107 protein-coding genes, 2 tRNA genes and 4 pseudogenes (1 of these 113 only partly in view) are annotated in these 113811 nt (G+C 75.4%); 30 read left to right on the top strand and 83 right to left on the bottom strand.

The genetic code is table 11. The features are described 5' to 3' along the window. Positions 1–312, bottom strand: the beginning of a protein-coding gene (locus CHB98_RS18920; RefSeq protein WP_089307198.1) for an AmiS/UreI family transporter. Its footprint begins 372 nt before the window's first position; only the first 312 of its 684 coding nucleotides appear in the window; its start codon is at positions 310–312; the stop codon falls past the left edge of the window. Positions 313–373: 61 nt separating this feature from the next. Further along, positions 374–706 carry an FmdB family zinc ribbon protein gene (locus CHB98_RS18915; protein WP_245821414.1) on the bottom strand — a complete coding sequence of 111 codons (333 nt, stop codon included), beginning with the start codon at positions 704–706 and terminating at the stop codon, positions 374–376. A gap of 322 nt (positions 707–1028) precedes the next feature. Here CHB98_RS18915 and CHB98_RS18910 point away from each other — a divergent pair. Next, a pseudogene (locus CHB98_RS18910) lies at positions 1029–1537 on the top strand (transposase); the annotation flags it as partial. Positions 1538–1583: 46 nt separating this feature from the next. Continuing rightward, positions 1584–2455, top strand: a pseudogene (locus CHB98_RS18905) (IS5 family transposase). A gap of 3568 nt (positions 2456–6023) precedes the next feature. On the opposite strand, the gene CHB98_RS18895 reads toward CHB98_RS18905, so the two are convergent. After that, positions 6024–6096, bottom strand: a tRNA-Asn gene (locus tag CHB98_RS18895). A 140-nt stretch (positions 6097–6236) separates the two neighbouring features. Here CHB98_RS18895 and CHB98_RS22575 point away from each other — a divergent pair. Further along, on the top strand, positions 6237–6548 hold the full coding sequence (locus tag CHB98_RS22575) for a hypothetical protein (protein WP_245821413.1): 312 nt from the start codon (positions 6237–6239) through the stop codon (positions 6546–6548). Between the two features lie 3 nt (positions 6549–6551). Here the strand turns inward: CHB98_RS22575 and CHB98_RS18885 are convergent, their stop codons facing one another. The 6 genes from CHB98_RS18885 to dusB all read right to left on the bottom strand — a co-directional run bounded on the left by CHB98_RS18885 (position 6552) and on the right by dusB (position 11896). Then, complete coding sequence (locus tag CHB98_RS18885) at positions 6552–7133, bottom strand: hypothetical protein (RefSeq protein ID WP_089307137.1); 582 nt, start codon at positions 7131–7133, stop codon at positions 6552–6554. Then, positions 7130–9013 (bottom strand): DNA primase, encoded by a 1884-nt coding sequence (gene dnaG / locus CHB98_RS18880; protein WP_089307136.1) that lies wholly within the window; start codon positions 9011–9013, stop codon positions 7130–7132. Before dnaG ends, CHB98_RS18885 begins: the two co-directional genes overlap by 4 nt. Beyond that, entirely contained in the window at positions 9013–9543 is a 531-nt protein-coding gene (locus CHB98_RS18875) for a hypothetical protein (RefSeq protein ID WP_089307135.1), read from the bottom strand. The genes dnaG and CHB98_RS18875 overlap by 1 nt, the downstream gene beginning before the upstream one ends. Positions 9544–9554: 11 nt before the next feature. Then, entirely contained in the window at positions 9555–10172 is a 618-nt protein-coding gene (locus CHB98_RS18870; RefSeq protein WP_245821412.1) for a YdcF family protein, read from the bottom strand. A gap of 114 nt (positions 10173–10286) precedes the next feature. Continuing rightward, positions 10287–10733, bottom strand: coding sequence for a hypothetical protein (locus CHB98_RS18865; RefSeq protein ID WP_089307196.1), 447 nt, complete (start codon positions 10731–10733; stop codon positions 10287–10289). A gap of 5 nt (positions 10734–10738) precedes the next feature. Further along, complete coding sequence (gene dusB, locus CHB98_RS18860; RefSeq protein ID WP_089307133.1) at positions 10739–11896, bottom strand: tRNA dihydrouridine synthase DusB; 1158 nt, start codon at positions 11894–11896, stop codon at positions 10739–10741. 130 nt (positions 11897–12026) lie between these two features. Here dusB and CHB98_RS18855 point away from each other — a divergent pair, with 130 nt between their 5' ends. Then, complete coding sequence (locus CHB98_RS18855) at positions 12027–12635, top strand: hypothetical protein (protein WP_089307132.1); 609 nt, start codon at positions 12027–12029, stop codon at positions 12633–12635. Here CHB98_RS18855 and CHB98_RS18850 read toward each other — a convergent pair. Both CHB98_RS18850 and CHB98_RS18845 read right to left on the bottom strand, forming a co-directional pair. Continuing rightward, the gene (locus CHB98_RS18850; RefSeq protein WP_281251880.1) at positions 12605–14008 is read right to left on the bottom strand and encodes a glycine--tRNA ligase; all 1404 of its coding nucleotides are present in this window, start codon (positions 14006–14008) and stop codon (positions 12605–12607) included. The genes CHB98_RS18855 and CHB98_RS18850 overlap by 31 nt on opposite strands. Before the next feature lie 87 nt (positions 14009–14095). Further along, complete coding sequence (locus CHB98_RS18845; protein WP_089307131.1) at positions 14096–14578, bottom strand: hypothetical protein; 483 nt, start codon at positions 14576–14578, stop codon at positions 14096–14098. Positions 14579–14864: 286 nt separating this feature from the next. Between CHB98_RS18845 and CHB98_RS18840 the strand changes: the two genes are divergently transcribed. Beyond that, the gene (locus CHB98_RS18840; protein WP_245821411.1) at positions 14865–16280 is read left to right on the top strand and encodes an Nramp family divalent metal transporter; all 1416 of its coding nucleotides are present in this window, start codon (positions 14865–14867) and stop codon (positions 16278–16280) included. A gap of 12 nt (positions 16281–16292) precedes the next feature. Here CHB98_RS18840 and CHB98_RS18835 read toward each other — a convergent pair whose 3' ends face one another. The 12 genes from CHB98_RS18835 to CHB98_RS18780 all read right to left on the bottom strand — a co-directional run bounded on the left by CHB98_RS18835 (position 16293) and on the right by CHB98_RS18780 (position 26214). After that, positions 16293–16589, bottom strand: coding sequence for an antibiotic biosynthesis monooxygenase (locus CHB98_RS18835; protein ID WP_089307129.1), 297 nt, complete (start codon positions 16587–16589; stop codon positions 16293–16295). Between the two features lie 17 nt (positions 16590–16606). Further along, the gene (locus CHB98_RS18830) at positions 16607–17371 is read right to left on the bottom strand and encodes an isoprenyl transferase (RefSeq protein WP_089307128.1); all 765 of its coding nucleotides are present in this window, start codon (positions 17369–17371) and stop codon (positions 16607–16609) included. Continuing rightward, positions 17361–18155, bottom strand: a complete 795-nt coding sequence (gene recO / locus CHB98_RS18825; RefSeq protein WP_089307127.1) for a DNA repair protein RecO — start codon at positions 18153–18155, stop codon at positions 17361–17363. Before recO ends, CHB98_RS18830 begins: the two co-directional genes overlap by 11 nt. 1 nt (position 18156) lies before the next feature. Beyond that, positions 18157–19083, bottom strand: a complete 927-nt coding sequence (gene era, locus CHB98_RS18820; RefSeq protein WP_089307126.1) for a GTPase Era — start codon at positions 19081–19083, stop codon at positions 18157–18159. 151 nt (positions 19084–19234) lie between these two features. Beyond that, complete coding sequence (locus CHB98_RS18815; RefSeq protein WP_089307125.1) at positions 19235–19567, bottom strand: cytidine deaminase; 333 nt, start codon at positions 19565–19567, stop codon at positions 19235–19237. Between the two features lie 6 nt (positions 19568–19573). Further along, positions 19574–20995 (bottom strand): hemolysin family protein, encoded by a 1422-nt coding sequence (locus CHB98_RS18810; protein ID WP_089307124.1) that lies wholly within the window; start codon positions 20993–20995, stop codon positions 19574–19576. Next, a complete protein-coding gene (ybeY, locus tag CHB98_RS18805; RefSeq protein WP_089307123.1) occupies positions 20992–21495 on the bottom strand; it encodes an rRNA maturation RNase YbeY in 504 nt (167 codons plus the stop codon). The genes CHB98_RS18810 and ybeY overlap by 4 nt, the downstream gene beginning before the upstream one ends. 5 nt (positions 21496–21500) lie before the next feature. Beyond that, entirely contained in the window at positions 21501–22616 is a 1116-nt protein-coding gene (locus CHB98_RS18800) for a PhoH family protein (RefSeq protein ID WP_218822428.1), read from the bottom strand. Positions 22617–22736: 120 nt separating this feature from the next. Next, complete coding sequence (locus CHB98_RS18795; protein WP_089307193.1) at positions 22737–23555, bottom strand: enoyl-CoA hydratase/isomerase family protein; 819 nt, start codon at positions 23553–23555, stop codon at positions 22737–22739. Positions 23556–23999: 444 nt separating this feature from the next. Beyond that, positions 24000–24650: a dihydrofolate reductase family protein gene (locus tag CHB98_RS18790; RefSeq protein ID WP_245821408.1), complete on the bottom strand. Its 651-nt coding sequence runs from the start codon at positions 24648–24650 to the stop codon at positions 24000–24002. Then, positions 24647–25153, bottom strand: a complete 507-nt coding sequence (locus CHB98_RS21840) for an HAD family hydrolase (protein ID WP_179224681.1) — start codon at positions 25151–25153, stop codon at positions 24647–24649. Before CHB98_RS21840 ends, CHB98_RS18790 begins: the two co-directional genes overlap by 4 nt. A gap of 467 nt (positions 25154–25620) precedes the next feature. Continuing rightward, positions 25621–26214, bottom strand: coding sequence for a hypothetical protein (locus CHB98_RS18780; RefSeq protein ID WP_218822427.1), 594 nt, complete (start codon positions 26212–26214; stop codon positions 25621–25623). Between the two features lie 146 nt (positions 26215–26360). On the opposite strand from CHB98_RS18780, the gene CHB98_RS18775 reads away from it, so the two are divergent. After that, the gene (locus tag CHB98_RS18775; RefSeq protein WP_089307122.1) at positions 26361–26720 is read left to right on the top strand and encodes a hypothetical protein; all 360 of its coding nucleotides are present in this window, start codon (positions 26361–26363) and stop codon (positions 26718–26720) included. Between the two features lie 194 nt (positions 26721–26914). Here CHB98_RS18775 and CHB98_RS18770 read toward each other — a convergent pair whose 3' ends face one another. The 5 genes from CHB98_RS18770 to CHB98_RS18750 all read right to left on the bottom strand — a co-directional run bounded on the left by CHB98_RS18770 (position 26915) and on the right by CHB98_RS18750 (position 32195). Then, entirely contained in the window at positions 26915–27274 is a 360-nt protein-coding gene (locus CHB98_RS18770; protein ID WP_179224679.1) for a histidine triad nucleotide-binding protein, read from the bottom strand. Positions 27275–27472: 198 nt separating this feature from the next. Continuing rightward, positions 27473–28204, bottom strand: coding sequence for an ABC transporter ATP-binding protein (locus CHB98_RS18765; RefSeq protein ID WP_089307121.1), 732 nt, complete (start codon positions 28202–28204; stop codon positions 27473–27475). Next, complete coding sequence (locus CHB98_RS18760) at positions 28201–30042, bottom strand: branched-chain amino acid ABC transporter ATP-binding protein/permease (protein WP_089307120.1); 1842 nt, start codon at positions 30040–30042, stop codon at positions 28201–28203. The genes CHB98_RS18765 and CHB98_RS18760 overlap by 4 nt, the downstream gene beginning before the upstream one ends. Then, a complete protein-coding gene (locus CHB98_RS18755; RefSeq protein ID WP_089307119.1) occupies positions 30042–30917 on the bottom strand; it encodes a branched-chain amino acid ABC transporter permease in 876 nt (291 codons plus the stop codon). The genes CHB98_RS18760 and CHB98_RS18755 overlap by 1 nt, the downstream gene beginning before the upstream one ends. Before the next feature lie 102 nt (positions 30918–31019). After that, a complete protein-coding gene (locus tag CHB98_RS18750; RefSeq protein WP_089307118.1) occupies positions 31020–32195 on the bottom strand; it encodes an ABC transporter substrate-binding protein in 1176 nt (391 codons plus the stop codon). Between the two features lie 255 nt (positions 32196–32450). Between CHB98_RS18750 and CHB98_RS18745 the strand changes: the two genes are divergently transcribed. The 3 genes from CHB98_RS18745 to CHB98_RS18735 are packed head-to-tail and all read left to right on the top strand — an operon-like array spanning position 32451 to position 35694. Then, positions 32451–33368, top strand: coding sequence for a putative selenate ABC transporter substrate-binding protein (locus tag CHB98_RS18745; protein ID WP_089307117.1), 918 nt, complete (start codon positions 32451–32453; stop codon positions 33366–33368). A 5-nt stretch (positions 33369–33373) separates the two neighbouring features. Next, a complete protein-coding gene (locus CHB98_RS18740; protein WP_245821406.1) occupies positions 33374–34093 on the top strand; it encodes a phosphonate ABC transporter ATP-binding protein in 720 nt (239 codons plus the stop codon). Beyond that, positions 34090–35694: a PhnE/PtxC family ABC transporter permease gene (locus tag CHB98_RS18735; RefSeq protein ID WP_089307115.1), complete on the top strand. Its 1605-nt coding sequence runs from the start codon at positions 34090–34092 to the stop codon at positions 35692–35694. The genes CHB98_RS18740 and CHB98_RS18735 overlap by 4 nt, the downstream gene beginning before the upstream one ends. A 134-nt stretch (positions 35695–35828) precedes the next feature. On the opposite strand, the gene CHB98_RS18730 is transcribed toward CHB98_RS18735, so the two are convergent. The 3 genes from CHB98_RS18730 to hrcA are packed head-to-tail and all read right to left on the bottom strand — an operon-like array spanning position 35829 to position 38778. After that, complete coding sequence (locus tag CHB98_RS18730; RefSeq protein WP_179224676.1) at positions 35829–36596, bottom strand: 16S rRNA (uracil(1498)-N(3))-methyltransferase; 768 nt, start codon at positions 36594–36596, stop codon at positions 35829–35831. A 13-nt stretch (positions 36597–36609) separates the two neighbouring features. Further along, on the bottom strand, positions 36610–37740 hold the full coding sequence (dnaJ, locus tag CHB98_RS18725; protein WP_089307114.1) for a molecular chaperone DnaJ: 1131 nt from the start codon (positions 37738–37740) through the stop codon (positions 36610–36612). Positions 37741–37755: 15 nt separating this feature from the next. Then, positions 37756–38778, bottom strand: coding sequence for a heat-inducible transcriptional repressor HrcA (gene hrcA, locus CHB98_RS18720; protein WP_089307113.1), 1023 nt, complete (start codon positions 38776–38778; stop codon positions 37756–37758). Between the two features lie 280 nt (positions 38779–39058). Here hrcA and CHB98_RS18715 point away from each other — a divergent pair, with 280 nt between their 5' ends. Next, positions 39059–39397 (top strand): type II toxin-antitoxin system VapB family antitoxin, encoded by a 339-nt coding sequence (locus tag CHB98_RS18715; protein WP_425432524.1) that lies wholly within the window; start codon positions 39059–39061, stop codon positions 39395–39397. A 58-nt stretch (positions 39398–39455) separates the two neighbouring features. Here the strand turns inward: CHB98_RS18715 and CHB98_RS18710 are convergent, their stop codons facing one another. From CHB98_RS18710 to hemW, 7 genes are all read right to left on the bottom strand, one after another. After that, positions 39456–40061 carry a response regulator transcription factor gene (locus tag CHB98_RS18710; RefSeq protein ID WP_089307112.1) on the bottom strand — a complete coding sequence of 202 codons (606 nt, stop codon included), beginning with the start codon at positions 40059–40061 and terminating at the stop codon, positions 39456–39458. Continuing rightward, the gene (locus CHB98_RS18705; RefSeq protein ID WP_245821404.1) at positions 40058–41218 is read right to left on the bottom strand and encodes a sensor histidine kinase; all 1161 of its coding nucleotides are present in this window, start codon (positions 41216–41218) and stop codon (positions 40058–40060) included. The genes CHB98_RS18710 and CHB98_RS18705 overlap by 4 nt, the downstream gene beginning before the upstream one ends. 79 nt (positions 41219–41297) lie before the next feature. Continuing rightward, positions 41298–42197, bottom strand: a complete 900-nt coding sequence (locus CHB98_RS18700; RefSeq protein ID WP_179224674.1) for a beta-carotene 15,15'-dioxygenase, Brp/Blh family — start codon at positions 42195–42197, stop codon at positions 41298–41300. 117 nt (positions 42198–42314) lie between these two features. Beyond that, the gene (locus CHB98_RS18695) at positions 42315–43187 is read right to left on the bottom strand and encodes a bacteriorhodopsin-like (protein WP_089307110.1); all 873 of its coding nucleotides are present in this window, start codon (positions 43185–43187) and stop codon (positions 42315–42317) included. Positions 43188–43315: 128 nt separating this feature from the next. Continuing rightward, positions 43316–44221, bottom strand: a complete 906-nt coding sequence (locus CHB98_RS18690; protein WP_089307109.1) for a MerR family transcriptional regulator — start codon at positions 44219–44221, stop codon at positions 43316–43318. An 87-nt stretch (positions 44222–44308) separates the two neighbouring features. Next, positions 44309–46114 (bottom strand): ABC transporter ATP-binding protein, encoded by a 1806-nt coding sequence (locus CHB98_RS18685; RefSeq protein ID WP_089307108.1) that lies wholly within the window; start codon positions 46112–46114, stop codon positions 44309–44311. 407 nt (positions 46115–46521) lie between these two features. After that, a complete protein-coding gene (gene hemW, locus CHB98_RS18675) occupies positions 46522–47739 on the bottom strand; it encodes a radical SAM family heme chaperone HemW (protein ID WP_089307106.1) in 1218 nt (405 codons plus the stop codon). Positions 47740–47777: 38 nt separating this feature from the next. On the opposite strand from hemW, the gene CHB98_RS18670 reads away from it, so the two are divergent. Further along, on the top strand, positions 47778–48548 hold the full coding sequence (locus tag CHB98_RS18670; protein ID WP_089307105.1) for an enoyl-CoA hydratase-related protein: 771 nt from the start codon (positions 47778–47780) through the stop codon (positions 48546–48548). Between the two features lie 176 nt (positions 48549–48724). Continuing rightward, on the top strand, positions 48725–52585 hold the full coding sequence (locus tag CHB98_RS18665) for an alpha/beta hydrolase domain-containing protein (RefSeq protein ID WP_143425131.1): 3861 nt from the start codon (positions 48725–48727) through the stop codon (positions 52583–52585). A 12-nt stretch (positions 52586–52597) separates the two neighbouring features. On the opposite strand, the gene selB is transcribed toward CHB98_RS18665, so the two are convergent. The 3 genes from selB to CHB98_RS21835 all read right to left on the bottom strand — a co-directional run bounded on the left by selB (position 52598) and on the right by CHB98_RS21835 (position 55850). After that, positions 52598–54370: a selenocysteine-specific translation elongation factor gene (selB, locus tag CHB98_RS18660; RefSeq protein WP_245821402.1), complete on the bottom strand. Its 1773-nt coding sequence runs from the start codon at positions 54368–54370 to the stop codon at positions 52598–52600. Further along, complete coding sequence (gene selA, locus CHB98_RS18655) at positions 54361–55671, bottom strand: L-seryl-tRNA(Sec) selenium transferase (protein ID WP_089307103.1); 1311 nt, start codon at positions 55669–55671, stop codon at positions 54361–54363. The genes selB and selA overlap by 10 nt, the downstream gene beginning before the upstream one ends. 83 nt (positions 55672–55754) lie before the next feature. Beyond that, positions 55755–55850, bottom strand: a tRNA-OTHER gene (locus CHB98_RS21835). Between the two features lie 23 nt (positions 55851–55873). On the opposite strand from CHB98_RS21835, the gene selD reads away from it, so the two are divergent. The 6 genes from selD (at position 55874) to CHB98_RS22825 (ending at position 60089) form a co-directional block, all read left to right on the top strand. Next, complete coding sequence (gene selD, locus CHB98_RS18645) at positions 55874–56881, top strand: selenide, water dikinase SelD (RefSeq protein ID WP_089307101.1); 1008 nt, start codon at positions 55874–55876, stop codon at positions 56879–56881. 114 nt (positions 56882–56995) lie between these two features. After that, positions 56996–57793: a DUF6596 domain-containing protein gene (locus tag CHB98_RS18640; RefSeq protein ID WP_089307100.1), complete on the top strand. Its 798-nt coding sequence runs from the start codon at positions 56996–56998 to the stop codon at positions 57791–57793. Between the two features lies 1 nt (position 57794). Beyond that, positions 57795–58772, top strand: a complete 978-nt coding sequence (locus CHB98_RS18635; protein ID WP_245821400.1) for a zinc-binding dehydrogenase — start codon at positions 57795–57797, stop codon at positions 58770–58772. A gap of 168 nt (positions 58773–58940) precedes the next feature. Continuing rightward, a complete protein-coding gene (locus CHB98_RS18630) occupies positions 58941–59258 on the top strand; it encodes a hypothetical protein (RefSeq protein ID WP_089307099.1) in 318 nt (105 codons plus the stop codon). Between the two features lie 54 nt (positions 59259–59312). Then, the gene (locus CHB98_RS18625; RefSeq protein ID WP_089307098.1) at positions 59313–59546 is read left to right on the top strand and encodes an RNA polymerase subunit sigma-70; all 234 of its coding nucleotides are present in this window, start codon (positions 59313–59315) and stop codon (positions 59544–59546) included. A 3-nt stretch (positions 59547–59549) separates the two neighbouring features. Further along, complete coding sequence (locus tag CHB98_RS22825) at positions 59550–60089, top strand: Clp protease N-terminal domain-containing protein (RefSeq protein ID WP_089307097.1); 540 nt, start codon at positions 59550–59552, stop codon at positions 60087–60089. Between the two features lie 39 nt (positions 60090–60128). Here CHB98_RS22825 and CHB98_RS18615 read toward each other — a convergent pair whose 3' ends face one another. After that, entirely contained in the window at positions 60129–60779 is a 651-nt protein-coding gene (locus tag CHB98_RS18615) for an MOSC domain-containing protein (RefSeq protein ID WP_089307096.1), read from the bottom strand. Then, entirely contained in the window at positions 60776–62602 is a 1827-nt protein-coding gene (gene lepA / locus CHB98_RS18610; protein ID WP_089307095.1) for a translation elongation factor 4, read from the bottom strand. The genes CHB98_RS18615 and lepA overlap by 4 nt, the downstream gene beginning before the upstream one ends. A 177-nt stretch (positions 62603–62779) precedes the next feature. On the opposite strand from lepA, the gene rpsT reads away from it, so the two are divergent. Then, a complete protein-coding gene (rpsT, locus tag CHB98_RS18605; protein WP_089307094.1) occupies positions 62780–63046 on the top strand; it encodes a 30S ribosomal protein S20 in 267 nt (88 codons plus the stop codon). A 78-nt stretch (positions 63047–63124) separates the two neighbouring features. Here the strand turns inward: rpsT and holA are convergent, their stop codons facing one another. The 10 genes and pseudogenes from holA to CHB98_RS18555 form a co-directional block, all read right to left on the bottom strand. Then, positions 63125–64021, bottom strand: a complete 897-nt coding sequence (gene holA, locus CHB98_RS22555; protein WP_342744046.1) for a DNA polymerase III subunit delta — start codon at positions 64019–64021, stop codon at positions 63125–63127. A 446-nt stretch (positions 64022–64467) separates the two neighbouring features. Further along, positions 64468–65838 (bottom strand): annotated as a pseudogene (locus CHB98_RS22935) (ComEC/Rec2 family competence protein); the annotation flags it as partial. A 689-nt stretch (positions 65839–66527) separates the two neighbouring features. Beyond that, complete coding sequence (locus CHB98_RS18590) at positions 66528–67328, bottom strand: ComEA family DNA-binding protein (protein ID WP_089307092.1); 801 nt, start codon at positions 67326–67328, stop codon at positions 66528–66530. Positions 67329–67465: 137 nt separating this feature from the next. Further along, positions 67466–68383 (bottom strand): DegV family protein, encoded by a 918-nt coding sequence (locus tag CHB98_RS18585; RefSeq protein WP_245821398.1) that lies wholly within the window; start codon positions 68381–68383, stop codon positions 67466–67468. Continuing rightward, the gene (locus tag CHB98_RS18580) at positions 68380–69096 is read right to left on the bottom strand and encodes a histidine phosphatase family protein (RefSeq protein ID WP_089307091.1); all 717 of its coding nucleotides are present in this window, start codon (positions 69094–69096) and stop codon (positions 68380–68382) included. Before CHB98_RS18580 ends, CHB98_RS18585 begins: the two co-directional genes overlap by 4 nt. Then, entirely contained in the window at positions 69093–69593 is a 501-nt protein-coding gene (gene rsfS, locus CHB98_RS18575; protein ID WP_089307090.1) for a ribosome silencing factor, read from the bottom strand. The genes CHB98_RS18580 and rsfS overlap by 4 nt, the downstream gene beginning before the upstream one ends. Then, positions 69590–70288: a nicotinate-nucleotide adenylyltransferase gene (gene nadD / locus CHB98_RS18570; protein WP_245821395.1), complete on the bottom strand. Its 699-nt coding sequence runs from the start codon at positions 70286–70288 to the stop codon at positions 69590–69592. Before nadD ends, rsfS begins: the two co-directional genes overlap by 4 nt. 62 nt (positions 70289–70350) lie before the next feature. Beyond that, positions 70351–71760: a vWA domain-containing protein gene (locus CHB98_RS18565; protein WP_089307088.1), complete on the bottom strand. Its 1410-nt coding sequence runs from the start codon at positions 71758–71760 to the stop codon at positions 70351–70353. After that, on the bottom strand, positions 71760–72638 hold the full coding sequence (locus tag CHB98_RS18560) for an AAA family ATPase (protein WP_089307087.1): 879 nt from the start codon (positions 72636–72638) through the stop codon (positions 71760–71762). Before CHB98_RS18560 ends, CHB98_RS18565 begins: the two co-directional genes overlap by 1 nt. 36 nt (positions 72639–72674) lie before the next feature. Further along, positions 72675–73928, bottom strand: coding sequence for a glutamate-5-semialdehyde dehydrogenase (locus CHB98_RS18555; protein ID WP_218822426.1), 1254 nt, complete (start codon positions 73926–73928; stop codon positions 72675–72677). A 148-nt stretch (positions 73929–74076) separates the two neighbouring features. Here CHB98_RS18555 and CHB98_RS18550 point away from each other — a divergent pair, with 148 nt between their 5' ends. Genes CHB98_RS18550 through CHB98_RS18535 form a run of 4 tightly spaced genes read left to right on the top strand, consistent with a single transcriptional unit; the run spans position 74077 to position 77342 of the window. Then, entirely contained in the window at positions 74077–75111 is a 1035-nt protein-coding gene (locus tag CHB98_RS18550) for a metal ABC transporter substrate-binding protein (protein ID WP_089307086.1), read from the top strand. After that, a complete protein-coding gene (locus CHB98_RS18545; RefSeq protein ID WP_089307085.1) occupies positions 75108–75911 on the top strand; it encodes a metal ABC transporter ATP-binding protein in 804 nt (267 codons plus the stop codon). Before CHB98_RS18550 ends, CHB98_RS18545 begins: the two co-directional genes overlap by 4 nt. Position 75912: 1 nt before the next feature. Next, on the top strand, positions 75913–76935 hold the full coding sequence (locus CHB98_RS18540) for a metal ABC transporter permease (RefSeq protein ID WP_089307084.1): 1023 nt from the start codon (positions 75913–75915) through the stop codon (positions 76933–76935). After that, positions 76932–77342 (top strand): Fur family transcriptional regulator, encoded by a 411-nt coding sequence (locus CHB98_RS18535; RefSeq protein WP_089307083.1) that lies wholly within the window; start codon positions 76932–76934, stop codon positions 77340–77342. Before CHB98_RS18540 ends, CHB98_RS18535 begins: the two co-directional genes overlap by 4 nt. Before the next feature lie 36 nt (positions 77343–77378). Here the strand turns inward: CHB98_RS18535 and CHB98_RS18530 are convergent, their stop codons facing one another. The 3 genes from CHB98_RS18530 to mrf are packed head-to-tail and all read right to left on the bottom strand — an operon-like array spanning position 77379 to position 79333. After that, a complete protein-coding gene (locus CHB98_RS18530) occupies positions 77379–77789 on the bottom strand; it encodes a hypothetical protein (protein ID WP_089307082.1) in 411 nt (136 codons plus the stop codon). Between the two features lie 3 nt (positions 77790–77792). Beyond that, complete coding sequence (locus CHB98_RS18525; protein WP_089307081.1) at positions 77793–78044, bottom strand: type B 50S ribosomal protein L31; 252 nt, start codon at positions 78042–78044, stop codon at positions 77793–77795. Next, complete coding sequence (gene mrf, locus CHB98_RS18520; protein ID WP_089307080.1) at positions 78044–79333, bottom strand: ribosome hibernation factor-recruiting GTPase MRF; 1290 nt, start codon at positions 79331–79333, stop codon at positions 78044–78046. The genes CHB98_RS18525 and mrf overlap by 1 nt, the downstream gene beginning before the upstream one ends. A 48-nt stretch (positions 79334–79381) precedes the next feature. On the opposite strand from mrf, the gene rpmB reads away from it, so the two are divergent. From rpmB to rpsN, 3 genes are read left to right on the top strand one after another with little or no spacing between them, the layout of a single operon-like run. After that, a complete protein-coding gene (gene rpmB, locus CHB98_RS18515) occupies positions 79382–79684 on the top strand; it encodes a 50S ribosomal protein L28 (protein ID WP_425432523.1) in 303 nt (100 codons plus the stop codon). Further along, positions 79684–79851, top strand: coding sequence for a 50S ribosomal protein L33 (gene rpmG / locus CHB98_RS18510; protein ID WP_089307079.1), 168 nt, complete (start codon positions 79684–79686; stop codon positions 79849–79851). The genes rpmB and rpmG overlap by 1 nt, the downstream gene beginning before the upstream one ends. A 1-nt stretch (position 79852) precedes the next feature. Next, positions 79853–80155 (top strand): 30S ribosomal protein S14, encoded by a 303-nt coding sequence (gene rpsN / locus CHB98_RS18505; protein ID WP_089307078.1) that lies wholly within the window; start codon positions 79853–79855, stop codon positions 80153–80155. Positions 80156–80265: 110 nt separating this feature from the next. Here rpsN and CHB98_RS22550 read toward each other — a convergent pair whose 3' ends face one another. The 6 genes and pseudogenes from CHB98_RS22550 to CHB98_RS18475 all read right to left on the bottom strand — a co-directional run bounded on the left by CHB98_RS22550 (position 80266) and on the right by CHB98_RS18475 (position 85642). Further along, positions 80266–80490, bottom strand: coding sequence for an HNH endonuclease signature motif containing protein (locus CHB98_RS22550; RefSeq protein WP_342744047.1), 225 nt, complete (start codon positions 80488–80490; stop codon positions 80266–80268). Positions 80491–80511: 21 nt separating this feature from the next. Further along, positions 80512–81426 (bottom strand): annotated as a pseudogene (locus CHB98_RS18495) (DUF222 domain-containing protein); the annotation flags it as partial. Between the two features lie 359 nt (positions 81427–81785). Beyond that, positions 81786–82595: a class I SAM-dependent methyltransferase gene (locus CHB98_RS18490; protein WP_089307075.1), complete on the bottom strand. Its 810-nt coding sequence runs from the start codon at positions 82593–82595 to the stop codon at positions 81786–81788. Then, complete coding sequence (locus tag CHB98_RS18485; protein WP_089307074.1) at positions 82592–84784, bottom strand: heavy metal translocating P-type ATPase; 2193 nt, start codon at positions 84782–84784, stop codon at positions 82592–82594. Before CHB98_RS18485 ends, CHB98_RS18490 begins: the two co-directional genes overlap by 4 nt. Next, on the bottom strand, positions 84784–85104 hold the full coding sequence (locus tag CHB98_RS18480; RefSeq protein WP_218822425.1) for a DUF1490 family protein: 321 nt from the start codon (positions 85102–85104) through the stop codon (positions 84784–84786). The genes CHB98_RS18485 and CHB98_RS18480 overlap by 1 nt, the downstream gene beginning before the upstream one ends. 103 nt (positions 85105–85207) lie before the next feature. Then, positions 85208–85642, bottom strand: coding sequence for a MarR family winged helix-turn-helix transcriptional regulator (locus tag CHB98_RS18475; protein ID WP_245821393.1), 435 nt, complete (start codon positions 85640–85642; stop codon positions 85208–85210). A gap of 72 nt (positions 85643–85714) precedes the next feature. Between CHB98_RS18475 and CHB98_RS18470 the strand changes: the two genes are divergently transcribed. Together CHB98_RS18470 and CHB98_RS18465 are read left to right on the top strand one after the other, a co-directional pair. After that, positions 85715–86371 carry a maleylpyruvate isomerase family mycothiol-dependent enzyme gene (locus CHB98_RS18470; RefSeq protein WP_089307073.1) on the top strand — a complete coding sequence of 219 codons (657 nt, stop codon included), beginning with the start codon at positions 85715–85717 and terminating at the stop codon, positions 86369–86371. Further along, positions 86368–86583, top strand: coding sequence for a hypothetical protein (locus tag CHB98_RS18465; protein ID WP_089307072.1), 216 nt, complete (start codon positions 86368–86370; stop codon positions 86581–86583). Before CHB98_RS18470 ends, CHB98_RS18465 begins: the two co-directional genes overlap by 4 nt. An 81-nt stretch (positions 86584–86664) precedes the next feature. Here CHB98_RS18465 and CHB98_RS18460 read toward each other — a convergent pair whose 3' ends face one another. From CHB98_RS18460 to ndk, 13 genes are all read right to left on the bottom strand, one after another. Further along, positions 86665–87447: an isocitrate lyase/PEP mutase family protein gene (locus tag CHB98_RS18460; protein WP_089307071.1), complete on the bottom strand. Its 783-nt coding sequence runs from the start codon at positions 87445–87447 to the stop codon at positions 86665–86667. A gap of 23 nt (positions 87448–87470) precedes the next feature. After that, positions 87471–87953, bottom strand: a complete 483-nt coding sequence (def, locus tag CHB98_RS18455; protein ID WP_089307070.1) for a peptide deformylase — start codon at positions 87951–87953, stop codon at positions 87471–87473. A 58-nt stretch (positions 87954–88011) separates the two neighbouring features. Next, on the bottom strand, positions 88012–89127 hold the full coding sequence (gene proB / locus CHB98_RS18450) for a glutamate 5-kinase (RefSeq protein WP_089307069.1): 1116 nt from the start codon (positions 89125–89127) through the stop codon (positions 88012–88014). 2 nt (positions 89128–89129) lie between these two features. Next, complete coding sequence (obgE, locus tag CHB98_RS18445; RefSeq protein WP_089307068.1) at positions 89130–90617, bottom strand: GTPase ObgE; 1488 nt, start codon at positions 90615–90617, stop codon at positions 89130–89132. Positions 90618–90703: 86 nt separating this feature from the next. Continuing rightward, positions 90704–90961, bottom strand: a complete 258-nt coding sequence (gene rpmA / locus CHB98_RS18440) for a 50S ribosomal protein L27 (RefSeq protein WP_089307067.1) — start codon at positions 90959–90961, stop codon at positions 90704–90706. A gap of 7 nt (positions 90962–90968) precedes the next feature. Next, positions 90969–91280, bottom strand: a complete 312-nt coding sequence (rplU, locus tag CHB98_RS18435; protein ID WP_089307178.1) for a 50S ribosomal protein L21 — start codon at positions 91278–91280, stop codon at positions 90969–90971. A gap of 266 nt (positions 91281–91546) precedes the next feature. Then, positions 91547–94504, bottom strand: coding sequence for an Rne/Rng family ribonuclease (locus tag CHB98_RS18430; RefSeq protein WP_089307066.1), 2958 nt, complete (start codon positions 94502–94504; stop codon positions 91547–91549). 252 nt (positions 94505–94756) lie between these two features. Then, positions 94757–95521 carry a TIGR03936 family radical SAM-associated protein gene (locus CHB98_RS18425; RefSeq protein WP_089307065.1) on the bottom strand — a complete coding sequence of 255 codons (765 nt, stop codon included), beginning with the start codon at positions 95519–95521 and terminating at the stop codon, positions 94757–94759. Continuing rightward, positions 95521–97446 (bottom strand): TIGR03960 family B12-binding radical SAM protein, encoded by a 1926-nt coding sequence (locus tag CHB98_RS18420; protein ID WP_089307064.1) that lies wholly within the window; start codon positions 97444–97446, stop codon positions 95521–95523. Before CHB98_RS18420 ends, CHB98_RS18425 begins: the two co-directional genes overlap by 1 nt. A gap of 37 nt (positions 97447–97483) precedes the next feature. Next, the gene (locus tag CHB98_RS18415; RefSeq protein WP_089307063.1) at positions 97484–98323 is read right to left on the bottom strand and encodes an ABC transporter permease; all 840 of its coding nucleotides are present in this window, start codon (positions 98321–98323) and stop codon (positions 97484–97486) included. Next, a complete protein-coding gene (locus CHB98_RS18410; RefSeq protein ID WP_245821390.1) occupies positions 98320–99111 on the bottom strand; it encodes an ABC transporter permease in 792 nt (263 codons plus the stop codon). Before CHB98_RS18410 ends, CHB98_RS18415 begins: the two co-directional genes overlap by 4 nt. Before the next feature lies 1 nt (position 99112). Further along, entirely contained in the window at positions 99113–100072 is a 960-nt protein-coding gene (locus tag CHB98_RS18405; RefSeq protein WP_089307062.1) for an ABC transporter ATP-binding protein, read from the bottom strand. A gap of 61 nt (positions 100073–100133) precedes the next feature. Next, a complete protein-coding gene (gene ndk, locus CHB98_RS18400) occupies positions 100134–100556 on the bottom strand; it encodes a nucleoside-diphosphate kinase (RefSeq protein ID WP_089307061.1) in 423 nt (140 codons plus the stop codon). A gap of 90 nt (positions 100557–100646) precedes the next feature. On the opposite strand from ndk, the gene CHB98_RS18395 reads away from it, so the two are divergent. After that, positions 100647–102428, top strand: a complete 1782-nt coding sequence (locus CHB98_RS18395; RefSeq protein ID WP_089307060.1) for a S8 family serine peptidase — start codon at positions 100647–100649, stop codon at positions 102426–102428. Here the strand turns inward: CHB98_RS18395 and CHB98_RS18390 are convergent. Continuing rightward, positions 102412–102795, bottom strand: a complete 384-nt coding sequence (locus CHB98_RS18390; protein ID WP_089307059.1) for a DUF4233 domain-containing protein — start codon at positions 102793–102795, stop codon at positions 102412–102414. The two genes, CHB98_RS18395 and CHB98_RS18390, sit on opposite strands and share 17 nt — an antisense overlap. A gap of 73 nt (positions 102796–102868) precedes the next feature. Next, positions 102869–104224, bottom strand: coding sequence for a bifunctional folylpolyglutamate synthase/dihydrofolate synthase (locus CHB98_RS18385; RefSeq protein WP_089307058.1), 1356 nt, complete (start codon positions 104222–104224; stop codon positions 102869–102871). Positions 104225–104266: 42 nt separating this feature from the next. Between CHB98_RS18385 and valS the strand changes: the two genes are divergently transcribed. Next, positions 104267–106849, top strand: a complete 2583-nt coding sequence (valS, locus tag CHB98_RS18380) for a valine--tRNA ligase (RefSeq protein ID WP_089307057.1) — start codon at positions 104267–104269, stop codon at positions 106847–106849. Between the two features lie 6 nt (positions 106850–106855). Here the strand turns inward: valS and CHB98_RS18375 are convergent, their stop codons facing one another. The 6 genes from CHB98_RS18375 to tig all read right to left on the bottom strand — a co-directional run bounded on the left by CHB98_RS18375 (position 106856) and on the right by tig (position 113616). After that, positions 106856–107788 carry an oxygenase MpaB family protein gene (locus CHB98_RS18375; RefSeq protein ID WP_089307056.1) on the bottom strand — a complete coding sequence of 311 codons (933 nt, stop codon included), beginning with the start codon at positions 107786–107788 and terminating at the stop codon, positions 106856–106858. Between the two features lie 115 nt (positions 107789–107903). Then, positions 107904–108824, bottom strand: coding sequence for a DUF559 domain-containing protein (locus CHB98_RS18370; protein ID WP_089307176.1), 921 nt, complete (start codon positions 108822–108824; stop codon positions 107904–107906). Positions 108825–109031: 207 nt separating this feature from the next. Beyond that, positions 109032–110303 (bottom strand): ATP-dependent Clp protease ATP-binding subunit ClpX, encoded by a 1272-nt coding sequence (gene clpX / locus CHB98_RS18365; RefSeq protein WP_089307055.1) that lies wholly within the window; start codon positions 110301–110303, stop codon positions 109032–109034. Between the two features lie 279 nt (positions 110304–110582). Next, positions 110583–111209, bottom strand: coding sequence for an ATP-dependent Clp protease proteolytic subunit (locus CHB98_RS18360; RefSeq protein WP_425432522.1), 627 nt, complete (start codon positions 111207–111209; stop codon positions 110583–110585). An 18-nt stretch (positions 111210–111227) separates the two neighbouring features. Further along, positions 111228–111863 (bottom strand): ATP-dependent Clp protease proteolytic subunit, encoded by a 636-nt coding sequence (locus CHB98_RS18355; RefSeq protein WP_425432521.1) that lies wholly within the window; start codon positions 111861–111863, stop codon positions 111228–111230. Between the two features lie 256 nt (positions 111864–112119). After that, positions 112120–113616 (bottom strand): trigger factor, encoded by a 1497-nt coding sequence (gene tig / locus CHB98_RS18350; RefSeq protein WP_245821388.1) that lies wholly within the window; start codon positions 113614–113616, stop codon positions 112120–112122. Positions 113617–113811: the final 195 nt, after the last annotated feature.

Here is a 113811-nt window from a genome sequence, read left to right as displayed (position 1 = left end):
CAGCCCCGCGAAGACCACCGCGCAGCCCGCCACGAAGGCGGAGAACCAGCCGAGCCCGGTGCCGTCCAGGCCGTAGATGAGGTTCAGGCCGACGTACAGGTAGGTGAAGCCGAACAGGTAGAGGCCGGAGGCGCCGAGGACCACATCTGGGTCGCCTCCCGAGGTGACGATCAAGTAGGTCGGCGTGAACACCTGCAGCGCGCCGACGAAGAAGTTCAGCGGCGCGGCCGCCCGGGCGTCCACCCGGCCAAGCAGCATCAGGCCGTTGACGATCAGGACCGCTCCGACGTACAGCAGACCGACGCTGGCCATGTCGGTCACTCCCCTCTGTGAGTGGGTCGGGTTCCCCGTGGACCTGCGGAGCGCCCCGCCGTCAGGGGCGGGGAAGCCGGCTCAGGGCCGGATTGCGCAGCACGTCGGCTCGCCGGCCGGGGCCCCGCCCCGGCGGCGGCGGCGGCGGCGAGGAGACGACGTCGGGTTCGTCCCGGGTGCGCTCCGTGCGCTCGACGAGAGCGCGCCGCACCGGGGAGCCGAAGGACAGGCGGGGTGCGGTGAACACCCGCGCGGCGGACGTCCCACAGGCCGGGCACTCGACCGCGGCCGGGGCGGCGCCCATCGCGCAGCGGGTCTCGGTCGTGCCGTGGTCGGGGCAGCGGTACAGGTAGACGGCGATGTCGGACCTCCGGGTGCACCGGCGGAGGGCCACTCGGCCCCTCGGGCCAGGCGGACATTCGTCCCGTCCAACGGAGGCGATCAAGGCGCTGGAGCCCGCACAGGCCGCGGTCCCGGCGCGGCGCGGCGCGCCGTGACGCACCGGATGGAGCCTCCCGAGTATCTCGCGGCGATGTCGAACGTGTGTCCCGCGTGTTTCGCGACACGCCGATCGCAGCGCCCGCTCGCCCGGACACGGCCTGGCAGCGACGGTGAGCGGAGTCCACCACTGTCGAGTTCGTCTGCGCGTCGACATGGCGTGTCAGCCATCGCCGAGGAACTGACCCCCTGACGGCTGGTGGGGGCGGGTCGCTGCGCTGCTTCACGCCGTCCGAGCCGCACCGCTACTGCTGTCCGGGTCGCCGGCCGATCGACGACCGCGCTGCGCTGGCCGGGATCGTGTTCGTCCTGAAAGCCGGCATCGCCTGGAACCAGCTGCCCAGCTCCCTGGTCGGCTGCTCGGAGGTGACCTGCTGGCGGCGGCTGCGGGACTGGAGCGAAGCCGGCGTCTGGCCAGTCCTGCACGAGCTGCTGCTCGCCGAGCTGCGCGGCGCCGGGGCGCTGGACCCGGACTGTTGCGCGGTCGACGGTTCCCACGTGCGCGCGCTCAAAGGGGGCCACGTCGTCCCGTCCCCGGTCGACCGCGGCCGGCCGCGTTCCGAGCACCACCTGATCTGCGACGCCGGCGGCATCCCGGCGCCAGCTGCGCGCCCGTCTCATCACCGCGCGGATCGCCCGCCGCGGTGTTGCCCACGGCTCCGGCCTGGGCCGCCAGCGCTGGGTGGTCGAGCGCGGCTTCACCTGGCTGCACGCCCTCAAGCGACTAGGGCCTGTCCTGGCGATCTTCCGTCCGCGTAATTCAGGCTTGAGTGATGGTTGGCCGACACGAGCTCACCGACGCGTCCTGGGCCCGCATCCAGCCGTTGCTGCCGGTGACCGGTGGTCAGGGCGGGCGGTGGCGGGATCACCGGCAGGTGATCAACGGCATCCTGTGGCATGCCCACACCGGTGTGCCCTGGCGGGACCTGCCCCAGCGCTACGGGCCCTGGAAGACCGTGCATGAACGGCTGCGGAAGTGGACCGCCGATGGCACCTGGGAACGCATCCTGGAGCACGTGGTCGTCAAGGACGACGCCGTCGGCGCGGTCGAGTGGACGATCAGCGTGGACTCCTCCAACGTCCGGGCCCACCAGCACGCCGCTGGCGCCCGGAAAAAGGGGGCTGCAGCGCTGCGGTCGAGGCCCTCGCCGTCGACGGGGAGGCGCTGGGGCGCTCCCGCGGCGGGCTGACTTTCAAGGTGCACCTGGCCGTCGACGGCCGCGGTCGGCCGCTGTTGGTGCGGTTGACTCCCGGGCAGGCCGGAGACAACCCCCAGCTGCTGCCCCTGCTGGATGACATCCGAGTGCCTCGGGTCGGAGCGGGCCGACCCCGCAAGCGCCCCGATCAGCTGATCGCGGACAAGGTCTACTCCCACCCCTCGACCCGTCGGGCGCTGCGCCGCCGCGGCATCGGGCACACCATTCCGGAGAAGCGCGACCAGCAGGCGCGCCGGCGAGGCCTCGGCTCGGCCGGTGGACGACCACCGAACTTCGACCGTGACCGCTACAAGCAGCGCAACGTCGTGGAACGCTGCTTCAACCGGCTCAAGCAGTTCCGCGCCCTGGCCACCCGCTACGCCAAGCGCGCTGCCTTCTACCGCGCGATCCTGCTGCTGGTCAGCGCCGTGCTCTGGCTCAGCACATGATCCGCGGGACAGGCCCTAGTTGCCCGATCCGCTCCGCCGGGTCAGCCATACGGTGTCCAGGCATTAGTTACCGAAGCCTCTAGGTACTTCCTGTCACCAGGGAGTACCTATGGGGGATGGCGGGGAGGCAAGACACGCAACGTGTGAGGATCCGCCCCACGACAGTGGGACATACCAGATGGCGCACCTCGAAGAGGGGAGCAGGACAGGCGCCCTCCCTTGCAGAGAACGGAGAAGCGGTTTCGGAGGCAGCCGAGGTCATCCAGGAGCCCATCTCAGTTCGAGCAGCGGTTGGATTCTTCGCAGGACAAGTGGGTGGCTTGACAGCTTTGGCGTACTACGTCGGGTACGTCCAGACGGGCGCGACATTGCGATACTTTGGCGTACCGTCGTCACTAGTTGAGTTCTCGACAGCCCAGTACGTTGTTCGGGCCGCCGGGTCCGCGCTCTCCCCTATCATGCTGGCGGGCTTCCTGACGGCCATCTTCGCCCTCATTCATCCTCAACTCGTCGGTGCGCTACAGAAGAAGAGCCCTCTCATCCGGCGACGGATCCTGGGGACTATTACGTGGATTGGGCTCTGCCAAGCAGGGACTGCTGCTGCGCTAGCCTTCGGCGTTGCGGGTTACGTGCCAAACCCTGCCGTATTTTGGCTACTCTTGGCCGCCGGTCTTGCGGTGAGCTTCTACGGCTTGGCTCTGCGTGCCCGAACCTACACCGGGCGGCACGATAGCTTCGGACCTGTCGCCCAATTGGCTGTGGTCGCACTCATCTTGGGGGCCCTATTCGGGGGCCTTTCAATCTACCTTCAGGAGCGCGGTACTAAGGTCGCGCGGGCCGTGTCCCTCAGCCTGGAGTCCCAACCCTACGTTCGCGTCCTCAGTGCAAGCCCACTCAGCGTCAGCGGGCCGGGAATCACTGAGATCCAGCTATCGGGGGAAGAGGGGGCCTATCAATACGGGTACGAAGGACTGGTTTTCTTGATCAGGTCGGAGGATCGCCACTTCCTGCTTCCGCGTGAATGGGCGCCCGGAGCGCCCGTTATCGTACTGGTGGAACAGGAGGGTATCCGATTCGAGTACTACCGGGCCCCTGGCTGGTAGTTGCAAATGGCTTCCGCGCGGGTGTTTAGCCTACGTCATCTGCGCCTGCTTGCGCCGCACCAACCCGCCGCAGCCGGACGGTCTCCTGCAACAGCTCGACCCGGTTTAGTCGGCGGACGACCGCCCAACCTCCACCGGCCAAGCGCCAGTCGTACGGGAACTCCACCACGCCGTCCTTGTGCCGGGCGCCTGCTCCGCAGAGCCTCCAGCATGGCCCGGCAACCGTGCACGGCAGTCAGGCCGCGCAAGAGTCGCAGTCCTGCCACGAGCCTGGTTGCCACAACGCCATCGTGCGCAGGGCCGGCCTCGTCCGCGGACAGGGCTAGGCCCCGTGGCGGGCCGTGGCCAGCGTCCGGCGCAGCCGGGACGGGTGAAAGTCCCATACAGGCTCGCCGTCACGGTGGAGCGCCGAGCGCAAGATGCCCGGCACAACTACCACGAGGTCTTGAGTTCGCCCCTCAACCGACATACGGCTCATCGTGGATTCGGCTACGTCACCATGCGGGGCCACCCTTACCAAGCTGGCTCTGCCGACACCTGGTCCCTGCTGACGATCGTCGCCCGCAAGTGAGCGGCTGCGCATGTTCCCGACCGTGGCCGACCTGCCGCCTGCCGCGTTGACCAAGGCCGCAGCCCGCTCGACCGGCTTACCGGCGGCCGGGCCGGGCTTGGGCGCCGAGGCATTCTGGGACGCCGTCGCGGCGTTGGGCGGTGCCAGGCATCAGCGGGTCTCGTGCGGCACTGGCCAACGCATTCAACCCCGCTCTAATCACGGTGGCCGCGGCCGCCTTCCCGGGTCAGCGGCTCGTTGCCGCCCGGATCGATGGCGTCCTCATCGCGTCGGTCGTCGTCTTGGTCGTCCCCAGGGGTGGGCTGCGCCCCCATCCAAACACCGGCTTCGCCACCGGCCACCCCAGGGGCGGCGCAACCCGTGGACCATGGACGAGTCGCGTTGGACGCGTCACTGGTGCCAGGGAAGATGGGAGGCATGGCCCTGGACGAAGGGACGGCGACCCGGCTGCGAAGCGCCCTGGCCCGCGTTGATCTTGATGCGATCTACTACGCGTTGACTCTGACCGCGACAGACGATGGCCACATCCGCTGGGCAAGCCAAACGATATATGTGGGCCCAGGCGCAAAGCCCTATTGGGAGTTGAGGGTCTCCGCTCCGGTCAACGCGCTTAGCATGCGCAGAGCATGGGGAGACGTCGGCCAGACGTCGATTGTAGTCGCTGACCTCGGAACACTTTCGTTCTTCCTGCGCGCCGGAGGCAATGCTCATGTTGAGGAGTCCATCGCTCGAGGACGATTTCCGAGACTCTTCGAGCCCGTCGAGTGTGCGCCAAGCTGGTGGGGTGTCCGCTCGATGGCAGATGTGCAACCGAAAGCTCTACGGCATGCGCCTACTCCAAAACTTCGCATGGATGTGTTGAGGCGAGACGACTACCGCTGCAGAGCCTGTGGCCGGCGGTCTGCCGATTACGTCGGCCTTGAGCTGCACGTGCACCATATCTGGCCGCACGGCAAAGGGGGCTGACTGAGCCGGGCAACCTGATAACCCCATGCCACACTTGTCACAGAGGACTAGATCCACATCTGGAGCTCGGGCTATTCGAGATGATCCCAGGAGGCATCCCCAAGCCGGAGGTGGATGTCGAGGGGGAGGCTGTCGAGTACAGGCGAGGAGTCGCGAACTACAGGGCTTGGGTGAAGAGTCACGTGGATCGAATCGCTTTGCGCATCGGCTGAGAGGTGCGCAATCCGCAGGAAGCCGGTGTGTGCTGAACGGTCTCGTGACGATGAGTCCCGGGGCCTTCTCACAACCAGAGGAAACCTGCCATCCGAGGTGTCGTCATACGGCGAATGGAATAGGGCGTATCTGGCGCTGACCCCAAACGTGGGCCAGTCTGGAACGGCGTACCGGACGGCCGATCCTCCGCTGCGGCTAGCGAGGACTTCGTCCCATGCGCGCGAGGCATCGCGCTGCTCGGGGAACTACGCGACAGGAGTGTGCACTCATCCAGCAACGGGGAGGTGCGACAGCTGGTCATCCGCCGCCGGTCCGAGCTCCTCCAACACGAGCGTGCTCACACAGCATTTAAGGATCCGCGCGGCGCGTCCACGCATCAGAAGTCCGGCTATGCGACCCAGGACTCCGTCGCTCTGTACTGCGAGCGTCGTGGCGGACAGGAGTTTGCTGGTCCGTCATGCCGGTCAGGAGCCGAGCGTCTCGAGGACAGCGGCGGCGCCGGTGGTGGCGACCTTGCCGACCCGCCAAGCTGAGCCTGATCCTCCCCCGGCACCTCGGCTGCCTGGCGTCCGGCATCGACTGGCCCATCGAGCTCCGCGACTGCGCTGATCCGACCGCAGCTCGCTGAGGCGCCAGGATCCGCACCTAGATCATGGGTTTTCCATGGCCCGCTCGGACGTTCAAGGAGCTGGCTGCCGTCTGACCTGCGGTTTTGCTCCCCCGATTGGACTCGAACCAATAACCCTGCGATTAACAGTCGCATGCTCTGCCAATTGAGCTACGGGGGAACGGCGGGGGTCGCCCGCGCGCAGCGACGAGGCTACCGCACGCCGCGCGGCCGGCCGCGGACGACCCTCCGCGTCGCGCACCACTCCCGGCGCGGCTAGGTTGATCGTCCACCGTCCCGCGTCCCACCTGGGGGTTCTCCATGGCGAAGCTGTCCTTCCTCGTCGGCTTCGGCGCCGGCTACGTGCTCGGCGCGAAGGCGGGCACGGAGCGGTACGAGCAGATCCGCCGCGCCTGGGAGCAGGCCAAGGACAACCCGCAGCTGCAGGGGCTGGCGGGCATGGCCCAGGCCCGCGCCGACGGCGTGGTCAACTCGGCCAAGGCCCGGATCGGCCTGGGCGGCAACGCGACGCCCGGCGGGCCGGAGTCGGCCCCCCGCGCCCGCGCGGCGTCCGGCCCGACCCGGCCGTCGAGCGCGCCGGTGCCGCCGCCGGACACCACCGGCGGGGTCTGACCCTCAGTCGGGCTGGTCGGCCGCGACCACCTCGGCGAGCCTCTGCCGCGCGACCTCACGCGCGGCCGGGTCGCTGCGGTCGGCGTCGTCGTCGAAGACCACGGTCCACTCCCGCGCCGCCTGGCCGGGCAGCCGCCGGGCGACCAGCACCACCCCGCCCCGGTCGGGCAGCGGGACGCGCCGGCTGGCGACCACGGTCTCGTCCACCCGCCGGCGGACGACGGGCGGCAGGCCCCCCGCGTCGGACAGCGCGTGCCGCTCGACCGGCAGCCGCGCCTGCACCCCGGGCTCCACCTCGGTGAGCGGCGTCACCTCGACGTGGCCCCCACCGTCGGCGGTCGCCGTCCACCGTGCCGTGCCCACCTGGTGCCACGGCAGGACGCCGACCTCGCCGGCCTCCGTCAGCGGCAGGTCGGCCGGCACCAGGCGCAGCCCCCGGGACGTCGCGACCAGCCACCCGCCGTCGCGCACGAGGACGCCCCAGGCCAGCACCCGCTCGTGGGGATCCGGCGAGGCGAGGACCACCGCCCGCACGGGCTCCGGCGGCCGCGCGAACCGCTGCCGCACCCGGTCGAAGACCCTCATCCCAGCCCGCCCATTGCCCGCTTGCGCAGCGAGATCGCCTGCTGCTCCAGCGCCATCAGCCGGCCGAACGCCCGCATGTACTCGTCGCCGGCCTCGACCGGGTTCATCCGCTGCAGCCTGCCCTTGAGCGCGGCCACCTGCCGCACGGTGTGCATCTCCTCCAGCCGGGCCAGCACCGCGCCGACGTAGACGGCGTCCGCCTCGCCGGCCGCGCGCATCGGCTCGACGGCCAGCGCGGTCAGCAGCGCCGACGCGCTGTCCCGGGTGCAGTGCGCGGCCAGGACATCGAGCCACTCCGCACCGGAGACCCGGGTCGCGGCCGCTCCCCCGGCGGCCGCCACCGCGGCGGCCACCGCGGCCAGGTCGGGGTCGGTGAAGGCCTCGACCGGGACGGCGTCGAAGGACGGCCCGGCGAGCTCCGGGCTCTGCAGGGCCGCCTTGACCGCCTCCCGCTCGACCTCCACGGCGACGTCGTCGGCACTCTTCTGCGGCGTCCGCGCTCGCCCGCGCTGCGGTGGCCCGCCGGTGTCGCCGGTGATCCGGCGGATGCGGTCGAGCACCTCGGCCTCGTCGGTGTTGCCGATCATCCCGGCCAGCTGCCGGGCGTAGGCGGGGCGCAGCGCGTGGTCCTTGATCTGGGCGACCAGCGGCACGGTCTTGTCCAGGGCGGCCACCCGGCCCTCGACGGTGTCCAGGTCGTAGCCGGCCAGCGTGGTCTTGAGGACGAACGCGATCAGCGGCGTCCGCCGCCCCACCAGGTCGCGGACGGCGGCGTCGCCGTGCGCCTGCCGCAGCTCGCACGGGTCGCGGCCGTCGGGCTCGACGGCGACGAAGGTCTGTCCGACGAAGCGCTGGTCCTCGGCGAAGGTCTTCATCGCGGCGGCCTGCCCGGCGGCGTCGCCGTCGAAGGTGTAGATGACCTCGCCGCGGAACTCGTCCTGGTCCATGAGCAGCCGGCGCAGCACCCCGATGTGCTCCGGGCCGAACGCGGTGCCGCAGGAGGCGACGGCGGTGGTGACCCCGGCCAGGTGGCAGGCCATGACGTCGGTGTAGCCCTCGACGACGACGGCCTGGTGCCGGCGGGCGATGTCGCGCTTGGCCCGCTCGATGCCGTAGAGCACACCGCTCTTCTTGTACAGCGGCGTCTCCGGGGTGTTGAGGTACTTCGGGCCCGGGTCGTCGTCCATGAGCTTGCGGGCACCGAAGCCGATGACGTCGCCGGTGATGTCCCGGATCGGCCAGACCAGCCGGCGGTGGAACCGGTCGATGAGCGTGCCGCGGCTGGACTCCTTGGCCAGGCCCGCGGTCACCAGCTCCTGCTGGGACCAGCCCTGCGCGCGCAGGTGGCGGGTCAGCCCGTCCCACCCGCCGGGGGCGAAGCCGCAGCCGAAGTCGAGGGCCACCTGGCGGTCGAAGCCGCGGTCGGCGAGGAACTGCCGGGCCGGCGCGGCCTCCGGGCTGCCCAGCTGCGCGGCGTAGAAGGCCGCCGCCGCGGTGTTCGCCGCGACCAGCCGGGCCCGCTGGCCGGCCTGCGCGCGGTCCGGGGCGCCGGTGGGCCGGCCGCCGTCGTCCTCGTAGTGCAGGTCCACCCCGGCCCGTCCGGCCAGCAGCTCGACGGCCTCGGTGAAGGTCAGGTGGTCGATCTGCTGGATGAAGGAGATGACGTCTCCACCCACTCCGCAACCGAAGCAGTGGAACAGGTTTCTCGACGGAGTGACGTGGAAGGACGGCGACTTCTCGTCGTGGAACGGGCACAGCCCCTTGAGGCTGCCGCCGCCAGCCCGCTTGAGCTGCAGGTGCTCGCCGACGACCTCGTCGATCCTGGACCGCTCGCGCACCAGCGCGATGTCCGCGGCCCGGATGCGTCCCCGCCCGGCCATCAGTCCCCGCCCCCGCCCCCGCCGCCGTCGGCGCCACCGTCGGCGCCCCCGTCGGCTCCGGCGACGAGCACGCCGGCGCCGTCGCCGACCCGGTGGCTGGCGGCCAGCTCCACCCACAGCAGGAACACCGCGTGCTCCAGCGGCAGCGCGGGATCAGGGTCCAGGGTGGGCCGCGGCGTCCACCCGCCGGTGCTGCCGCTGTCGGCCAGCCGCCGACCGACCGCGGAGTAGCGGCGGGTGCCCCGCCACACCGACGTGTTGGCCACGTCGACCGCCAGGCCCTCCAGCTCCACCGCCCAGGTGCCCTTCCACACCGACGTCCGGCGGGCCCGCAGCCGCACCGCGTCCTCCGGGTCGCCGACCCGGCGGGCGGTCAGCTCGGCGCCGCGCCGGGTGTAGACCCAGCGCTGCCCGCCCACCTCGGCGGCCGCGGTGACCTCGCCCTCCCCGGCGCGCAGCGTGGCCACCGGGGCGCCGTCGCGCAGCACCGGCAGCACGCCGCCGGCGTCGGCCCCGCCCAGCTCGAGCACCGCCGTCCCCCTCAGCCGATCCCGGGTGCGCCGGCGACGCTCTCGCCGGTCGCCCGGTAGAGCAGGTAGGCGGCGGTCTCGCGGAGGATGTACCGGAACTGGGTGGTGCGGGTCTGCACCGCGGGGCCCTGCCGGGTCGGGGAGCTGTCCGCGGTGATGCCGGCGTCCTCGGCCATCCGCTCGGCACGCAGCGCGTGCCACGGGTCGGTGACCAGCACGGCCGAGGACCAGCCGCGCTCGTCGAACGCCGTGCCGACGGCCCGCATGCTCTCCAGGGTGTCCACCCCCTCCTCGACCGCCAGCAGCGACTCCCCCGGGATGCCGGCGTCGGCCAGGTAGGCGCGCCCGGACGCCGCCTCGGTGTACTGGTCGCCGTCGGCGCGGCCGCCCACCGTCACGATCACCGGCGCTACGCCCTCGGCGTAGAGCCTGAGCGCGTGCTCGAGCCGGGCGGCGAAGATGGACGACGGGACGCCGTTGTACTGCGCCGAGCCGAGCACCACGATCGCGTCGGACGCCGGCCGCGCGTCCTGCCGCGCCGTCCACCAGATCGCCGTCGCGGTGGAGACGACGAGCAGGACGGCGGTGAGCAGCAGTGCGCCGACGGCCCGGCCCACCAGGTCTGCCACGCGCACGCCCACCCGTCATGGGTACCACGCGGGTCCGTCGCTCCGTGGACCCCCGGAGCGGTGTGCCGCACCGCCCGGGGACGTGGCGGGACGGCGCCGTGGGGAGGTCCTCGATCAGCCCGGGACGGTCCCGCAGACGCGGGCGCCCTGCTCGCTGACCACGGTGAGGGTGGAGGTGGTGCCGTCGTCCCAGGTCACCTCGACCCGCTGCGCCGGTGCGCCGTCCACCTCGCCGTCGGTCGTGCCGGTGACCTCGCCGGCGCCGTCGGGGGCGTACTCGGCCGGCACCGCCTCCGGGGGCAGCCGGAACCGCTCCGCCGCGCAGAGCAGGCCGTGGGCGGTCTCCACGTCGTCCGCGGCCAGCGCGGCGAGGAAGACGCCGGTCACCTCGCGGGCCTGCTCCTCCGGGCTGCCTTTGATCAGGGGCAGGCCGACGGCCATGCCGACGGCGACGGCGACGGTCCCGCCGATGACCGAGAGGATCAGCGCCCGGGCCGGCCGCGGGGTGCCGGTGTGCAGGGGCGCGGGGTCGTCGTCGTAGAGGTAGGGGCCCTGTGCCATGGCGCTCACCCGCCGCTCACGAGCAGTTCGGCCCCGGCCGGCGGCCGCGGGTCGTCGCGGTCGGCCAGCCAGCCCTCCGGCAGCGCCACCGGGCGCGGCGGGCTGGTGCGGCCGCGGGGCGCGCCGAGCACCGCCGTCGGGTAGGGCTGGTCCGGGATGCCGGCCAGCAGCCCGGCCAGCTCGTCCAGCGCGCCCACCATGGCCAGCGCCCGGCGGACGTCGGAGCCGACGGAGAAGCCCTTCAGGTACCAGGCGACGTGCTTGCGGAAGTCGGTGCAGCCGTGCAGCTCGCCCTGCTCCTCCGACAGCAGCGTGGCGTGCCGGAGCATGACCGCCGCGACCTCGCGCAGCGTCGGCAGCGCGCGCTCCGCGCGGCCGGCGAAGGCGGCGGCGAGGTCGCCGAACAGCCACGGCCGGCCCAGGCAGCCCCGGCCGACGACCACGCCCGCGCAGCCGGTCGCGGCGACCATCCGCAGCGCGTCGTCGGCCTCCCACAGGTCGCCGTTGCCCAGCACCGGGATGTCCACGGCCTCGACCAGCCGGGCGATGGGGGCCCAGTCGGCGGTGCCGCTGTAGAGCTGGTCGGCGGTGCGGCCGTGCAGGGTGACCGCGGCGGCGCCCTCGTCCTGGGCGATCCGGCCGGCGTCCAGGTAGGTGACGTGGTCGGCGTCGATGCCGATGCGGGTCTTGACGGTGACCGGGACGTCGCCGGCGGCGCGGACGGCGGCGCGCACGATGTCGCGGAACAGCACCCGGCGCCACGGCAGCGCCGAGCCACCGCCCTTGCGGGTCACCTTGGGCACCGGGCAGCCGAAGTTGAGGTCGACGTGCGCCGGGCGGGTGCCGGCCACCCGCTCGTCGACGAGCATCTCCACCGCGCGGCCGACGGTGGCCGGGTCGACGCCGTAGAGCTGGACGGAGAACGCGTCCTCCTCGTCAGGGGTGGCGCGCACCATCTGCAGCGTCTTCTCGTTGCGCTCGACCAGCGCCCGCGTGGTGATCATCTCGCAGACGTAGAGGCCGGCGCCGAACTCCCGGCACAGCGTGCGGAAGGCCGGGTTGGTGATGCCGGCCATCGGGGCGAGCACCACCGCGGGGTCGACCGCGAGCGCGCCGAGCTTCAACGGCGGCAGCGCGGCCGTCGTTGGCTCGGGCGTGCTCATCACGACACCAAGGGTAGGCGGCGACCTGCGCCGTCCTCGACGTCCGGCCGTCCGCACGTTCGGCGTGCCGTTGCCACTGGATCCGGGCTGACGGGTCTGCTGGACTTCCCTCAGCTCCGAGGGGGCCACCGTGAACGAGCTGATCGACTGGCTGAGGGACTACTCCCCGATCGTCGTCGCGCTCCTGGCCGTCGGCGCAGCCTTCCTCTTCCTGGCGAAGACGGTCGTCGAGCAGGCGGTCTCCGCCCGGCTCGACGTCTACGCGGAGGACCTGCGCCTGCGGCTCGGCCGGCGGTCCGGGTTCGAGGAGAAGATCCTCACCGATCGCTACCTGGCCTTCCTCGATCTCTTCACCCGGCTGCAGCGCATCACGACGGAGGTGAACCGCGGGCGGCACGGACAGACGCTCCCTGAGGGATTCCTCGTCGGCGGCGACCTCGTTCCCCTGACGGCGGTCTACGAAGACCTGAACGTCCGGCAGCTGCTGCTCGGCCCCCGCCTGCATCCAGCACTGGTCGACGCCGCGGCCGCGACCCTGCAGCTAGCCAACGGTGCTGCCGAGGACGGCTGGCTCCCCGCCGTCAGCCGGCTGAAGGCGGCTGCGGATGAGGAGTTCGGGCTGAGCTCGATCCGCTGGGGATCGCCCGACGACGTGCGCCCAGGCCCGCTCCGGGCGTCGCCACGCCGGCCGCGGCCCACCGCCTCAGATCAGCAGCCCGGGAGGCGGGCCGCCAGATAAGCCTCGACGGCGTCCAGGCCGACCCGCTCCTGGCTCATCGAGTCGCGCTCGCGCACGGTCACCGCGTCGTCGGTCAGGGTGTCGAAGTCCACGGTGAGGCAGAACGGCGTCCCGATCTCGTCCTGCCGGCGGTACCGGCGGCCGATCGCGCCGGCGTCGTCGAAGTCGACGTTCCAGTTCCGCCGCAGCGCCGCCGCCAGGTCCCGCGCCTTGGGCGAGAGGTCGGCGTTGCGCGACAGCGGCAGGACGGCGGCCTTGACCGGGGCCAGCCGCGGGTCCAGCCGCAGCACGGTGCGGGTGTCGACGCCGCCCTTGGCGTTGGGGGCCTCGTCCTCGGTGTAGGCCTCGACGAGGAAGGCCATCAGCGAGCGGGTCAGCCCGGCCGCGGGCTCGATGACGTACGGCGTCCAGCGCGTGTTGGTGCCCTGGTCGAAGTAGGTGAGGTCGGCGCCGGAGTGCTCCGAGTGCGTCTTCAGGTCGAAGTCGGTGCGGTTGGCGATGCCCTCGAGCTCACCCCACTCCGAGCCCTGGAAGCCGAAGCGGTACTCGATGTCGACGGTGCGCGTCGAGTAGTGGGAGAGCTTCTCCTTCGGGTGCTCGTAGTGGCGCAGGTTGTCCGGCGAGATGCCCAGGTCGGTGTACCAGCGGGTGCGCTCGTCGATCCAGTACTGGTGCCACTGCTCGTCGGTGCCGGGCTCGACGAAGAACTCCATCTCCATCTGCTCGAACTCGCGGGTCCGGAAGATGAAGTTGCCCGGGGTGATCTCGTTGCGGAAGGACTTGCCGATCTGGCCGATGCCGAACGGCGGCTTCTTGCGGGCCGCGCCCATCACGTTGGCGAAGTTGACGAAGATGCCCTGCGCGGTCTCCGGGCGCAGGTAGTGCAGCCCGGACTCGTCCTCGACCGGGCCGAGGTACGTCTTGAGCATCATGTTGAAGTCGCGCGGCTCGGTCCAGGCGCCCTTCGTGCCGCAGTTGGGGCAGGAGATGTCGGCCAGCCCGCTCTCCGGCGACCGGCCCTTCCGCGCCTCGAACTCCTCCTCCAGGTGGTCGGCCCGGAACCGCTTGTGGCAGTTCTGGCACTCGGTCAGCGGGTCGGTGAACACGCCGACGTGACCGGAGGCCACCCAGGTCATCCGCGGCAGGATCACCGAGGAGTCCAGGCCGACGATGTCGTCCCGGCTCTGGACGACGGTGCGCCACCACTGCCGCTTGATGTTCTCCTTGAGCTCCACGCCCAGGGGCCCGTAGTCCCAGGCGGAGCGGGTGCCGCCGTAGATCTCGCCCGAGGGGAAGACGAACCCCCGGCGCTTGCAGAGGTTCACCACCTTGTCCAGGCGTGCGGGGTCGTGCTTGGCGGTGCTCTCGCTCACGGCGCGGGGCTCCATCCGGCTGGCGGTCGGCGGGGTGACCCGTCCACGGTAGTTGCCGCGGCGGCGCGGCCCGCCGCTCACCCGCCGTCAGGCGACGAGGACCGCCCACGCCCCGCCGACGGCCAGCGCGAGGACGAGCAGGAACAGCAGCAGGTTGCGGACGGGGTGGCGGCGCGGGACGACCCGCGGGTACGGCCGCGGGCCCGGCCCCGGGCCGGCCAGCCAGGTGACCGTGGCCGCGTCCTCCGGGCGGCCGGTGCCGCCGGGCAGGTTGATGGTGGGCTGGTCCGTGGTGCGCGCGGCCGGCGGCTCGGCGGGCGCCTGGTCCGCCGCTCCGGGCCGGGGGCCGGCGACCGGGGGCAGCGCCGGCTGCACCGTCGTCGGGGGCCCGGCCACGGCGGCCGGCTCGGTCGCCGGCTCGGCCGGTGACGGGGCCTCGGCGGGCGGGACCGCGAAGTTGCCCGACATCCGCGTCGGGGGCGCCGGCGGGAGCGCGACCGGGCGGGTGCGGTCCTCGACCGGCTCGGGGCGACCGGGGCGGCGTGGCCCGGCGGTGGACTGCTGGCTCACGGGTGCTCCACACGTCGTCCTGGCGGCGCCGCTCGGCTGCGGCGGGGGTTGCAGGTGCGCCTTGGATAGCCAGCCGGGTGGCCGGCCACACGTCGTCCCCCCGTGAGTGTGGTCTCCCCGCGGCGGCCGGGAGCCGCGGGACCGGGGGCTCGCGTCGCCGTCCCCGTCCGGGCAGAGTGGGCGCACCCGGCGACCGGGTGGCGCGACCGGTCGGCGAGCCGGTGGGAACGCGCCCGGGGAGGTCCGAATGGCGAGGCCAGACCGGGGACCAGCCGGCGGTGCGCCGGTGGCGGACGTCGCCGACGCGTTCCCCACCCGGCACCACCCGCGGCCGCAGGTGCGGGACATGCCCGACGAGCCACGGCGGTACGCGCGGCTGATCGGCCCGGGCATCATCGCCGCCGGCGTCGGGCTGGCCTCCGGGGAGTTCATCCTCTACCCCTACATCGCCTCGCAGGTGGGGCTGGTCTTCGTGTGGGCGGCGCTGGTCGGGCTGGCCACCCAGTACTTCCTCAACATGGAGATCGAGCGGTACACGCTGGCCACCGGCGAGACCGCGCTGACCGGGTTCAGCCGCTACTGGCGGCACTGGGGGCTGGTCTTCGCGCTGCTCACCTACTTCGCGAACCTGTGGCCCGGGTGGGCGACCAGCTCGGCGACCCTGGTCACCTACCTGGTCGGCGGGGAACCGCGCTGGATCGCGATCGGCATGCTGATCACCATCGGACTGATCCTCACCCTGGCGCCGGTCGTCTACGTCGCCCTCGAGCGGGCGCAGATGCTCAAGGTCGCCGCGGTGCTGGTCCTGTTCGTCGTGGCCGCGGTCGTCGCGATCGGCGCCTCGGCGTGGGCGGACGTGCCGCAGGTCGTCACCCGCCCGCGCATCCCCGTCGAGGAACTCGGCTTCGCCCTGCTGCTCGGCGCGCTGGCCTTCGCCGGCGGGGGTGGCGGGCAGAACCTGGTGCAGTCCAACTGGATCCGGGACAAGGGCTTCGGCATGGGGGCCTACGTGCCGCGGCTGGTCAGCCCGATCACCGGTGAGCCGGAGGCCGTGCCGAGCACCGGCTACGTGTTCGAGCCGACCCAGGACAACCTGCGCCGGTGGCGCGGCTGGTGGCGGTTCGCCAACCTCGAGCAGCTGACCACCTTCGTCCTGATCACCTTCGTCACCATCCTGTTCACCTCGCTGCTGGCGTACTCGACGGTGTTCGGCCGGGACGACGTGGCCAACAGCATCGACTTCATCCAGACCGAGGGCGAGGTGCTCGGCGAGCGGGTCGGGACGTGGTTCCAGTACCTGTTCTGGGGCATCGGCGGGTTCTCGCTCTTCGCCGCCGCCCTGGGCATCGTCGACTACACCAGCCGGCTGGCCGCCGACGTCGTCAAGACCTCCTACGCCCGGGAGGCCAACGAGAGCAAGGTCTACGCCGCGTTGGTGTGGGGGCTGATCGCCATCGGCATCGTCGTGCTGCTGGCCGGCTTCAGCCAGCCGCTGGTGCTCCTGGTCATCTCCGCGGTCGTCGGCGGGTTCATGATGTTCCTCTACGCGGGCCTGCTCATCCTGGTCAACCGCCGGATCCTGCCCGCGCCGATCCGGGTGCGCGGGGTCCGGCTGGGCGCGCTGGTCTGGGCGATCCTGCTGTTCGGCACGCTGTCCGCGCTCACCTTCCGCGCCCAGCTGCAGAACCTCTTCGGCGGCTGACCGGCACCCGGCCTACCGCGGGGCGACACCGCCGTCCTGCGGCAGGTAGGCCCCGGGCTCGTCGAGGGCGTGCAGCCACACCGGGGCGCCGGCGATCTTCACCTCGGCGGCCGACAGCGCCCGGCGGTAGGCGCCGACGCCCTCCCAGCGGGTGACCAGCGCCCACAGCGCCGGGTCGTCGGTGCACCGGCCGACCTCGCCGTCCCGGTAGCCGGGGCGCGCGGCGAGGGCGGCCAGCAGGGCGTCGACGTCGGCGGCCAGGCCGGCGGCGTCGGACTCGGCCACCCGCAACCGGGTCACCACGAACACGGGGGTCCTCCCTCGGGTCAGGCGCTGCCGAAGCGGCGCTGCCGGGACGCATACTCCTCGCACGCGGCCCACAGGTGGCGGCGGTCGAAGTCCGGCCAGAGCGTGTCGAGGAAGACGAGCTCGGCGTAGGCCGACTGCCACAGCAGGAAGTTGCTGGTGCGGTTCTCCCCGGAGCTGCGGACGAACAGGTCGACGTCGGGCATGTCCGGCTCGTCGAGGTACCGGGCGACGGTGCGCTCGTCCACCGTGCCCGGGTCCAGCCGGCCGGCGGCGACCTCGCGGGCGATCGCGGCGGCGGCGTCGGCGATCTCCGCCCGGCCGCCGTAGTTGACGCACATGGTCAGCGTGAGGACGTCGTTGTCGCGGGTGAGCTCCTCGGCGACCTCGAGCTCCCGGATCACGCTGCGCCACAGCCGCGGACGGCGGCCGGCCCAGCGCACCCGCACGCCCAGCTCGTGCATCTCGTCGCGGCGGCGGCGGATGACGTCGCGGTTGAAGCCCATGAGGAAGCGCACCTCGTCCGGGCTGCGCCGCCAGTTCTCCGTGGAGAAGGCGTAGGCGCTGATCGCCCGCACGCCCAGCTCGATCGCGCCCTCGACGCAGTCGAACAGCGAGGACTCCCCCGCCTCGTGCCCGGCCGTGCGCGGCAGCCCGCGCTGCTTGGCCCAGCGGCCGTTGCCGTCCATGACGATCGCCACGTGGCCGGGCACCCGGTCGGCCCGCAGCTGCGGCGGCCGGGCGCCGGAGGGGTGCGGGTTCGGCGCCTTCACCTCACGCCTCACGGGCCGTACCCACCTCCTGGCGCGGCGCCGGCGGATCGGAGCGGTCGACCAGCGGCAGGGAGCGCAGCCCGCGCTCCAGGTGCCACTGCAGCAGCGCGGCGACCAGCCCGCTGCCCTCCCGGCGGTTGGTGGTCTGGCTGGCCTCGGCGGTGGTCCAGTCGCCGGACAGCAGCGCGTCGAGCAGCTCGATGGTGGCCGGGTTGGGCATCGCCGAGCCGGTGGGCCGGCAGGGCGGGCAGACCATGCCGCCGGCGGGCACCGAGAAGTGCCGGTGCGGGCCCTCCTCGCCGCAGCGGGCGCAGCCACCGAGCGCCGGCTCCCACCCGGCCACCGACATGGCGCGCAGCAGGAAGGCGTCGAGCACCAGCGGCGCGGGGTGGGTGCGCTCGGACAGCGCCCGCAGCGCGCCGACGACCAGGAGGAACAGCCGCAGGTTCGGCTCCTTCTCCTCCTCGGCCATGAGCCGGTCGGCGGTCTCCAGCACCGCGGTGCCGGCGGTGTAGGCCGGGTAGTCGGCGGCGATCGTCTGGCCGTAGGACCGGATGGACTCCGCCTGGTTGACGATGTCGAGGGTGCGGCCCGTGTAGAACTGCAGGTCGACGTGGCTGAACGGCTCCAGCCGGGCGCCGAACTTGCTCTTGGTGCGGCGCACGCCCTTGGCCACCGCCCGCACCTTGCCGTGCCGGCGGGTGAGCACCGTGACGATCCGGTCGGCCTCGCCCAGCTTCTGGGTGCGCAGGACGATCCCCTCGTCCCGGTACAGGGACTTCGGCGTGGTGCTCACGTCAGTAACCCAGCCGGTTGAGCTTCTTCGGGTCGTCCTGCCACTCACCGAGCACCGTGACGTGCAGGTCCAGGTGCACCCGGGCGCCGAGCAGCGCCTCCATCCCCTGCCGGGCCTCGGTGCCGATCGCCTTCACGATCGAGCCGCCCCTGCCCAGCAGCATCGGCTTCTGGCTGGGCCGCTCGACGTGCAGCAGCGCGTGCACCTCGACCAGCTCGCCGCCGTCCCGCTTGGGGTCGGGCCGGCGGATCAGCTCCTCGATGGTGACCGCCAGGGAGTGCGGCACCTCCTGGAACACCTTCTCCAGTGCCGCCTCGCGGACCAGCTCGGCCAGCTGCCGCTCGACGTCCTCGTCGGTGGTCTGCGCCGGCGGGTACAGCGGCGGGCCCTCGGGCAGCAGGCCGACCAGCAGGTCCTCCAGCAGCTCCACCTGGTCGCCGCGCACCGCGCTCACCGGCACCACCTCGGCGGCCTCCACCAGCGAGCTGGCGGCGAGCAGCTGCTCGGCGACCTGCTTCCTCGACGCGGCGTCGGTCTTGGTGACCACGACGACGACCGGCGCCCGCACCTCGGCGAGCTGGCGGGCGATGTACCGGTCGCCGGTGCCGACCGGCTGGTCGGCCGGCACGCAGAACACGACCACGTCGACGTCGGACAGCGTGTCGCGGACGACGTCGTTGAGCCGGCGGCCCAGCAGGCTCCTCGGCCTGTGCAGGCCGGGCGTGTCGACCAGCACCAACTGGCCGCCGGGTCGGTGGACGACACCGCGGATGGCGTGCCGGGTCGTCTGCGGGCGGTTGCTGACGATGCCGACCTTCTCGCCGACCAGGGCGTTGGTCAGCGTGGTCTTGCCGGCGTTGGGGCGGCCCACCAGGCACGCGAAGCCGCTGCGGTACGGCGGCTCGTCTGGCGGGTTCACGCCGTCCATCCTCCCACCCGGCGCCGACACCACCGCGTCGGCGTCGAGCGGATGACGGGGTGTGCACATCCCGCTGTTCGGAGGTCGCCCCACCCGCGATGTGTGCACAAAACGCCGGCGAGCGTCCCGATCGGGCGCGGCGTACCGAGGACCTCCGCCCTCAGACGGTGGTGCGGACGGCGCCGTCCGGGCCGGCGAGGAGCACCGGCGCCGACGGGGCGAGGTCGCGGATGGCGGCCAGCCCGGCGTCCTCCAGGGCCTCGGCGGCCGTCACGACCGCCGCAGCCTCCAGCCCCTGCACCCCGCTGGACACCGCGGCGGCGACCGCGGCCTGCAGCGCCGTCAGCTGCAGCGAGGGCAGCGCGACGGTCGCGGCGAGGTAGGTGCGGCCGTCGGTGTCGCGGACGGCGGCACCCTCCGGGGCGCCGGTGCGGCCGCGCGCGGAGCGGGCCAGGGTGACGAGCTTGGCGTCCTCGGGGTCGAGATCGGTCACGGGCGCCTAGCGTTCCAGGGCGCCGGCCGGCTGCTCGACGCGGGTGGCGCCGGACGCGGTGGCCCCGGACGCGGTGGCCCCGGACCCATCGGCCCCGGTGTCCTCCGCGGCGGGCGGCTCGGCCGGCGGCTCGTCGCCGTCCGCGCCCTCCTCGGGCTCGGGGACCCGGCAGACCAGGAGGGTGTCGATGCGGTTGCGCCGCCCGCCGGTGCTCTCGGCGACCAGCCGCAGCCCCGCGACCTCGGCCTGCGAGCCCTCGATGGGCACCACGCCCAGCTCGCGGGCCAGCAGCCCGCCGACGGTCTCGACGTCGTCGTCGCGGGGCAGCTCCACCTCGAAGAGGGTGGCGAGGTCCTCGACCGGCAGCCGGGCGGTGATGCGCACCGACCCGTTCTCCAGGTGCTCGACCGGCGGGCGCTGGAAGCGGTCGTGCTCGTCGGCGATTTCGCCGACGATCTCCTCGAGGATGTCCTCGATGGTCACCAGCCCGGCGAAGCCGCCGTACTCGTCGACGACGATCGCGATGTGGATGCGCTGGGCCTGCATGTCCCGCAGCAGCTCGTCGACCGGCTTGGACTCCGGGACGAACGTCGGCGCGCGCATGAGGTCCTCGACGCGCACGTCGCTGCGGACGTCCTGCCCGCCGGCGGTCCGGCGGATGAGGTCCTTGAGGTAGATGACGCCGACGACGTCGTCGACGTTCTCGCCGATCACCGGGATGCGGCTGAACCCGCTGCGCAGGGCCAGCGCCAGGGTCTGGCGGAGGGTCTTGGTGCGCTCGATCCACACCACGTCGGTGCGCGGCACCATGACCTCGCGGGCGATGGTGTCGCCGAGCTCGAACACCGAGTGGATCATGTTGCGCTCGCCGGACTCGACGACGCCGCGCTCCTCGGCCATGTCGACCAGCTCGCGCAGCTCGACCTCGGAGGAGAACGGCCCGTCACGGAAGCCGCGCCCGGGGGTGATCGCGTTGCCGACCAGGATGAGCAGGGTGGCCACCGGGCCGAGCACCCGGCCCAGCGCGCCGATCACGCCGGCGGTGCGCAGCGCGAAGCCGTAGGCGTGCTGGCGGCCCAGCGTGCGCGGGCCGACGCCGACCAGCACGTAGCTGACCACGGTCATCACCCCGGCGGCGACGAGCACCGGCTGCCAGCCGCCGCCCCAGATCCGGTACAGGATGACCGCGACCAGGGTGGCGGCCACCATCTCGCAGGTGATCCGCAGCAGGAGCAGCAGCGCCACGTGCCGGGCCCGCTCGGCGACGACGCCGGACAGCACGCCGGCGCGCTTGACGCCGTCCCGGCGCAGCTCGTCCACGCGCGCCTTGGACACCCGCTGCAGGGCGGCGTCCATGGCGCCGAACAGCCCGGCCAGCGGGATGAGCAGCACGGCGACCACCAGCAGGGTGATCTCGCCGGAGGTCATCGGGGGACCGGCCCCCGCTCGACCGGCTCCCCGGTCATCGGGGCGCGCGGGGCGGCCCGCCAGCCGTCGAGCAGGGTGGTCTGCAGGCCGAACATCTCCTTCTCGTCCCCGGGCTCCATGTGGTCGTAGCCGAGGAGGTGCAGCACGCCGTGGGTGGCCAGCAGGATCAGCTCGTCGTCCATGGTGTGGCCGGCGGCGCGGGCCTGGCGGATGGCGACCGAGGGGCACAGCACGACGTCCCCGAGCAGCGCCGGGCCCGGGTCGGGCTCGTCGGGACGGCCGGTGTCCAGCTCGTCCATCGGGAAGGCGAGGACGTCGGTCGGCCCCTTCTCCCCCATCCAGCGCTCGTGCAGCGTGCTCATGTAGTCCGGGTCCACGCACAGCACCGACAGCTCGGCCATCGGATTGACGCCCAGCTCGGCCAGCACGTACGTGCAGATGGCCGCGAGGGAGGACTCGTCGACGGCGATCTCGGACTCGTTGGCGACCTCGACGGGCACGGCGGTCAGCTCCCCTGCCGGCGCGGCCGCGTGGGGCGGACCGGCTGCTGGGCCGAGGCCGGGCGCTGGTCGTTCGCGGCGTCCCAGCGCTCGTAGGCGTCGACGATGTCGCCGACCAGCCGGTGGCGGACGACGTCGGAGCTGGTCAGGTGGGAGAAGTGCACGTCCTCGATGCCGTCGAGGATCTCCCGGACGATCCGCAGCCCGCTCTGCGCGCCGCCGGGCAGGTCGACCTGGGTGACGTCACCGGTGACCACGATCTTCGAGCCGAACCCGAGCCGGGTGAGGAACATCTTCATCTGCTCGGCGGTCGTGTTCTGCGCCTCGTCGAGGATGACGAACGCGTCGTTCAGGGTCCTCCCACGCATGTACGCCAGTGGTGCAACCTCGATGGTCCCGGACTGCATCAGCCGGGGGATCGACTCGGGGTCGACCATGTCGTGCAGCGCGTCGTACAGCGGCCGCAGGTAGGGGTCGATCTTCTCGCTCAGCGTGCCGGGCAGGTAGCCCAGCCGCTCGCCGGCCTCGACGGCCGGGCGGGTCAGGATGATCCGGTTGACCTGCTTGGTCTGCAGCGCCTGCACGGCCTTGGCCATGGCCAGGTAGGTCTTGCCGGTGCCCGCCGGGCCGATGCCGAAGACGACGGTGTGCGTGTCGATCGCGTCGACGTAGCGCTTCTGGTTCAGCGTCTTCGGCCGGATGGTGCGCCCGCGGCGGCTGATGATGTCCAGCGAGAGGACGTCGGCCGGCCGCTCGGAGCCACCGGCTCGCAGCATGCCGATGACCCGGCGCACCGAGTCCGGGCGCAGCGCCTGGCCGGTCCCCAGCAGCGCGATCAGCTCGTCGAACACCGCGACGGCGAAGGCGTTGTCGGCCGGGCGGCCGGTCACCGCGATCTCGTTGCCGCGCACGTGGACGTCGGTGTCGACCGCCTCCTCGACCAGGCGCAGCAGCTCGTCGCCGGAGCCCAGCAGGGCGACCATCGACACGGAGTCGGGGACGGTGATGGTGGTCCGGACGGCGGTGGGGGCGTCCCCCGGGCCTGCAGCGGGGGCACCGAGGTGGCCGTCGGCCGCCGCAGCCTGCGCCGAGGCCTCACGCGAGGTGGGCGCTCCGGGCACGGGGACGTTCGAGGAGGAGTCGGGCAAGAACCCTCGACCCTGCCTTCCTGCGAGAGGAGGTGCGGACCCGCCGGAGTCTACCCGCGCGCCCGACCCGGGAACCGCCGTCCGGGCGACCGCTCACCTCCCGGAGTAGGTGGCCTTCCCCGGTCCCTCGGAGAGGAAGGAGGCCACGGCGCCGCGCAGGTCCTCGGTGGCGAACAGCGCGCCGGAGACGTCGGGCACCAGGTCGTCGGCGGCGCGCGCCCCCTGGCGGACCGCGGTCGTGACCAGCCGCTTGGTGGCCGCGTGCGCCACCGTCGGCCCGGCGGCGACCCGGTGGGCGTAGCCGCGGGCGGCCTCGGCGAAGCCCTCGTCGGGCAGCACGCGGTTGACCACGTCCCAGCGCTCGAGGACGGCGGCCGGGTAGCGCTCGCCGGTGAACACGAACTCCTTGGCGCGGGCGGACCCGGCGCGCTCGGCCAGCCGCTGCGGCCCGCCCATCGACGGGGTCAGCCCGACGACGATCTCCACCAGCCCGAACGACGCCCGCTCCGCGGCCAGCAGCACGTCGCAGGCCAGCGCCAGCTCGAAGGCGGCGGTGAGGGTGAGCCCGTGCGCGGCGAACACGGTCGGCACCGGGAGGTCCTCGACGGTCTGGGTCACCCGCAGCAGCCGCCGCCACAGGTCCGCACCCCGGCCGGCCGCCTCCGGGCCCTCGGCGATGTCGCGGAACACGGTCACGTCCACGCCCCCGGACACGACCCTGCCGCGGGCCTCGACCAGCACCGCCCGCGCCCGGGACGGGTCGGTGGGGTCGGTGAGCCGGACCAGCTCGTCGGTGACCCGGTCGAGCGCGTCGAAGACGGCGGCGTCGAAGAGGTTCAGCGGCGGGTTGTCCAGGACGACGACGGCGACGTCGCCGTCCCGCTCGATGCGCACGGGCGCGGTCTCGGTCATGTCCGGCAGCCTGGCAGGCAGGAGCACCACACGTCGGGTGCGGGTGCGGAGGACGGGCCGCGTGGACGTCGTTCGTGGCCGCGCTGCCCGCGGCGACCGCTCGCCGCGACCCACGCCGGTGCCTGGTGACGCCCGTGACCCGGCAGGCCTGCCGGCAACGCCGTGCCGCCGGAGCCCCTCGGAGCGTGCCACGCCCGTCCGAGATCCCCGGCGGGGACGTCCGCTCGGTCAGGCGGTGAGGTGACGTAGCAGCGCGGTGAGCATGGCCTGGAGCTGCTCGCGCTGGCCGCGGTCGAGGGGGGCGAACACCTCGTCCTGGACGCGCTCGACGACCCGGACGGCCTCCTGGAGGGCGGCGTGCCCGGCTGCGGTGAGTTGCAGCTGATAGGCGCGCCGGTCCTGGGAGTCGCGTCGGCGGACGACCCGGCCTGTGCCGGCCCCTCGTCAGCCGGTCCGGACGGCGTAGCTGAGCAGCACGTTGTCCGACCCTGCGCGGCGACGGACGTCGAGCAGGTGCAGCGGTGGCACGGGACCGGGGCCGTAGGCGGGGAGACCGCTGCCGAGCACGACGGGGCCGACGAGCAGGTGGAGCTCGTCGACCAGGCCGGCGTGCAGCAGGTCCGCCCACAGGGTGCTGCTGCCGAAGACGAGCAGGTCGTCGCCGGGCTCCTCCTTGAGCCGGCGGACGGCGTCGTGCGCATCGGCCCGGCGGACGATGGTCGTCGTGCCGGTCCAGGGATCGGTGTCGGCCTGGGTGAGGGTGTCGGAGACCACGACCTTGCGCAGGCTGTTGTTGCGCTGTGCGGTCTCCCGGTGCAGTTCCGCCGTGGTCGGGTCCAGCTGCACCGCCGGTGACCGGGTCGGGTCCTCCGCGATCGCAGGCCAGTAGGCCTTGAGGCCCAGGTAGGTGGTCCGTCCGAGCAGCAGCGTGTCGGCGTGCCGCTGGCGTTCGAGGTTGTGCTCGTCGAAGAAGGCGTCCATCGGCAGGGCCATGACGTTCCCGCCGGGGCCGGCGACGTGGCCGTCGAGGGAGACGATGGACGAGACGACGACCTTGCGCACGGGGTCCTCCTGCTGGCTGTGGGTGAGGGTCACCGGTACTGACCCGGCGAGGGCACGGACTCATCGGGAGTCTGGTGCCAGCAACCCACTCGGTGGGGGACGGGCACGTGCTCGCGGCGGGAGGACCACGCCGGCAGCGGCGGCATGGTGGACACGCGTCCGGTGCGTCCGGAGGCGCCGCCACGAGCGGGTCGGCGGTGCCACTCGACCAGCGTCCCGCCGGGGAGTACGAGATCGAGGACGCTGTGGAGCCGCAGGTCGTCCACCGCCCGCAACGACGGGACGAGCAGCGTCGTGATCCCGACCTCGGCCGTCGCGCCGTCCCAGCAACCGCGGTCACCGACCTTCAGGACCTCCTCCGCGCCCAGGTCCAGCCGCTGCAGCGCGACGGTGACGACGGCCGGGTCGGGCTTGGCGACCCCGAGCTCGGAGGACAGCGCCCACGCATCCACCAGGTCCGCCCAGGTGCTGCCGTCGGGGTTCTGCTGCCCGGCGAACACCGGGTCGCAGGTCGACGTGGATGTCGCTGACCACACCGATCCGCACCCCGGCCGCGTGCAGCGATCGCAACAGCGGCCCCACGTCGTGCGCGAAGGGGTCCAGCGACGCGTCGGACTCCACCGTGTGGAGCTCCACCGCCAACTCGTCGTCGAGACCGGCACGGCGGAACCACGAGGAGTACGCCGAGCGGTGCAGCGCCGCATCGGTGTCGACGGCCGAGGACGCCACCTCGCTGTCGTCGACACCGCGCAACCGGCTGAGCACCACCTCCACGGCAGCCGGGGAGACGTCCCGCCCCATGCGCTGCAGTGCCGTGCGCACCAGCCGGGGGTGCGCAGGAGCGACCACCAACGTCCCGCGCCAGTCCAGCAGGACACCCTTGAGCCTGCTACCGGGGCGTGACCGTCCAGGGGCGGGGGCCACAGCGGGAGCCGCTGTCGCTGGGACGGTGATCCACACTGTCCCTCGCACACGGGCCGGAGCGGGCTCCCGGAGTGCGGCGTCAGGTGTGCAGTCGCCACATCCCCAGCTCCCGGTCGTGGTCCCGGAGTCGCTGCACCGCCTCGGCCAGGGTGCGCTGCTCGGTCAGCTCGTAGAAGAGGAAGACCGGCGCGAAGAAGCTGGCGTAGCCGAACGGAGCGCCGTCGGGTGCCAGGTAGGCGCTGGCGCCGCAGTCCAGTACCGCCTCGACCAGGGCGGGGTGACCGGTGTCGCAGCCGGTCGCGATCACGGTGGCGCCGTCGAAGCAGGCGAAGGAGCGCAGCTCCTCAGGGGTGATCCTGCAGGAGAAGGGCTGGTAGCGCTCCAGCTGCGGCGCCAGCTCGGGCAGCACGATGTTGCCCTCATCGCCGTGGCAGGCGAGGACGACGAAGGGTGCACGCAGTTCCCCCGACAGCGCTCGGAGCAGGTGGCGGCCCTGCCCGACCGGGAGGCGGTTGACCTGGATGCCGAACGTCTCCAGCGCCGCGCGCAGGACCGCCCCGTGCCCGGAGTCGATGTCGATGAGGTCGACCGCGGTCCAACTGGTCGCACCAGCCTGGACCTCCCTGATCCGGGACGGACGCAGGCTCGCCAGCCACTCCGCTTCACCGCTCACGTCGTGATCCTGACGTGGACCGGCGGTCTCAGCCACGACCCGACGTCCAGGAGGTGGGTGCAGGCCTCATCGGCGGTGTCCGCCGCGGGCGGGATCCCCGGCGGGACGGACTTGACCAGGACAGGACGACTCGGTGCACTCGGGGTGTGGACGACGGGACGCCTGACCTCGACCAGCGCACCCCGCTGCCGGTGGCCTGCACGCTCGGACCCGCGGACGGCCCAGCTCGACTGCTCCGGTGGCAGCGGCTCCATGACACCGCAGCCCCCGTCGCTCGCCTCCACGATGGCCAGCTCGAGGTCCGCTACCAGCCGGGCCCGGGCGTGCAGGAGGAGCTGGCGGACCTGGCGGCCGCCGAGCAGACGTGCTGCTCCTTCGTCGCTTGGAGCGTGACGGAGGTCCAGGGCCACCCGATCCTGCGCGTCACGGCGCCCGCGGGTGCCACCGAGGCGGTCACGCCCATCGCTGCGCTGTTCGGCGCCGGCCCACAGACCGTGTCGCAGTAGACGGTCCCCGGCCGCGACTGGCCGGGCTCGAGACCAGGGCCGGCTGCAGCTGCGCGCGGTGCACTGTGATCAGCGGCGCGCCGTCGCGAGTGGGGAAGGTCGTCGGCCGGGCGCGCGAGAGTCAGACACGACCACGGCCGACGATGCTCGGAGGTGCTGGCTCCACCCCGGACGAGCCCGCGCACCAGGCCGGCTCAGCCGGGCGGCCAGCGCAGGTCGCGGCCGCCGAGCACGTGCAGGTGCACGTGGTGGACGGTCTGCCCGGCCGCCGGGCCGGTGTTGGTCACCACCCGGTAGCCGGGCTCGGCGCCGTCCTCGGTGGCCAGCCCCTCCTGGACGGCGACGGCGGACACGGCGCGGACGACGGCACCGAGCAGGTCGGGGTCGGCCTGCGCCAGCGCGGCCACCGTCGGGTGGTGGTCCCGGGGGATCACCAGGACGTGCGTGGGCGCCTGCGGGTTGATGTCCCGGAAGGCGAGCGTCCGGTCGGTCTCGTGCACGACGTCGGCCGGGACCTCCCCGGCGACCATGCGGCAGAACAGGCAGTCGGTCACGCGCCGACCGTAGTCACGAGGACCGTCGTCCTCGTCGCGGGCCGAGTCCGGCAGCGAGGTGCCGAGCTGCAGCCACTGCTCCTGCGGTGTCCTCCCGGCTCCTGCGGCCCTGCAGTACCGCGGGAGCGGGGGAGACAGCGCAAGAGCTCTCTGGCGACCAGGTGGCAGAGCAGGCAGTCGGTCACCCCGGTGCCGGACTCAGTGCTGGCCGGGCGTGGTCTCCACCCCGAGATAGGCCTGCACGATGCGCTCGTCGGCGAGCAGGCCGGCCGCGGGGCCGGAGTGCACGATCTCGCCGCTCTGCAGCACGTAGCCGTGGTCGGCGGCGCGCAGCGCCCGGCGGGCGTTCTGCTCGACCAGCACCACGGTGGTGCCGGACGCCCGGATCTCCGCGATCACCCGGAACACCTCGTCGACGATCTTGGGGGCGAGCCCCATGGACGGCTCGTCCATCAGCATGACCGTCGGCGCGGCCACCAGCGCGCGGGCGATGGCCAGCATCTGCTGCTCCCCGCCGGAGAGCGACCCGGCGGGCAGGGCGCGGCGCTCGGCCAGCACCGGGAAGCGGTCGTACACGGCGTCGATCGACCGCTGGGCGCCCGCCCCGGTGTGCCACGCGCCCATCCGGAGGTTCTCCTCGATGGTGAGCGTGGCCAGGATCTGCCGGCCCTCGGGCACCTGCACCAGCCCGCGGCCGACCAGCTTGTGCGCCGGCGTCCGGGTGATGTCGCGGCCCTCGAAGGTGATCCGCCCCCCGGCCGGGCGCAGCAGCCCGGACACGGCGTTGATGACCGAGGACTTGCCTGCGCCGTTGGCCCCCACCAGTGTCACCAGCGAGCCCTGCTCGGCGGTGAAGGAGACCCCGCGGACGGCCTCGACCCGCCCGTAGGTGACCCGCAGGTCCTCCACGCTCAGGATCGGCGTGCTCATGTCGCGTTCCTCGGGGTGGTGTCCGGTGGGTCGAGCGTGCCGGCGACGCTCGGCCGGGCGTTGGTGACCGCGCCGGTCGCGCCGCCGTCGCCACCACCCCCGGTGGGGTCGGCGAGGGTGCCGTCGGCGACCGACCCCCGGGCCGGCTCGCCGTCGTCCGGGTCCGCCGTGCCGAGGTAGGCCTCGATGACGGCGGGGTCGGCGGCGATCTGCGCCGGCGTCCCGCTGGCGATGACCTGGCCGAAGTCGAGGACGACGACCCGCGTGCAGGTCTCCAGGACCATGCCGACGTTGTGCTCGATGAACAGGATGGTCAGCCCGTCGCGGGCCAGCGACCGGATCAGCTCGGACAGCTGCCCGGCCTCGACGTGGTTCATGCCGGCGGCCGGCTCGTCGAGGACCAGCAGCGAGGGCTCGGCGGCCAGCGCGCGGGCGATCTCCAGCCGGCGCTGGTCGCCGTAGGACAGCGCGGACGCCCGGGTGCCGGCCAGGTGGCCGAGCCCGACCCGGTGCAGGCAGCGGGTCGCGTGCTCCAGGGCCGCCCGCTCGTCGCGCCGGGACGAGGGCAGCCACAGCAGCCGGCGCAGGAAGGTGGGCCGGCTGACCAGGTGGGCGCCGACCAGCACGTTCTCCAGCGCGGACAGCCGGTTGAACAGCTTGGAGTGCTGGAAGGTGCGGCTCACCCCGGCCGCGGCCACCCGGTGCACGGGGGTCCGGCCGACCGCCGTCCCCAGGACGGTGGCGGTGCCCGAGCTGGGCGGCACCAGCCCGCTGACCATGTTCACCAGCGTGGTCTTGCCCGCGCCGTTGGGGCCGATCAGGCCCACGACCTCGCCGCCGCGGACCTCCAGGTCGACGCCGCGGACGGCGTGCACGCCGCCGTACTCCTTGGACAGGCCGGCCAGGCTGACCACGGTCTCCCCCGGGGCCGGGTGCCGGCGGGCGGCCAGCCCCGGCGCGGCGTCGCCGTCCGGGTCGCCGTCCCCGGCGGCCGGCACGCGGGTGCGCCGCGGGATCAGGCTGGTCAGCCCGCCGGGCAGGAAGAGGATGACCACGAGCAGCAGCAGGCCGGCGAGGAAGGGCCGGATCCAGCCCGCCTCCACCCCGACCGCCCGCTGGATCTCGGGGACCATCGTCTGGAAGCCGCTGCCCAGGACCGGGCCGAGGAACATGGTGGAGCCGCCGAGCACGGCGGTGACCAGGCCGTCGACGGCGGCGGCGAAGTCGAAGTCGCTGGGCGCGATGAGCCGCACGTAGTAGGCGAACAGCACCCCGTACAGGCCGGCCACCGCGCCGGAGGTGACGAACGCGGCGAGCCGGTGGCGGCCCACGTCGATGCCCATGGAGCGGGCCGCGAGCTCGTCCTCGCGGATGGCCTCCAGCGCCCGGCCGTACCGGGAGGGGCCCATCCGCCAGAACCAGTAGGCGACGACGGCCAGCGCCGTCCAGGCCATCCCGACGGTGAGGACCCGCGGCACGGCCAGCCCCTGCGCGCCGCCGGTCCACTCCAGGTTGAGCAGCACGACGCGCACCGCCTCGGCGAAGCCGAGGGTGGCGATGGCGAGGAAGACGCCGCGCAGGTGCATCGTCGGCAGGCCCAGCACGACCGCGGCCGTGGCGCCGACCGCCATGCCGATGACGACGGCGGTCAGCAGCGCGGGGACGTCGCCGACGTCGTCACCGCTGGGCGCCAGGCTGGCGGCGGTGAAGGCGGCCAGCGAGGCGAACCCGGCCTGGCCGAGGCTCAGCTGACCGGCGATGAGGACGGCGTAGAAGGAGTAGGCGAAGACCGCGCCGAGGGCGATGAAGGTCAGCGGGGTGGCGTACTGGGCCAGCATCAGACCTCCCGCACCTTCCGGGCGCCGAGCAGGCCCTGCGGGCGCACCAGCAGGATGAGGAACAGCAGCCCGAAGGCGATCACGTCCCGCCAGGACGACCCGATGTACTGGACGGCGAACACCTCGGCCAGCCCGAGCACCAGGCCGCCGATGAGCGCGCCGGGCAGGGAGCCCATGCCGCCGACGATGATGACCGCCAGCCCCTTGAGCTCGATGGCGTAGCCCATGCCCAGCTGGGCGGTGTTGACGTTGATGGCGAACAGCACGCCGGCGACCGCCCCCAGCGCCGAGGAGATGGCGAAGGTGACCGCGGTGATCCGGTCGACGTCCACGCCGAGCACGCGGGCCGCGGTGGGGTTCTCCGCGACGGCGCGCATGCCGCGGCCCAGCCGGGTCCGGGTGACCATGTACGTCAGCCCGACCATGAGGGTGAGGGAGACGGCGAGGATGACCAGCTGGGCCAGCGTCACCTGCGCGCCGGCGACCTCGTAGCGGGTCTCCGGGAAGGCGCCGGCCGGGAACCGGCGGGTGTCCGGGCCGTAGCGCCACTGCAGCAGGGCGATGAGCATGCCGGCCAGCGCGATCGAGGAGATCAGCCCGGCGAAGTGGGCGTCCGGCCGGTTCTTCAGCGGGCGGAACGCCAGCCGCTCGATCACCAGCCCGAGCACCGCGCCGAAGACGAACACCACCGGCAGCGCCGCCCACAGCGACAGCCCGCCCCGCTCGACCAGCTCGATGCCGACGAAGGCCGACGTGGCGAACACGGCGGGGTGGGCGAGGTTCAGCCGGTCCAGGATGCCGAAGACCAGGGTGAACCCGATGGCGAACAGCGCGTAGATCGAGCCGATGAAGATGCCGTTGAGGAGCTGCTGCACAGCCGTTCCCGTCGTGGTCGGGTGCGCGGGGACCCGGTGGACCCGGGTCCCCGCGCGGAACGTACCGGTGGGACCCCCGTGCGCGGAGGGGTCCCACCGGGGTCACTCCAGGACGGCGAACGACCCGTCGCGGACGACCTGCACGACCGCCGGGTGCTCGGCGTCCCGGTTCTCGTCGATGGAGAACTGGCCGAGCACGGTCGGGACGTCCTGCAGCTCCCCCAGCGCGGCCTTGATGCTCTCCCGGTCGGCGGCGCAGTTGGCCCGCACCGCCTGGTCGACCAGCATCAGGCCGGTGTAGGCCTGCGCGGCGAACTGGTCGGGCTGGGCGCCGTACTCGGCCTCGTAGTCGGCCAGGAACGCGGTGTTCTCCGGGTTGTCCGACGCGGAGTTCCACGCCGCGCCGACGACGACGCCCTCGGCCGCCTGGCCGGCGTCGGCCATCAGCCGCGGGTTGTTGAACCCGTTGCCGCCGATGATCGGCACCTCGATGCCGAGCTCGCGGGCCTGGGTGACCAGCGGGATCGCGGCCTCGATCAGCGCGGAGACGACGATGGCGTCGGGGTCGCTCTGCTGGGCCTGGGTGAGCAGGGCTCGGAAGTCGGTGTCGGCCTTGGAGAAGGTGATCGTCTCGCTCACCGTGACGCCCTCGGCCTCCAGCGCGGCGGAGAACGCCTCGTAGCCGGACTCGGTGAACGCGTCGTCGTTGCTGTACATGACGACCACGTCCTGCAGCCCGAACTCCTCGGTGGCCTTGGCGATGGTCTGCGGGATGACCGCCTGCTCGGTGAGCGAGTTGCGGAAGATGTAGTCGCCGATCTCGGTCACGCCGGCGGCGGTGTTGGAGATGCCCAGCACCGGGACCCCCGCCTCCTGCGCGATCGGGTCGGCCTGCACCGCGGCGTTGGACAGCGTGGGACCGATGATCAGGCTGACACCGTCGGTGACGAACTGGTCGAACAGGGTGATGCCCTGCCGGGGGTCGGTCTGGTCGTCCTCGATCCGCAGGTCGTAGGTGACGCCGCCCTTCTCGGCCAGCTGCGCGGCGGCGAGCTCCAGCCCGCGCTGCTGGGACTCCCCGTAGCTGGCCGCCGCACCGGTCAGGCTGAGCACCGCCCCGACGGGCACCTCGGCCTCGATGGTGCAGGAGTCCCCGGTGCCCTCACCGGAGAGCTCTCCGGAGGCGGCGGAACCGCCCCCACCGGTGTCGCCGGAGCCGCAGGCGGTGAGGACGAGGGCCGCCGCGGCGGCGACGGCGGTGTGCAGGTGAACGCGCATGTCTCTCCCCTGTTCGTGCACGACGACCGCACCCGGGCCGGCGCGTGGCAGCCGACACCGTAAGCACGCGGCCGCGGCGGCCCGGCGCGGGTGGTGGCACCGTGCCCAGAACGTGACCTGCGGCCGGGGTCGCGGGCCAGCGGCGCGGGCGCCCCCGGGCCGGTACAGGATGGGGGCCCGCCCGCCCACCCCGGAGGTCCCCGTGCCCGTCCCCCGCCGCAGCCCCCGACCGGGGACCCCGTGCTCGAGGACGTAGTGGGCCCTCGACGCGCCGCCCGGTCGGGTGGCCCCGGAGTCCCGTCCCTCTCCCGCCGCTCCCTGCTCGCCGCCGGTGCCGCCGTCGCGCTCGCCGGCTGCGGCCGCCCCGCCGCCGGCGGGTCGGCCCCGCTGCGCATCGGCGCGATCCCCGACCAGGACCCCGAGGTCCTGCAGCGCCTGTTCGGCACCGTCTCCGCCGCGGTGGCCGGCGCGCTGGGCCGCGAGGTGGCCTACACCCCGGTCACCGACTACGCCGCCGCCGTCTCCCTCTTCCGCACCGGCGACCTCGACCTCGTCTGGTTCGGCGGCCTCACCGGCGTCCAGGCCCGGCTGCAGACCCCCGGCGCCCGGCCGGTCGCCCAGCGCGACGTCGACCGGGCCTTCACCTCGGTGTTCGTGGTCAACACCGCGACCGGGCTCGCGCCGTCCGGCGACCTCACCGCGCTGGCCCCGCTGCGGTTCACCTACGGCAGCCCCACCTCGACGTCCGGCCGGCTGATGCCCGCCTGGTTCCTGCGCGAGGCCGGCGTCGACCCGGAGGGCTTTCCCGGCGGCCCGGGGTTCGCCGGCTCGCACGACGCGACGCTGGCGCTGGTGGCCTCCGGCACGTACGAGGCCGGGGTGCTCAACGCGCAGGTCTGGCGGGCCCGCACCGCGGAGGGCGCGGTCGACCCGGCCGTCGTCCGCCACGCCGAGACCCCGCCCTACGCCGACTACCACTGGCTGCTGCACCCCGCGGCGGCCGGGCGCACCGGCGTCCCCGACCTGCACGACCGGCTGGTCGCGTTCCTCACCGGGCTGCGCCCCGGTGACCCGGTGCTCGACCTCTTCGGGGCCGGCGCGTTCGTCGCGGTGCAGGCCTCCGACCACGACCGGATCGAGCAGGTCGGCCGCGAGCTGGGGCTGCTCCGCTGACCGCCGTGCTGCGGCTGGCGGGGGTCACGGTGCGGTACGGCGGGACGGCGGCGCTGGACGGGGTCGACCTGACGGTGGCTCCCGGCGAGCGGGTGGCCCTGCTCGGGGCCTCGGGGGCCGGGAAGTCCACGCTGCTGGCGGTGGCCAACGGGTCGGTCGCGCCCACCGCCGGGGCGGTGCGGGTGCTCGGCGGCTCGCCCGCCGACCGGCGGGTGCGGGCCCGGGTGGGCACCGTGCACCAGTCGCTGGAGCTGGTCGGCCGGCTGCGGGTGGTGCACAACGTGAACGCCGGCCTGCTGGCCGACTGGTCGGCGGCGCGGGCGGCCTGGTCGCTGGTGCGCCCGCAGGGCCTGCCCGAGGTGCTGGCCGCGCTGGAGCGCGTGGGCCTGGCCGACCGCGCCTTCGAGCGCACCGAGCGGCTCTCCGGCGGCCAGCGGCAGCGGGTGGCGCTCGCCCGCCTGCTGGTGCAGCGGCCGGACCTGGTGCTGGCCGACGAGCCGGCGTCCGCCCTGGACCCGGTGCTCGCCGACCGGGCGCTGACCCTGCTCGGCGAGACGGCGGCGGCCCGCGGCGGCGCGCTGGTCGCCGCGCTGCACGACCCCGCCCTGGTGCGGCGGCACTGCGACCGGGTGGTCGGCCTGGCCGGCGGCCGCGTCGTGCTCGACCGGCCGGTGGCCGGGGTGTCCGCCGCCGACCTGGGCGGCCTCTACGGGGCGGTGCCGTGACGGCGACGCTGCCGCGGCCGGTGCACCGGGCCGCGCCGCGGCTGCGGCGGGACCGGCGCCGCTGGGCCTGGGGCCTGGGCGCGGCGGCGCTGCTGGTCTGGTCGCTGGCCGGCGCCGGGTCGTCCGGCGGCGGGGTGGTCAACCCCGGGGGGACGGCGCAGCTCGCCCGGTTCGCCGCGGCGGCGTGGGACCCCGCCCTGGACGCGCCGTACCTCGGCGTGCTCGCCCGGTCGGTGCTGGTCACCGTCGCCCACGCCGCGGCCGGCACCGCCCTGGCGCTGGTGGTCGGCGCCGCCGGGGCGGTGCTGGTCTCCCGCGCCGCCGGGGGTCGCCGGTGGGCCGCCCGCGGGCTGCTCGCCGTCCCCCGCGGGCTGCACGAGGCGGTGTGGGGGCTGCTGCTGGTCAACGTGCTGGGCCTGGACCCGTGGGTCGCGGTGCTGGCGATCGGGTTGCCCGCCGGCGCGGCCACCGCCCAGGTGTTCGCGGCCCTGGTCGACGAGGTGCCGCGGGAGGCGTACCGGGCGCTGCTGGCCGCCGGCGCCGGGCGCCCGGCCGCGGCGCTGTACGGGCTGCTGCCCCCGGCCGCGGGCGGGCTGCTGTCCTACGCCGCCTACCGGTTGGAGTGCGCGGTGCGCTCGGCGGTCGTGCTGGGCATGGTCGGCGCGGGCGGGCTGGGCTACCAGCTGGCGCTGTCGTTCGCCTCGCTGCGCTGGGCGCAGGTGTGGACCGCGGTCTACGCCCTCGCCGCGCTGAGCCTGCTCGCCGAGCTCGGCGGGCGGGCGGCGCGCCGCCGGCTGGCCGCGCCGCCGCCGTCGCCGTCGGAGCGGCGGGACCCGGTGCTCACCGCGGCCGCCGCCGGCACCGTGGTGCTGGTCGGGTGGTCCGCCTGGTACCTGGCGCTGTCCCCGGCGTCGCTGGTGTCGGCGGGCACGGCCGAGCAGCTGGCGTACCTGTCCGCGGCGGCCTGGCCGCCGGCCACCGACGGCGGGCTGCTGCGGACGGTCGCCGGGCTGGCGGTGGACACCGTGCAGGTGTCGGTGCTCGCGGTCGCCGTCGCGCTGCCCGGTGCGCTGCTGCTGGCCGGCCCCGCGGCCCGCGCGGAGCGGCCGACGCCGGCCCGCCGGGTGACCGGGGCGCTGGTGCGCGGCGGGCTGCTCCTGCTGCGCACCGTGCCGGCGCCGGTGTGGGCGCTGGTGGCGCTGTTCGTGCTGCGGCCCGGGGTGCTGCCCGGGGCGCTGGCGCTGGCCGCCGGCACGCTGGGCGTGCTGGGCCGGCTGGCGGCCGAGGTCACCGAGGAGCTCGACCCGCGGCCACGGGCGGCGCTCGCCGCGCTGGGCGCCCGGCCGGTCGGGGCGTGGTTGTACGGCGTCGCGCCGCGGGCGGCCGGGCCGGTGCTGGCGCACGCGCTGCACCGCTGGGAGGTCGCCGTCCGCGACACGGTGCTGGTGGGGCTGCTCGGCGCCGGTGGCCTCGGCGCGCTGCTGGCCACGGAGCTGGCCACGTTCGACTGGGCGGCGGTGACGACGGTGCTCGCCGCGGTCGTCGTCCTGACCTGGGCCGTCGACGTGGTGAGCGACCGCGCCCGCGCCGCCCTGCGCTGATGCGGTGGCCCCGGTGACACCGTCGGCCTACCGGCCGACACCGCGGCCACGTACCCGTCCCCGGCTCACGCTGAGCCCTGCCGCGCACCGCGCCGGGAGCCCTCCGGGCCCCGCGTCGCGGCACACCGGGAGCTCTACGCCCAGCGGGTGCGCACGGACAGGGCGGCGAGCGCGGCGGCGCCGGCGGTCGAGGTGCGCAGCACCTCCGGGCCCAGCCGCACCGGGCGGGCGCCGGCGGCGTTCAGCGCGACCACCTCGCCGTCGCTGAGCCCGCCCTCCGGGCCCACCACCACCGCGACCGAACCGGACGACGGCAGGTCGACGCGGGCCAGCGGGTGGCGGGCCTGCTCGTGCAGCACCAGCGCCACGTCGAGCTCGGCCAGCTCGCCGCAGACCTGCCGGGTGGTCATGACGTCGGTGACCTCCGGCACGCGGGGACGGCGGGACTGCTTGCTGGCCGCCCGGGCCGCCGCCCGCCACTTCGCCACGCCCTTGGCCGCGCGGTCCTCCCGCCAGCGGGTGACGCAGCGGGACGCCGCCCACGGCACGATCCGGTCGACGCCGAGCTCGGTGGCCAGCTCCACGGCCAGCGGGCCGCGCTCGCCCTTGGGCAGGGCCTGCACCAGCACCAGCTCCAGCGCCCGCGGGGGCACCTCGTGGCGGGCGGTGACCCGCACCCGCAGCCCCTCCGGCCCGGCGGCGGCGACCTCGCCCTCGGCGACGGTGCCGCGGCCGTCGCCGACCCGCACCCGCTCGCCGGGGGTCAGCCGCAGCACGTCGACGGCGTGCCGCCCCTCGGACCCGCCGACCAGCAGCTCGGCGGTGTCGGGCAGCTGGTCGAGCAGGAACAGCGGCGCGCCGTCCAGCTCGGGGACCCGGTCGTCGGTGGGCACGGTGCTCATGCCGCCGCCGGCGTCACTTGAACAGCCGGGAGAACAGCCCGCCGTGGTTGTTCTCCGACCCGGCGGCCGCGGGCCGGTCCTCGCCGCGCAGCGCGGCCAGCTCGCGGAGCAGCTTCTCCTGCTCGGCGTCCAGCCGGGTGGGCGTCTCCACCTCGACGTGCACCAGCAGGTTGCCGCGGCCGGTGGCGCGCAGCCGCGGGGCGCCCTTGGCGCGCAGGGTGAGCACGCTGCCGGACTGGGTGCCCGGGCGGATGTCGACCTCCTCCGGCCCGTCGAGGGTCTCCAGGGTGAGCGTCGTGCCCAGGGCGGCGGCGGTCATCGGCAGGGTGACCCGGCAGTGCAGGTCCTCGCCGTCCCGGGTGAACACGTCGTGCGGGCGCTCGGCGATCTCCACGTACAGGTCGCCGGCCGGCCCGCCGCCGGGGCCGACCTCGCCGTGGCCGGTGAGCCGGATCCGCATGCCGTCCTCCACGCCGGCGGGCACCTTGACCGGGATGGTGCGGCGGGCGCGCACCCGCCCGTCGCCGCCGCACTTCGGGCACGGCTCCGGGATGACCTGCCCGGTGCCGGCGCAGGTCGGGCAGGGGCGGGTGGCGACGACCTGGCCGAGGAAGGAGCGCTGCACGCTCTGCACCTCGCCGCGCCCGGCGCAGGTGGTGCAGGTGGTCGGGTGGGTGCCCGGCGCGGTGCCGGCACCGGTGCAGGCGTCGCACAGGACGGCGGTGTCGACGGTGATGTCCCGGGTGGTGCCGAACACCGTCTCGTCCAGGTCGAGGTCCAGGCGGATGAGCGCGTCCCCGCCGGCCTGCACCCGGCTGCGCGGGCCGCGCGCGGCCCCGCCGCCGAAGAAGGCGTCCATGATGTCGCCCAGGCCGCCGAAGCCGGGGCCGCCGAAGCCGCCGGCGCCGGCCCCCGCGCCCGGTCCCGTGTCGAACGGGTCGCCGCCCAGGTCGACGATGCGCCGCTTGTCCGGGTCGGTCAGCGCCTGGTAGGCGCGGCTGACCTCCTGGAAGCGCTCCTTGGCCTCCGGCTCGGGGTTGACGTCCGGGTGCAGGTCCCGGGCCAGCCGCCGGTAGGCCTTCTTGATGTCCGTGTCACTGGCACCACGGGGGAGGCCCAGCACGGCGAAGTAGTCGGTTGCCATCAGGGGGGTCTGTCCTCAGCTCTCGGCCAGGATCTGGCCGACGTAGCGGGCCACGGCGCGCACCGCGGCCATGTTGGTCGGGTAGTCCATGCGGGTGGGGCCGACGATGCCCAGCCCGCCGAGGGCGCGGTCACCGGACCCGTACCCCACGGAGACGACCGACGCACCGGAGAGCGCCTCGTGCGCGTTCTCCTCGCCGATCCGGACCAGGACGGCCCCGCCGGCGTCCACCTCGCTGATCAGCCGCAGGACGACGACCTGCTCCTCCAGCGCCTCCAGCAGCGGGCGCAGGCTGCCGGGGAAGTCGACGGCGACCCGGGCGAGGTTCGCCGTGCCGCCGACGACCAGGCGGTCCTCCCCCGGCTCCACCAGCGTCTCGACCAGGGCCGCGCTGACCGCGGCGACCAGCCGGCGCAGGTGCGGCGGCGCGGTGTCCAGCAGGTCGGGCACCCGCCCGGCGGCGTCGGTGAGCCGGGTGCCCGCGAAGGTCTGGTTGAGCAGCGCGCGCAGCTCGGCGACGTCGTCGCCGTCGCAGTCGACCGGGCAGTCGACCAGCCGCTGCTCCACCCGGCCGGTGTCGGTGATCAGCACCAGCAGCAGCCGGGCCGCGGCCACCTGCACCACCTCGAGGTGGCGGACGGCGCTGCGCGACAGCGTCGGGTACTGCACGACGGCGACGTGGTGGGTGAGCTGGGCGAGCAGCCGCACCGTGCGGCTGAGGATGTCGTGCAGGTCCAGCGCGCCGTCCAGGAAGCGCTCGATCGCCCGCCGCTCGGCGACCGACAGCGGCTTGACCGCCGACAGCCGGTCGACGAACAGCCGGTAGCCCTTGTCGGTGGGCACCCGGCCGGCGCTGGTGTGCGGCTGGGTGATGTAGCCCTGCTCCTCGAGCACGGCCATGTCGTTGCGGATCGTGGCCGGCGAGACCCCGAGGTCGTGCCGCTCGGCCAGGGCCTTGCTGCCCACCGGGTCGTTGGTCGAGACGTAGTCCTGCACGATGGCCCGCAGGACCTGCAGGCGGCGCTCGTCGTGCGCCACGGTGACACCTCCCCGTACCGGTCGACGCGTCGGGCGGACCCCGGCCGGAGCCCCGGCACCCCGGGCGGCGGAGCCCCGGGCACTGGCACTCGCACGGACAGAGTGCCAGCCCAGCATACGCGACGGACTCCGTCCCCTCCCCGTAGAAGGACCCCGTCCTGCTCACCGCTCGCAGGCTCGCGGCGAGCCTCGGGACGGGGCCGGGTGGGCCTCTGGACGGGGCCGGACAGGCAGCAGGGGGGTCGATAGGGTGGGCCGCGGTCCAGCGCCCGCACGGGCGGTGCAGAGCGGAGGCTCCACCCTGATCTTCAAGGCGGTCCGGAACGGCCGGCCGTACCCCGACCACGGGCTGTCGGCGCGGGACTGGGCGATGATCCCCCCGCGGCAGGTCCGGCTGGACACGATGACCACCACCAAGCGCGAGCTGGCCCTGGACACCCTGCTCGCCGAGGACTCCACCTTCTACGGCGACCTGTTCCCGCACGCCGTCCAGTGGCAGGGCGAGCTGTACCTGGAGGACGGCCTGCACCGGGCGCTGCGGGCGGCGCTGCAGCAGCGCAACGTCATCCACGTGCGGGTGCTGGACCTCGACGCGATCGTCCCCGCCATCCAGGGCTGAAGGCCCTCCGCAGGGGCCCGCCGCGAGCGGAGCCAGTGGTGGAGGGCGAGGGGGTCCCTCAGAGCCAGCCCTTGTCGGCGGCCACCCGCGCGGCCTCGACCCGGGTCCGCGCGCCGGTCTTGCCGATCGCCGACGACAGGTAGTTGCGCACCGTCCCCTCGGACAGGAACAGCCCCCGGGCGATGTCGGCGACCGTCGCGCCGTCGGCGGCGGCGCGCAGCACGTCGGCCTCCCGGGTGGACAGCGGCGTCGCGCCGAGCGCCAGCGCCGCGGCGGCCAGGTCCCGGTCGATCACCCGCTCGCCGGCGACGACGGCGCGGATGGCGCGGGCCAGCTCGGCGACCGGCGCGTCCTTGACCAGGAACCCGGCGGCACCCACCTCCATCGCGCGGCGCAGGAAGCCCGGGCGGCCGAACGTGGTGAGGACGACGGCCCGGCAGCCGGGGACCGCCGCGGCCAGCGCCCGGGCGGCCTCCAGCCCGTCGCAGCCGGGCATCTCGATGTCCAGCAGCGCGACGTCGGGCCGGTGCTCCCGGGCGGCGTCGACGACCAGGTCCCCGCGGCCGACCTCGGCGACGACGGCGATGTCCTCCTCCAGCTCCAGCAGCGCCCGCAGCGCGCCGCGGACCATCGCCTGGTCCTCGGCGACCAGCACCCGGATCACCGGGCACCCACCCGGTCGGCCGCGGGCAGCCGGGCGGCCAGCCGGAACCCGCCGCCTGGCGCCGGGCCGTGCTCCAGCCGGCCGCCGAACCCGCGCAGCCGCTCGGCCAACCCGGTCAGCCCCGCGCCCGGCGGGCCGCCGGGGCCGCGGCCGTCGTCCGTGACGGTCAGGACGAGGTCCTCCCCGGAGCGGGACAGGCCGACGGTGAGCGTGCGGGCGCCGCTGTGCCGCAGCGTGTTCGTCGTCGCCTCGCGCACCACCCAGCCGAGCACGGCGTCGACCGGACCGGGCAGGTCGGGCACGGCCGACGGCGCCCACAGGCCGACGCCGGCGGCGGACAGGGCGGCGCGGGCCTCGGCGAGCGCCAGGGCGAGGCCGACCTGCCGGTAGCCGCTGACCGCCTCCCGGACCTCGGCCAGCGCGCGGCGGGCGGCAGCCTCGACGTCGGCCATCTCGGCTCGGGCGCGGGCGGGATCGCGCTCGGCCAGCCGGCCGGCCAGCTCGGACTTCAGCGCGATGAGCGACAGGCTGTGCCCGAGCAGGTCGTGCAGGTCGCGGGCGAAGCGCAGCCGCTCCTCGGCGACGGCGGAGCGGGCCAGTTCGTCGCGGGCCTCCACCAGCTCGGCGTTGACCGAGACCAGGTGGCGGGTGCCGCGCAGCGCGAAGGCGGTGAGCAGGCACATCACCGGCAGGATGAGCGGCCCGCCGTCCCCGCCGAGGGTGACCACCGCGGCGCACACGGCGGCCGCGGCCAGCACGGCCGGCCACACCCAGCGCTGGGGCAGCGCCGCCGCCGCGGCTGCGGACACGTAGATGAGCAGCCCGGCCCACGGCGGCCCCATCGTCGCGGCAAGCACGAGGCCGAGGCCGGCGACGACCGCCAGCCGGCCCAGCACCGGGCCGCGGTCCCCGCTGCCGCCGCCGCCGCCGCCGAAGGCCCGGCGGAAGACGTCGAGGTAGACGGCGGTGAAGACCACCAGCCCGGCGCCGGCGGCGAGCCGGACGGCGGGCGGCCGGTCGGTGGTCACCAGGTCGGCGACGGGGAAGAACTGGAACAGGAGCCAGGGCAGCGCCCAGCTCAGGCGGTACCAGCGCGGCCGGGGGTCCGCGGGGCCGGGCCGGGACCGCACCGGCGCGGGACCGCTCTCGACGTGCACGGGGGCAGTGTGCTGCCCGGCGCCGACGCCCGGCAGTGCCGGACGTCGGCGCGGCGGCCTGACATCCGTCAGGCCCGGGTCACCCGCGGCGGTCGAGGGCCCAGACGACGGCGGCGTGGGGGAAGGTCAGCGCCAGCAGCACGCTGACCTGGGCCTGCAGGCCCGCGACGTCGCCCAGCTGCCAGAGCGCCGCCACCGCGGCCAGCGCGACGGCGCTCGGCAGCGCGCCGGCCCGGGCGAGCCGGCGGACCGCCGGGCCCCACCCCGGTCCTCCCCCGGCGGGGCGGGCGAGGTCGAGCAGTCGGCCGGTGTGCCGGACGGCGTGCCAGAGGCCGAAGTAGGCGCCGAAGGCCGCCAGCGGCGGGGCGACCGCGAAGACGGCGGCGACCAGCAGGAGCTCGCCGGCGTCGCGCACCCGCCCCCGGGCGAGCAGCCACGCCGTCGCGGCGGCGACCGTCACCGCGACCAGCAGGAGCCCCGGCGTGCGGCTGGCCAGCGCGGCGTCGGCGATGCCGGGCGACAGCGCCCTCACCCAGGGGTCGGTGGTGGCCGGGTCGACCCACAGCAGCAGGCCGACGACGGCCAGCCCGTGCGCGGCGCACGGCAGCAGGTCCGTGGCCGGGCCGGGCACCGGCCGGCCGGCCCGCTCGGCCCAGGCGACCACCTCGCCGCGGCCGAAGTGGACCGCGGAGAGCACCAGGGCCGCGGCCAGCGCCGGGGTGGGGAGCAGCAGCAGCGCCGCGGCGGCCGCGGCGGCGACGGCCGCGTAGCCGGCGGTGACCAGGGCGAGGGTGCGCCGCGGGGCCTGCCGGCCACCGGACCACCACCAGGGGACCAGGTGGTCCGCGGCGCCGTGCGGGATGCCGACGACGGCCCCGACCACGGCCACCGGCAGCGCGACGGCGGCCGCCGTCCCCGGGGCGAGCACGCTCAGGGCGAGCACCGCGGCCAGGACGGCCACCGGCAGCCGGGTGAGCACCGGCAGTTCCTGCAGCGCGCGGGGCCGCGGGACGGGCGCAGTTCCGGCGGGCGGGCGGACCGCCGCCGCGGAAGCGGCGGCGGTCCGCGGTGCGACGGTCACGACGACCGCTCTGGGTCAGGCCGCGACGGTGTCACGGCCGGGGGTGGGCCGGGCCGCCGTGCCGTCCCCGGGCCCGGGCACGGCGTGGTCGTCGTCGTACGCCGGGTCCTCCAGCGAGCTCTTCACCCGCGCGATCTTGTAGATGGCCAGACCGTAGGCCGCCTTCGCGAGGATGTCGGCGATGCTGTAGCCGGCCTGCCGCAGGACGAAGCCGTCCGATCCGCCGAAGAAGTCACCGCCGATGACCGGGAACAGGTAGGCGATCGGGTAGACGCCCCACAGCCCGACCAGCGCCAGCCGCAGCATCTTGATGGTGTGCTGCACCTGCGGCGGCTGGCGGTCGATGGACCTGGTCAGCTCGACGAAGAGCACCCACAGCAGGTAGATGAACGGGATCGTCGACAGCGTCCCCCACAGCAGCCGGGGGCCGACCTCGCTGGTGATCTCGCCCGGGTACCCGAGCGCGATCATCGCCGCCGACGCCGGGACCAGCTTCCACAGCAGCTTGCGTGCCTCGCTCTTGGCCAGCGCCATGACCGCCACCGTCTCGATGAGCAGCAGCGGGACGGTGAGCAGCCAGTCGACGTACCGGTAGCCCTCGTTGAACTCCACGTTGGAGAGCAGGTGGGGGTCGGCGATGGTCGCCCCCGCCGGGTAGCTCGCCTGGAAGTTGTCGAAGATCCGGATGTAGTGGTACGCGGCGATGCCACAGACGATCGCCGACACCACGAGCGCGTTGCGGTAGCGCGGCGCTACTCGGCCGCGCGAGAAGAGCAGGTACAGCGCCGTGAAGATCATCGACGCGATGACCAGGCTGAACAGGTTGTACACGGTCGAGTACTGGACTGCGGAGAGCTCCGGGACCGAGATCCCAGTGTCAGTGCCCATGACGGCGGCTCCAGGTTTTCGGCGTCGTTGCCGGTTGTCGGGACGGCCGGCAGTACCGACCGCGACCCGAGCATGCACCCGATCAGCGAAGTTGTGCAAGATTGTGCGGCGTGCCGTCCACCGTCGGGCTACGTGCCGCGCCAGGCCTGCCGGAGCGCCTCGACGGCCGCGCCGAGGTCTGCGGGCACCGCGGCCGGCCCGGTGTCGACGCCGTCCCAGCCCGGGCCGCCGACCAGCACGCGCACCCGCCGGTGCGCGGCGGCGAGCTCGGGCAGCCCCTGCACGGCGTCGTCGTCGGGCCGGCTCAGCCACACCAGGACGGCGGCGGCCCGGGTGCGTCGGGCCGCGGTGGCCAGCGCCGCCACGGGCGTGCGCGGGCCCAGCAGGCGGGAGGGGACACCGGCCTCGGTGAGCGCCGCCCGGGCCGCGTACAGCGGGATGACGTGCTCCTCCCGTGGGCCGCCGGCCAGCAGCACCGGCCGCTCCGACGGCGGCTCGGGCAGCGTCGCGGCGTGCCGGACCAGCGCCGTGGTCACCGCCTGGGTGAGCAGGTGCTCGATCTCGATCCCGGCCCCGGTGCTGGCCCAGTGCGCGCCGGCGGCGATGAGCACCGGCCGGACGACCTCGTCCCAGGCGGTCAGGGTGCCGCTGGCACGCAGCGCGGTCAGCACGGCGTCCTCGGCGCGCATCTCGTCCAGCCGGGCGGCGGCCCGGGCCAGGCCCCGAGCCGCCCTGCCGGCACCGGGCACGGCCAGCCCGGTGCCGCCCGCGCCGGCGCGGCGCCGCGGGCCGTCGGAGGCGCCCTCGACGTCCTCGATGCCGCGCACGGCGGCGGCCGCCGCCGCCGGGTCGGTGCCGGAGAGCACGGCCTCGTGCACGGCCTGGAGCAGGGCGACGTCCTCCGCCGTGTACCGGCGGTGGCCCCCCGTGGACCGGGCCGAGGCGACCAGCCCGTAGCGGGTCCCCCACATGCGCACCGCCGACGGCGACACGCCGAGCCGGGCGGCCACCTCGCCGACCGAGAGCTGCTCCATCGGCAGATGGTCACACGCGCCCGCGCGGGCAGCCCCCCGGGCCTGCCTCAACCCGGTGAGGGCGCCTCAGCGCCGTCCCGTGCCCTGTCAGCGCGCCGCCCCGGACACCGGAGGCGAGGCTCCGGTCCCGGCGCCGACCCCTGGGCAGGCCGCCAGGTCGACGACGACGTCCGCCGCTCCGACGGTGGTGTCGCGGTGGGAGGTGAGCACCACGGTGCACCGCTGCTTCAGGCGGACCAGCTCCGCCACCACCAGGACCTCGGCCTCCCCGTCGATCTGGGAGGTCGGCTCGTCGAGCACCAGCAGACGCGGCCGGCGGAGCACCGCCCGGGCGAGCGCTATCCGCTGACGTTCACCGCCGGACAACCGGACCCCGCGGTCCCCGACCTCGCTGTCGAGCCCCTCCGGCAGCCCCCGCACGAGGTAGCCGAGGCCGAGCCGATCGACCACGTCGGAGACGTCGGCCTCGGTCCAGTCACGGGCGCCGTAGGTGAGGTTGTCGCGCAGCGTCCCCCAGAACAGCGGGGCGTCCTGCTGGACGTAGGCCACGGCGCGGCGGAGGTCGACCTCGCCGATCTCGTCGAGGGGCACCCCGTTCAGCCGGATCGTCCCTCCGTCGACGTCGTCGAGGCGGAGCAGGAGGGACAGCAACGTCGTCTTGCCCTGCCCCGACGGCCCGGTCACCGCCGTGACCGTGGCGGGCGGGACGTGCAGGCCGAGACCCGCGAACAGCGGGCTGCGGTCTCCGGCGTGGGCGAAGGTGACGTCGTCGAACTCGACCGAGATCGGACGGCCGAGGGGCGCTGCACCGTCGGACCCGGAGTCCCGCACGCCATGGGCGACCCGCGAGCGGGGGGCTCCGACGGTGTCCTCGTCGCTCGGCTCGTCGAGGACCTCCTGGATCCGCTGCAGGGACCCCAGACCGCGCTGGATCGTGGTGATCGCCTGGAACGACACGATCAGCGGCGTGACGAGGATGGCGAAGTAGAGCAGGAAGGAGATGAAGGCGGCGAGGTCGGTCGTGCCGTTCGCGACCCGGACGCCTCCCACCCCGAAGAGGACCAGGAAGGCGGCGTTGGCGCCGGTCAGCAGCACGGGTGCGACGAGGGCCTCCCACGCCGCGGCCCGTCGCCCGGCGGTGCAGGCGGCGACGGCGCGACCGGTGATGCGGTCGTACTCGAAGGCGCGCATGTCCGCGGTGATCACGGTGGGCATCCCCGAGAGCGCCCGGTCGAGGTCGGCCGACATCGCACCCACCTCGCGCTGTGAGGTCTCGGTCGCGTCCTTGATGCGGACGAGGAACGCCACCACGACGACCGCGGCCATGGCCATGACGGCGGTGCTGACCAGGAAGAGCACCGGGTCGATGTACAGCATCAGGACGACGGCGCCGGCGAAGGAGAGGACGGCGCCGAAGAGGTCGACCGCCCCCTCGCTCACGATGGCCCGCAGGCTGGCCACGTCGTTGCCGGCGCGCGCGATCAGGTCGCCGGAGCGGAACCTCTCGTGGGACCTCAACCGCCAGAACACGATCCTCCGGATCATCCGTTCACGGATCGAGAGCGCCAGCGACTCACCACCGCGGAGCAGCACGAACGACTGGAGACCCGTGAGGACCCCGTCGAGCAGGAACACGGCAGCGAGAGCGGCGAGCGGCACGGCGAGGGAGCGCTGGGTCGTCGCGGCGTCGATGAGCCGGGTCATCAGCAGTGGCTGGAGCAACGACGCCACGGCACCGAGCAGGGCGAGCAGGGCTCCTGCGACGAGGACGCCCCGGACCGGCCGCAGGATCCCCCACAGCTCGGCGAGGCCCGCGCGCGGTTCGTCCGCGAAGGGGAGGACGCCTCCGTCTGCCGCCGTCTCCCCGGGGCAGCCCGGCCCGGCGGGGATCACGCCGCCACGCCCTGGACGACCCTGTCGGGGAGTGGCCGGTCCGCCACCACCTGGGAGTGGGATCTGAGGACGACCGCGTCGAAGAGCACGTGGGCCGCGATCACGGCGACCAGCCCGACGTGCAGGAGGACGAACGCGAGCGCGAGACCACCACCGCCCGGGCGTGTCGTTCTGGAGGGATCATCGCGACATTCTGCGCGCACCCGTCGCGCCACCCGTGCCGTCAGCCGGAGCAGCCGTTCACGCGAGGTCCTGACCGCTCATGGTCCCCTGGCCGGAACCGTCAGCAGCCGGGAGAGGGGACGTCGGGCGAGGCCGGACGGACCGCCGGGTGACGTGCTGGAACGGCCTCCCTGCAGGGGCCCGCCGCGAGCCTGCGAGCGGTGAAGGGGCAGGGAGGTCCTTCGTCAGTCGGTCAGGTCGCGGACCAGGGCGTCGGCGAGCAGCCGGCCGCGGTCGGTGAGCACGGCCCGGCCGGCCGCGTGCGCGCGCGGCTCGAGCAGGCCGCGCGCGACGGCGCCGGCGGCGCGCAGCCGGCCGGCGTCGGACAGCGCGGTCAGCGGCAGGCCCTCGCGCCGCCGCAGCCCCAGCATCACCGTCTCCAGGGCGCGGTCGTGGTCGTCGAGCAGCTCGGTGTCCTGGACGGGGCTCTCCCCGCGCAGCAGCCGCCCGGCGTACGCGGCGGGGTGCTTGACGTTCCACCACCGCAGCCCGCCGACGTGGCTGTGCGCGCCGGGCCCGACCCCCCACCAGTTGGCGCCGGTCCAGTACAGCTCGTTGTGCCGGCAGCGCGCGGCCGGCCCGCGCGCCCAGTTGGACACCTCGTACCAGTCCAGGCCGGCGGCGCGCAGGGTCGCGTCGGCCTGCTCGTACCGGTCGGCCAGCACGTCGTCGTCGGTCATGGGCAGCTCGCCGCGGGCGATGCGGCGGGCCAGCCGGGTGCCCTCCTCGACGATGAGGGCGTAGGCGCTCACGTGGTCGACCGGCGCGGCCAGGACGGCGTCCAGCGAGGCGGCCCAGTCGGCGCGGGTCTCCCCCGGCGTCCCGTAGATGAGGTCCAGGTTGACGTGTTCGAAGCCGGCCGCGCGGGCCTCGTGGGCGGCGGCGACGGCGCGGCCGGGCGTGTGCCGGCGGTCGAGGACGGCGAGCACGTGCTCGGCGGCGGACTGCATGCCCAGGCTGACCCGGGTGAAGCCGGCCGCGCGCAGGGTGGCCAGCGAGTCCGGGGTCACCGTCTCCGGGTTGGCCTCGGTGGTGACCTCGACGTCGTCGGCGACGGGGAACAGCCGCCGGACCTCGGCGAGGACGGCGGCCAGGTCGTCGGCGGGCAGCAGCGTCGGGGTGCCCCCGCCGACGAAGACCGTGGCGACGGTCGGCAGGTCCGGGCCGAGGGTCTCGGCGGCCTGGCGCAGCTCGGCGATCGCGGTGCCGGCGTACTCGCTGCGGGCGGCGCCCGGGCCCAGCTCCTCGGCGGTGTAGGTGTTGAAGTCGCAGTAGCCGCAGCGGGTGGCGCAGAACGGCACGTGCACGTACAGCCCGAAGGGCGCGCGGGACAGCCCCGCGCGGGCGCCGTCGGGGAGCGGCAGGGTCCGCGGCGGCGCGTCCGGCGGCAGGAGGGTGCTCATCTGCCCCCAGTCTGCCGCGCCGGGCAGGATGCGCGGTCGTGAGCGACGACACCGTGCTGCAGGTCTCGACGTCCCGGGGGGTCGCCACCCTCACGCTGGACTCCCCCGCCAACCGCAACGCGCTGTCCCGGGCGATGCGCGCGCAGCTGCGCGACGCGCTGGCCGGCGCGCTGGCCGACGACGCGGTGCGGGTGGTCGTGCTGGACCACACCGGCCGGGTGTTCTGCTCCGGCATGGACCTCGGCGAGGCCACCGGCGGTGCCGCCGGCGACCAGGGGGTGCGCGAGCTGCCGGCGCTGCTGGAGACGGTGTGGCGCTCGCCCAAGCCGGTGCTGGCCGTCCTGCGCGGACCGGCGCGGGCCGGCGGGGTGGGGCTGGCGGCGGCCTGCGACGTCGTCGTCGCCGCCCGCTCGGCGACGTTCGCCTTCTCCGAGGTGCGGCTGGGCATCGTGCCGGCGGTGATCTCGGCGGTGGTGCTGCCGCGGATGGTGCCGCACGTGGCGCACCGGCTGATGCTCACCGGCGAGGTGTTCGACGCGGCCGCGGCGGCCGCCGGCGGGCTGGTGGACCTGGCGGTGCCGGACGCCGAGGTGGACGCCGCGGTGGCCGCCCAGGTCACCGCGCTCGCCGCCGGGGCACCGGCCGCGCTGGCCGAGACCAAGCGGCTGCTGCGCGCCGGAGGGCTGCGCGGGTCGGCCGACGAGCTGCTGGAGCTGTCCGCGCGCTTCTTCGCCAGCGCGGAGGGCCAGGAGGGCATCGCGGCGTTCCGCGAGAAGCGCCCGGCCCGCTGGGTGCCCGCCGCGGATTGAGCCGGTCGTCGGCAGGTCGCCCGGGACACGCGGGCGAGGACGAGCCGGCGGCTTGACACGCCGCCGCCCAGGGGGTGACGGTCCTCCCGGTTCCTCCACCCGGCCCCGGCGCGGCGTCGTCTGCACGACCGGCCTCCTCCGTCGCGGTCACCGTCTCGCCCGAGAGAAGGTCCGCCATGAGGAAGCCCGTCCTCCTGTTGGTGTTGCTGCTCCTCGCGTCGGTGCTGGGCGTCGCCCCCGCCGCGGCGCAGGAACGCGAGTCCGCCGTCGACCTGGACCTGTCCCGCTCGGAGGTCGTGGCCGACGGCCACTCGTTCGGCGACGCCGGCGCCTACGAGAAGCTGGTTGGCACCATCGCGCTCCGGGTCGATCCGGACGACCCGCGCAACGCGGTGATCACCGACCTGGACAAGGCCCCCCGCGACTCCGACGGCATGGTGGCCTACGACACCGACTTCTACCTGCTCGTGCCGCAGGACCGGTCCCGGTGGAACGGCAAGGTGTTCTTCGAGGTGAACAACCGCGGCAACAAGCGGACGCTCGCCTACGTCAACAGCTCGGTCGTGTCCCAGGACCGGCTCAGCGACCCGTCCACCGTGGAGGACTTCGGGACCGGCTTCCTCCTCGAGCAGGGCTACGCCATCGCCTGGGCCGGCTGGGAGGGCGACGTCCTGCCCGGCAACAACCGCATGACGATCCGGCTGCCCGTCCCCACCGAAGCCGACGGCAGCGCGATCACCGGCGAGACGGTCGTGGAGTTCCACGAGACGGACTTCGCCGCCGACGGCAGCACCGGGTGCCTGCCGCTGTCCGGGTCGGCGGACTTCGCCAGCTACCCGGCGGTGACCGACGAGGCCGCGGAGCTGCGCGTCCGGCCCAGCGACTCCCCCCGCCCGTCCGGACCGGAGATCCCGCGCGGCGAGACGGTCCCGGCCGACGCCTGGCGCTTCGACGGCGACGAGGCGATCTGCGTGGACGGCGGCTTCCGGCCGGGCAACGTCTACGAGCTCGGCTACACCGCCCGCGACCCGCGCGTGATGGGACTGGGCTACGCCGCCACCCGCGACGTGGTGTCCTTCCTCCGGCACGGGACCGTCGACGCCGACGGTGACGCCAACCCCCTGGCCGCCGGCGGGGGCGTCACCCACGTGCTGGGCCAGGGGATCTCCTCGAGCGGGATGTACCTGCGGGACTTCGTGTACCAGGGCTTCAACGAGGACACCGAGGGCCGCGCGGTCTTCGACGGGGTGAACATCCACATCCCCGGGGCGCAGAAGCTGTTCCTGAACTACCGCTTCGCCCAGCCCAACCCGTTCTCCACGCAGCACCGCGACCGCTACATGCCCTACGTCGGCTTCCCGTTCAACTACGGGGTCCGGCAGGACCCGGTCTCGGGGCGGACGGACGGCATCCTCACGCGGCCGGCCACCGACCCCCTCGTGGTGCACACCGACAGCTCGACGGAGTACTGGCAGTTCCAGGCGTCCCTGGTGAGCACCGACGGGTTCGGCCACGACGTCGCGCTCCCGGACACGGTGCGCCAGTACCTGCTCTCCGGCTCCCAGCACTTCGCGGCCGCGAACGCGGAGCCCACGCCCGGCACCTGCCAGCAGGCGAGCAACCCCACGCACGTCGGGCCGGCGCTGCGCGCCCTGCTCGTCTCGCTGGACGAGTGGGTGGTCGACGGCACGGAACCGCCCGCGAGCCGTGCGCCGTCCATCGCGGGCGGGACGCTGGTCGCGAGCGACCGGGACGCCACCGGGTTCCCGGCGATCCCGGGCGTCGGGTACACCGGGCTGTACAACGCCGCGGCCGAGCGTGACTTCGGCCCCCGGGTGGTGGGCAACGCGGGCATCATCGACGACTGGCGGCACGCCGACGTCGTGCAGCCCTACGACGTGCGCGTCCCGAGCGTCGACGCGGTCGGCATCGACGAAGGCGGCCTGGAGCTGCCCGAGGTGGCCGCCCCGACCGCGACGCTGACCGGGTGGAACCTGCAGGCCGAGCCCTACACCGTCGGCGACGTGTGCGGCCTGACCGGCATGCAGGTCCCGCTGGCGGGCACCGCCGCGGACGCCGTCGACGGCGACGAGCGGCCCACCCTGCAGGACCTGTACGGCACCCACGAGGGGTACGTGCAGGCCGTGCGCGCCGCGGCCGACGCGCTGGTCGCCGACCGGCTGCTCCTGCCCGCCGACGCCCGCAGTGCGGTGCAGGCCGCCTACCTGAGCGACGTCCTGCCCGGTACCAGCCGCAGCGGGGCGCTGTGGGTGGTGCACGCCGCCCCGGACGCCGGTCCGGTGGACGTGTGGGTCGACGGCGAGCGGGTCGTCGAGTCGGCGGAGTTCGGGACCCTCGGTGACCTGGTACCCGTGGCCCCCGGCCGGCACCGCGTCGAGGTGCGGGCCGCACCGTCGACCACCGCCGACCACGCCCTGCTCGCGGGGACCGTCTCCGCCGGGGCGGAACCGGTGACGGTGGGCGTCGTGGGCTCGGCGACCGGCGACGGCGTGCCGCTGGCGCTGTCGGTGCTGGACGCTCCCGCCGACCCCGGGGCACCGTCCGCGGGACTGCGCGTCGCGCACGCCGGCCCCGACCTGGGTGCCGTGGACGTCCAGGTCCGCGCCACGCCGGACGGGGAGTGGGCCACGGTCGCCACCGGGATCGCCACCGGTGAGGACAGCGGTCTCCTGCGCCTGGACGCTGGGACCCACGACGTGCGCCTGCTGGCCGCCGGCAGTGACGAGGTGCTCGCCGTGGTCGGCGACGTGGTCGCGGGAGCCGGCTCGCACCAGACCGCCCACGTCGTCGGGTTCGCCACCCCCGGCCGGGACCGGCCGGGGCTGCGCGTCCTCGTGGTGCCGGACGGCCCGGGCGTGGACCCCGGGTCGGCGCTGGCCGACCAGACGCCGGTGGTCGACGCCGACGAACGCCGGGCCGACCCGGTCGGTCACCGCTACGTCCACGGCAGCATCGGTGACGCCGCCTACCAGCTCGCCCTGCCCGAGGACTGGAACGGCGGCCTGCTGACCTCCAGCCGGGGGTTCTCCGGCGACGAGTTCAGCAACGACGCGGTCTACAAGGACATCGCGCTGCGCCAGGGTTACGCCTACGCCGCCAGCGACGAGGGCTGGAACCGGTACACCATCGCGGACGAGCCGGAGGACTCCTACCACGAGTCCCGCCGTCGCCTCGCGGAGCTGACCCAGCACGCCACCGGCGTGGTGACCGCCCACTACGGGCAGCAGCCCGACCGCAGCCTGCTGGCCGGCGGTTCCAACGGCGGGCACCACACCAAGTGGCTGGTCGAGTCGTTCCCCGAGCTCTACGACGGCGGGGTGAGCATGTACGGCTACAACTCCGGCCTGGAGATGTGGGGCGCCTTCCCGGTCTTCCTGCGCAACTACGACGTCATCGAGCCGCGCATCGGCGACGTCATCGCCGCCGGCGGGGGCGACGTGGACCCGCCGCTGACCCCGGAGCAGTCCGACGCGCTGGCGGCCATCTACTCGATCCCGGCCGAGCTGCGCGGGGGCTCCACCTACGACGTCGGCCGTGCACCGGGCTCCGAGCGCGAGTGGCCGGAGGCGTACGTGTCCGCCGTCGGCTACCTCGGCGACTCGATCGGCGAGTGGGACCCCACCTACGACCCGGACGGCGACGGCACGGTCTCCCTCGACGAGCTGAAGGCCTGGGACGCCCACGCGGCGCCGGCCGCAGCGCAGGCCGAGATGCGCCTGCTCGACCTCACCGGCGACCTCCGCCGGCCGGTCGTCGTCGGCCACGGCACGGCCGACACCATCGTCACGCCGAAGGAGGCCGGCGCCTACGAGGAACTGGTCGCCCGGTCGGGCGACGACGCCCTGCTGCGCACCTACCTGATCCCCGAGATGGGCCACGGCGGTGCCGCCGTCCACCCGTTCGTCGAGCAGGCGCTGGCCGCGGTGGAGGACTGGATCACCCACCGGGCGACCGACGGCGCGGAGGGCAGCGAGCCCGACCGCATCATCGGGTTGACGCCACTCGGCGAGGGCTGACCGGAGAGCTGGTCAGCCGGGCGACGACCGCAGCCGGCGGGTGCTGTCCGGCAGCCGCTCGGTGACGCCGCGGGCGTCCAGCCACTCCATCAGCGGGACGGCGACCCGCCGGCTGGTCCCCCACGCCGAGCGGGCCTGGCTCAGCGTGAACGGCGCGGGGACGGCGGCCAGCCGGGCCCGCGCCTGCTCGGCGACCCCGGGCGCGAGGTACACGCCGTCGGCGATCCGCACCAGCTGCCCGTCGCGCACGGCGGCGGCCAGCTCCCGCGGTCCGAGCCCGGCGGCGCGCAGCTCCTCGGCGTCCGGCGCGGCGAAGGGGTCGGCGGCCAGCCGGGCGCGGACGGCGTCGACGACCCGCTGCACCGGTCCGGGCAGGCCGGCGGTCGCCGCGACGACCCGGCCCTCCCGCAGGGCGAGCGGGGGGCGGACGGCGGCGGGCACCAGCTCGTCGTCGGGCAGCTCCAGCGCCCGGCGGGCGACGGCGACCGGCGGCCCGGGCTCCAGCGGGCGCAGCTGCCGGTAGCGGGCGACGATCCCGGGCAGCGCGGCGGCCAGCTCGTCCACGAGCCCGGGGGCGAGCAGCCAGGGGCCCACGGTCGCCGCGTCCGGTGGCACCGACCAGCCCATCGCGGCGAAGTCCTGGGCGCGGACGAACCGCCGCCGGGCGAGCTCGGCGGCCGCCCCCGCCGCGCCGTCCGGCCGGGCGGCCAGCTCCTCGGCGCGCCGGCGGGCCGCGCCGCGGCGGCGCAGCTCCGGCGGGTCGACGTCCCGGACGTCGGCGCCGTGCACCCGGCGGGCACCCGGATCCCGGAGCAGCAACCGGTCGCCGACCCGCAGCGGCAGCGGCGCGGCCAGCCGCAGCCGGACCGCCGACCCCTCCAGCGGGCGCAGCCGCGCGGCGACCGCCGCGGAGCCCACGTGCACGACGACCTCGGCGGGCAGCCGGTCGTCGACCTCGCGGGCCAGCGTGACGTCCAGCTCGCCGGTGTCGCGGAACGCGCCGGGGGTGAGCAGCGCGTCGCCGCGGGCGACCTCCTCGACGGAGGTGCCGCGCAGGTTCAGAGCCACCCGCGCGGTCGCCTCGGCCCGCTCGACCGGCCGGCCGAGGGAGTGCACGCCGCGCACGCCGACCTCCCGGCCGCCCAGGGTCAGCCGGTCCCCGGCGGCGACCCGGCCCGCGGCGAGGGTGCCGGTGACCACCGTGCCGGCGCCCTTCACCGGGAAGGCGCGGTCCACCCACAGCCGCACCGGCGCGTCCCGGTCCGGCGCGGGCAGCCCGGCCAGCAGCGCCTCCAGGGAGGCGGCCAGCTCGGGCACGCCGCGCCCGGTGGGCGCGCTCACGGCCACCCCAGGCACCGCACCCATCGACGTGCCCGCCAGCCGCTCCCGGACGTCGGCGAGCACCGGCCCCGGGTCGGCGAGGTCGGCCTTGGTGACCGCGAGCAGCGCGTGCCGCACGCCGAGGGCGTCCAGGACGGCGACGTGCTCGGCCGTCTGCGCCGACCAGCCGTCGTCGGCCGCGACCACCACCAGGGCGGCCGGCACCGAGCCCACGCCGGCGAGCATGTTGCCGACGAAGCGCTCGTGCCCGGGCACGTCGACGACGGCGAGCCGGCGGCCCGAGGGCAGCGTCGTCCAGGCGAAGCCGAGGTCGATGGTCAGCCCGCGGCGGCGCTCCTCCTCCCACCGGTCGGGCTCCATGCCGGTGAGCGCGCGGACCAGCGTGGACTTGCCGTGGTCGACGTGCCCGGCGGTGGCGATGACCTGCATCCCCGTCACGTCCACCGGCGGGCCACCTCCAGCACCGCGGCCGCGAGCGCGTCGTCGTCCGCCGGCGCCAGGCTGCGCAGGTCGAGCAGGGTGCGGCCGTCCGCGACGTACCCGACCACCGGCGGGGTGCCCGCGCGCAGCGGGGCGGCGAACTCCGCGGGCAGGGAGACGGCGGCGCTGGGCAGCGGGTGCTCCGGCGCCCCTCCCCCGCCGACGCGGGCCTGCGCGTCGACCGCGACCGCGTCCAGGCCGGCCGCGGCCAGCCGGGCGGCGAGCGCGGCGGCCCGGGTGCGCAGCCCGGCGGGGTCGGCGGCGAGCATCCGCTGCACCGGCGGCCGCGGGCCGCGCAGCGTGGCCTCCAGCGCGGCGAGGGTCGTCTTGTCGACCCGGAACGCCCGGTGGAGCGGGTGCCGACGCAGCCGCTGCACCAGGTCGGCGCGGCCGAGCACCAGCCCGGCCTGCGGCCCGCCGAGCAGCTTGTCGCCGCTGGACAGCACCAGGTCCGCGCCGTCGGCCAGCGCGGTCTGCAGGTCCGGCTCCCCGGGCAGCACCGGGTGCGGGCGCAGCAGGCCGGACCCGACGTCGGCGACCAGGGGGACTCCGGTGCCGGCCAGGCCGGCGGCCAGCTCGGCCACCTCGACCGCCCGGGTGAAGCCGCGGACGACGAAGTTCGACGGGTGCACCTTGAGCACCGCGCCGGTGCCCGGGCCGAGGGCGCGGGTGTAGTCCCCGAGCGCCACCCGGTTGGTGGTGCCGACCTCGCGCAGCCGGGCCCCGGTGGCCTCCAGCAGCTCGGGGATGCGGAAGCCGTCGCCGATCTCGACCAGCTCGCCCCGGGCGATGACCAGCTCCCCGCCCAGGGCGGTGGCCACCAGGGCCAGGGCCGCGGCGCAGTTGTTGACCACCAGCGCGGCCTCCGCGGCCGGGACGGCCTCGCGCAGCGCGGCCAGCGCCGCCTCCCCGCGCGGGCCGCGGCGGCCGGTGGCCAGGTCCAGCTCCACGTCGGTGGTGCCGCTGGCGGCGACGACCGCCTGGACCGCGGCCTCCGACAGCGGTGCCCGGCCGAGGTTGGTGTGCACCAGCACGCCGGTCGCGTTGAGCACCGGCCGCAGGCTGCTCGGCGTCGCCGGCAGGCCGGCCAGCACGGCGCCCACGGCGTCGTCCGGGGCGACGGCGCCGTCCCGGACGCGCTGCTGGACCTCCTGGACGGCGGCCTTGACCAGGTCGCGGCCCAGCCGGCCGGCGGCGGCGGCCAGCTGGGGGTCGGCCAGCAGCGTGTCGGTGCGCGGCACCCGCCGGCGGGGGTCGGTGCTCATCGCCGCCGAGGGTAGGTGGGTCCGTCGCGGAGCCGGGCGGGCCGGCTCCGCGACGGACGTCGCCGTCCCGGACGACGACGAGCTGGCGGAGGCGGACGGGAATCGAACCCGCCTGACCGAGGTGCTCGGCCACGTCGGCTTTAGAGGCCGCGGGGGCCACCAGGCGCCCTGACGCCTCCACCGCCGAGCCTACGGTGGAGCCGTGACCACCGCGCCCGCACGCACCCGGCTCACCCAGTACGCCCACGGGGGCGGCTGCGCCTGCAAGATCCCGCCCGGGGAGCTGGAGGCGGTGGTGGCCGGCCTGACCGCGACCGGCCCCACCGACCCGGCCGCCGAGCTGGTCGTCGGCCTGGACGACGGCGACGACGCGGCCGTCGTCCGGATCGCCGGGGGGCAGGGCATCGTGCTCACCACCGACTTCTTCACCCCCGTCGTCGACGACGCCCACACCTTCGGCCGGATCGCGGCGGCCAACGCGCTGTCCGACGTCTACGCCATGGGCGGCACCCCGGTGGTCGCGGTCAACCTGCTCGGCTGGCCGCGCGACGTGCTGCCCGCCGAGCTCGCCGCCGAGGTGCTGCGCGGCGGGCTGGCGGCCGCCCAGGAGGCCGGCTGCCACGTCGGCGGCGGGCACTCCATCGACGACCCCGAGCCCAAGTACGGCATGGCGGTCACCGGCGTCGTCGACGTCGACCGCGTGATCACCAACTCCGCCGCCGTCGCCGGGACGGCCCTGTCGCTGACCAAGCCGCTGGGCATCGGCGTGCTCAACAACCGGATGAAGGCCACCGGCGAGGTGTCGGAGGAGGCGGTGGCCGCCATGACGGCGCTGAACCGGGAGGCCGGCCGCGCCGCGGTGGCCGCCGGGATCCGCGCGGGCACCGACGTGACCGGGTTCGGCCTGCTCGGCCACCTGTACAAGATGGCCCGGGCCAGCGGGGTGACCGCGGTGGTCGACGCCGCCGCCGTCCCCTACCTGGCCGGGGCGCGGGCGGCGCTGGCCGAGGGCTTCGTCTCCGGCGGCACCCGGCGCAACCTGGACTGGGTGCGGCCGCACGCCGACCTGTCCGCCGTCGGCGAGGACGAGGCGCTGCTGCTGGCCGACGCGCAGACCTCCGGGGGGCTGCTGCTCGGCGGCGAGGTCCCCGGTGCCCCGGTGATCGGCGAGTTCGTCCCGCGCGGGGAGCACGTGGTCGTCGTCCGCTGAGTCGATCCGCCCACACCGGGGGGATCGGCGGCAGGGTGTCCTCCGGAGCTCCCGCGGCGCGTCGTCAGGGCAGGACGCACCGACCGGGGCGTCCCCCGACCGAGGAGGACGACGATGCAGTACCTGATGGTCCTGGCGCACGACCCCGCCGCCTGGGACGACCCGCAGGCCGCGCAGCCCGCCGACTGGGCCGCCTACACCCTCGCGCTGCACGAGGCCGCCATCCTGGTCGGCGGCGCCGGCCTGCAGGACAGCGGGACGGCGACCACCGTGCGGGTGCGCGACGGGCAGCGGCTGCTCACCGACGGCCCGTTCGCCGACGGGGACGCCGAGACGACCGGGCTGCTCGCGCTGATGCTGCTGCAGCACTCGCGCGCGGCGGCCCGCGAGGACGGCGAGGGACGCCCCGTCCCGTTCGCCGAGCAGGACCGCAGCCGGTGGGACGCCGCCGCCGTCGCCGAGGCCCGGGCGCTGCTGGCCACCACCGGCCGGTCCCCGGTCGGCCCGTACCAGGTGCAGGCCGTCATCGCCGCCCTGCACGCGGCCGCGCCGGACGCCGCGGGGGTCGACTGGGCGCGCATCGCCGACCTCTACCGGCTGCTGGACCGGCTGGCGCCCTCCCCGGTCGTCACGGTCAACCGCGCGGTCGCCGTCGGGCGGGCCGAGGGCCCGGAGGCGGGGCTGGCGCTGCTGGCGCCGGTGCTCGCCGACGGCCGGCTGGCCGGGTACGTGCCGCTGCACGCCGCGCACGCCGACCTGCTGGAGCGGGCCGGGGACGCCGCCGGCGCGGCCGCGGCCTGGCGGCGGGCCGCCGAGCTCAGCGGCAACCCGGCCGAGCGGGCCGTCCTCGACCGGCGGGCGGCCGCCGGCCCCGCCGCCGCTGTCGCCGTGCGACCCCCCAGGCCGCGGTGACATGCTCGCGACCATGCTCGCCGCCTTCGTCTCGACGCCCGCCCCCGAGGACCCGCTCTCCGTCCTGGAGGTCGGCGACCGGCCCGAGCCGGAGGTGCCCGACGGCTGGACGACGGTGCAGGTGCGGGCCGCCTCGCTCAACCACCACGACCTGTTCAGCCTGCGCGGGGTGGGCCTGCCGGCCGAGCGGATGCCGATGGTGCTGGGCACCGACGCGGCCGGGCTGGACGAGGACGGCAACGAGGTGATCGTGCACGGCGTCGTGGCCAGCCCCGGCTGGCGCGGCGACGAGACGCTGGACCCCAAGCGGACGCTGTTCTCCGAGCTGCACCAGGGCACGATGGCCGAGCGGGTCACCGTCCCGCGGGGCAACCTGGTGCCCAAGCCGGCCGAGCTGTCCTTCGCCGAGGCCGCCTGCCTGCCCACCGCGTGGCTCACCGCCTACCGGATGCTGTTCGTGAAGTCCGGCCTGCGGCCGGGCGCGACGGTGCTCGTGCAGGGCGCCAGCGGTGGCGTGGCCACCGCGCTGGTCGTGCTGGGGCGGGCGGCCGGCTTCCGGATGTGGGTGACCGGGCGCAGTCAGGAGAAGCGGCAGGCCGCGCTGGCCCTCGGCGCGGACCAGGCGTTCGAGACCGGCGCGCGGGTGCCCGAGCGGGTGGACGGCGTCATGGAGACCGTCGGCGAGGCGACCTGGAGCCACAGCGTGAAGTCGCTGCGGCCCGGCGGCGTCATCGTCACCTCGGGCGCGACCACCGGCTTCAACCCCGGCGCCGAGCTCAACCGGGTCTTCTTCACCCAGCTGTCGGTGATCGGGTCGACGATGGGCACCCGCGAGGAGCTCGAGTCGCTGGTGCGGATGTGCGCGGTGACCGGCGTCCGCCCGGTCATCGACGTCGAGCTGCCACTGGCGCAGGCCCGCGAGGGCTTCGCGCGGATGCACGAGGGACGTACCGCGGGGAAGATCGTCTTCACGCTCTGACCCGTCGGTCACCGGGTGCTGCCATCCTCGCCCGGTGACGGTCCTGGCCCTGGACGGCGTCCACCCGCGGCTGGTGCTCGGCCCCCTGGCCGCGCTGCCGGGCGACCCGACGGTGCGCCTGGGGACCGGCGCCGTCACCCGCGCGACGCCGACCCGCAGGGGCCCGGCGTGCCGCGCGTGGCCTGGGACGCCGGCTGCACGCAGGTGGACGTCACCGCCCCCGGTGACGGGGCGGGCTGGCTGCTCGAGCGGGCCCCCCGGCTGCTCGGCCTGGCCGACGACCCGGCCGGCTCCGCACCGGCGTCCGGCCCGTTGCGCGGCTTGTGGCGGCGGCACCGCGGCGCGCGGGTCGGGGCGACCGGCACGGTCTGGCACGACCTGGCGTGGACGGTCGTCCAGCAGCGGGTGACCCGGCAGGACGCCGCGGGGCGGCGGCCGCCGCGGCGCTCCCCGCGGGGCGGCCGGCACGACATCCGCCGCCGCTGACCGCGCGTCAAAGCAGGTTGACAGATGTCCCGCACGTCAACCACAGTTGACGGCATGGCAGACACGGCACAGGTGGCCTCCGCGGCCAGCAGCCGGGACCCGGCGGTCGGGCTGCGGGCGGTCCGGGCGCTGCGCGACCTGGTCGAGCGGCTGGAGGCCCTGCAGGTGGACAACGCCCGCGGCCAGGGCTGGACGTGGGAGCAGGTCGCCCAGCACCTGGGCGTCACCCGGCAGGCGGTGCACAAGAAGCACGCGGGCGGCCGGCGGCTGCTCCGACGGGAGGGATGACCGGTGTTCGACAGGTTCACGGCCGAGGCCCGGCAGGTCGTCGTCTCGGCGCAGGAGGAGGCCCGCACGCTGCGGCACGACTCCGTCGGCACCGAGCACCTGCTGCTGGCGCTGCTCGGCCAGGACACGCCGGCGGCCGTCGTCCTGGGCCGGTACGGGCTGACCCGCGACGGGGTGGCGGCCGCCGTCCGGCAGCGGGCGGGCGGGGGCGACCTGGACGCCGACGCGCTGCGCACGCTGGGCATCGACCTGGACGCCGTCCGGGACGTCGTGGAGGCGGCCTTCGGGCCGGGCGCGCTGGAGGCCCGGCGCGGCGGGCAGCGGGCGGGCCGCGCCCACCTGCGGTTCACCCCGGGGGCGAAGAAGGCCCTCGAGCTGTCGCTGCGCGAGGCGCTGGCGCTGCGGCACGACCGCATCACCGACACGCACGTCCTGCTCGGACTGCTCCGCGAGGACCGGGGCCCGGCGGCGGAGGTGCTGCGCGCCCGCGGCGTGGACCTCACCGCGCTGCGCCGCGACCTCGTCGCGGCGCTGGCCGCGTGACGGAGGACGTCCTGCGCGGTGGCCCCCCGCCGCGCGGGGCTACGGCGTGGTGCGGGCCGCGATCGCCTCGGCGACGGCCGGCTGGTCCTTGTGCGGCAGGGCGGACAGCGCCGGGAGCAGCTCGGGCAGCCGGTCGCGCTCGGTCAGCAGCGCCCGGAACGCCAGGCCGATGGTCACCCCGTGGTCCGGGCGGGAGACGACGGTGAGCGGGTCGCCGGCGCCGACGTCACCGGGGCGCAGCACGCGCAGGTAGGCCCCGGGCGCGCCGCGCCCGGTGAACCGCCGCACCAGCCGGGGCACCCCCCAGTACGCTTGGAACTTGGCGCACGGGGTGCGCGGGGCGGTCACCTCGACCAGCGCGGTGCCGACCTCCCAGCACTCCCCCAGCAGCGCGGCGGTCAGGTCGATGCCCGCCGTCCGGAGGTTCTCCCCGAACCGGCCGGCCGGCAGGTCGCGGCCCAGCTCCCGCTCCCACCAGGCGGCGTCCTCACCGGCGTAGGCGTAGACCGCCTGCCCCTCGCCGCCGTGGTGCTTGCGGTTGACCTGGGTGTCGCCGTCCAGGCCGAGCGGACCGACGGCGACCCGCCCGGGCACCGGCCGCTTGTCGATGGCGCTGCGCGTCGGGCCGCGGCCGGGGATCTCCAGCACCCCGGCGGCGGCCACGCAGACGGCCTCGACGCGGGCAGTCACTTGCCCTTGGTGGGCTCGGCGGTGGACAGCGCGGCCACGAACGCCTCCTGCGGGACCTCGACCCGGCCGACCATCTTCATCCGCTTCTTGCCCTCCTTCTGCTTCTCCAGCAGCTTGCGCTTGCGGGTGATGTCACCGCCGTAGCACTTGGCCAGCACGTCCTTGCGGATGGCGCGGACGGTCTCGCGGGCGATCACCCGGGAGCCGACGGCGGCCTGGATGGGCACCTCGAACTGCTGGCGCGGGATGAGCTCGCGCAGCTTGCCGGCCATCATCACGCCGTAGCCGTACGCCTTGTCCTTGTGCACGATCGCGCTGAACGCGTCGACGGCCTCGCCCTGCAGCAGGATGTCCACCTTGACCAGCGAGGACTCCTGCTCGCCGGCCTCGGAGTAGTCCAGGCTGGCGTAGCCGCGGGTGCGCGACTTCAGCGCGTCGAAGAAGTCGAAGATGATCTCGCCGAGGGGCAGCGTGTAGCGCAGCTCGACCCGGGACTCGCTCAGGTAGTCCATGCCGCCGAGCTGGCCGCGCCGGCTCTGGCACAGCTCCATGATCGCGCCGGTGTAGTCGGTCGGCGCGATGATCGTGGCGTTGACGATCGGCTCGTAGACCCGGTCGATCTTGCCGCTGGGCCAGTCGCTGGGGTTGGTCACGGTGATCTCCGTGCCGTCCTCCATGACCACCCGGTAGACGACGTTGGGCGCGGTGGAGATCAGGCTGATGCCCGCCTCGCGCTCCAGCCGCTCGCGGACGATCTCCAGGTGCAGCAGGCCGAGGAAGCCGACCCGGAAGCCGAAGCCGAGCGCGGCGGAGGTCTCCGGCTCGTAGGTCAGCGCGGCGTCGTTGAGCAGCAGCTTGTCCAGCGACTCGCGCAGCAGCGGGTACTCGCTGCCGTCGATCGGGTACAGGCCGGAGTAGACCATCGGCCTGGGGTCGCTGTACCCGCCGATCGGCTCGGCGGCCGGCCGGTGCTGCAGCGTCACGGTGTCGCCGACGCGGGACTGGCGGACGTCCTTCACCCCGGTGATGAAGTAGCCGACCTCGCCGACCCCGAGGCTGGCGACCGGCTTGGGCTCCGGGGAGATGACGCCGATCTCCAGCAGCTCGTGCGTGGCGCCGGTGGACATCATCTTGATCCGCTCGCGGGCGGAGATCCGGCCGTCGACCACGCGGACGTAGGTGATGACGCCGCGGTAGATGTCGTAGACCGAGTCGAAGATCATCGCCCGGGCGGGGGCCTCGGCCTCGCCCTCCGGCGCCGGGACCTGCGCGACGATCTGGTCGAGCAGCTCGGGCACGCCCTCGCCGGTCTTGCCGCTGACCCGCAGCACCTCGTCGGGGTCGCAGCCGATGATGTGCGCGATCTCCGCGGCGTACCGCTCCGGCTGGGCCGCCGGCAGGTCGATCTTGTTGAGCACCGGGATGATGGTGAGGTCGTTCTCCAGCGCCAGGTACAGGTTGGCCAGCGTCTGCGCCTCGATGCCCTGGGCGGCGTCGACCAGCAGCACCGCGCCCTCGCAGGCCGCCAGTGACCGGGACACCTCGTAGGTGAAGTCCACGTGGCCCGGGGTGTCGATCATGTGCAGCACGTGGTCGGTCTCCCCGACCGTCCACGGCAGGCGAACGTTCTGCGCCTTGATGGTGATGCCGCGCTCGCGCTCGATGTCCATCCGGTCGAGGTACTGGGCCCGCATCTGCCGTCCCTCGACGATCCCGGTCACCTCGAGCATCCGGTCGGCCAGCGTCGACTTGCCGTGGTCGATGTGGGCGATGATGCAGAAGTTCCGGATCCGGGCGGGATCGGTGGAGGCGGGAGTCGTCACAGTGCGCCCATCGTCCCACGGCCCGTCGCGTCGTCGCGCCACCGATGCCGGGCGGGCGCGTACCCGCCGGGTGGGTCGGCGCGGAGGGCGCTGGTAGCCTGGCAGGCCGGTCCGCTGACGCACGCCGTCCGGACGCACGTCAGACCCCACTCCCTGCGAGACACCCGAGGCTCACGCGTGGCGAACATCAAGTCCCAGATCAAGCGGAACAAGACCAACGAGAAGGCGCGCCAGCGCAACGTCGCGGTCAAGTCCGCGCTGAAGACGGCCGTCCGCCGCTTCCGCACCGCCGCCGACGCCGGTGACGCCGCCGCCGCCACGACCGCGCTGCAGACGGCCAGCAAGGCGCTGGACAAGGCCGCCAGCAAGGGCGTCATCCACAAGAACCAGGCCGCGAACCGCAAGTCCGGCATGGCCAGGCGGCTGACCGACCTCGCCAGCTGACCTGTCGGCCGCGCCCGCGCGGTCTCCGACGAGCCCCTCCCCCCGCGGGACGGGGCTCGTCGCGTCTCGCGGAGACCCTCAGCGGCGGCCGGTCTCCCGGCGGATGGCGACGATCCGGCGGATCGCCCGCTCCAGGGCGTAGTCGGCGCTGGCGGCGGCGCCCTTGACGTCGGCGTTGAGCTCCGCGGCCACGCCGATCGCCTGCTGCAGGCCCTCGATGCTCCAGCCCCGGGCCTGCGCCTGGGCCTTCCTCACCTTCCAGGGCGGCATCTTCAGCGTGCGGGCGAGGTCGCCGGGGTTGCTGCTGCGCACCGAGGACACCCGCGCCGCGGTGCGCACCCCGTCGGCGATGGCGTCGGCGATCAGCACGTGGGCGACGCCGCGCTGCAGCGCCCAGCGCAGCAGCTCCAGGGAACCCTGCCGGTCGCCGACCAGCACCCGCTCGGCGACGCTGAAGCCGGTGACCTCGGCCTGGCCGCGGTGGAACCGGGCGACCGCGTCGGCGTCGACGGTGCCGCCGAAGTCCGAGACCAGCTGGGTGGCGGCCGAGGACAGCTGCCGCAGGTCCGCGCCGACCGCCTCGACGAGCGCGGCGGCGGCGTCGGCGGTGACCCGGCCGCCGGCCGAGCGGACCTCGTTGCGCACGAAGGCGATCCGGTCGCTCACGGAGGTGACCTTCGGGCAGTCGTCGACCGCCGCTCCCGCGGCGGTGAACGCCTTGACCAGGGCCTCGTTGCGCTTGCCGCCGTGGTGGACGACGACGAGCGTGAGGTCCGGGTCGGGGTCCCGGGCGTAGCCGGTGAGCGCGTCGACGAGCGCGCCGGCGGCCTCGTGCACCCCGGTCACCACCACCACCCGGTGCGCGCCGAACAGCGAGGGGGCCAGCACGTCGGCGAGCTCGCCGACCGGGAGCCCCTGCGCGGCCAGCTCGTGCAGCTCGGCGTCGGGGTGGCGCTCGAGCACCGCGGCCCGCACGGCCGAGACGGCGCGGGCGCGCAGCAGCTCCTCCTCCCCCACCACGGCGCGCAGGCGGGAGGTCGGCGCGGGGGGTGCTGCAGCCACCCGGGCATGGTGGCACGCGGGACCGACGTCCCCGACGGCCCGCGCAGGGGCACGGCCGGCTCGGCGGTCGCACCGGCGCCGCCGGCCGCGGACCCACCCTCGCCAGGGCCGCGGACGGCGACACCCCACGCGGCGGCGTCCCCGGCGACGGCCACGTCGCCGTCGGTGTCGGTTCGGTGCACCCGCACGCCGTCCTGGGCCAGCCAGGACAGCACCCGAGGCGCGGGGTGGCCGTAGGAGTTGCCCGCGCCGACCGACACCAGCGCGACCCGGGCACCCGTGGCGGCGAAGAAGCCGCGGTCGGCGTCGGCGCTGCCGTGGTGCGGCACCTTGAGCACGTCGGCCCGCAGGTCCACCCCGCGGGCCACGATCCGTGCCTCCGCCGCGCCGCTGAGGTCGCCGGTGAGCAGCACGCGGACGCCGCGCTGGGTCACGCGGACCACCAGGGACAGGTCGTTGGCCGGCTGGGCCGCGGTGGCGGTCTCCGGAGGCGGGGCGAGCACCTCGACCGTCGCGCTGCCCACCGTCCGCCGGTCCCCCGGCACGAGGACGGCCCGCTGCGCCCCGGCCCGGCGCACCGCGTCGTCCAGCCGGGCCACCCGGTCCTCGGCCGGCGAGAGGGTGCCGGTCGCCACGACGCCGACCGCCCGGCCGGACAGCGCCCCGGCCAGGCCGCCGGCGTGGTCGGCGTCGAGGTGGGTGAGCAGCACCAGCGGCAGCGTGTCGATGCCGAGCCGGTCCAGGCAGCGGTCCACCGGGCCGACGTCCGGGCCGGCGTCCACGAGCAGCCCCTCCCCCGGCGCGGTCGGCAGCACCAGGGCGTCGCCCTGCCCGACGTCGCAGGCGACCACGACGGTGTCCTCCGGCGGCCAACCCCGCGCGGCCTGGCGCAGCGGCCAGCCCAGCACCACGGCGCCGACCAGTGCCGCGACGGCCGGCGCCCTGGCCCGGGGGAAGCGCCAGAGCAGCCAGCCGGCCGCCACCAGCAGCACCGTCAGGAGCACCGCCCCGCGGACGCCGGCCGGCCAGCCGGTGGCCGCGTCGGGCAGAGCCGCCGCGCCCTGCGCCACGGCGACCAGCCAGCGCACCGGCCAGCCTGCGGCCCAGACCAGCGCCTCGCCCAGCGGGGGCAGCACCGGCACGGCGAGCGCGGCCAGCAGACCGAGCACGGTCGCCGGTGCCACGGCCGGCGCGGCGAGCAGGTTCACCGGCAGCGACACCGGGCTCACCAGGCCGGAGAGCCCGGCCACCAGCGGGGCGGTGGCCAGGCCGGCCGCCGCGGCGACCGCGACCGCGTCGGCCGGCAGCTGGGGCCAGCCGCGGCCGCGCAGCCGGCGGGACCAGCCCGGCGCCAGGAGCACGATGGCCGCGGTGGCGGCGACGGACAGCGCGAAGCCGGCGTCCCGCGCCAGGCGGGGGTCGGCCAGCAGCAGCACGACCACGGCACCACCCAGGGCCGGCACCGCCGCGCGGGAGCGGCCGGTGGCCAGCGCCAGCAGCGTGACCGCCCCCATGGCCGCCGCCCGCACGACGCTGGCGCTGGGCCGGGCCAGCACCACGAAGCCGGCGAGGGCGGCCAGCGCGACCAGCGCCTGCACCCGCCGGTCCACGGCCCGGCGCCGCAGCGGCGCCAGCACCCCGGCCAGCACGATGGCCACGTTGGCGCCGGAGACGGCCGTCAGGTGGGCCAGACCGGCACGGCGGAAGTCCTCGACCAGCACCGGGTCCATGGCGGTGGTGTCCCCGACGGCCAGGCCCGGCAGCAGGCCACCGGCCTGCGGCCCGAGCACCCGGACGGCGGTGTCGCGCAGCCCCTCCCGCAGGCCCCCGGCGGCCCGCTGCACCCGGGACGGCTCCCCCAGCAGCACCGGGGGCGCCCGCGCCGACAGCCGGGCGACCAGGCCCTCGTCGGCGGACGCCGGGGAGACCGCAGCCCGGACGCGCACCACCTGGCCCGGCAGCAGCCCCCGCCACTCGTCGGCGGGGCCGAACAGCACGACGGCGTCGTCCAGCCGGGTGCGCGTCGCGCCGTCCTCCAGGACGGCGGCCGTGGCCTCCACCACCACCCGCGGCGGGCCCGCCCCGCGCACCGCGGCCGGGTCGCCGTCCAGCTCCAGGACCAGCTCGACCGTCCGGCGTCCCTCGGCGGCACCGGCCAGGGGGGAGGCCGCCCGCGCGGCCTCCCGCACCGCCGCGGAGGCCGCGGTGACCGCCAGCGCCGCCAGGACGACCAGCAGCACGACCGACCCGGCCGACCGGCGCCGCCGGGCGACGAGCAGCGCGGTGCCCACCGCGGCCGGCACGGCGGCGGCGAGCACCGGGACTCCCACCAGCGGGGCCAGCAGGGTGCCGGCCCACACCGTGGCGGCGGCCGGGACGAGCCGCAGGTCCAACCAGCTCCACCGCGCCGGGGCACCGCTCACACGGTCACCAGCTCGGCCAGCTCGGCGTAGGTGGTCGGGCCGATCCCGGGCACGTCGTCCAGCTGCTCGACGCTCCGGAACGGCCCGCTGCGATCGCGGTGCTCGACGATCCGCTGCGCGAGCACCGGGCCGATGCCGGGCAGCGCGTCGAGGTCGGCCGCCGCGGCCGCGTTGAGGTCCAGCAGGCCCGGCCCCCCGGGTGCCCCGCCGGCGGCCGGGCCGGCTGCCGCCGCGCCGGGCAGGCCGACCGCGACCTGCTGGCCGTCGGAGACGACCGCCGCGAGGTTGACCGACGCCGGGTCCGCGTCGGGCAGCAGGCCACCGGCGGCGTCGACGGCATCGGCCACGCGGGCGCCCTCCGGGAGGGTGACCAGGCCCGGCCGGGCCACCTGCCCGACCACCGACACGACGACCGTGGTGGCGGTCCCGGCCGCGACGCCGACCTCCGGCGCCGGCGCCGGCGGCTCCTCGGCCGGGGACGTCAGGGGGACCGGGACGGGCTGGACCTGCGGGCGGCCCAGCCAGGTGCCCCCGGCGACCAGGAGCGCGGCGAGCACGCCGGCGACCCACAGCGACCACGCGGCGCGGCGCGTGGGGGCCACCCGGACGGCGGTGCCGGGGGCGCGGTGCCGGCCGAGGCCGGCGGGCAGGTCCCCGCCGTCGGCGTCCGGCAGGTCGACCGGGGCGTCCTCGTCGCCGCCGGGGACCCAGCCCGGGGGGTGGCTCTCGTGCAGCAGGGCCCGCAGCCGGTCCCGGATGAGGTCGGCGTCGTCGCTGCGGCGGGGAGGGAGGCGCACCGGCGGGACGCTAGGCAGCGGCGGCCCCCGGCCGGCGGCCTCGGGCGGTTCTGTGGACGGCGCCGCGGCCTGTGGACGGCGGGCGACCGGACGTCGGTCCGGCGGGGCACCCTGCGCCGGTGCCTCCCTCCTGCCGGCTACTGCTCCGGCGCCTCCTCCGGCTGCGCGCCGTCCGGCGGCCCGGCCGGCGCCACGACCAGGCCCACGGCGCCGGGGCCGACGTGCGCGCCGATGGCCGCACCGAGCTCGCTGACGTGCAGCTCGCGCAGCCCGGGCAGCGCCTGCTCGAGCTGAGCGGCCAGCCGCTGGGCGCGCTCGGGCGCGGCCAGGTGGTGCACGGCCACCCGCACCGGCCCGCCGGCGGCGGCCTCGACCCCGCGCTGCACCAGCCGGACGAGGGCCCGGCCGGTGGTGCGGACCTTCTCCAGCGGCACCACCCGGCCGTCGGCGACGTGCAGCAGCGGCTTGACCGACAGGGCGGTGCCGATCATCGAGGCGGCGTGCCCGATCCGTCCGCCGCGGCGCAGGTGCTCGAGGGTGTCGACGACGAACAGCGTGCGGGTCGCGGCGGCGGTGTCCCGGGCGGCCGTGGCCACGGCGGCCGCGTCCTGACCCCGCGCGGCCGCCCGCGCGGCGGCGAGCACGGCGAACCCGTTGCCCATCGCCGCCGAGCGGGAGTCGACCACCGTCACGACGTGCTCGCCGACCTGGGCGGCGGCCAGCCGGGCGGCGTCCACGGTGCCGGAGAGCTCCGCGGACAGGTGCACCGACACGATCCGGTCGGCCCCGGCGGCCAGCCGCCGGCGGTAGGCGGCGACGAAGTCACCCGGGGTCGGCCGGGACGTGGACACCCGCTGCCCGCGGGCCCCGAGCGCGCGGGCGACGTCGGCCGGTCCGATGTCATCGCCCTCGCGGCCGGAGCGCCCGGCCAGCACCACGTACAGCGGGACGACCTCGACCGCGTACTGCTCGACCAGCCGGGCGGGGAGGTAGGCCGACGAGTCGGTGACCACCGCCACGGGCTGCGGCCGGGGCGGGTCCACGACCGGGGTCACAGAGCGTCGGCGTCCTGCGCCGGCGCGCCCTCCTCGGGGCTGGCCCCGGCGTCCGGGCGGCGGGCGCCGGCCCGCGGCGCCGCACCCTCGGGGAGCTCCGGTGCCGCGGTGTTGTGCCGCAGCAGCCGCCACCGCCCGCTCTGCTCGGCGAGCTCGCTCCAGGCGCAGTTGGCCAGCGGGCCGAACACCCGGCGGTGCTCGGGCCCCAGCCCCAACATCGCCTCGATCACCCGGGCGGACGTGCCGCCGTGGGTGACGACCACCGCGGCCGGCGCCTCGGGGAGGTCGCGCAGCGCGGCCAGGGCCCGCTCCGGCACGTCGGCGGAGTCCTCGCCGCCCCGCCCGGTGACCGGCCGCCCGGCCATCCAGTCGGCGTACTGCCCGGGGTGGCGCTCGGCGACCTCCTCGCGGGTGAGCCCCTCCCAGGAGCCCATGGCCACCTCGCGCAGCCGGGCGTCCAGCCGCAGCGGGACGCCGAGGACGTCGGTGAGCGCGGCCGCGGTCTCCGCCGCGCGCACCAGGTCGCTGGAGACCACGAGCGTGCCCGGCGGGAGCGGCCGGGCCAGGTGCGGGGCGGCCTGCACCGCCTGCCGGCGGCCGACCTCGTCCAGCGGCGGGTCCAGCTGGCCCTGGAAGCGGCCCGCGGCGTTCCAGGCGGTGCGCCCGTGCCGCCAGAGGACCACCCGGGGCACCGGCAGCGCCGGGGTGCTCACGGGCCGGTCGCCCCCGGCTCGTCCCCGTCGGCCGGCTCCGCGCGCAGCGGCGTGGGGTCGGCGCTCGCCGGGTCGACGTCGTCGGCCGATGGCGTCGCGGTGCCGGGGGCCGCCCCGCCGGGCGGGGTGCCCGGGGCGGCGCGGTCGACGAAGGGGATCGTCGGGCAGTCCTTCCACAGCCGCTCCAGGGCGTAGTAGGCGCGCTCCTCGGCGTGCTGCACGTGCACCACGACGTCGACGAAGTCCAGCAGCACCCAGCGCGCCTCGGCCACGCCCTCGCGGCGCACCGGCTTGACGCCGTGCTCCCGCAGGCGCTCCTCCACCTCGTCGACGATCGCCTGCACCTGGCGCTCGTTGGGCGCCGAGGCCAGCACGAAGGCGTCGGTGATGGCGAGGCGCTCGCTGACGTCGACGATGGCGACGTTGGTCGCCAGCTTGTCCGCTGCGGCCTGGGCGGCCAGCAGTGCGGTCTCCCGCGCCTCGGTCGAGGCGGTCATCGGGGTACCTCCTGGAGATCGGTGGTCGGTGGTTCGGGAGGCCGGTCGCCGGACGGCGCCGCGTCGCGGCCGGGCACGCCCTCGCGGGCGGTGGTCCGCGCGCCGACGGGCGTCCGGTAGAGCCCGCGCTTCTCGATGTACTGCACGACGCCGTCGGGCACCAGGTACCAGACCGGCATCCCCCGGCCGACCCGGGCGCGGCAGTCGCTGGAGCTGATCGCCAGCGCCGGCACCTCGACCAGGCTGACGGCGCCCTCCGGCAGGTGCGCGGCGCCCAGGTCGAACCCCGGGCGGGTGACGCCGACGAAGTGCGCCAGGGCGAAGCAGGCCGCGCTGTCCCGCCAGGTGAGGATCTGGGACAGCGCGTCGGCGCCGGTGATGAAGAACAGCTCGTCGTCGGGTCGCTGCCGCGCGAGGTCGGTGAGCGTGTCGATCGTGTAGGTCGGCCCGCCGCGGTCGACGTCCACCCGGCTGACGGAGAACCGCGGGTTGGAGGCGGTGGCGATGACGGTCATGAGGTAGCGGTCCTCGGCGGGGGCGACGTCGCGGTCGGTCTTCTGCCACGGCTGGCCGGTGGGCACGAACACCACCTCGTCCAGGCCGAACAGGCTGGCCGCCTCGCTGGCCGCCACCAGGTGCCCGTGGTGGACGGGGTCGAACGTCCCGCCCATCACCCCGACCCGCCGACCCGCCACCGGCCGAGGGTATCCGGGCGGCGCCGGGCCGCGTGGCGCCGCTGCGGGGACGGGGTCCTCCTTCAGAGCGTGGTCACGAAGTCGGCGAGCTGGGCGGCGTTGCGGCACTCGACCATGTCGACCACCTCGCCGTAGCGGTCGGCGGCGGAGTCCCCGCTGCCCCACGTCCGGCGCGGCTCGGGGTTGAGCCAGTGCGCGGAGCGGGCCCGCCGGACCAGGTCGGCCAGCACCGGCACCCCCGGCGGGCGGTAGTTGGTGCGCCCGTCCCCCAGCACCAGCAGCGACGTCTTCGGCCCGACCGCGGAGGGCCAGCGGTCGGCGAACACCTCCAGGGCGGTGCCGTAGTCGCTGTGCCCGTCGAAGCCCACGACGGCGGCCTCCCGGCCGATCCGGGCGACGGCGTCGGCGACGTCGACGCCGGAGCGGAAGAACCGGGTGACCTCGTCGGTGGAGTCGACGAAGGCGAACGCCCGCACGCCCGAGAAGTGCTCGCGCAGCGCCTGGGTGAGCATCAGCGTGAAGTGGCTGAACCCGGCGACCGAGCCGCTGACGTCGCACAGCACCACCAGCTCGGGCTTGTGCACCCGCCGCGGCCGGTGGTGGGTGACCACGGGGACCCCGCCGGTGCCCAGCGAGGCGCGCACGGTCCGGCGGAAGTCCAGCCGGCCCTGCCGGCCCATCCGGCGCCGGGCGGACAGCCGCACCGCCAGCCGCCGGGCCAGCGGGGCGACGGTGCGCCGCAGCTCGGCGAGGTCGGCGGCCTGGGCGCGCAGGAAGTCGACCTGGTCGGCCAGCGGGCGGACGGCGTTGGCCGCCACCTTGTCCCGGCCGCGCTCGGCCGCCGTCCGCCGCCGGACCTCCGCCTCCACCGCGGCCCGGAAGGCGGCCATCCGCTCCCGCACGGTCTGGCGGGCCACCTGCTCGGCCAGCCCGCCGCGGTCGGCGCCGTCCATCAGCCCGGCCAGCAGCCGGGCGACCAGGGTGTCCGGGGACAGCGCCCGCATCACCCGGTAGCTGAAGAAGGACTGGCCGGACGGGATCTGGGGCGCCGCGCGGCCCAGCCGGTCGACGGCGTCGCGGGCGAGGCGGCGCAGGGCCTCCTCGTCGCCGGACAGCAGCAGCCGAGCCAGCTCCTCGCGCATCAGCTCGGCGAGGTCCGCGCCGCCGGGCAGGTCGAGGGTGGACCCGGGCGGGGCGCTCTCCCCGTCGCCGGCCGGCCCGGCCTCCGGCTCGGGCCGGTCGCCCAGCGGCCACCACAGGTCGAACAGCACGTCGTAGGCCGCGCGCTGGGCGCCCCGCTGCAGGAGCACCGCGGCCAGGCCGTGCCGCAGCTGCTCGCGGTCGAGCAGGTCGACCACGGTGAGCACCTCCGCGGCGTCCACGGCCTGGCTGATGCCGACCGGGATGCCGGCGTCGCGCACCGCGCGGACGAACCCGTCGAGGTGGCCCGCCAGCCCGCCCGCCGCGCTCATCAGTTCAGCCGCAGCTCGGCCGCGGCCCGCTGCTGGTCGCTGGCGTGCTTGAGCACCACGCCCAGGGTGGACCGCACGGCGTCCTCGTCCAGGGTGTCCAGGCCGAGCTCCAGCAGGGTCTGCGCCCAGTCGAGGGTCTCGGAGATCGACGGCGACTTCTTCAGCTCCAGCGCGCGCAGCGCCCGGACGGTGCGCACCAGCTGCTCGGCCAGGCCCGGGGCGAGGTCGGGCACCCGGGACAGCACGATCTCCCGCTCGCGCTCGGCCGACGGGTAGTCCAGCGCCAGGTACAGGCAGCGCCGCTTGAGCGCCTCGGACAGCTCCCGGGTGGCGTTGGAGGTGAGCACCACCATCGGCCGGCGCACCGCGGTCACCGTGCCGAGCTCGGGGATGGTCACCTGGAAGTCGCTGAGCACCTCCAGCAGCAGCCCCTCCACCTCGACGTCGGCCTTGTCGGTCTCGTCGACGAGCAGCACGGTCGGGTCGCTGCGCCGGATGGCGGTGAGCAGCGGCCGGGCGAGCAGGAACTCCTCGCCGAAGACGTCGTCGGAGAGGGACTCCCAGTCCGCCCCCCGCCCGGCCTGGATGCGCAGCAGCTGCTTCTTGTAGTTCCACTCGTACAGCGCCCGCGCCTCGTCCAGGCCCTCGTAGCACTGCAGCCGGATCAGCTCCGACCCGGTGGCCGCGGCCAGCGCCTTGGCCAGCTCGGTCTTGCCGGTGCCGGCCGGCCCCTCGACCAGCAGCGGCTTGCCCAGCCGGTCGGCGAGGAAGACCGTCGTGGAGATCTGCGCGTCGGGCAGGTAGCCGGCGCTCGCCAGCCGCTTGCCGACGTCGGAGACCGAGGAGAACTGCGGGGACTGCGACGGCGGGCGGGGCATCGGGCTCCTGGCTGGGGCGGCGGGGTGGGTGGGAGCTCAGCGGGTGTGGCCGCGGCCGGTGACGACGTAGGTGGTGCTGGTCAGCTCCGGCAGGCCCAGCGGGCCGCGGGCGTGCAGCTTCTGCGTGGAGATGCCGATCTCGGCGCCGAAGCCGAACTCCCCGCCGTCGGTGAACCGGGTGGAGGCGTTGACCAGCACCGCGGCGGCGTCCACGCCGGCGGTGAAGTCGGCGACGGCGCGCGCGGAGTCGGCGACGATCGCCTCGGAGTGCCCGGTCCCCCACCGCTCGATGTGGTCCAGCGCCGCCGGGAGGTCGTCGACCACGCGCACCGCCAGGTCCATCGACAGGTACTCGGTCGCCCAGTCCTCGTCGGTCGCGGGGACGACGGCGTCGTGGGCGGCCTGCACGGCGGCGTCCCCGTGCAGCGTCACGCCGGCGTCCGCGAGCGCGGACAGCAGCCGCGGCAGGAACGGCACGTCCCGGTGCACCAGCAGGGTCTCCGCGGAGTTGCAGACGCTCACCCGGTGCGTCTTGGCGTTGAGCACGACGGCCTCGGCGGTCGCCGGGTCGGCCGAGGCGTCCACGTAGACGTGGCAGTTGCCCTCGCCGGTCTCGATCACCGGCACCCGCGCCTCGCGCACCACCCGCTGGATCAGCGACGCCCCGCCGCGCGGGATCACCACGTCGACCAGGCCGCGGGCGTTCAGCAGCTCGCCCACCGAGGCGCGGTCGGCGGGCAGCAGCTCGACCGAGCCCTCGGGCAGCCCGGCCTTCTGCGCGGCCTCGGTGAGGACGGCGACCAGCGCGGTGTTGGTGCGGTGCGCCGACGCCGAGCCGCGCAGCAGCGCCGCGTTGCCGCTCTTGAGGCACAGGCCGGCCGCGTCCACGGTCACGTTGGGCCGGGCCTCGTAGACGATGCCGACGACGCCGAGGGGCACCCGCACCTGGCGCAGCTGCAGGCCGTTGGCCAGCGTCGACCCGCGGACCACGTCGCCCACCGGGTCGGGCAGCGCGACCAGATGGCGCAGCGCGTCGGCGACGCCGGCGATGCGGCCGGCGTCCAGGCGCAGCCGGTCCAGGATGGCGGCCGAGGTGCCGTCGGCCGCGGCCGCCTCGACGTCGGCGGCGTTGGCGGCGAGCACCTCGTCGGCGCGCTCGACCAGCGCGTCGGCCATGGTGCGCAGCGCGGCGTCCTTGGTGTCGGTGGGCAGGGTGCGCAGCACCCGGGCGGCGGCGCGGGCGCGCAGCGCCGCGGCCCCGATCAGCGGCAGGCCGGAGACGTCGGACACGCCCGCGAGCCTACGCGGGAGCCCCGGCCCAGCGGCTCGACCGCGGGTCCACCCGGGGACCGTTCTCACGGGACGGTCCGCAGCGACCGGGCACCACCACGGCCTACGCCGTGGAGTCCGGGCTGGTCGTTGTGGGAGAATGATTCTCATGACTTCCCCCACGACACGTTGGCGGGTGCTCGCCGCCGGGTCCGCCGCCACCCTGCTGGTGGCCGGCTGCGGCCAGGGCGGCGGCAGCGGGACGGAGACGGCGGCCGGCGGCGACGGCCTGACCGTCCTCGCCGGCTTCTACCCGCTGGAGTGGGCGGCCGCCCGGGTCGCCGGCGACCTCGCCTCGGTCACGTCGCTCACCCCGCCCGGGGCGGAGGCCCACGACGCCGAGCTGACCCCGCAGGACGTCGCGGCGGTCGGCGAGGCCGACCTGGTGGTCCACCTCGAGGGCTTCCAGCCGGCCGTCGACGAGGCCGTGACGTCCGAGGCCGGCGACGCGGCCTGGGACGCGGGGCAGGCCGCCCGGCTGACGCTGACCGCGGCGGACGACGGCCACGGGCACGGCGCGGAGGAGGAGGCCCACGCGGACGAGGGTGCGCACGCCGAGGAGGCGCATGCCGAGGAGGAGGCGCACGCCGAGGACGAGGCCCACGCCGGCGAGGGCGTCGAGGCCGTCGACCCGCACTTCTGGCTCGACCCCACCCGGCTGGCCGACGTCGGTGACGCGCTCGCCGACCGGATGGCCGAGCTCGCCCCCGAGGAGGCCGACACCCTCCGCGCCAACGCCGAGGCGCTGCGCGCGGACCTCGAGCAGTTGGACACCGAGATGCAGGAGACGCTGGCCGGCTGCGCGGTGGACACCCTGGTCACCTCGCACGACGCCTTCGGCTACCTCGGTGACCGGTACGGTCTCGAGGTCGTCGGCATCGCCGGGCTGGAGCCCTCCGAGGAGCCCTCGGCCGCGGACCTGGCCGAGATCACCGAGCTGGTGGAGGAGCGCGGGGTGACCACCGTCTACACCGAGACCCTCGTCGACCCGGCCGTGGCCGAGACGGTCGCCACCGAGGCCGGCGTGCAGACCGCCGTCCTCGACCCGGTGGAGGGCCTCACCGACGAGTCGGCCGGCAGCGACTACCTCGAGGTGATGCAGGCCAACCTGGAGACGCTGCGCCAGGGCCAGTCCTGCGGATGACCCCCGGCGACGCGGACGGGCCGGCGATCCGGCTCGTCCGCGCCAGCATCGGCTACGGCGACGTGCCGGTCGTCCAGGGCGTCGACCTGCACGTCGCGCGCGGCGAGGCCGTCGCCGTGCTGGGCTCCAACGGGTCGGGCAAGACGACGCTGGTCCGCGGCGTCCTCGGCCTGGCCGCCGTGCTCGGCGGGCACGTCGAGGTGCTGGGCCGCCCGGTCGGCGACCGCCGAGTGCGCGGCCGGGTCGGATACGTGCCGCAGCGGCACACGGTCAGCGGGGCGGTCCCGGCGACGGTCCGCGAGGTGGTGTCGGTGGGCCGGCTGGCCCGCCTCGGCGTGCTGCGGCGGCCCGGGGCGGCCGACCGGGCGGCGGTCACCGAGGCGGTCGCCGCGGTCGGGCTCGCCGACCGGCTGACCGAGCCGGTCGCCGCGCTGTCCGGCGGGCAGCAGCGCCGCGTGCTGGTGGCGCGCGCGCTGGCCGCCGAGCCCGAGCTGCTCGTCATGGACGAGCCGACGGCGGGGGTCGACGCGGCCAGCCAGGACGCGCTGGCCGAGGTGCTCGCCGCTGTCGCGGCGACGGGGACCACACTGGTCGTCGTGACCCACGAGCTCGGCGCGCTGGCCGGCGTCCTCACCCGCGGGGTGGTCGCCGACCACGGCTGCATCGCCTACGACGGCCCGCTCGCGGGCGCGGGGGCGGTCGTCACCGGGCTCGGCGGCGGGCACCACCACGCCGACCGGCACGGCCCCACCGGCGGGCTCGCGCCCCCCGCGCCGGGCCTGCGCGGAGGAGGCCGCTGAGGTGGAGGTGCTCGAGTACGCCTTCATGCAGCGGGCCCTGCTGGCCTCGCTCATGGTCGGGGCGGTCGCGCCCGCCGTGGGCGTCTTCCTGGTGCAGCGGCGGCTGTCGCTGCTCGGTGACGGCCTGGGGCACGTCGCGCTGACCGGCGTGGCGGTCGGGGTGCTCACCTCCACCGCCCCGGTCGGGGCGGCGCTGGTCGCGGCCGTCCTCGGCGCCGTGCTCATCGAGCTGGTCCGCGCGCGCGGCCGCACCAGCGGCGACGTCGCCCTCGCCGTCCTGTTCTACGGCGGCATCGCCGGCGGGGTGGTGCTGCTCAGCCTCGCCCCGCGCGGGCAGGCGACCAACCTCGAGTCCTACCTGTTCGGCGCGATCACCACCACCAGCCCCGGGGACGTCGCCGCCTTCGCGGTGATCACCGTCGTCGTGCTGGGCCTGGTGGCGCTGCTCGGCCAGCGGCTGTACGCCGTCAGCGACGACGAGGAGTACGCCCGCGCGGTCGGGCTGCCCGTCCTCGCGCTCAACCTGGTGCTCGCCGGCCTGGTCGCGGCCACCGTCGTGCTGTCGATGCGCGTGGTGGGGCTGCTGCTGGTCAGCGCGCTGATGATCGTGCCGAGCGCGGTGGCCCAGCTGCTGGCGCGCAGCTTCCGCCAGGCGCTGCTGCTGGCCTGCTCGCTGGGGCTGGTGGTGAGCGTGAGCGGCACCACGGCCTCCTACTACACCGGCACCCCGTCGGGTGGGACGATCGTGCTGCTGGCCATCGCCCTGTTCCTCGTCGTCTCCGCCGCCGTGGCGGTGCGCGAGGCGACCGGGCACCGGCGGCACCGGCGCCGCGCGGCGATCCACGCGGCGCACCCGCACGACCACGGCACCGGCTGCGGCCACCGGGAGGTGCCGCACGGGGACCACGTGGACTACGACCACGACGGCCACCTGCACGCGGCGCACCCGACCGGGTCCGGCGTCCACTACGACGAGCACGGCGAGCACGGCACCGTGCGAGCGCAGAGGGGGAACCGCCCGTGACCGAGCAGGAGACCACGGCACCCCGCCGCGTCACCCGGCAGCGCAGCGCCCTGGTCGCGCTGCTCGCCGAGCTGGACGAGTTCCGCAGCGCCCAGGACCTGCACGCCCTGCTGCGCCAGCGCGGGGACGGCGTGGGCCTGGCCACGGTGTACCGCACGCTGCAGTCGCTGGTCGACGAGGGGCAGGTCGACGTGCTCCGCGGGGACGACGGCGAGGCCTCCTACCGGCACTGCTCCCCCGCGCACCACCACCACCTGACCTGCCGCTCCTGCCGGCGCACCGTCGAGGTCGCCGCCCCGCCGGTCGAGCGGTGGGCGGCGCGGGTGGCCGCCGAGCACGGCTTCGCCGACGTCGGGCACCAGCTCGAGGTGTTCGGCACGTGCTCGACCTGCGTCGCGACGAACTAGCGCACCCCCACCCGCCGGCGGGGCAGGCCGCCGTGCTCAGGACCCGCGCGGCTCCAGCCGCGGCGGGCGGCCGAGCCCGGCCACCGCGTCGGCCAGCGGCCCGGGCACCTCGAGGTGCGGGTCGCGGACCGGGCCGGGACCGCCGGCCCGGACCCAGTCGGCCAGGGCCGCGGCACGCTCGGCGTCCTGCACCCCGGTGAGCCACACGGCGTCCCTCGTGCGCAGCGTGGGGCCGTCCCGGTGGGCCACGGCGGCGACGGTGCCCAGCGCACACACGCCCGTGCAGTCGGCGGTCACCAGCACCGCCCCGGCGGTCTCCCGGACGGCCCGGCGCAGCCGCGGCACCAGGTCCTCGGTGCCGGCGAGGGTGCAGAGGGCCGCGCACCGGTGCCCGACGCAGACGGCCACGAGGGGGCCGCCGGGATCGGTGCGGTCGGGGACGGCCACCGGTCAGCCCCTCGACCGTCGGCCGTACCGCTGGTTGAACCGCTCGACGCGGCCCGCCGTGTCCAGCACCCGCTGGTTCCCGGTCCAGAAGGGGTGCGAGGCGGCGGAGATGTCGACCACGACCAGCGGCAGCGTCTCGCCGTCCAGCTCGATGGTCTGGCCGGTCGCCACGGTCGACCGGGTGCGGTAGAGCGCACCGCTGGCCGCGTCGCGGAAGACGACGGTGCGGTACTCGGGGTGGATGCCCTGGCGCATCAGGAGCGCTCCTCTCGGGGAGTGACGTGCGGGGTGGTCGGGTCGGCGGGGGTCGGGTCTACGGGCGTCGTGGCCTCGCAGGGGTCCTCGTGCCGGCTGCCGAACGGGTCGGGCAGGGTGGACCAGGCCGCGGGGCCGCCCGCCAGCTCGGCGTCGGTGAGCAGCGCGGCGGTCAGCGCCGTGGTGACCGCCCCGGCCGGCCGCCGGTGGGCCAGGACGACCAGCTCGCTGTGCCGGTCGCCGTGGACCGGGTCCCAGCGCAGCGTGGCGGCGACCCGCCGCTGGGGTCCCACGGCCGCCCACTCCCCGGCGTCGTCGGGCAGCGTGGCCAGCCACGGCCCGCTGTCGCCGATGCGCAGGCCGGAGCCGGCCGACTCCAGCCAGAGCACCCGGTCGTGCTGGGTGGCCAGCCACAGCCGCCCGCGGCTGCACACCACCCCGTCGAGGACGGTGTCCAGGGCGTCGTGCAGCCGTGCGGGGTGGAACGGGCGGTCGGCGACGACGTGCACCAGCTGCACGCCGCAGTCCTCGCCCAGCGGCGGCTGCCCGGTCAGGAGCGGGTCGTGTGGCGAGACACCGCGGCCGCGGCGGGCGTCCGGGCCGAGCTCCGCGAGGACGCGCTCCACCGGGACGCCCGGGTCGGCCCGCAGGGCGACCGGGACCAGGCGGTCGAGGACGGCGTCGAGCCGGGCGCGCTCCCACGCCCCGGCGGGCGGTCCCGCGAGCAGCACCGCGTCGGCGCAGGCCACCTGGCCGACGGCGACCTGGGCGAGGGTGCGCTCGTCGTCCGGCGTGGCGGCCAGGCCGCGGTCGGCGAGGTCGTCGTCCCCGCTCGCGTCGGCCAGCCAGCTCGCTGCCGCCACGACGGCCAGGACGGCCTCCACCTGCACCCAGTCCCCCGCCGTCTCGGGCTCCGCGGCGGGCTCCGGGTCGAGCACCACCTCGGCGATCGCCCAGCACAGGTGCTCGGGCTCCAGGGCGGGGTCCAGGTGCAGCACGATGCGCTGCACGTCGTCGCGGCGGGCCAGCGCGCGCAGCAGCGGCAGCAGGTCGCACCGCAGCGTGCAGGACAGGCACCCGTGCGCCAGCTCGACGGCCGTGGTCGCCTCGGTCACCCCGGTGGCGGTGCGTCCCCGCTCGGTGCGGACGACGACGCCCTGCCCCAGCGCGCTCACGTCGTGGTGCACGACCACGGTGCCGGTCCGGTCCAGGAGGGCCTCGGCCGCGTGGGCGGTGAGGTCGCGGTGCAGGCCGGTCACGAGGACCAGCGGGGTCCGGGGGTGGTCCATGGGCGACACCCTATCGCGCGACTGGGAATCGTTCTCAAGCTATGGTCGGTGCTCCCCGTCCCCGACCCGGAGGTCACGAGCCGCATGGCCACCTACTGCGAGGTGACCGGCCGCCGTCCCGCGTTCGGCAGGTCCGTCAGCCACTCCCAACGGCGCACCAGCCGCCGCTTCGACCCGAACCTGCAGCGCCGGCGCTTCTTCCTGGCCAGCGAGAACCGGTGGATCCGGCTCACCGTCTCGACCAAGGGCATCAAGACCATCGACGGGCAGGGCATCGAGTCGGTGGTCGCGCGGCTGCGGGCCACCGACCCCGACGTCCGCCGCCGCCTGGGCCCGGGGCGGTCGCGCTGATGGCCCGCGCCACCGACGCCCGGCCGCTCGTGGAGCTGAGGTCCACCGCCGGGACCGGCTACACCCACGTCACCCGCAGGAACCGGCGCGACGACCCCGACCGCCTGGTGCTGCGCACGTACGACCCGGTCGTGCGCCGGCACGTCGACTCCCGCGAGGAGCGCTGAGGTGGCCAAGACCTCGAAGATCGTCCGCGACCGGCAGCGCCGGGAGGTCGTCGCCCGGTACGCCGAGCGCCGCGCGGGGCTCAAGGAGGCCGCGCGCACCGCGGCCACCCCCGAGGCGCGGGCGGAGGCGCAGGCGGCCCTGCAGCGGCTGCCCCGCGACGCCAGCCCGACCCGGCTGCGCAACCGCGACGCCGCCGACGGCCGGCCGCGGGGGCACCTGCGGGAGTTCGGCCTGTCCCGGGTCCGCTTCCGGCAGATGGCCCACGACGGCGAGCTGCCCGGCATCCGCACGTCCAGCTGGTGACCGAGCGGGCTCGCGGTCGCGCCTCATGACAACAGGGGCTGATCCCACACGCAGCTCGAGTACCCGTGCCAGCCGGCTGGTCGTGAACCGGGCGGCGGGCCGCCGGTGGGTCAGGGGCCGGCGCGGCTGAGGACCTCGGCGCCGTCGGGCCGCCGGGTGTGCCAGCGGCTGGTGCCCCGGTCCCGGGTGATCGTGAAGCCGCCCTCGTGGACGGCGGTGTGGTGGCGTTCGCACAGCAGCGCGCCGTTGTCGCAGGACGTCGGCCCGCCGTGGGCCCAGTGCACGACGTGGTGCACGTCGCACCACTCGGGCGGGGCGTCGCAGCCGGCGAACACGCAGTGCCCGTCGCGCAGCTCCACGGCCCGGCGGATCGCGGCGGTGGCGGTGCGCTGGGCTCGGCCCACGTCAAGCGGCAGCCCGTCCGGGCCGGTGATCACCCGCGCGACGGCGGCGTCGCAGGCCAGCCGCCGCGCGGTCTCCGGGCCGATCGGCCCGGCCCAGCCCAGTGCACCGCCGGCCACGCCGGGGGCGCCGCGCTCTGCGCACAGCGCCTGCCAGTCGATGGTGACCCGCACGTGCGGGCGCTCCCCGCGCACGTCGGGCAGCGCACCGGCGTCCAGCGCGCCGCGGGCCAGGGCCACCAGCGCGTCCCCCTACCGCTCGGCGTGCCCGCGCGGGTCCCCGGCGGGGCGGTCGCCGTTCACCAGCGCCCCGAGCGCGGCGTGCAGGTACTCCCCGCCCACGGCGTCCAGCTCACCGCGCAGGTGCACCCGGCCGTCCAGGCCGGCGGCCATCGTGAAGCGGCGGCGGGTGTCGGCGGCGTCGGCCAGCGTGCCGTCGGGGTCGACGCCGGCCACCCAGCGGGCCACCCCGCGGGCGGTCTCCTTCGGCCCGGTCGCGCGGGCCAGGCCGGCCAGGATGGCGTCGGTCTCGGCCAGGTCGATCCCGGCCGCGGCGGCCCTGGCCACCCGCTTCGGCGTCATGGACCCGGTGATCACCCGGGCGTGGGTGGCGGTGATCTCCCCGGCGGCGAACGCGGCGGCGACGGCGGGCAACTGCTCCAGCCGCCGCCCGGTCGACACGATCACGGTGGCCTCCGCCGGCGCCAGCCGGCAGCTGCCCACCAGCCAGCCCTTCACCGACACCGCGCCGTCCCGGCGGTGGGCCTCCCGGCACTCGACCGCCCGCACCGCCGAGGTCAACACCGCGGCCACCCGGTTCGCCGCCACCGACAGCTCCCCCACCAGATCCAGCAGCGCATCATCGGACATCGCGGCCGGGTCGACCCCGGCCAGGCCGTCCAGGGCGGAACGCAGCTCGGACACCCCGCCCTCCCCTCCCACCGGCACCGGATCGACGGGTGGAACATACGGCCGGGGTACGACAGAAACCGCAGGTCAGAGCCAGAGTCGGGAGGGCGCGGTCCCTGTGACTCCCCCGTCCGGGCGGTAGCCCTCAGGGGCACGGTGGGGTCCTCGGCTCTGCCTGCGCAGCACGCCGCTCACGACACCTGGCAGCGCCAGGCCGACCGCCGGCGCGCCTTCGTGACGGCGGCTGCTCCGGGACGGCGCCGACGCCCAGGGAGCGAACGGGTCGTCCACGGCGGGCAGCGGGCCCGCGGGCACCGGGCTCAGCCCGCGCGGGAGCCGACGGCGACCAGCGTGGTCGCGTCCACCGGCGGCCCGCCGGCCAGCTGCCCGAGGTAGTCGGCCCGCACCCGGCCGACCGCGTCGTCGTCCAGGCCGGCCAGCATGCCGCGGAACGCCGAGCCCAGGACCAGCAGCCACAGCGCGTCGTCGGTCGCCGGCAGGGTGTGCGGCACGGTGGTGACCTCGACGCCGGCCGCGCCGCGGCCGGCGAACCAGCCGGCCAGCGCGTCCGGCGCGCCGAGCTCCTGCAGCCGCCCGCGGGGCGGGTCGCCGGGCACCGGCTCGCCGCGCTCGCGGGCCACCGCGCGGGCCAGCGCCATCCCGGGCGCGACCATGGCGCCGGGCCGCCAGGAGGTGACCGAGACCAGGCCGCCGGGCCGCGGGCGCCGCACCAGGTGCGCGGTGCCGGCGTCCATGTCGGGGAGGGAGAACGCGCCGAGCACGCACAGCACGGCGTCGTAGCCCTCCCCCGCCCACGTGGTGACGTCGGCGGCGGTGCCGGTCAGCTGCGGCAGGTCGCCGGCGCGGCGGCGCAGCAGGCCGACCATCACCGGGGACAGGTCGACGGCGTCCACGTGCCCGGGAGACCCGACGGCGTGCGCCGCGGGCACCGCCGATGCGCCGTCCCCGCAGCAGGCGTCGAGCACCCGCTGCCCGGGCCGCAGGTCGACCGCGGCCACGGTGGCCCGCCCGACCGGGTCCCACAGCAGCGGGCCGAGCCGGGCGAAGTCGGCCGCCGCGTCGTCGGAGGCCCCGGCCCAGCGGGCGGGCGACGGCTCGGCCGCGGTCACGACGGCCCGACCCCGTCGGGCTCGATCCGGGGGTCGGCCCGCCGGACGCCGCGGTAGCGGACCAGCCGCGAGGAGTTGAGCGCCACCGCCACCGACGAGGCGTTGTGCAGGACGGCGGCCAGCACCGGGGACAGCGCCCCGCCGGCGCCGGCGAGCAGCCCGGCGCCGTTGACCGCGATCGACATGCCGTAGTTCTGCCGGACCACGTCCAGGGTGCGCCCGCCGAGCTGGCGCAGGTCCAGCAGGTGCCGCAGGTCGTCGCCGACCAGCGCCACGTCGGCGGTCTCGACGGCGACGTCGGTGCCGGACAGCCCCATCGCGATGCCGATGTCGGCGGCGGCCAGCGCCGGGGCGTCGTTGGTGCCGTCGCCGACCACGGCCACGGTGTGCCCCTCGGCGCGCAGCCGGTCGACGACGTCCTGCTTGTGCTCGGGCAGCGTCTCGGCCCGCCACTCGTCGATGTCGAGCGCCGCGGCGACGGCGGCGGCCGCCGTCCGGTGGTCGCCGGTGAGCATGACCACCCGGCGCACCCCGTCGGCGCGCAGCGCGTCGACCACCGCGCGGGCCTCCGGCCGCAGCTCGTCGCGCAGGCTGACCAGCCCGACCAGCTCGCCGTCCACGGCCAGCAGGAGCGGGGTCTCGGTGGCCTCGCGGAGCCGGGTCAGCCAGTCCAGCGCCTCGTCGCCGACGGCGACGCCCTCGCTGGCCATGAGCGCCTCGCTGCCGAGCAGCAGCACCCGCCCGTCGGCCTGGGTGCGCATGCCCAGGCCGAGCAGCACCTCGCACTCCTCGTGCGGCGGGATGTGGATGTGCCGCTCCTCGGTGGAGCGGATGACCGCCTGCGCCAGCGGGTGCCGGGAGTGCACCTCGGAGCTGGCCGCGTAGCCGAGCACCTGCTCCGGCGACCAGCGGTCGCTGAAGGAGACGACGTTGGTGACCACCGGGCGGCCCACGGTGAGCGTGCCGGTCTTGTCGAAGACGACGGCGTCGACCCGCCCGGCCGCCTCCAGGTGGGCGCCGCCCTTGATGAGCACGCCGCGGGAGGCGCCGTTGCCGATGGCCGCGCTGACCGCGGTGGGCGTGGACAGCCCGACCGCGCAGGGGCAGGCGATGAGCAGCATGGTCATCGCGCGGCGGACGTCGCCGGTGACCAGCCAGGTCAGGGTGGCCAGCGCGAAGGAGGCGGGCACGAAGCGGCGGGAGAAGGTCTCCCCCACCGTCTGGATCGGCGCGCGGTCGTCCTGCGCCCGCTCCACCCGGGCGATGATCCGGCCGATGGCGGTGTCCTCGCCGGTGGCCGAGGCGCGCACCACCAGCCGGCCGCGCAGGTTCACCGACCCGGCGTGCACCCGGTCGCCCACGGCCTTCGCCGCCGGCAGCGGCTCGCCGGTGATCGCCGCCTGGTCGACGACGCCGGCGCCCTCCACCACCTCGCCGTCGACCGGCACGGTGACCTGGTCGTGCAGCACCACGAGGTCGCCGACCTGCAGGCGGGCCAGGTCGACCTGCACCTCGGTGCCGTCGGGCAGCCGCACCCAGGCGGTGGTCTCCGCGCCGGCCAGCAGCGCGGAGATGGCCCGCCGGGTGCGGCGCAGGGTGAGCGTCTGCAGCCACTCGCCGATGTTGAGCAGCCACAGCACGGTGAGGGCGACGACGTTCTCGCGCAGCAGCAGGCTGGCCACGGTGGCGGCGGTGACCAGGGCGTCGGTGCCCGCGGTGCGCCGGCCGGCCAGGGCGCCCAGCGCCCCCTTGGCGAACGGGAAGCCGGTGAAGACGGTGACCGCGGACACGGCGAACCGGCTGCGCGGCGACAGCGCCGGGGGGCGGCCCAGCCCGTAGCGGCGGACGCCGAGCAGCAGCAGGGCCGCGCCGCCCACGGCGATGCGCACCAGCTCCCGGTTGGCGACGTCGGCCGAGCGGGGGGCGCGGGCGACCGGCGCGTCGGCCGGGGCCGCGGCCACCGCGGCCACCTCCTCCAGCAGGCGGGCGCGGTCGGTGCCGGCGCCGGCCCACACCACGACGTGCCCGGTGACCGGGAAGGCCTGCACGGCCAGCACGCCGGGGACGTCGTCCAGCCGGTCCTCGGCGAGCACCGCCCGCGACGGCGAGCCGGTCAGCCAGGGCACGGCCAGGCGCACCCGCCCCCCGGCGTCCGTGACGACGACCGGGGCGACGACGACCGGCTGCATCAGTGCGGGTGGTCGTGGCCGCCGGCGCCGCGGCTGGCCGGGGGCGGGGCCTGCTCGCCGAGGTCGGCGTAGGCCTGCGCGCGGACGTCGCCGGCGGCCAGCCGGGCCCGCTCGACGGCGGCCTCGGCCCGCCGGGTGCCCACGATGCCCCAGCGGGTGACCCGGACGGCGACCTTGCGGGGCAGGCTGCCCGGCTCCCGCCCCTCGACCAGGCGGACGACGAGCACGCCGGTCACCCCGGTCGCGACCACGCCCGCCGCCTTGCGGACCAGGCGCCCCGCGCCCGCGCCCCGCCGCCCGGTGTGTTCAGACTCCGCCACTGTGCCCCTCCACTGACCTCGCCGGACCTCGTCCCGACGCTACTGGGAACGATGCTCATCAGTGCAGGCGGGGGCCGAGGCCGCTCCTGCCCAGTGGCCCGCTTCAGCGGTACGGGTCGGTGACCTCCCGGAGCCGTTCGAGGGCCGCGCGCAGCTGCGCGGTGGCCTCCTCCCCGAGGTGCGCCGTCCACTCTGCCTCGACCTCGGCCTCGACCCGGCGGGCGAGCGCCACGGCGGCCCGGCCACGCTCGGCCATCTGCACCAGCCGCGCCCGCCCGTCGGTCGGATCGGGGACCCGGTGCACGTAGCCGGCCCGCTGCAGCTGGTCGACCAGGTGGTTCGCGGTCTGCTTGGTCACCAGGGCCTGCGCGGCCAGGTCGGTGAGCCGGGTGCCGTGCGGGCCGATCCGGGCGGCGATGCGCCCCTGCGCCGTGGTGATGTCGTCGAATCCGGCGGCGACCAGCTCCTGCATGAGCCGGGCCTCCATCGCCCGGGACGGGTAGAAGCAGAGCAGCCCGAGGTTCTGGCGGTCGGTCACGGCACCCCTTGACGATGGTCAGTCTCTCTGACTTACTAGTACGAGCATCGTACCAACCTCGGTGGAGGGGTCATGGACGTCGGCGACGTGTGGCGGAGCACCGACACCCAGCGGGCGAGCCTGGCCGACCTGCTCGACGACCTCTCCCCCGCCGAGTGGGAGGCGCCGTCCCTGTGCGCCGGTTGGCGGGTGCGGGACGTGGCGGCCCACCTGACCCAGGCGCACATGGGGTACCGGGAGGCCCTCGTCGCCGCCGTTCGAGCCGGCGGCAGCTTCGACCGGATGGTCCGCGACGCGGCGCTGCGCGCCGGTCCGCTGCCGCCGGAGGAGTGCAGCCGGCGGCTGCGGGCGATGGTCGGCTCGCGGCGGCGGGCACCGATGGTCGGTCCGGTCGAGCCGCTCACCGACGTCCTCGTGCACGGTCAGGACATCGCCGTACCGCTGGGCCGGGCGCGACCGGTGCCGCCCGCCCCGGCCGCCATGGCGGCGCGGCGGGTCTGGGCGACGGGTTTCCCGTTCCGGGCCCGGAGGCGGCTGGTCGGCCTGCAGCTGCGAGCCACGGACGGCGACCTGGTGCTGGGCGAGGGGGCGCCGGTGGAGGGCACGACCGGCGACCTGCTGCTCCTGCTCACCGGCCGCACCGCCACGGTGCACCGGCTCGCCGGTGAGGGGGTGCGACGGCTGCCGGCGACACCGGGTCGCCGGGAGGAGAGGAGGGGGACGTCGTGACCCTGGGTGTGGTGTTCGACGTCGCAGCACCGGTCGAGCTCTACGACGGGGTCCAGGTGGTCGAGGTGTGGGAGTCGCGCGCGCAGCTCGAGCGCGGGACCCGCGAGGTGGTCGGGCCGGTGCTCGCCGAGGTCTGGACGGTCGGCCAGCTCCGCCCTCGGTGGTCACCGAGTTCGAGGTCCGCGGCCTGGTGCTGCCGCGGACCGGCGTGACCGTCCGAGGGAGGGCACGGCCCCCTCGCCCGACGCCCTCGCAGGGGCCGCCGCGAGCGGTGGGGGCGAGGGGGCCTCCGTTCAGTTGAGGGCGCGGGTCCCGGCCGGCAGGGTCCCGCCGGCGACCATGCCGGCCGCGGCGTCCTGCAGGGCGGTCAGCGCCACCCGCTGGGTGAACGGGCCGGTGGACACGCGGGCCACGCCGAGCTCCTGCATCTCCCGGGCGGGCAGCGAGGTGCCGGGGACGCTGATCAGGGTCAGCCGGTTGCGCCCGAGGCCCTCGACCACGGCGGCGATCTCCTCGCGGTCGACCAGCCGGGGCACGAAGACCACCGGGGCCCCCGCCTCCAGGAAGGCCCGTCCCCGGCGGACGGTCTCGGCGACCAGCTCGCCGCGGTCGGCGTCGGCGGCGGCGCGCACGAAGGTGTCGGTGCGGGCGTTGAGCACGAAGTCGACGCCGGCGTCCCGGCCGGCGCGCAGCACCGCCTCGACCGCGGCCACCGCCTCGTCCAGGGGCCGCAGCTGGTCCTCGAGGTTGCCGCCCACGACGCCGGCCGCGAGCGCGCGGCGGGTGGTCTCGCCGGGGTCCCCGTAGCCGGCCTCCATGTCCATGCTCACCGGCAGGTCCACGGCGGCGGCGATGCGGGCCACCATGTCCAGGTGCAGGTCCAGCGGGATGTGCTCGCCGTCCGGGTAGCCGAAGGTGGACGCGATGCCGTGGCTGGCCGTGGCCAGCGCCCGGACGCCGTCGGTGGCGGCCACCACCCGGGCGGAGACGACGTCCCACACGTTGGCGAGGACGAGGATCTCCGGGGCCGTGTGCAGGTCGAGCAGGGTGCGGGCGCGGGTGGCGAGGTCGGTCACGGCCGCGACCGTAGCGGGGTGGCCTAACGCTCGCGCAGTGCCCGGAGCGCGGCCTTGCGCGCCTCGCCGGTGAGCCGGTCGAGGTACAGCTTCCCGTCGAGGTGGTCCACCTCGTGCTGCAGCGCCCGCGCCATGAGCCCGGTGCCCTCCAGCCGCAGCGGCTCGCCGCGCACGTCCACGCCCTCGACGACGGCGCGCACCGCCCGCACGGTGGGCGCCCAGATGCCGGGGATGGACAGGCACCCCTCGTCGCCGTCCTGGGTCTCCTCGGACAGCTCGACGATGCGCGGGTTCACCACGTGCCCGATGACGCCGTCCACGTTGTAGGAGAACACCCGCAGGCCGACGCCGATCTGCGGCGCGGCCACCCCCGCGCGGCCGGGGTCGGCGACGGTGTCCTCCAGGTCGCGGACGAGCGCGGCCAGCTCCCGGTCGAAGCTGCGCACCTCGTCGGCGGGCGTGCGCAGGACCGGGTCGCCGAGCTCGCGGATCGGGCGGGTCGTCACGGTCCGGCAGTCTCTCAAGCCCCTCCCCCGCCCCGACCGGCCCGGTCCCGCCGGGCGGTCAGCCGAGCGCGGGGCGGCGGAGGAGCACCATCTCGTCGCGGTGCACGATCTCGCGGCGGTACTCCGGGTCCAGGTCGCCGGTCTTGCGGCCCAGCAGCGGGGGCAGCTCGCGGGCGTCGTAGGCGACCAGCCCGCGGGCGACCACGACGCCGTCCGGGCCGACCAGCTCGACCGGGTCGTCGGCGAGGAACTCCCCCACCACGCCGGTGACGCCGGCGGGCAGCAGCGAGGCGTGCCGCTCGCGCACCGCCTGCACCGCGCCCGCGTCGAGCACCAGCCGGCCGCGCGGCCGGGTGGCGAAGCGCAGCCAGAACTGCCGGGCGCGCGGCCGCGGCCCCATGACGGCGAACCGGGTGCCCACCGGTCCCCCGGCCAGCGCGGCGGCGGCCTGGGCGGTGGAGGTGACGACGACGGGCACCCCGGAGCGCGCGGCGATCAGCGCGGCCTCCACCTTGGTGGCCATCCCGCCGGTGCCCACGCCGTTGCGGCTGGCCGTGCCGAGGACCACCTCGCCCAGGTCGGCGGGGTCCCGCACGGTGTCCAGCAGCCGAGCGGGGCCGCGGCGCGGGTCGCCGTCGTAGACGCCGTCGACGTCGGAGAGCAGCAGCAGCGCGTCGGCCCGGGCCACGTGCGCGACCAGGGCGGCCAGCCGGTCGTTGTCGCCGAACCGGATCTCCTCGGTGGCCACCGTGTCGTTCTCGTTGACGATCGGCAAGACCCCGAGGGTGAGCAGCCGGTCCAGGGTGCGCTGGGCGTTGCGGTAGTGGCTGCGCCGGGTGAGGTCGTCGGCGGTGAGCAGCACCTGCCCGACGGTGACGTCGTGCCGCGCGAAGGCGTCGGCGTAGGTCTGCACCAGCCGCAGCTGGCCGACGCTGGCCGCGGCCTGGGCGGTGGCGAGGTCCCGGGGGCGGCCGGTGACGCCGAGGGGGGCCAGGCCGGCGGCGATCGCGCCGGAGGAGACCAGCACGACCTCCCGGCCCCCGGCGTGCACCGCCCCGAGGACGTCGACCAGCGCGGTGAGCCGGGCCTCGTCCAGGCCGCCGGGCACGGTGGTGAGCGAGGAGGAGCCGACCTTGACCACGACCCGCCGCGCGCCGCCGATCTCCGCGCGCACGGTCAGTCGTCCTGCGGCAGGTCGTCGTCGGTCCACGTCCCTGGAAGCGCCGCCTCGCTGAGCTCGTAGGGCACCCGGCGGGCCTTCTTGGCGGCCAGCCGCTCCTCGGCACGCACCCGGTGCGGGGCGTCGATGCGCGCGTCGGTGCCGCGCCCGCCGAGTCCCGCGGTCTCCTCGACGCTGAGCGTGCCGGCCAGCAGCGTCGGGACGAAGTCGAAGGCGACGTCGCCGATGACGATGGTGTCGCCCTCCTCCGCGCCGGCCTCGGCCAGCGCGTCCTCGACGCCGAGCCGGTTGAGCCGGTCGGCGAGGAAGCCGACGGCCTCGTCGTTGGTGAAGTCGGTCTGGCGCACCCAGCGCTCGGGCTTGACGCCGCGGACGACGAACACCCCGTCGTCCTCGGGGTCGCGCGCGACGGTGAAGCCGCTGTCGTCGACGGCGCGCGGGGTGAGGGTGACCCGCACCGGCTCGGGCTCGGGCAGCGCGGCCCGGTGCTCCTCGACGGCGGCGGCCAGCGCGAAGCCGAGCTCGCGCAGCCCCTCGCCGGTCGCCGCGCTCAGCGGGAACACCTGCAGGCCGCGCTGCTCCAGCGGCTCGCGCACCAGGTCGACCAGCTCCCGGCCGTCGGGCACGTCCACCTTGTTGAGGACGGCGACCCGCAGCCGGTCGACGAGGTCGGCGCGGTACTGGGCCAGCTCGTGCTGCAGGGCCTCGATGTCGCTCTCCGGGTCGCGGCCGGGCTCCATCGTCGCCATGTCGACGACGTGCACCAGGACCGCGCAGCGCTCGATGTGGCGGAGGAACTCCAGGCCCAGCCCGCGGCCCTCCGAGGCGCCGGGGATCAGGCCGGGGACGTCGGCCATCGTGAAGACGGTGTCGCCGGCGCGGACCACGCCGAGGTTGGGCACCAGCGTGGTGAACGGGTAGTCGGCGATCTTGGGCCGGGCCGCGGACATGGCGGCGATCAGCGAGGACTTGCCGGCCGACGGGAACCCGACGAGGCCGACGTCGGCGATGCTCTTGAGCTCGATGACCGCGTCGAGAGCCTCGCCGGGTTCGCCGAGCAGCGCGAACCCGGGCGCCTTGCGGCGGGCGTTGGCCAGCGCGGCGTTGCCCAGGCCGCCCTTGCCGCCGTGCGCGAGGACGACGCGGGTGCCGGCGCCGATGAGGTCGGCGACCACCCGGCCGTCGGGGGTGCTGACCACGGTGCCGGCGGGGACCCGCAGCACGCGGTCCTCCCCGCGGGCGCCGTGCCGGTTGCTGCCCTCGCCGGGGCGGCCGTTGCCGGCCTTCTGGTGCGGCCGGTGGTGGAAGTCCAGCAGCGTGTGCACGCTGGGGTCGACCTCGAGGACGACGTCCCCGCCGTTGCCGCCGTTGCCCCCGTCGGGGCCGCCGAGGGGCTTGAACTTCTCCCGGTGGACCGACGCGACCCCGTGCCCGCCGTTGCCGGCGGCCACGTGCACGACCACGCGGTCGACGAAAGCGGCCATGTCCGCGCCGCCTCTTTCCTCGTTGTCACGTGCCACGAGCGCACGGGCCGGGGGCCCGTGCGCTCGTGGGCGTCAGCTGCGGGTGCCTAGGCGCCGACGGCGGTGATGGAGACGGTCTTGCGCCCCCGCTTGGTGCCGAAGGTGACCGAGCCGGGCTGCAGCGCGAACAGGGTGTCGTCGTTGCCGCGGCCGACGCCCAGGCCCGGGTGGAAGTGGGTGCCGCGCTGGCGGACGATGATCTCGCCGGCCTTCACGACCTGGCCGCCGAAGCGCTTGACGCCCAGGCGCTGGGCGTTGGAGTCGCGGCCGTTCCGGGACGACGAGGCGCCCTTCTTGTGTGCCATGTCGGCGTCAGCCCTTCGTGATGTCGCGGACGACCACGTCGGTCAGCGGCTGACGGTGCCCCTGGCGCTTGTGGTAGCCGGTCTTGTTCTTGAACTTGTGGATGCGGATCTTCGGGCCCTTGCCGTGGCCGACGATCTCGCCGGTCACGGTCACGCCGGCCAGGGTCTCCGCGTCGCTGGTGACGGTCTCGCCGTCGACCAGGAGCAGGGCCGGGAGGGTGACGGAGTCGCCCGCCTCACCCACGAGACGGTTGACCGTGAACCGGTCGCCCACGGCGACCTTGTGCTGCCGGCCACCGGCCTTGACGACTGCGTACACCACTAGACTCCTCGATCGCCTCTGTCGTGTCCTGCGTGCGCCCGGACGCTGCGCGCCGGGTGCTGGACGGGCTGCCCGCCTCCCAGGTGCGCACCCGCGGGTGCGCCGTACCGGGGCGGTGCAACCCGACCAGCGTACCCGAGCGGCCGGAAGGGGGTCGAACACGGTCCCGGCTCCTCCGCCCGACCGGCAGCGTGTGCGCCGGGGCCCCGCTCCCGGGCGGGGAAGGGAGCCCCGGCGCACCCGCTCGGCGCGGGGTGCAGGTGTCAGGACGCCGGCGGGCCCGCCGGTCGGCTGGCGGCCCGGCGCCGGCGCGGGCGGGTGACCGGCGCCTCGGCGGCCGGCTCCTCGGCCACCGCCTGCCCGGCCTCCGGCTCCTCGTCGGCGTCCACCGGGCCGGGGTCGTCGGGACCGGCGCCGGCCGGGACGGCCTCGTCGTCGGCCGGCGGCGCGGGCTGCCCGGCGGCCGGCTCGGCGGCGAACGGGGTGCCGATCTGCTCGGCCACCGGCTCCACCGGCTCCACCGCCTCCTCCGGCGCGGCGTCGGGCTCGGCGACCCCGTCGGTGTCCTCGTCGAGGGTCGCGGTGAGGACGGCGGCGTCCTCGGCGGCACGGTCCTCGCCGGACTGGCCGCGGTTGCGCCGTCCCCGGTTGCGTCGGCCGCCGCCGGAGCGCTGGCCGTCGCCGTCGGAGCCGTCGACCGCGGGGGCCCCCTCCGCGGGGGCCGTGGGGGCCGCGGCCACCGGGTCGGGGGTCTCCTCGGCGGGCCGGGCGCCGGTGTCGCGGCCACGGTCGCCGCGCGGCTGCTCGCGCCGGCCGTTGCCGCTGCCGTTGGCCGCCGGCGTCCCGCCGCCCCCGCGGCGCTTGTCGTCCACCGGGTCGACGTGCACGACGACGCCCCGGCCGCGGCAGTGCTCGCACGGCTCGGAGAAGACCTCCAGCAGGCCCTGGCCGACCCGCTTGCGGGTCATCTGCACCAGGCCCAGCGAGGTGACCTCGGCGACCTGGTGCTTGGTGCGGTCGCGGCCCAGGCACTCGGTGAGCCGGCGCAGCACCAGGTCGCGGTTGCTCTCCAGCACCATGTCGATGAAGTCGATGACGATCATGCCGCCGATGTCGCGCAGCCGGAGCTGGCGGACGATCTCCTCGGCCGCCTCCATGTTGTTGCGCGTGACGGTCTGCTCGAGGTTGCCGCCGGAGCCGGTGAACTTGCCGGTGTTGACGTCGACGACGGTCATCGCCTCGGTGCGGTCGATGACCAGCGAGCCGCCCGACGGCAGCCACACCTTGCGGTCCAGCGCCTTGGCCAGCTGCTCGTCGATGCGCAGGTCGCGGAAGACGTCGCCCTCGCCGGTGTGCCGGGTCAGCCGCCCCGACAGCTCGGGGGAGACGTGCGCGACGTAGGCCTCGACGGTGTCCCAGGCGTCGTCGCCCTGGACGACGAGCTCCTTGAAGTCCTCGTTGAAGACGTCGCGGATGACCCGGATGGCCAGGTCCGGCTCGCCGTAGAGCAGCGCCGGGGCGCTGGAGGAGGACTCGGCCTTCGTCCGGATGACCTCCCACTGCGCCTGCAGCCGGGCCACGTCGCGGGTGAGCTCGTCGGCCGAGGCGCCCTCGGCGGCGGTGCGGATGATGACGCCGGCGTCCTCGGGGACGATCTTCTTGAGGATGTCCTTGAGCCGGGTGCGCTCGGTGTCGGGCAGCTTGCGGCTGATGCCGGTCATCGACCCGCCGGGCACGTAGACCAGGAACCGGCCGGGCAGGTTGACCTGCTGGGTCAGCCGCGCGCCCTTGTGGCCGATCGGGTCCTTGGTGACCTGGACGAGCACCTTGTCGCCGGACTTCATCGCCTGCTCGATGGAGCGCTGCTTGCCGGACAGGCCGGCGGCGTCCCAGTTGACCTCGCCGGCGTAGAGCACCGCGTTGCGGCCCTTGCCGATGTCGACGAACGCCGCCTCCATGCTGGGCAGCACGTTCTGCACCCGGCCGAGGTAGACGTTGCCGGCGAAGGACGTCGCCTGCGCCTGGGTCACGTAGTGCTCGACGAGCACGTCGTCCTCGAGGACGGCGATCTGGGTGCGCTCGCCCCGCTGGCGGATGACCATCCGGCGGTCGACGGCCTCGCGGCGGGCCAGGAACTCCGACTCGGTGAGGATCGGCGCGCGGCGGCGGCCGCTGTCCCGGCCGTCGCGCCGGCGCTGCCGCTTGGCCTCCAGCCGGGTGGAGCCGGCGACGCCCCGGACGTCGTCGTCGCTGGTGGTGCGGCCGTTGCGGCCGGCCCGCTCGGGGCGGTCGTCGTCGCCGTCGGCGGCGGCCTCCACGGGCTCGCTGCTGCCGCCCCGGCGGCGGCGACGGCGGCGGCGGCGGGTGCTCGACCCGCCCTCGTCGTCCTCGGCGGTGTCCTCGCCGGTGTCGGCGTCCTCGTCGGCGTCGTCGGCACCGCGCTCGTCGCCGGTGTCCTCGTCGGTGTCGTCGTCGCCGTCCGTGGCGTCCTCGCCGGTGCGGGCCCGGCCGCGGCCGCGGCGGCCCCGGCGGCGCCGCCGGCTGCTGCCGGCACCGGTGTCGTCGGTGTCCTCGCCGGCGGTGGCGTCCTCGTCGGCCGTGTCCTCCTCGGCCACGTCCTCGTCGGCCCGGGTGTCCTCGGCCGGTGCGGGGGCGTCCTCGGCACCGGAGCGGCGGCGGGAGCGGCCGCGCCGGGAGCGGGGCGCCGGGGTCTCCTCGTCGAGGTCCTCGGCCGGCTCGGCGTCGGTGTCCTCCACCGTCGGCGACTCGGCCACCGGGCGGCGGCTGCGCCGGCGCGGCGGGGCCGGCACGTCGGTCCCGGTGGGCGCGACGAAGCTGACGAACGCCGGGATGGCGGGGGCGGGCGGCGCGGCGGCGCCGACGTCCGGGTCGGCCGCGGCGGCCGGCCGGGTGGCCCGCCGGCGGGGGCGGGCGATGACCGCGGTCGGCTCCGGCGAGCTGAACTGGGCGCCGAAGCGGGAGACCGGGGGCTCCTCGGACTCGGCGGCCGGGGGCTCGGCGGTCACGGGCCCCGCCGCCGCGGGCTCCTGCGCGGGCGCCTCCCCCTCGGCGGCGGCCTGCTCGCCCGCGTCGTCGTCCTCGCCGGCCTCGGCGGCCAGGAGCTCCTCCTCGGCCGCCGGGGTCTCACCGCCCTGGGGCGGGGCCGCGGGCTCGAGGCCCTCGTCGGTGGTGGTGGTGCTGTCGGGTGTCTGGTCGGCCACGCGTGGCTCGCCTCCTGTGTGGTGCTCCCGGGCGCCCGATCGCGAGGACGGGCGGCCGCGCAGGAGCACGGGTGGGGCGGGTCGGTCCCGCGCCGGGTGCGGCGGCAGGTCCGTCCCGCGAAGTCTGGGGCCGGTGCCCGGGCGAGGTGTCGCCGCGGCCGGGCTCCGGTGGTGCGGGTGGTGCGAGATCTCGGGGTGCGTCACGTCTGGCAGCCGTGCCGCTCGACGGCGTGCGGACCCGGGGTCCACGGGTCAGACCGTGGCGGGCTCCCCCTGGCAGCGGGCGCCCGCGTCGCGGTCCGGGCCCAACGGGTCGGCCACGGTCCCACTGTCGTCGAGCCGGCCTTGCGCCTCACGCACGGCCCGTGGGGGCGACGGCGGGCGCAGACCGGCGACGGCAGCCAGGGCGGCCAACACGTCGTCGGGTCGAACGGCGGGCGTCACCTGCCGGACGACCATGTGCAGTATGGCACAACCTGCCTCCCCGCCCGCCGAGGCGCCGGCCACGGCGGGCCGCGCGTCGACGTCCCGGAGGCCGTTCTTGGTGCGCTTGGCGACGGTGACCTGCTCGGCGGCGAGGAGCGCCTCGACCGCTGCGGCCAGCTCCGCGGGCGCCACGCCGGGCAGCTCCACCCGCCAGACGGCGGCGTCGATCCGGTCGGCCAGCGACCCCGGTGCCAGGGCCTCCACGCACTCGAGGACGTCGACGCCCGGGGGCAGCGAGGCGTCCAGCGCGGCCCGCACCGCCTCGGGGTCGCACCGCTCGGTGAGGCCGATCTCCACGTACTCGGCCTCGCTGGCCGCCCCCGTGGGCGCGGCCCCCACGTAGGAGATCTTCGGGTGCGGGCTGAACCCGGCGGAGAACGCCATGGGCACCCGCGCCCGGCGCAGCGCCCGCTCCAGGGCCCGGGCCAGGTCGCGGTGCGAGGCGAAGCGCAGCGGCCCGCGCTTGGCGTAGCGCAGCCGCAGCTTCTGCACCGCCGGGGGCGGCGGCGGGCCCTCGGGCTGGCGGGCCACTACCGGACGACCGTGAGCGGCAGCAGGCTGCGCCCGGTCGGCCCCGTCTGGATCTCGGTGCCGTTGGTCGGGCAGACGCCGCAGTCGTAGCAGGGGGTCCACCGGCAGTCGGCGACCTCCTCCTCGCGCAGGGCGTCCTGCCAGTCGTCCCAGAGCCACTCCTTGTCCAGCCCGGAGTCCAGGTGGTCCCAGGGCAGCACCTCGTCCTGGCCGCGCTCGCGGGTGGTGTACCAGTCCAGGTCGACGCCGAGCGGCGCCAGCTCCGCGGCCGCGGCGGCGGTCCAGCGCTCGTAGGAGAAGTGCTCGCTCCAGCCGTCGAACCGGCCGCCCTCGCGCCACACCCGCTCGATCACCCGGCCGACGCGGCGGTCGCCGCGGGACAGCAGGCCCTCGACCACCCCGGGCTTGCCGTCGTGGTAGCGCAGGCCGATGGAGCGGCCGATGCGCCGGTCGGCGTTGATGGCCTGCCGCAGCACCCGCAGCCGGTGGTCGATGGTGTCCGCGCCGGCCTGCCCGGCCCACTGGAACGGCGTGTGCGGCTTGGGCACGAAGCCGCCGATGGAGACGGTGCAGCGGATGTCCCTGCGCCCGCTGGCCTCCCGGCCGGCGCGGATGACCTCGACGGCGAGCTCGGCGATCTCCAGCACGTCCTCGTCGGTCTCGGTCGGCAGGCCGCACATGAAGTAGAGCTTCACCTGCTGCCAGCCGTTGGCGTAGGCGGTGGTGACCGTGCGGACCAGGTCCTCCTTGGACACGGTCTTGTTGATCACCCGGCGGATCCGCTCGCTGCCGCCCTCGGGGGCGAAGGTCAGCCCGGAGCGGCGGCCGTTGCGGGACAGCTCGTTGGCCAGGGTGACGTTGAAGGCGTCCACCCGGGTCGACGGCAGCGACAGCCCGGTGTTGGTGCCCTCGTAGCGGTCGGCGAGCTCCTTGGCGACCTGCCCGATCTCGGAGTGGTCGGCGCTGGACAGCGACAGCAGCCCGACCTCCTCGTAGCCGGTGGCGCGCAGCCCCTGGTCGACCATCGAGCCGATGCCGGTGATGGTCCGCTCGCGCACCGGGCGGGTGATCATCCCGGCCTGGCAGAACCGGCAGCCGCGGGTGCAGCCGCGGAAGATCTCCACGCTCATCCGCTCGTGCACGGACTCGGCCAGCGGCACCAGCGGGGTCTTCGGGTAGGGCCACTCGTCGAGGTCCATGACGGTGCGCTTGCCGACCCGCGCGGGGACGTCGTCCCGGGTGCGCGTGACGGCCGCGATGGCGCCGTCGGGTGCGTAGGAGACCGCGTAGAAGCGCGGCACGTAGACGCCGTCCACCCGGGCCAGCCGGGCCAGCAGCTCGACCCGCCCGCCGGGGCGGCCCTGCTCCTTCCACGCCGCGACCACGTCGGTGACGTCGCCGACGACCTGCTCGCCGTCGCCGAGGACGGCGCAGTCGACGAAGTCGGCCACCGGCTCGGGGTTGAACGCGGCGTGCCCGCCGGCGACGACGACCGGGTGCGTCTCGTCGCGGTCGACCGCGTGCAGCGGGACACCGGCGAGGTCGAGGGCCTCGAGCAGGTTGGTGTAGCCGAGCTCGGTGGCGAAGCTGACGCCGAGGACGTCGAAGTCGCGGACGGCGCGGTGGAGGTCGACGGTGAACTGGCCGACGCCGGCCTCGCGCATGAGGGCGGCGAGGTCGGGCCAGACGGCGTAGGTGCGCTCGGCCAGGGCGTCGGGCCGCTCGTTGAGCACCTCGTAGAGGATCATGAGGCCCTGGTTGGGCAGCCCCACCTCGTAGGCGTCCGGGTACATCAGCGCCCAGCGGACGGCGACGTCGTCCCACGCCTTGACCTGCGCGTTGAGCTCACCGCCGACGTACTGGATCGGCTTCTGCACCTGGGCGAGCAGCGGTTCGAGACGGGGGTACAGCGATTCACCGTTCATGACCCGACCAGGGTAGTCGGCCGGCTCCCGCCGGGCGTCACCTCAGCAGCAGGCCGCCCAGGCGCCGGGCGCCGATCGCCAGCGCGACCAGGCCCATCCCGGCGAGGTAGCCGACGTGGCCGAGCAGCGACCAGCCGACGTCGCCGGTGACCAGGCCGCGGACCAGCTCGATGCCGTGGTAGAGCGGCGTGCACTGGACGACGACCTGCAGCGGCCCCGGATAGGTCGACAGCGGGTAGAAGGTGGTCGAGAACAGGAACAGCGGCAGCAGCACCAGCTGCACGAACTCGAAGTCCTGCCAGCCGCGCAGGAACGTGGCCGCGGTCAGGCCGACCGCGGCGAAGGCGAAGCCGATGAGGACCGCCGCGGGCAGGGCCAGCAGCGCCCACCACGACCCGACCAGCCCCAGCAGGGTCATCACCACCAGGAACGCCGCCGAGTAGGTGGCCCCGCGGATCAGCGACCAGGCCGTCTCCCCCACCGCCGCGTCGGCCGCGGACAGCGGCGTGGCGAGGACGGCGTCGTAGAGCCTGCTGTACTTCAGCTTGAAGAAGAGGTTGAAGACCGAGTCGTAGATCGCGCCGTTCATCGCCGCCGCGGCCATCAGGCCCGGCGCCACGAACGCCTGGTAGCTGATCGCCGCGCCGTCGTCGGTCACGACGGTGCCCACCAGGCCGCCGATGCCGACGCCGATCGAGAGCAGGTAGAAGAACGGCTCGAACAGCCCGGAGACGAACAGCACCCAGGTGCGGCGGGCGACCAGCAGGTTGCGGGACACCAGGTGCCCGGCGCGACGGGCGGAGAACGGGTACAGCGGGAAGACCCGCCAGAGCAGCGCCTGCGGCCGGGGGCCGGGGGCGACCTCGACGGCGGTCACGTGACGAGCCTCCGGGTGAAGGTGCGCACGGCCAGCGCGGCCCCGACCACGGACCACAGGAGCAGGTAGCCGACGTGCAGCAGCGCCGGCCCCGCCTCGATCGTGCCCAGCGCCAGGCCCCGGGCGAGGGAGACCCCGTGCCACAGCGGCGTGGCGTACGCGACCGCCTCGAAGAAGGCCGGCAGCTGGGCGACCGGGAAGAACGTGCCGGAGAACAGGAACATCGGCAGGATGCCGAACCGCTGCAGCGCGGCGAAGCCGGGGTCGTTCTCCAGCGTCGCGGAGAACGCCGTGACGGGGGCGGCGAACGCCATGCCGGTGAGCAGCGCCGCGGGCAGCGCGAGCAGCACCAACAGGCTGTCGGCGGCCCCGAAGAGCACCAGCACGCCGAGGAACAGCGCGGCCGACGTCCCCACCCGGAACGCGACGTACAGCAGGTGCCCGACCAGCAGGTCCCGGACGCCGGCCGGCGTCGCCAGCACCGCCTCGTAGGTCTTCTGCCACTTGATCGCCCCGAGCACCGGGTAGGTCGACTCGAAGCTGCCCAGCTGCATCGCCGCCGCGGCGAGCAGGCCCGGCGCCAGGAAGGACAGGTAGGCCACCCCGTCCGGCAGCCCGGTGCCCCGGTCGACCAGCACGCCCAGGGTCAGCCCCATGGCGGCGAGGAACAGCGCGGGCTCCAGCACGCTGCTGACCAGGCTGCTGCGCCAGAAGTGCCGGTAGGCGGTGAGCCGCTGCTCGGCGACGGCGAGGGCGCCGGGGCTGATGATCGCGTCGCGGGCCGCCACGTCAGTCGACCAGGGTCCGGCCGGTCAGCCGGAGGAAGACGTCCTCCAGCGAGCTGCGGCGCACGAGGCTGGACAGCGGGTGCAGGCCGCTGCCGGTCACCGCCGACAGCGCGGCGTCGCCGTCCGGGGTGTACAGCAGCAGCCGGTCGGGCAGCACCTCGACCCGCTCGACGGCGCCCTGCCGCACGACCGGGTCGAGGTCGGGCACGTACCGCTCCGGGCCGGGCTGGCCCTCCAGCACCGGGAAACGCAGCTCCAGCACCTCCCGCGTGGCGTACCGCCGGATCAGCTCCGCCGGCGACCCCTCCGCGGCGATCCGCCCCTTGTCCATGACCACCAGCCGGTCGCACAGCTGCTCGGCCTCGTCCATGTAGTGCGTGGTCAGCACGAGGGTGACCCCCCGCTGCTTGAGCCGGTAGAGCCGCTCCCACAGCACGTGCCGGGCCTGCGGGTCCAGGCCGGTGGTCGGCTCGTCGAGCAGGACGACGTCCGGCTCGTTGACCAGCGCGCGGGCGATGGTGAGCCGCCGCTTCATGCCGCCGGACAGTGGCTCCACCCGGTCGCCGGCCCGGTCGGACAGCTGCACGAACTCCAGCAGCTCCCGGGCGCGCTCGCGCAGCAGCGGCCGGGGCAACCCGAAGTAGCGGCCGTAGACGAGCAGGTTCTCCTCGACGGTGATCTCCACGTCGAGGTTGTCGGTCTGCGGGACGACGCCGAGCCGGGCGCGGATCGCCGGGCCGTCGGCCGACGGGTCGAGGCCCAGGACACGCAGCTCCCCCGATGTCGGCGGCGACACCGCACCGATCATGCGCATGGTGGAGCTCTTGCCGGCGCCGTTGGGCCCGAGGAAGCCGAAGGCCTCCCCCGGTGCGACGTCCACGTCGATGCCGTCGACCGCGGTGAAGCCGCCGAAGCGCTTCACCAGGCCCCGGGCGCGGATCAACGCCCCGTCCTGCTGCACCCCCGCACCGTAGCGACGGCCGGGGACGGGAACGACCGGGTTCCGGACCGCGGTGGCCCGGTCAGCCGAGGCCGGGGAAGAACAGGCCGATCTCGCGGGCCGCGGACTCCGGGGAGTCCGAGCCGTGGACGATGTTCTCCTGCACCTCGAGGCCGAGGTCGCCGCGGATGGTGCCGGGCGCAGCCGTGACCGGGTCGGTGGCGCCGGCCAGCGCGCGGAAGGCCTCGACCGCCCGCGGGCCCTCGACGACGAGCGCGAGCAGCGGGCCGCCGGTGATGAAGTCGACCAGCGAGCCGAAGAACGGCCGCTCGCGGTGCTCGCCGTAGTGCTCCTCGGCCACGTCGCGGGTCAGCGTGCGCAGCTCGGCGGCGACCAGGCGCAGGCCCTTGGCCTCCAGGCGCGAGATCACCTCGCCGACCAGGCCGCGGGCGACGCCGTCGGGCTTGACGAGGACCAGGGTGCGCTCGGGCGCGGGGGCGGACACGAGCGGGCAGCCTACGCGGTGGCCCGGGGACGCCCCGGCTCCCTCGTCCGGGGGATGGAGGTCGGGGGTCCCCGTGCCGAAGACCACCGGGTGAGCACCCGAGCGCGGTCCCTCGTCGTCGGCACGGCCCTGGTCCTGACCGTGGTCTCCCCGGTCGCACCCGCCCTGGCCGAGACGCCGGCCGGCGCCGGCGTGGACGTCCCCGCGGTGCTCGACGCCGAGCTCTCCGCGAGCGAGGAGCAGGCGCTGTCCACGCTCACCACCGGGACCGGCGTCCCGCTCGAGGCCTTCGTGGTGACGCCCGACGGCCCGGAGATCGTCACGCTGGACGCCGACTCGCGCACCGACGCCGCCGCGGCCGCCGAGCTGCTCGAGGACCAGCCGGCCGTCGAGTCCGCCGCCGTCTCGGTCGTCGTCCGCGCGCTGGGGGGCGCCCACCGCCAGTACGGCAACGAGATGGTGCGCTCCGAGGCCGCCCGCGCCGGGGTCGACGGCCCGCTGTCGGGCGTCGTCGTCGCCGTCCTGGACACCGGTGTCGCGCCGCACCCGGAGCTGGCCGGCGTCCTCGTGCCGGGGCGCAACTTCACCACCTCGCCGGGCGGGGAGCTGGACACCACCGACCGGCAGGGGCACGGCACGCACGTGGCCGGCACCGTCGCCGCGGACGCCGCGTCCGACGTCGAGGGCGTGGCGCACGGGGTGCGGGTCATGCCGGTCAAGGTCCTCGGGGACGACGGGTCCGGCTCCTCCAGCGCGGTGAACAGCGGGATCATCTGGGCCGCCGAGAACGGCGCCGACGTCATCAACATGTCGCTGGGCGGGCCGGGCGGCGCCGGGCTGTTCGCCTCCGCCGTGGACTACGCGCGTTCCAGGGGCGTGACGGTCGTCGCCGCGGCCGGCAACGACAACACCTCGACCCCGTCCTACCCGGCCGCGGAGCCGGGGGTCATCAGCGTGGCAGCCGTGGACGCGCAGCAGGCCCGGGCCTCGTTCTCCAACTCCGGCAGCACCGTCGACCTCGCCGCGCCGGGCGTCGGGATCCTGTCCACCCACCTGGACGGCAGCCTGGCCTCCCTGAACGGCACGTCGATGGCGTCCCCGCACGTGGCCGGCGTGGCCGCGCTGGTCGAGGCGGCCGCCCCCGGCCTCACGCCCGACCAGGTGGAGCGGGCGCTGGTCGCGAGCACGACCGACCTGGGCACCGCCGGCCGCGACGACTGGTTCGGCCACGGCCTGGTCGATGCCGTCCGCGCCGTGCAGGCCGGCAACAGCCTGGAGTCCACCGGCACGGTGGCCTCGGCGCCCGGTGCGCCCGCGATCTGGAAGCCGTTCGCCGGCGTGGGCTCGGTCGTCGTGCGCTGGGCCGCCCCCACCGTCACCGGCGGCGCCCCGGTCACCGGGTACACCGTGCGCGCCCACCGCGGCAGCACCCTGGTCAAGACCGTCACCGCCGGCGGCAGCGCCACCCGGGTCACCGTGACGGGCCTGACGAACGGCACCGGCTACCGGTTCACCGTCACCGCGGTCAACGTCGCCGGTGCCGGCCGTCCCTCCGCGCTGAGCGCCACGGCCACCCCGCGCACCGTGCCCGGGGCCCCGGCCATCTGGCGGCCGTTCGCCGGCGACGGTTCCGTCGTCGTCCGCTGGGCCGCCCCCACCGTCACCGGCGGCGCCCCGGTCACCGGGTACACCGTGCGCGCCTACCGCGGCAGCACCCTGGTCAAGACCGTCACCGCCCGCGGCAGCGCCACCCGGGTCACCGTGACCGGGCTGCGCAACGGCACCGGCTACTGGTTCAAGGTCGCCGCGGTCAACGAGGCGGGTGCCGGCCCCCGGTCGAAGGGCAGCGCCACGGTCACGCCCCGCCGCTGACCGGCGGGCCGGGCTCCCCGAACGGGGAGCCCAGCAGCTCCTTGCGGATCTGCAGCAGGTACAGCCAGATGAGCACGAAGACGCCGCCGACGAACCACATGGCGCCGTTGATCAGACCGGTGAGCAGCAGCGGCACCTGCAGCGCGGTGCCCACCACCAGGCCCTGCGGACGGCGCTGCACCCCGCTGGCCAGCACGAGGACGGCAGCCAGCGCCAGCAGCAGGGTCAGCTCCAGGCCGCCGAGACCGTCGCCGGTCTGGGCGATGCCCCGTGGCACGAACAGCACGGCGATGCCCTCGAGCACGAGCACCGCGGCCGCGGCACCGCGCAGCGCACGGGCCGCCCGCACCGGGTCCGGCGCGGTCACGGCGTCTCCTCGCTGGCGCTCGTCGACGCCGTGCCGCGCGGTGCTCCACCCATGCGTGACCTCGCGAGCTCGGTCACGCCTGGCTCCGGCCGAGGATCGTGCGGGCCTCGCCGGCGGTGACGACGCTGCCGGTGACCAGCACGCCGGAGCCGCCGAGGGCGTCGTCCGGGCCGGCCTCGGCCAGCTCGATCGCCTCGCTGAGGGCCTCGGGCAGCCGCGGGGAGACGCTGACCCGGCCGGCGCCGAAGACGTCGACGGCCAGCGCGCCCAGCTCGTCGGCCGGCATCGCCCGCGGCGAGGCGTTCTGGGTGACCACCAGCTCGGCGCAGACGCCCTCCAGCTCGCGCAGCATCCCCTCGACGTCCTTGCCGTGGACCACGCCGACCACCCCGACCAGCCGGGTGAAGTCGAAGGACTCGCGGACCGCCTCGACCGTCGCGGCCATGCCGGCGGGGTTGTGCGCGGCGTCCACCAGCACCGTCGGGCTGGTGCGCACCCGCTCCAGGCGGCCCGGCGACCGGACGGCGGCGAACGCGGCGCGCACGGTCTCCTGGTCGATCGGCCCGGTGCCCGCGCCCGCGCCGAGGAACGCCTCGACGGCGGCCAGCGCGGTCGCGGCGTTCTGCGCCTGGTGGGCGCCGAACAGCGGCAGGAACACCTCCGCGTACTCCCCGCCCAGGCCCTGCAGCCGCACCTGCTGCCCGCCCACGGCGACCCGCCGCTCCAGCACCCCGAACTCGGTGCCCTCCCGGGCGACCACCGCCTCCACCTCGACGGCCCGGCGGACCAGCGCGTCCAGCGCCGCGGGCTGCTGGCGGGCCAGCACCGCGACGGCGTCGCGCTTGATCACCCCGGCCTTCTCCCCGGCGATGGTGCCGACGTCCGGGCCGAGGTACTCGGCGTGGTCCAGCGCCACGGGGGTGACGACGGCGACGCGGGCGTCGACGACGGTGGTGGCGTCCCAGGTGCCGCCCATGCCCACCTCGACGACGGCGACGTCGACCGGGGCCTCGGCGAAGGTGGCGTAGGCCATGCCCACCATGACCTCGAAGAAGCTCATCGGGTGCCCGCCAGCGGCGTCGACCATCCGCACGTAGGGCGCGACGTCGTCGTGGGTCTCCACGAAGCGCTCGGGGCTGACCGGCTCGCCGTCGAGCACGATCCGCTCGCGCACCGACTGCAGGTGCGGGCTGGTGAAGCGGCCCACCCGCAGGCCGAAGCCGCGCAGCAGCTCGTCGACCATCCGCGCCGTCGTCGTCTTGCCGTTGGTGCCGGCCACCTGGACGACGGGGTAGGCCCGGTGCGGGGAGCCGAGCAGGTCCACCAGGGCGGCGATCCGGCCGAGCGAGGGCTCCAGGCGGGTCTCCGGCCAGCGGGCCAGCAGCTCGCCCTCGACGCGGGCGAGGTCGGCGGTCCCGGTGCTCCTCATCCTGCCCAGGATGCCAGCCGCCGACTTCCTAGACTGACCCCCATGGCTGCCGACACCACGACCCCGGACACCGCTGCGCCGGGAGCGTCGGCCGGCGTACCGGACAAGCCGTCGCTGGACGGGCTCGAGGAGCGGTGGACCGCCCGCTGGGCGGCCGACGGCACCTACGCCTTCGACCGCGCGGCCGCGCTGGCCGCCCCGCGCGAGCAGACCTGGTCGATCGACACCCCGCCGCCGACGGCCAGCGGCTCGCTGCACGTCGGGCACGTGTTCAGCTACACGCACACCGACATCGTCGCCCGCTACCAGCGGATGCGCGGCCGGCACGTCTTCTACCCGATGGGCTGGGACGACAACGGCCTGCCCACCGAGCGGCGGGTGCAGAACTACTACGGCGTGCGCTGCGATCCCTCGCTCCCCTACGACGACGGCTTCGCCCCGCCCGCGAAGCCGGGCAAGGAGCAGGTGCCGGTGTCCCGGCGCAACTTCGTCGAGCTGTGCGAGCAGCTGACGGCGGAGGACGAGGAGGCCTTCGCCGAGCTGTGGCGCCGCGTCGGGCTGTCGGTGGACTGGACCAACGTGTACCGGACGATCTCCGAGACCTCCCGCGCGACCGCGCAGCGCGCCTTCCTGCACAACCTGGCCCGCGGCGAGGCCTACGCACAGGAGGCGCCGACGCTGTGGGACGTCACCTTCCGGACGGCGGTCGCGCAGGCCGAGCTGGAGGACCGCGAGCGCCCCGGCGCCTACCACCGGATCGCCTTCTCCTCCCCCGACGGCCCGGTGTTCATCGAGACCACCCGCCCGGAGCTGCTGCCCGCCTGCGTCGCGCTGGTCGCGCACCCCGACGACGAGCGGTACCGGCCACTGTTCGGCTCCACGGTGCGGACGCCGGTGTTCGGCGTCGAGGTGCCCGTGGTGGCCCACCGCCTCGCCGAGCCGGACAAGGGCTCGGGCATCGCGATGATCTGCACCTTCGGCGACCTCAACGACGTCACCTGGTGGCGGGAGCTGCAGCTGCCCACCCGCGCGGTCGTCGGCTGGGACGGCCGGCTGCTGCCCGAGCCGCCGCCGGGCGTCCCGGCGGCGCCCTACGCCGAGCTGGCCGGCAAGACCGTGTTCAGCGCGCAGGCCCGCATGGTGGAGCTGCTGCGCGAGTCCGGTGACCTCGACGGCGAGCCGCGGCCGATCACGCACCCGGTGAAGTTCTTCGAGAAGGGCGAGCGGCCGCTGGAGATCGTCACCACCCGGCAGTGGTACATCCGCAACGGCGGCCGGGACGCCGACCTGCGGGAGGCGCTGCTCGCCCGGGGCCGGGAGATCCGCTGGGTGCCCGAGCACATGCGGCACCGCTACGAGAACTGGGTCGAGGGCCTCAACGGCGACTGGCTGATCAGCCGGCAGCGGTTCTTCGGCGTCCCGTTCCCGGTCTGGTACGCCCTCGACGACGCCGGCGAGCCGGTGTTCGACGAGCCCCTGCTGGCGCCGGAGTCGGCGCTGCCGGTCGACCCGTCGTCCGACGTGCCGGAGGGCTACACCGAGGACCAGCGCGGCAAGCCGGGTGGGTTCGCCGCCGACCCCGACGTCATGGACACCTGGGCCACGTCGTCGCTGTCGCCGCAGGTGGCCTGCGGCTGGGACACCGACCCGGAGCTGTTCGCGCACGTCTTCCCGATGGACCAGCGCCCGCAGGCGCACGACATCATCCGCACCTGGCTGTTCTCCACCGTCGTCCGCTCGCACTTCGAGCACGGCACGGTGCCCTGGACGCACGCCACCATCTCCGGCTTCGTCGTCGACCCCGACCGCAAGAAGATGTCGAAGTCCAAGGGCAACGTGGTCACCCCGATCGACGTGCTGGAGCGCTACGGCACCGACGCGGTGCGCTGGCGGGCCGCTGGCGCCCGGCCGGGCGCGGACTCCCCCTTCGACGAGGCGCAGATGAAGGTCGGCCGCCGGCTGGCCATCAAGATCCTCAACGTGGGCAAGTTCGTGCTGGGGCTGGGGGCGTCGGCCTCGGCGTCGGCGGACGCGGTGACCGAGCCGGTGGACCTCTCGCTGCTGGCCGGGCTGGCCGGCGTCGTCGACGAGGCGACCGCGGCGATGGAGGCCCACAACTACACCCGCGCGCTGGAGGTCACCGAGGCGTTCTTCTGGTCGTTCTGCGACGACCACGTGGAGCTGGTGAAGTCCCGCGCCTACGGGACCGGGTCGGCCGCGGAGTCCGCCCGGGCTGCGCTGGCGCTGGCGCTGTCGGTGCAGCTGCGGCTGTTCGCCCCGGTGCTGCCGTTCGTCACCGAGGAGGTCTGGTCCTGGTGGCAGGCCGGCTCGGTGCACCGTGCCCCGTGGCCGGCCGCCGGCGAGCTGCCCGCGGGTGGGGACCCGGCGGTGCTGCCGCTGGTGGCCGCCGCGCTGGGCGGGGTGCGCAAGGCGAAGTCCGACGCCAAGGTGTCGATGCGCGCGGATGTGGAGTCCGCGACGGTGACCGCGCCGGCCGGTCAGGTGCCGCTGCTGGAGGCCGCCCGCGGCGACCTGGTGGACGCCGGCCGGATCGCGTCGCTGACCGTGGCCGCCGGGGACGGCCCGCTGACGGTGGACGTGGTGCTGGCGCCCGCGGGGGCCTGACCCGCCTCAGGCCGCGGTTCCGGTGGCCGCCCAGGCCGGCGCCGGTCCGAGCCCCAGCCGCCAGCGCGCCGCCTCCTCGGAGGGGCTGTGGCCGCCGAGGGCCAGCTGCAGGGTGCGCAGCTGCAGCCGGGCCGCGGTGATCCGGCCGGTCCCGCCGCTGCCGCGGCCGGGGACGCCGGCGCACGGCGCGACCGCCGGGGAGACCAGGTGCGCCGCGGCACCGGACAGGCCCCGGTAGAACACCCGCTCGGGCGGGCTCAGGCCCGGCGGTGCGGCGAGGAAGTCCCGCAGCGACTCCGGCACGGGGGCCAGCTCGGGGCGGTGCGCGGCCAGGGCCTCGGCCAGCTCGGCCGCGCTGCCCGGGAGGTCGGTTGCGCCGAGGGCGTGCGCGCTGCGGGCCCACTCGGCGACGTAGACGTCCGGCCAGCCGCGGCCGAAGCGGGCGGTGAGGTCGCGGCCGACGGCCTGCTGGGCGGCGAGGAACGCGTCGGTGAAGGCCAGGTGCACCCAGCGCAGCAGCACCGGGTCCGACGCGGAGTAGGGGCGGCCGGCGACCCGGCCGCGGACGCTGTCGTGCATGTCGCGCACCCGGGCGGCCTCCCGCTCGGCCAGCTCGGCGGAGCCGAAGGTGCTCACCACCAGCCAGCGGGCGGTGCCGGCCAGCCGCTTCCACGGGTCCTCGCGGTAGGCCGAGTGCCGCTGCACCCCGGCCAGGGCCAGCGGGTGCGCGGCCTGGCCGAGCAGCGCGGCCACTCCCCCGACCAGCGTGGACAGGTCGCCGTGCACCCGCCACACCACGCCGTCCGGCTCGAACCAGCCCGGCCCGGTGCCGACGCGGGCGATGTCCCGGACCCAGTCGGGCGCGCCGGTCGGGTCACCGGAGACGCGGCTGCGGAAGGCGGCGCGCGCGGCGTCGGGCAGGGCGGTGAGGGCGCGCACCCCGCCGAGGGTGCCAGCGGATCGCCGGCCGCGCCGCGCACGACACCGGCTCTGGGCGGGCCTCCCCGCGCGAGGGTGTGCGCCGTCGCCCCGTCCGGTGGTGGGAACGGGGGCGTCAGCGCCCACGCTCGGCGGCGGCGAACAGGCGCCGGCGGGCGGTGTGGACGGCGAGGACCTCCGCGCGGCAGCGCTGCGGTTCGGTGGTCATCCGGCGGAAGCCGAACCGCAGGGTCTGCCACCCGACCGTCGCCACCAGCGCGTCCCGCCGGATGTCCTGCTCGCGCTGCGCCCGGGAGCCGTGCCAGGCCGCGCCGTCCATCTCGACCGCGAGCTGCACCTCGTCGTAGGCGGCGTCCAGGAGGAACGTCTCCCCCGCCACCTCGATCCGGCGCTGCTGGGTGAACCGTGGCATGCCCGGCCCGCGCAGCACCCTCAGGCAGCCCCAGATCTCCAGCTCGCTGCGGCACCCCTCCGCCAGCAGCCGGACCAGGTCCACCAGCTCGGCCCGCCCGGGCAGGCACGGCCGGCGCTCGACCTCCCGGCACAGCTCGCGCGGCCCGCACAGCCTCCGTCGGACGGCGTCGATGGCGGCCGCCCGCACGTCGGCGCGGCTCAGGCCCGCCGGGGAGCCCCAGGCGTCGACGATGGCCCGCTCCGGGCAGGACACCGGCAGACCGTCGACCCGCCGGGTGCTGTCGTCGAGGTGCCGCGTGCGGTGCAGGACGACGCCCGCGGTGCCCCGGCCGCTCCGCGTGCACGCCACCGTCAGGTGCACCGAACCACCGGGCGGGGCGAGCCCCCACAGCGCCAGGGCGGACCGGTGGCTGACCACGCCGTCGCAGGCGTGCACCGCGGCCTCCATCCGGAGCCGCCAGTCGCGGGCCGGGCCCGGCAGCGCGTAGACGCCGGGCTGGAGGCGGACCACCCGCCCCGAGCGGACGAGGCGGGTGACGGTCCCGCGCCCGACGCGGGCGGTGAGCGCCTCCCAGGTGGCCCACCCGTCCGGGCCGAGGAGGGCAGCAGGGTCGTGGGTCATGCGCCGAGCCTCGGCACGGCCGGGGCCGCGGGAGTCGCCGTCGGCGGGTCTGTGGACGGCGGCCGGCGCGGTGGACAGCGACGGAGTGCGCCCGGGCCCCACTCGCGACGGTGGAACGGGGCCCCGGCGCACACGCTCCCGCCCCGGACGACAGCGAGCCCGCCCCCGGTGGTCGGGGACGGGCTCGCTCAGCGCGGGGTCGGCCTGCTAGGCCGACTTCTCGCGGGGGGCGCGGCTGGGCTTGCGGGGCACGATCGTCGGGTTGACGTGCTCCAGCACGACCTCCCGGGTGATCACCACGGAGGCGACGTCGTCGCGGCTGGGGACGTCGTACATCACCGACTGCAGCACCTCCTCCATGATCGCGCGGAGGCCGCGGGCGCCGGTGCCGCGGAGGATGGCCTGGTCGGCGATCGACTCCAGCGCGTCGTCGGTGAACTCCAGCTCCACCCCGTCGAGCTCGAACAGCCGCCGGTACTGGCGCACCAGGGCGTTCTTCGGCTCGGTGAGGATGTTCATCAGCGCGTCGCGGTCGAGCTTCTCGACGCTGGTGATGACCGGCAGCCGGCCGATGAACTCCGGGATCATGCCGAACTTCAGCAGGTCCTCGGGCATGACCTCGGCGAAGGTGTTGGCCTCGTCCATCTCCTTCTTGGAGCGGACCTCCGAGCCGAAGCCGATGCCCTGCTTGCCGGCCCGCTGCTCGATGATCTTCTCCAGCCCGGCGAAGGCGCCGCCCACGATGAACAGCACGTTCGTCGTGTCGATCTGGATGAACTCCTGGTGCGGGTGCTTGCGGCCGCCCTGCGGGGGCACCGAGGCCGTCGTCCCCTCGAGGATCTTCAGCAGCGCCTGCTGCACGCCCTCGCCGGAGACGTCGCGGGTGATCGACGGGTTCTCGCTCTTGCGGGCGATCTTGTCGACCTCGTCGATGTAGATGATCCCGGTCTCGGCCCGCTTGACGTCGTAGTCGGCGGCCTGGATCAGCTTGAGCAGGATGTTCTCGACGTCCTCACCGACGTAGCCGGCCTCGGTGAGCGCGGTCGCGTCGGCGATGGCGAAGGGGACGTTGAGCATCCGGGCCAGGGTCTGCGCGAGGTGGGTCTTGCCGCAGCCGGTCGGGCCCATCAGCAGGATGTTGGACTTGGCCAGCTCGACGGAGTCGTCGCGGCCGCCCGCGCCGCCGGCCTGCACCCGCTTGTAGTGGTTGTAGACCGCGACCGACAGGGCCCGCTTGGCCTTGTCCTGCCCGATGACGTACTGCTCGAGGAAGTCGTGGATCTCCTTGGGCTTCGGCAGCTCGTCGAACTTGAGGTCCGACGACTCCGAGAGCTCCTCCTCGATGATCTCGTTGCAGAGGTCGATGCACTCGTCGCAGATGTAGACCCCGGGGCCAGCGATGAGCTTCTTGACCTGCTTCTGGCTCTTCCCGCAGAACGAGCACTTGAGCAGGTCACCGCTCTCACCGATTCGTGCCACCTGCTGACCTCCACCTCGGGGGGATTCCAGGCTCCCGGATCAGGTGCCTGCCTGTGAACTGGTGCTGGTGTCCCGTGCTCGGCCCCGCTCTCGGCGAGGCCCTCCTCCCGGCGACGGGGCCGGGGTCGAACGCTCGCCGACCGTACCTCCCGGTACCGACCCCGCCGGGTGATGACTCGCCCGGCGGGTGCGGCGCCGACAGTGGTGCACCCCGCGTCCTCCGACGGTACGGGTCGAGCGCCCGACACGCGCGCACTCGACCCGTCCCGATGCGGAGGGTCAGCCCGGGAGCGCGTTCAGCTTCCGGCTCTGGATGACCTGGTCGACGATCCCGTAGGCCTTGGCCTCCTCGGCGGTCAGGATCTTGTCCCGGTCGATGTCGGCGCGGACCTGCTCGGCGGTCCGGCCGGTGTGCCGGGCCAGGATGTCCTCCATCTGCGAGCGCACCCGCTGGATCTCCGCTGCGTGGATCTCCAGGTCCGAGACCTGCCCGCCGGCCTCACCGGAGGGCTGGTGGATGAGCACGCGGGAGTACGGCAGCGCCAGCCGCTTGCCGGGGGTGCCGGCGGCCAGCAGGACGGCGGCGGCCGAGGCGGCCTGGCCCATGCAGACGGTCTGGATGTCGGGCCGGACGAACATCATCGTGTCGTAGATGGCCATCAGCGAGGTGAAGGAGCCACCCGGGGAGTTGATGTAGATGGTGATGTCGCGGTCCGGGTCGGCGGACTCCAGCGTGATGAGCTGGGCCATCACGTCGTTGGCCGACGCGTCGTCGATCTGCACCCCGAGGAAGATGATGCGCTCCTCGAAGAGCTTGTTGTAGGGGTTGGACTCCTTCATGCCGTAGCTCGTGCGCTCCACGAAGGAGGGCAGGATGTAACGGCTGGAGGGCATCTCGAAGCTCACGTCAGTTCCTCCGAACCGTCAGTTGTCGGTGACCGGGTTGGTGCTGTCGGTCATGGCCGCCTTGCTCACCACGTGGTCGACGAACCCGTACTCGAGGGCCTCCTGCGCGGTGAACCAGCGGTCGCGGTCGGAGTCCTTCTCGATCTGCTCGATGCTCTGCCCGGTGTGGAAGGACTGCAGCTCGTTGAGCTCGCGCTTCGTGCGCCGGAACAGGTCGGCCTGGATGGCGATGTCGGCCGCGGTGCCGCCGACGCCGGCCGAGGGCTGGTGCATCATGATCCGCGCGTGCGGCAGGGCGTAGCGCTTGCCGCTGGTGCCGGCGGTGAGCAGGAACTGGCCCATCGAGGCGGCCAGGCCCATGCCGTAGGTGGCCACGTCGCAGTCGATGAACTGCATCGTGTCGTAGATGGCCATGCCGGCGCTGACCGAGCCGCCGGGCGAGTTGATGTACAGGTGGATGTCGCGCTTGGGGTCCTCGGCGGACAGCAGCAGCATCTGGGCGGCGAGCTGGTTGGCGATGACGTCGTCGACCTGGGTGCCCAGGAAGATGATGCGCTCGCGCAGCAGGCGCTCGTAGACCGAGTCGCCGAGGTTCATCCCCCCGGCAGCGCCACGCATGAGCGGCGCGCTCACCTGGTTCGGGTTGGTGCTCACGGGTGCGGTGACCTCCGTTGGACTGTCGGGCAGTCGGTCTCGCTGGGCGGGCGGTGGTGCCGGACCGGGGGCGTCGCTGGGACGCGGTGTCCCGGGGCCGACCTGGGTCTGCGTCGACCCTAACGCGCGGGCAGGAGGGGGCAGTCCCGGCGCGGGGGGTGTTCGCCGACGGCGCAGCGGGGCCCCCCGGGACGGGCGACGCCGCCCCTCCCCGGGGGTCCGGGGCGGGACGGCGTCGGTGCCGGCGGGCGGCTGCTCAGGCGCGGGCGGTGTCCCCGCCGGCGGGCCCGGCGACCTCGGGTGCCTGGTCGCCGGCGTCCCCGCCGAGGGCGTCCTCGGTCGCGTCCTCGGGCTCGGCGTCGCCGAGGTCGGGCTCCCCGGTGGCGTCGTCGCCCGGGGTGCCGGCGTCCTCGGCGGCCGGGGCCTGGACCGTGCGCGGGCGCAGCGCCTCCAGGTCGACGGCGTTGCCGGAGGCGTCGGTGATGGTGGTCTGCTCGAGCAGCTGGGCGAGGGTCTTGGTGCGGCGGACGTCGGCGACGAACTCGGCGATGTTGCCGCCCTGCTGCAGCTGCTGGGCGTACTGCTCCGGGCTCATCCGGTTGCGCTGGGCCTGGGCCATGACCTGCGCGGAGAGGTCCTCGTTGTCGACGGTGACCTCACGGGCGTCGGCGATCGCGTCCAGGATGAACTGGGTGCGCACCGCCTGCTCGATGTTCGTGCGCTGGTCAGCCTCGTAGGCCTCGCGGCTCTCCACGCCGGACATCTGCAGGAACCCGTCCCAGTCCATGCCGGCCTGCTGCAGCTCGTTCTGCATGGCCTGGTTGCGCCACTCGATCTCGCGCTCGACCAGCTTCTCCGGGATGGGCACCTCGACGGTGGCGATCAGGTGCTCGACCAGCTTGTCGCGTGCCTGCGCGCCCTGCTGCAGCACCTTGGTGCGGGCCAGCCGGGTGCGGACGTCGTCCCGCAGCTCGTCCAAGGTGTCGAACTCGCTGGCGGTGGAGGCGAACTCGTCGTCCAGCTCCGGCAGCTCCTTGGTCTTCACCGAGCGGACCGTGACGGTGACGTCGGCGGACTCCCCGGCGTTCGGGCCCTGCAGGAGCGCGGTCCGGAAGGTGGCGGACCCGTCGGCGGACAGCCCGCGGACGGCGTCGTCCAGGCCGGCCATGAGGTTGCCGGAGCCGACCTCGTAGGACATCCCGGTGGTCGAGCCGTCCTCGAGCACCTCGCCGTCGAGCTTGGCCTCGAGGTCGATGGAGACGAAGTCGCCGTCCTGGGCGGCGCGCTCGACGGCGGTGAGCATGCCGAAGCGCTCGCGCATGACCGAGATCTGCTGGTCGATCTCCTCGTCGGTGACCTCGACGTCGTCGACGGTGACCGCGAGGTCCTCCAGCGGGGGCAGCTCGACCTTGGGCGCGACCTCGACCTCCGCGGTGAAGGCGAGGGTGTCGTTGTCGTCGAGGCGGGTCACCTCGATGTCGGGCTGGCCGAGCACACGCACCTGGTTCTCGCGCACGACCTCGGAGTAGACCTCCGGGATGGCGTGCTGGACGACCTGCTCGAGCACCACGGGGCGGCCGATGCGGGTGTCGATGACCCGGTTGGGCACCTTGCCGGGGCGGAAGCCGGGGATGCGCACCTGGTTGCGCAGCTCCTTGTAGACCTCGGCGAAGGCGTGGTCCAGGTCCCCCCACGGCACCTCGATCGCCATCCGGACCCGCGTGGGGCCCAGTTCCTCGATGGTGCTCTTCACAGCGGCAGTGCTCCTCGATCGATCGACGGACGGGGACGGGCGCCGGGCGGCGCCGGGTCGACCCACGAGTCTAGGGACGGCGGACCGTGGTCGGGGTGGCGGTGTCTTGGCTCAAGACATCCCGGACAGATGTCGCACGACATACCGGACTGATGTCGCAAGTCACGCCGGACGACGGGCCGAGGCTCGACCATG

It is taken from the genome of Geodermatophilus pulveris (assembly GCF_900188375.1).
Classification (GTDB): Bacteria; Actinomycetota; Actinomycetes; order Mycobacteriales; family Geodermatophilaceae; genus Geodermatophilus; species Geodermatophilus pulveris.
This window is presented reverse-complemented; position numbering and strand designations above follow the sequence as displayed.

Excerpts from the sequence above, each read along its gene's own strand:
- CHB98_RS18545 (WP_089307085.1), top strand. The coding sequence starts at position 75,108 with ATGACCCCCGGCGACGCGGACGGGCCGGCGATCCGGCTCGTCCGCGCC.
- hemW (WP_089307106.1), bottom strand. The coding sequence starts at position 47,739 with ATGAGCACCCTCCTGCCGCCGGACGCGCCGCCGCGGACCCTGCCGCTC.
- CHB98_RS18420 (WP_089307064.1), bottom strand. The coding sequence starts at position 97,446 with ATGAACGGTGAATCGCTGTACCCCCGTCTCGAACCGCTGCTCGCCCAG.
- CHB98_RS18730 (WP_179224676.1), bottom strand. The coding sequence starts at position 36,596 with ATGAGCACCGTGCCCACCGACGACCGGGTCCCCGAGCTGGACGGCGCG.
- CHB98_RS18565 (WP_089307088.1), bottom strand. The coding sequence starts at position 71,760 with ATGAGCGCGGCGGGCGGGCTGGCGGGCCACCTCGACGGGTTCGTCCGC.
- CHB98_RS18865 (WP_089307196.1), bottom strand. The coding sequence starts at position 10,733 with ATGGCACAGGGCCCCTACCTCTACGACGACGACCCCGCGCCCCTGCAC.
- CHB98_RS18470 (WP_089307073.1), top strand. The coding sequence starts at position 85,715 with ATGGACGTCGGCGACGTGTGGCGGAGCACCGACACCCAGCGGGCGAGC.
- CHB98_RS18370 (WP_089307176.1), bottom strand. The coding sequence starts at position 108,824 with ATGACCCACGACCCTGCTGCCCTCCTCGGCCCGGACGGGTGGGCCACC.
- CHB98_RS18795 (WP_089307193.1), bottom strand. The coding sequence starts at position 23,555 with ATGACCGAGACCGCGCCCGTGCGCATCGAGCGGGACGGCGACGTCGCC.
- CHB98_RS18810 (WP_089307124.1), bottom strand. The coding sequence starts at position 20,995 with ATGACCTCCGGCGAGATCACCCTGCTGGTGGTCGCCGTGCTGCTCATC.
- CHB98_RS18765 (WP_089307121.1), bottom strand. The coding sequence starts at position 28,204 with ATGAGCACGCCGATCCTGAGCGTGGAGGACCTGCGGGTCACCTACGGG.
- CHB98_RS22575 (WP_245821413.1), top strand. The coding sequence starts at position 6,237 with ATGGCGAAGCTGTCCTTCCTCGTCGGCTTCGGCGCCGGCTACGTGCTC.
- CHB98_RS18635 (WP_245821400.1), top strand. The coding sequence starts at position 57,795 with ATGCTCGCGACCATGCTCGCCGCCTTCGTCTCGACGCCCGCCCCCGAG.
- obgE (WP_089307068.1), bottom strand. The coding sequence starts at position 90,617 with ATGGCCGCTTTCGTCGACCGCGTGGTCGTGCACGTGGCCGCCGGCAAC.
- CHB98_RS18640 (WP_089307100.1), top strand. The coding sequence starts at position 56,996 with ATGCAGTACCTGATGGTCCTGGCGCACGACCCCGCCGCCTGGGACGAC.
- rsfS (WP_089307090.1), bottom strand. The coding sequence starts at position 69,593 with ATGACCGCCTCGACCGAGGCGCGGGAGACCGCACTGCTGGCCGCCCAG.
- valS (WP_089307057.1), top strand. The coding sequence starts at position 104,267 with ATGGCTGCCGACACCACGACCCCGGACACCGCTGCGCCGGGAGCGTCG.
- dnaJ (WP_089307114.1), bottom strand. The coding sequence starts at position 37,740 with ATGGCAACCGACTACTTCGCCGTGCTGGGCCTCCCCCGTGGTGCCAGT.
- dusB (WP_089307133.1), bottom strand. The coding sequence starts at position 11,896 with ATGAGCACGCCCGAGCCAACGACGGCCGCGCTGCCGCCGTTGAAGCTC.
- CHB98_RS18695 (WP_089307110.1), bottom strand. The coding sequence starts at position 43,187 with ATGGGCACTGACACTGGGATCTCGGTCCCGGAGCTCTCCGCAGTCCAG.
- CHB98_RS18560 (WP_089307087.1), bottom strand. The coding sequence starts at position 72,638 with ATGCCCCGCCCGCCGTCGCAGTCCCCGCAGTTCTCCTCGGTCTCCGAC.
- CHB98_RS18485 (WP_089307074.1), bottom strand. The coding sequence starts at position 84,784 with ATGCAGCCGGTCGTCGTCGCCCCGGTCGTCGTCACGGACGCCGGGGGG.
- selA (WP_089307103.1), bottom strand. The coding sequence starts at position 55,671 with ATGAGCACCGACCCCCGCCGGCGGGTGCCGCGCACCGACACGCTGCTG.
- mrf (WP_089307080.1), bottom strand. The coding sequence starts at position 79,333 with ATGGACCACCCCCGGACCCCGCTGGTCCTCGTGACCGGCCTGCACCGC.
- rpmG (WP_089307079.1), top strand. The coding sequence starts at position 79,684 with ATGGCCCGCGCCACCGACGCCCGGCCGCTCGTGGAGCTGAGGTCCACC.
- CHB98_RS18625 (WP_089307098.1), top strand. The coding sequence starts at position 59,313 with ATGGCAGACACGGCACAGGTGGCCTCCGCGGCCAGCAGCCGGGACCCG.
- CHB98_RS18690 (WP_089307109.1), bottom strand. The coding sequence starts at position 44,221 with ATGGAGCAGCTCTCGGTCGGCGAGGTGGCCGCCCGGCTCGGCGTGTCG.
- rpmA (WP_089307067.1), bottom strand. The coding sequence starts at position 90,961 with ATGGCACACAAGAAGGGCGCCTCGTCGTCCCGGAACGGCCGCGACTCC.
- CHB98_RS18385 (WP_089307058.1), bottom strand. The coding sequence starts at position 104,224 with ATGAGGAGCACCGGGACCGCCGACCTCGCCCGCGTCGAGGGCGAGCTG.
- CHB98_RS18750 (WP_089307118.1), bottom strand. The coding sequence starts at position 32,195 with ATGCGCGTTCACCTGCACACCGCCGTCGCCGCCGCGGCGGCCCTCGTC.
- era (WP_089307126.1), bottom strand. The coding sequence starts at position 19,083 with ATGGACGGCGTGAACCCGCCAGACGAGCCGCCGTACCGCAGCGGCTTC.
- CHB98_RS18885 (WP_089307137.1), bottom strand. The coding sequence starts at position 7,133 with ATGAGGGTCTTCGACCGGGTGCGGCAGCGGTTCGCGCGGCCGCCGGAG.
- CHB98_RS18525 (WP_089307081.1), bottom strand. The coding sequence starts at position 78,044 with ATGCGCCAGGGCATCCACCCCGAGTACCGCACCGTCGTCTTCCGCGAC.
- dnaG (WP_089307136.1), bottom strand. The coding sequence starts at position 9,013 with ATGGCCGGGCGGGGACGCATCCGGGCCGCGGACATCGCGCTGGTGCGC.
- CHB98_RS18665 (WP_143425131.1), top strand. The coding sequence starts at position 48,725 with ATGAGGAAGCCCGTCCTCCTGTTGGTGTTGCTGCTCCTCGCGTCGGTG.
- CHB98_RS18760 (WP_089307120.1), bottom strand. The coding sequence starts at position 30,042 with ATGCTGGCCCAGTACGCCACCCCGCTGACCTTCATCGCCCTCGGCGCG.
- CHB98_RS18550 (WP_089307086.1), top strand. The coding sequence starts at position 74,077 with ATGACTTCCCCCACGACACGTTGGCGGGTGCTCGCCGCCGGGTCCGCC.